Below are 113487 nucleotides of genomic sequence, written 5' to 3'. Positions count from 1 at the left end.
ACCCAGCGGCTCGCCGGGGTGTCATACTGATCATATTCCATGCCCATCGCTTCAGGGAGGTCCCATTTGTTCTGGACGATGAAGAGCTCGCGACGTGCGCGCAGCATGTTTGCGAATAGCTCACCATGATTATGGAAATTGGTGAACGAAAGCGTAGTGGTCTGCATGTCTTCCTCCTGCAGGTTTAACACAGTACAGCCGTGCGGAGGGTCAACAACACTATAACAGGCGGAAATCCTTTGCGCGCTGAATAGCTTCGGCGGTCGTCCGAGCCATCAGTCTTGCGCGCGCAGAATTCAGCCGCGCCTTGAGCGCGCTTTCCGAAATTCCAAGTTTCGCGGCCGCCGCCGCGTGTCGGTCACCCCCAGCAACACAGCGCAGGGCTTCGATCTGAGCTCGCGTGAGTTCCTCAGGCGGTTGAGTCATATCGTGCATTTCACGCACGATAAGCTCGAAGGTCTCGATCTCGGTAAGGTCGAATTCCCGATCATCGCGCGCCATGCTTGCGATAGTACGGGACCGGATCGGGCCGCATGAGACTGTCGCCCCGTAGATAAGACCGTATTTCTTGGCCTCATCGAAGAGACGGAAAGGATCGGGTAGCCGCGGGTCGCTCCACCGGATTGCGCCGGTCTCGCTAAACCCCCAAGCAGTCATTGGGTCGCGGAGCACATAGCCGTTTGCGGTGTAATGATCGAGCCAAGCCTTGTCGTAAGTCTGGAACGTCATCAGCGGCGCCGTAAAACGAATATGCAGTCCAACAAAATAACCACCTGGAGCTAAACGATCCAAGTCACGGAGTTTCAAATCGATTCTGCTCTGTATCGACATATCTTTTTAGACAGTTTGGAATTAACCCGGTCAACTTAAAAGTGTTCGCGCCCTGCGGAGTTCGCTCCGACAGTGGCTTTACGTCCCCACTCGCCCTCGCGTTTACACTCGCGAAAGCTTCACACCTGCGCAATAACCTTTTGCGCGAGAATTGCGTGAAAATGCAGGCGGAAATAAGAAAATCCCGCCCAAAAGGCGGGATTTCCCAGTACTCGTTGATTTCGAAGGGAAATCATCTGCGAGGATCAATCCTCTGCAGCCTCTTCGGCTTCGACGCGTGCTTTATCTGCAGCACCTTTGGCGTCCAGATCGCGGTCGACGAATTCGATGATCGCCATCGGCGCCATGTCGCCGTAACGGAAACCGGCTTTCAAAATGCGAACGTAGCCGCCCTGACGCTCCTTGTAGCGCGGGCCGAGGATGTCGAACAGCTTCGCGACATACTGGTCCTGCTTGAGCTGCGAGGCCGCCTGACGGCGAGCGTGCAGATCGCCGCGCTTGGCGAGCGTGACCAGCTTCTCGATGACCGGGCGCAGTTCTTTCGCCTTCGGCAGGGTCGTCTTGATCTGCTCGTGCTCGATCAGCGAGCCAGCCATGTTGGCGAAGAGCGCCTTGCGGTGCTCATGGGTACGGTTGAGGCGGCGGTAGCCACGTGCGTGACGCATTGTCATTCTCCAATCTTGCGTTTTGCTTTGTCAGGCCGGCGATGCGTGTCACCGACTCACCTTGGGGTCTTGTGACCCAGATAGTCCCCGGCAGTCCGGGCATTGGAGGGGCGTTTAGCCAACGCCCCTCAATTCGTCAATCAGAACTGGTCTTCGAAACGCTTGGCCAGATCTTCGATGTTCTCCGGCGGCCAATCTTCGACTTCCATCCCGAGATGCAGCCCCATGCCCGAGAGCACTTCCTTGATCTCGTTCAGCGACTTGCGGCCGAAGTTCGGGGTGCGGAGCATCTCGGCTTCGGTTTTCTGGATCAGGTCGCCGATATAGACGATGTTGTCGTTCTTCAGGCAGTTCGCCGAACGCACGGACAGTTCCAGCTCGTCCACTTTCTTCAGCAGAAGCGGGTTGAACTCGAGACCGTCGTCCTGGTCCTGCTTGCCAGCCGATTCCGGCTCTTCGAAGTTGACGAAGATCGAAAGCTGGTCCTGCAGGATGCGGGCAGCGAAGGCCACCGCGTCCTCGGCCGACAGCGAACCGTCGGTCTCGACCTTCATGGTCAGCTTGTCATAGTCCAGAACCTGACCTTCACGGGTCGGCTGCACTTCGTAGGCGACTTTCTTGACCGGCGAATAGATCGCGTCGACGGGGATCAGGCCGATGGGCGCATCCTCGGGACGGTTCTTGTCGGCGGCGACGTAGCCCTTGCCGGTGTTAACGGTCAATTCCATGAACAGGTCGGCGCCATCGTCGAGGTGGCAGATCACGTGATCCTTGTTCAGGACCTCGATGCCCGCGGTCTCGGTAATGTCGCCAGCGGTCACGACGCCCGGGCCCTTGGCCGAGATCGAGAGGCGCTTCGGACCTTCAACGTCCATACGCAGAGCCACGCCCTTGAGGTTCAGGACGATATCGGTCACGTCTTCACGAACGCCCGCGACCGACGAGAACTCGTGCAGCACGTTGTCGATCTGGACGCTGGTGATCGCGGCGCCCTGAAGCGACGAGAGCAGTACGCGGCGCAGCGCGTTGCCGAGCGTCAGGCCAAAGCCACGCTCGAGCGGTTCGGCGACGATCGTCGCCTGACGCAGCGGGTCGTTGCCGGGCTTGATTTCAAGCTGCGTCGGCTTGATGAGTTCAGCCCAATTCTTGTGGATCATGCGTTTGCCTCCATACCTGTCCCAGACCCATGCCCAAAGTCGGGGACGCCCGAGGATAAAACCGAAAAATGCGGGCGGGCCGCACGGGAATCCCGCACGGCCCGACCGTCGTAATCTAGATTAGACGCGGCGACGCTTCGGCGGGCGGCAGCCGTTATGGGCGATCGGGGTCACGTCACGGATCGAGGTGACGGTCAGACCGACCGCAGCCAGCGCGCGCAGCGCCGATTCACGACCCGAACCCGGACCCTGAACTTCGACGTCCACGGTGCGCAGACCGTGTTCCTGAGCCTTCTTGGCCGCATCTTCCGCAGCCATCTGAGCGGCGTAGGGGGTCGACTTGCGCGAGCCCTTGAAGCCCATCGTGCCAGCCGACGACCACGAGATCGCGTTGCCCTGCACGTCAGAGATCAGGATTTTGGTGTTGTTGAACGAGGAGTTCACATGAACGACGCCAGCGGCGATGTTCTTGCGTTCCTTGCGCTTAGCGCGAACCTTATCACGAGCCATTTGTCCTGCCTCCCCTTACTTCTTCTTGCCAGCGATGGGTTTCGCCGGGCCTTTGCGCGTGCGCGCATTCGTATGGGTGCGCTGACCGCGCACGGGCAGGTTGCGACGATGACGCAGGCCACGGTAGCAGCCGAGATCCATCAGGCGCTTGACGTTCATCTGAACTTCACGGCGCAGGTCGCCCTCGACGGTGTAGTTGGCGTCGATATGTTCGCGGATCGCGAGCACTTCGGAATCCGAAAGCTCGTTGACGCGACGGGTCACGTCGATACCCGTGGCTTCGCAGATCTGCTTAGCCGAATGGGGACCGATCCCGGTGATGTAGGTAAGTGCGATCGGGACGCGTTTCCCGGTCGGAATGTTGACGCCAGCAATACGAGCCAAAGCGTGTATCCTTTCGTTGCGAGCCCGTAACCCCAGGCCCTTTTTTCACAACACGAGGCCCGAAACTGGCGCTTCGGACCCCACGATTAATCCCCGAGGGAATCTCTCCCTTTTCGGAAACGATTCTCATCGGAGACGCCGTGACCTAGAGGTAAACGCCCTCCGGGTCAAGGCTTCTTTTACGATTACCCTTGCTGGTCGAGAATCCGCGCGATCGAGGTCGCTACGGTCTCGATTTCGGCCAGCCCGTCGATCGTGAACAGATCGCCCGCGTGGTAGTAATAGCCGATCAGTGGAGAGGTCTTCTTGTAATACTCCATCAACCGGGTGCGCAGGCTTTCTTCGTTGTCATCCGCACGACGCTTCACGTCGGTGCCGCCGCACTTCTCGCATTTGCCATCCGCGGGCCAGGGCTTGGTCTGATCATGATAGACCTCGCCGCAACCACCGCAGGTCGAGCGGCCGGTGATGCGGGCGACAAGCGCCTCGTCATCGACCTGCATCTCAATCACCGCGTCGAGCTTGGTGCCCATCTTGGCGAGCAGCTTGCCCAGGGCATCGGCCTGGCCCAGCGTCCGCGGGAAGCCGTCGAAAATGAAGCCTTCGCCACCAGCGGCGAGCTTTTCCTCGATCAGACCGATGACGATCTCGTCGGTCACCAGCTGGCCCTTGGCCATCACTTCGGCGACGACATTGCCCATCTCGGTGCCCGAGTCCTTCGCCTCTCGCAGCATGTCGCCGGTCGAGAGCTGGACCATGCCGCGCTCTTCGACGAGACGGCGGGCCTGGGTGCCCTTGCCCGCGCCAGGCGGGCCGAGAAGAATGATATTTGCCATGTCGGCTCCCCCTGAAAACGCTTGGCGGACTTAGCGGCGCGCGGGCGGCTTGCGCGGCCCCTTCTTCTTCTTGCCCGAACGGCCGCGAAGCTGCGAACGCTCGATCAGACCCTCGTATTGGTGGGCCAGAAGATGCGACTGAATTTGGTTGATGGTGTCCATCGAAACGGTGACCACGATCAGAACCGAGGTGCCGCCGAAGTAGAACGGGATGGACAGCTGCGAACGCAGGATCTCGGGCAGAAGGCAGACCGCAGCGAGATAGGCAGAGCCGATCACCAGAACGCGGCTGACAACGTAGTCGAGATATTCCTCGGTCTTCTTGCCGGGACGGATGCCGGGCACGAAGCCGCCCTGATTTTTCAGGTTATCCGCGACCTCGTCCGATTTGAACGACACGTTCGCGGTGTAGAAATAGGCGAAGAACACGATCATCGCGACGTAGAACAGCAGATACAGCGGCTGACCCGGGCCGAAATAGGCGAGGATCGTCGACATCACGGGACCGGTGTTCTGGCCCGAGAAGGTCGCGATGGTGGTCGGCAGCAGCAGGAGCGACGAGGCGAAGATCGCCGGGATGACGCCCGCCGGGTTCACCTTGATCGGCAGGTGGCTGGAGCCGCCGTCATAGACCTTCATCCCCACCTGGCGGCGCGGATACTGGATATGGATCTTGCGCAGCGCGCGTTCCATGAAGACGACGAAGGTGATCACGATCGCGATCATCAGGATCACCCCGAGGATCACCGGAGTGGAGATTGCACCGGCGCGCCCCTGCTCGAGGAAGCGGGCCAGAGCCGCCGGGATTTCCGCGACGATACCGACGAAGATGATGAGCGAGATGCCGTTGCCGATGCCGCGTGCGGTGATCTGCTCACCCAGCCACATCAGGAACATCGTGCCGCCGACGAGCGTGATGACCACGGCTGCGACGAAGAACAGGCCCGGATCGTGTGCCAGATCGCCCTTCTCGAGCGAGACGGCCAGCCCCCATGCCTGGAAGGTCGCCAGGGCCACGGTCGCATAGCGCGTGATCTGGTTGATCTTTTTGCGGCCTTGCTCGCCTTCCTTCTTCATCTGCTCGAGTGCGGGCACCAGAGCGGTCAGAAGCTGGATGATGATCGAGGCCGAGATATAGGGCATGATGCCGAGTGCGAAGACACCCATCCGACCGAGCGCGCCGCCCGTGAACATCGACAACACGCCGCCAAGGCCGGAGCCCGCGCTTTGCATGAATTCGCGCAGTGCCTGCGCGTCGATGCCCGGAACCGGAATATAGGTGCCAAGGCGGTAGATGATCAGCAAACCAATGGTGAAGAAGATGCGCTGGCGCAGCTCGGTGGCTTTGCCCAGGGCGTCCCAGCTGAGGTTCGCCGCCATTTGCTCTGCAGCAGATGCCATATGCTCGTCTCTTTCATGTAAAGCGCCGCCCAACCGGTTCCCGGTCGGCGGCGCCTAGAAAACCTTCGCCTATGTAATCGGGCCGGGGCCCGCTCACAACAGCTTATTCAGCGGCCTGCGCCACCGTGACCGAGCCGCCAGCCTTCTCGACAGCCTCGATGGCCGATTTCGAAGCGCCGGTGACCTTCAGAGCCACTTTCGACTTGATATCGCCCTTGGCGAGAACACGCACGCCATCGAGCTTGCGGCGCACGACACCGGCCGCGACCAGAGCGTCTTCGGTGATGTCCGATTTCGCGTCGAGCTTGCCGGCTTCGATGAATTTCTCGATCTGGCCGAGGTTCACGACGTTGAACTTCTTCGCGTTCGGCTTGGTGAAGCCACGCTTCGGAAGACGACGATAGAGCGGCATCTGGCCGCCTTCGTAACCGTTCAGGGCCACACCCGAACGCGACTTCTGACCTTTGATACCACGGCCAGCCATCTTGCCCTTGCCCGAGCCGGGACCGCGGGCGACGCGCTTTTTCTTCTGGGCCGCGCCTTCGTTGTCGCGCAGTTCATTGAGTTTCATATCGCTTCTCCTTGCCGGAACACCTTCCCGAAGCGAGTGCGGAAGGGACACGGCTTTTTGCGTTGATTCTGATGCGGCCGTCGGGCCACCGGGGGCGTATAGTGCGTTTGCCCCGCGCACGCAACTCCCGCGTTCGCGCTTTGGGCGGTGGCTTGGGCTGCCGTTCCCCCTCCTCTGCCCGGGGACATTTTCTCCGCCTCGCTTGACCTTCCCACCCCCCTCTCGCTACTGCAGATGCAGTATTTGCGGGGGACATTCATGACGCGCATCCTGATCACCGGCACCGCCGGCTTCATCGGTTACCATCTGGCGAAGCTGCTGCTCGACGAAGGTTACCGGGTGCATGGCTATGACGGGATGACCGACTATTATGATGTCGCCCTCAAACAGCGCCGTCACGCGATGCTGCTGCAGAATCCGAATTTCTCCGCGACCGAGGGGATGCTCGAAGACCTCGAGACCTTCGACGCGATGGCGGATGAGTTCAAACCCGAGATCATCGTCCATCTCGCAGCTCAAGCCGGCGTGCGCTACAGCCTCGAACAGCCCCGCGCCTATATCGAGGCGAATATCGTGGGCACCTTCAACGTGATGGAGGCCGCGCGCCGCCACGAGGTTAAGCACCTGCTGATGGCCTCGACCTCGTCGGTCTACGGCGCGAACGAGGACATGCCCTATGCCGAGACCGACAAGGCAGACACGCAGCTGACGATCTATGCGGCGACGAAGAAGGCGACCGAGTCGATGGGCCATTCCTATGCTCATCTGTGGAACCTGCCGACGACCATGTTCCGCTTCTTCACGGTCTACGGGCCGTGGGGCCGTCCCGATATGGCGCTGTTCAAGTTCACCGATGCGATCCTGAACGACCGCCCGATCGACATCTATAACCATGGCGAGATGTATCGCGACTTCACCTATGTCGAAGACCTCGTGCGCGGCATCCGCCTGTTGATCGATGCAGTCCCCGAGCGCCCCGCCTCGCGCGACGAGATCGCCGAGGGCGACAGCCTTTCGCCCGTGGCCCCCTACCGGATCGTCAATATCGGCAATTCCGACAAGGTGAAGCTTCTGGATTTCGTCGATGCGCTGGAGACCGAGCTGGGCCGCCCCGCAAAGCGCAATTACATGGAGATGCAGAAAGGCGACGTGCCCGCGACATGGGCCGATGCCTCGCTTCTGCAAAGCCTTACCGGATACCGGCCGCAGACGAATGTCCGCGAGGGGATCGCGAAATTCGTGGCGTGGTTCCGCGACTATTACGGGAAATAACCGGGCCGCCCCTTGCCGCAGCGCAGCAATCGCCTAAGTCACGGGGCGCGCTACACGCCTATTTTCGGAGACTACCATGACGCTCGAACCCCGCCACGCGCGGGCCGTGATCCTGTCGCTGGCCCTTGGCACTTTCGGTATCGGCGTGATCGAATTCGCGTCCATGGGGCTGCTGCCCTATTACGCGGCCGATTTCGGGATCACCGAGGCGCGGGCCGGTCATGCGATCTCGGCCTATGCGCTTGGCGTCGTGATCGGCGCGCCGCTTCTGGCGGTGATCGGCGCGAAAATCCCGCGCAAGCAGTTCCTGATCGGGCTGATGGGGTTCTATGCGGTGGCGAACCTGCTGGCCGGGTTCGCACCGAATATGGATAGCTTCATGGCGGCGCGCTTCGCCTCGGGCCTGCCGCATGGGGCCTATTTCGGGATGGCGATGCTGTTCGCCGCGGACCTGATGCCCGTAGGCAAACGCGCGCAGGGCATCGCGATGGTGATCTCCGGCCTGACGATCGCGAATATCGTGGGCGTGCCGCTGGCGGGGGCGATCGGCCAGAATTTCGGCTGGCGCTGGGGCTTTGCCATCGTGGCGGTGATCTGCGCGGCTTCGGCCCTGATGATCGCGCGCGTCGCCCCTGCGACACCGCGCGATCCGAACGCCAGCCCGATGCGCGAGCTCGGTGCTCTGGCCAATCGCTCGGTCTGGCTGACGCTTCTTGTAGGCTCGATCGGCTTCGGCGGCATCTTCGCGGTCTATTCCTACCTGTCAGCCGCGATGATCGACACGCAGGCGGGCCCCGCCTGGACGATCCCTGTGGCACTGTCCGCCTTCGGCGTGGGCGGCACGCTCGGCAACTGGATTTCGGGCAAGCTCTCTGATTGGTCGCGCTTCGGCGCGGGGGTGATCCTGCTTTGCGGGATGATGGTGATGTCGATCCTCTACACCTTCACCATCGGCAACTGGGTCGCGATGTCGGTGGCGATGGTCGCGCTCGGCTCGACCGCCGGGATGGTGATCCCGATGCAGATGCGGCTGATGGAAGTCGCGGGCGAGGCTCAGACGCTCGCCGCTGCCCTCAATCACGCGGCCTTCAATCTCGCCAACGCGATCGGGCCGTTTCTTGCCGGGATCGCGCTGGCGGAAGGCTATGGCTGGACCGCCACAGGTTATGTCGGTGCGGGGCTGGCAGCGGCGGGGCTTGTCTTCCTTGCCATCGCGTGGATCGACAGCCGTCGCCCCGCCGCCGTTCCCGCTTAGGCTTTCTCGATACGCACCGGGACGCCCTTGGAGCCGGGCGTCTTCGACAGCTCGTCATTGAGCCCCACCGGCACCAGCACGTTGCACTCGGGGTAATAGCCCCCGACCGTGCCGCGCGGCAGCTCGAACGTGACGACCTTCAGCCCGGTCTTGCTGCGTGCGACCCCATCATCCATGTCGCCATGGACAACCACAGGGTCGCCGTGCTCGAGCCCCAGATCGGCCATGTCGATCTTGTTCATCAAGAGCACGTCACGCGTCCCCTCGATCCCGCGGAAGCGGTCCGAATAGCCGTAGATCGTGGTGTTGAACTGGTCGTTGGAGCGCATCGTGATCATCCGGTAGCGGCCCGGTTTGTCGTCGAACCCCAGCGCGTTGAGCTTGGACGGCGTCGTGAACTCCAGCTTGCCACTCTCGGTCTTCCAGATGCGATCATGCGCCGGATTGCCGCGCCAGAACCCGCCCGGCTCGTTCAGCCGCTCGTTGAAGCCGCGGAAGTCGTCCGGGTAGGTCGCCTCGATCAGGTCGCGGACCTTGGAGTAGTCCTTCACCCACTCGTCCCATTTCAGCTTCGGGTTAGGCTCGCAGATCGCCTTCGCGATGCTACAGGTGATCGCCAGCTCGGATTTCAGCTTGTCCGACGCGGGCGCACCCTTGCCGAGAGAGCCATGGATCATCGAAAAGCTGTCCTCGACCGAGACGTATTGGTTACCCGTTTCCTGCTCGTCCTTTTCCGACCGGCTCAGACAGGGGAGGATATAAGCCACCTCGCCCGGATAGAGATGGGAACGGTTGAGCTTCGTCGAGATCATCACCGTGAGCTTCTGCTTCGGCCACGCTTCTTCTATCCGGTCGCTATCGGGTAGCGCGCGAACCAAGTTGCCGCCGAGCGAGAAGGTAGCCGAGACCTTGCCCTCCAGCATCGCCTGCGCGGCGTCGACGATGTGGAAACCGTCTTCCTGCGGCGGCTCGAAATCGTAGAGCTCGCGCAGCTTGTCCATCGGGATCAGCTTCGCCTTTTCGGCGATGCCCACCGTACGCTGGCCCTGAACGTTGGAGTGGCCGCGCACCGGGCAGCACCCCGCGCCCTTGCGCCCGATATTACCGCGCAGCGCGAGGAAGTTCACCAGCATCCCTATATTGGTCGCCCCATGCGCGTGCTGAGTAAGCCCCATGCCATAGACGCCAATGACCTTCTGGGCGTGGATGTAGACATCCGCCGCCTGCCGCAGCTCGGCCTCGGACAGCCCGCATTCCTCGGTGATTTGTTCCCACGACGTCGTGCGGCAGAAGGTCAGGAACTCGTCGTAATTGATCGCGTGCTCTTTCAGGAACTCCCAGTCGACGACCGCTGGGCGACCCTGCGCCTGGGCTTTCTCGTCCTCTTCGAGCACCGCCTTGCACAGGCCAGTCAGCGCCGCGATGTCCGAGCCTGCCTTCAACTGGTGATACTGGTCGGAGATCTTGGTTTCGTGGCCCCGCGCCATATCGTAGAGGTTCTGCGGATCGACGAAGCTGACGAGCCCCTGTTCCTTCACCGGATTGAAAGTGACGATCTTCGCCCCACGATCCTTCGCCGCCTTCAGCGGATGCAGGAAACGCGGCGAGTTGGTGCCGGGGTTCTGACCGAAGAAGAAGAAGCAGTCGGTCTCTTCGAGATCTTCCCAGAGAATGGTGCCGACCGGCGAGCCGATCACCTTCTTGAGGCCGACCGAAGTCGTCTCGTGGCACATATTGGAGCTTTGCGGCAGGTTGTTGTTGCCGTAGGCGCGCGCCATCAGAGCCCAGAGATAGCTCGCTTCCAGCCCGGCATGGCCCGAGGAATAGAATACGACCTCTTTCTTCGGCAGCCCCTTCACGATCGAACCGATCTCTGAGAAAGCCTCGTCCCAGCTGACCTCGACATAGCGGTCGGAGGCGCGATCGTAGCGCATCGGCGCGGTCAGGCGGCCGGTCTTTTCCAGCTCGTGATCGGGCCAGTCCTTGAGTTCCGCAACCGTATGATCATCCCAGAACTCGGGCGTGTGGCGCGATTTCGTCATCTCCCAGAGCGTCGCCTTCGCCCCGTTTTCGCAGAATTCGAACGGGTGGTAATTGGCAGGTTTCGGGAAGGCGCAGGAGGCGCACATGAAGCCGCCCGGCTTGTTCTGCCGCTCGAGCTCGCGCAGCACATCAGGCGAAGAAGGCCAGGATTCACCGAAGATCCGGGCGATACCCTTCAACGAGCCCCACCCGCCCGACGGGCCGCTTTCTTCGGGAAGTTTATCTAGCTTGTCAGACATGGCGCGCAGCTCCTCCGGTTTTGGTCCGCGCAGATACGAGCACGCGCGCCCCGAGGGACGCGCGTAGGCCGGGCTTACCGGCTGAAGGCGACATATGGAAAACGTCGGGCATGAAATCTGTACGCGGGATATGGATCACGCAGACCCAACCAAGCGTTTGCGCCCCCGGTTCCAGCGGTTCTCGCGCCTCACTCAGTAGTGATGTTCATGCTCGGACGTCTTGCCGCGGAACACCCAGTAGGCATAGGCCGTATAAGCAAGGATGATCGGCAGGAAAATCGCCGCGCCGACGAGGATGAAGCCCTGCGACATCGCCGGTGTGGAGGCCTCGCGGATGGTGATCGAGGCGGGCACGATATAGGGGAAGATCGACAGTCCCAGTCCCGCGAAACACAGCACGAAGATAGCGATCCCCGACAGGTAGGCGACGACGCCTCGGTCCGAGCGGATCGCCGTCCAGTAGCCGAAGCCCGCCACGAGCAGCAAAAGCGGCACCACCGCGCTCCAGATCACGCCCGGCCATTGGAACCAGCGGTGATAATATTCCGGATGCAGGAACGGGGTGGCGAGCGAAGCGAGGCCGATGAACCCCAGCGTCGCGATCAGCGCGCGCTCCCCGATCCGGCGCGCCAGATCATAGAGCCCGTGCGAAGTCTTGATGACCAGCCAGGCCGCGCCCAGCATCACGTAGCCCGCCACCAGCGCCAGCGCGGTGCCGAGCGAGAAGAAGCTCACCCAGTCGAACGGGCCGCCGGTGAAGGTCCGGTCGGTCACTTCGGGGCCGCGCAGCAGCCCGCCGAGGATCGCGCCCTGCGCCAGCGTCGCGACGAGCGATCCGCCGAAGAACGCCCGGTCCCACAGCCGCTGCCAGCGCCGGGTCTTGCCACGAAACTCGAAGGCCACACCCCGGAACGCGAGCGCGAGCAGCATTATGACGATTGGGATATAAAGTGCGTTCAGGATGATCCCGTAGGCCAGCGGAAAGACGGCAAGCAGACCGCCGCCGCCCATCACCAGCCATGTCTCGTTGCCGTCCCAGACCGGGGCGACCGAGTTCATCGCGCGGGTGCGGTTCTCCTCGGAGCCGAGGAACGGAAACAGGATGCCGATGCCGAGATCGAACCCGTCGAGCACCACGTAGGTCAGGATCGCGAAGGCGATGATCGCGGCCCAGATGTCGGGCAGGTAATGCGCAAAGCCGGTCATGCGTGGGCCCCCTCTTTCTCGGTCGTCACATCATTGGCGAGCATCGCGCCCGCCACGCCGCCTGCGCGCTGCGGCGTGTTCTCCACCGGCTCGGCACCTTCCGGTCCGCGTCGCATCAGCCGCAGCAGGTAGAAGGTGCCCGAACCGAAGAGGAAGGCATAGACCACGACGAACCCGATCAGCGCGGCCCAGGCCTGCCCCGCCGTCAGCGAGGACACGGACTCCGCCGTCGTGAAGTGACCGTAGATGGTGTAGGGCTGGCGGCCGAATTCGGTGGTGAACCAGCCCATGATGATCGCGAGGAAGCCGCCCGGCGCGAAGACCAGCACCACCTTGTGGAAAAGGCCCGGCTCGTGCAGGCGCTTGCGCCACATCAGCCAGCCGCCCCAGAGCCCGATCGCGGCGAAGGCGAAGCCGAGCCCCACCATGATCCGGAAGGTGAAGAAGACGATCGTCATCGGCGGGCGCTCATTCGGCGGGAAGTCCCCGAGGCCCGGCACCTCGCCATCGAGCGAGTGGGTCAGGATCAGCGAGGACGCATAGGGCACCTCGATCTTGTAATCGGTGCGCTCCTTGCTCGGGTTCGGGATGCCGAAGAGGATCAGCCCGGCACCCTTGCTGGTCTCCCAATGCCCTTCCATCGCCGCGATCTTGGCAGGCTGATGTTCGAGCGTATTGAGCCCGTGCTGGTCGCCGGCGAAGATCTGGATCGGTGCGGTCACGAGGATCATCCCGATCGCCATGCGGAACATGGTGCGCACGGCATCGTCCGCATTGCCCCGGATGTGATGCCACGCGCCGACACCCGCCACGACGAGCGCGGTCGTGAGATAGGCCGCCAGCACCATGTGAACGAAACGATAGGGCAGCGAGGGATTGAAGATCACCTCGAGCCAGCTGGTCGGAATGAATTGGCCGACATCGTTGATCTTGAAGCCCTGCGGCGTCTGCATCCAGCTGTTCACAGAGAGAATCCAGAAGGCCGAGATCAAGGTGCCGACCGCGACCATCGTGACCGCGAACATGTAGATCCACTTGTTCACCCGGTTGCGGCCAAACAGCATGATCCCGAGGAAACCGGCCTCGAGGAAGAAGGCCGTCATCACCTCGTAGCCCATCAGCGGCCCGATCACCGGGCCCGCCTTGTCGGAAAAATGCGCGAAGTTCAGGCCGAACTCGTAGGACATCACGACGCCCGAGACGACACCCATCCCGAAGACCACCGCGAAGATGTGTTTCCAGAACTCGAAAATTCGCTGGTAGACCTGTTTGCCGGTTATCATCCGCAGGGCTTCCAGCACCATCAGGTAGCTCGCCGTGCCGATCGAGAAGGCCGGGAAGACGATGTGTGCCGCGACGACGAAGGCGAATTGCGCCCGCGCCAGATCGAGTGTCGGTATGTCGAATATGCTCATGGTCGTCCGCGTTTCTGCACGTTACGTGATAAGAACTAGACTTACCCGAGGGTACGGCAACCGCCGGGCCATGGTTCAAACGTCGCAGCGTGGCGGGATGTCGCAGGCTCAATGAAAAAAGCCCGCGCGGAGTTCCGCACGGGCTTTATACAAAGTTGGCGTCACGTCTTTCACGCAACTTGCTTGAGGGCGCTTTCTTCCGGGATGAACTCCTCGTGGAGCGCCTTGATCACGGGCTTAAGATCGTCCCGTTCGAGGACGAATTGCACGTCCACATTCCGCGGGCCCTGCGTGGCGCCGAGGCTTTCCATATCCGCCTTTGCGATCGCCTGCAGGCCACGGGTCAGTACCGAGAGACCGCTCAGGTCACGCCCGATGACCGAGGCCATCGAGAGCATCCGGGCCGAGATTTCCGCCGAGGGATAAATCTCGCAGAGATCCTTCTCGACGCGCTGCAGCACACGGATCGGGGCATCGACGTAATGGGTGATCGTGTTCGCATTCGAGGCCTTGGACACGATACGAACGTCGTGGCGCGTCAGCACCTCGAGGATCTTGGCGTCGTAGCCCTTCACGCCGACCATGTCCTGTTCGAACACTTCGAGCGCGATGATATCGAGGCCGGTCACCATTTCGACCGCCGCTTCCTTGGCGGGCTTGTCGTCGATCAGCGTGCCCGGATCGCCCGGGTCGAACGCGTTGGTGACACGCAGCGGAACGTCCGCCTGGCGCAGGGTCTTGGCGGCCTTCGGGTGGATCGCCTCCATGCCCATGTTCGACATCTGGTCGGCCACGTCGTAGTTCGTGTGACCCAGCTTGCGCACCTTGCCCTCGCCCACCAGCTTCGGGTCGGCGGAAGACAGGTGGAATTCCTTGTGAATGATCGCCTCGCGCGCGCCGGTGAGGGCTGCGAGCTTGGAGAAGGTCACTTCGGAGTAGCCACGGTCGAATTCCCGCATCAGGCCTTCGGCACATTGCGCATAGCCCGTCACGATCGGAAGCTCGGATTTCGGATCGATGTCCTTCATCGCACCCATGATCCGGCCTTCTAGGTCGTGATCGGTCTCGTCGCGCCAACCGGACAGGTCGACGAGACGTGCGTTCACGCCGTTGCGCTGCAACAGGAGCGTCGTGACGAAAGCGGAGTGCGCCTCGCCCAGACCCGACAGCAATTCGCGGATCTGCAGCATATGCTGCGAGAGCCGGAAGTGGCCGTAGGAGCACAGACGCTGCAGGTCGATCAGGCAGTTGCGCGCGCCTTCGGTGCGCTCGCGGACGAACTCGGTCGCCTGCGCGATGTCGCCGGGATGCTTGAGCACATTCTCATGGGCTTCGATCATCGCGGTGGACACGCGGCTCAGCGCCTCGTGCCAGCCATGTTCGCTGTCGGCCTTTGCGAATTGCGCATAGACACCCGCCTCGCCCGATTTCTTGTGTTCGAGCAGCAGATCGGTGATGCCACCGAACGCCGAGACGACGAAAATGCGGTTATAGAGATCGGCGCCCTTGCGGTCTCCGATGAACAGCGTGTCGAGCAACTCGTCCACGCGGCTCATGGAGGTGCCGCCAATCTTTTCGACCGTGTGATTCTGGTGGGTCAATTTGGCCCCCTTACGAATTTTCCAGTTCTTCGGCCGGCGCGTACGACCCGTCTTCACGGTGAACCTCGTTACCGGTCACCGGCGGGTTGAAGCAGCAAGCCATGACGAGGTCTTCGTCCCCCGCGACGAGGCGGTGATGGTCATGCAGGTTAAGCGCATACATCACGCCCGGTTTGATTTCGTGGCGCGTGCCGTTGTCGAGCTCGGTGATGTGGCCGTTGCCCGAGATGCAGTAGACGCTCTCGAAATGGTGCTTGTAGTGGAACGTGTGATCCGAACCGGCCTTCAGCGTGGTGATGTGAAAGCTGAAGCCCATCTTGTCGTCGGCCAGCAGCATGCGAACGCTGCTCCAGTCGGCATCGGACACGTCGCGGTCGGTGTTCTTGAGCTTGTTGAAATCGCGAACGATCATGATCGTTTCTCCGTATTTGAATTCGTTGGATCGCCGGGGGAGGGTGCGGCGGATTATTCCGCCGCGATGTCCGTGCGTTCGCCGGTCACCTCGGTGGCGGCTTCACGCAGGATTTCCAGCCCCTTGCGGAATTGTTCCATCGGCGTGGTCAGCGGTGCGAGCACCTTCACGACCTGGTCGTCATTGCCCGAGGTTTCGATCACGAGACCTTTCTCGAAACAGCGACCGCAGATCGCCGAGGCAAGCTCGCCAGTGCCGACATCGACACCCTGCATCAGGCCCCGGCCCTTGAGGAAGGCACCCGGCACGAGATCGGCCACGGCGGCCAGACCCTCACGCAGGACGTCCGATTTCACGGCCAGTTCCTTCTGGAACTTGTCGTCGGCCCAGAACTTCTCGATCGCCACGGTGGCGGTCACGAAGGCATGGGTGTTGCCGCGGAAGGTACCGTTATGCTCGGCCGGGCCGAACACGTCGTAGTCGGGACGCACCAGAACCAGCGCCATCGGCATGCCAAAGCCGGAGATCGACTTCGCTTGGGTCACGACGTCCGGCATCACGTCCATCTCCTCGAAGGAGAAGAAGGTGCCGGTGCGGCCGCAGCCTGCCTGAATGTCGTCGATGATGAACAGCGCACCGTGCTTGCGGGCGACTTGTTCGACGCCTTTCACGAATTCCGGGCTTGCGGCGTTGAGGCCGCCCTCGCCCTGAACCGTCTCCAGCATGATCGCCGCCGGAGCGTCGATCCCGCCCGAGGCGTCCGAGAGCATCTGGTCGAGCAGCGCGACCGAATCGACGCCATCGGCATAGGCGTCATAGGGCATGCGGGTCACGCCATGCGTGTCCATGCCGGCGCCGCCACGGTGATAACCGTTACCGGTCGCGGCCAGAGCGCCCATGGTCACGCCATGGAAGCCGTTGGTAAAGGTGATGATATTGGTGCGGCCAGTCGCCTTGCGCGCGATCTTCATCGCGGCTTCGACGGCGTTCGCGCCGGTCGGACCGACGAACATCAGCTTGTGGTCCATGCCGCGCGGGGCGAGGATATGCTCCTCGAAGGCGCGCAGGAACTTGCCCTTGCTGTCGGTGTGAAGGTCGAGCGCGTGGCCCATCTTGTTCTCGGTCAGGTGCTCGATCAGCGCCTGCTTCATGTCCGGGTCGTTGTGGCCGTAGTTCAGCGACGAGCAACCGGCGAGGAAGTCGATATAGGTGTTGCCCTCGGCGTCGGTCAGCTCCGAGCCTTGCGCGCTGGTGAAAACGGTATCGAAGCCGCGGCAGTAGGAGCGGGCTTCAGATTCGCGTTGGGTAAAGATCGTCTTATCCGTCGAATGAACGGTCATGGGGGACTCCGTAGAATTGGGGGAAAGAGGAGGGTGCGCGGCCTGAGATCAGGCGGCAGCACGCGCCTCCTCGGGGAAGGTGATGGTGACCATGTGTTCGGTCGAGGCGTGGCCGTCGAAATGGTCTTCTTCGTGGAAGTGCGCCTCATCGGTCAGCTCGCCGCCCATCGAACGGGCGAAGGAACGGAAGAGCGCCCAGCTGGCTTCGTTGCTCTTGGTGATGGTCGTCTTTAACTTGGTGCAGTCTTCGGCGACGTCGCGCTGGATGAGGTGGCGCAGCATACGCTTGCCAAGACCCAGCCCCCGCGCGTCGGGGGAAACAGCCACTTGCCACACGAAGAACGTGTCCGGCTCGGACGGGGCGATGTAGCCCGAAATCCAGCCGACGACCTCGCCTTCGCGCTCCACGAGGACACAGGTGTCCCCGAAGTGATCGCACTGCAGAAGGTTGCAATACATCGAATTTTCATCAAGCGGCTTGCAGCGGCGGATCAGCTTCCAGATTTCGCTGCCGTCTTCGGACTCCGGCTTACGGAAGACCAGTTCAGAACCCTTCTTGATCGACTCGACTTGCGGCACAGCTCTTTCCTCTCGTTTGCTTCGGTAGCCTAAGTAGTTCATGTAGTCGAAAATTTCAACCACCTAACTAATGGAACCCGGAAAAGTTCCGCTTATAGCCTTATATTCTTGCTTATAAGCCCTAAATACCGTTAGTATGACAAAGCAAATGAGTAGAAGCGAACGAAATAAGCTTAGCAAAGCCAAGCAATTGCAGAACACGGAACTCTCTGCGATACTGGGTCGTCTTGATAAAAAAGGGGCCCGCCGCCTGATGGAGCGTGTCGATACGAGCCTGATCGCTTTGCGTAGAATCCTGCGCGCGACCGAAATGTTCGGCCGCGACCTGGCGAAGGCTGCCGGGCTGACGCCTGCGCAGTTCCGCGTGCTTCAGGTGATTTCCGAAAAAGGCTGGTCGACCCCCAAGGCCATCGCACAGCGCATGGGCGTGAGCCAGGCGACGATGACAGCGCTGATCGACAAGCTCGAGCGCAAGGGCATGGTGACCCGTCAGCGCTCCGAACGGGACCGCCGTCAGACCGATATCGTGATTACGGAGCTCGGCGCGAGTGCGATCGACGAGGCGCCCGACGCCCTGCAGCAAATCTTCGTCCGCCGATTCGAGGCACTGGAGGATTGGGAGCAGGCTCAGATCATCGCCTCGCTCGAGCGCGTCGCCTCGATGCTCGACGCGCATGAGATCGACGCCGCCCCCGTTCTGGATTGGGGCGACATTTCCGGCAAGCCGAACTGATCAGGCCCGGATCCACGTCCCGTCGGGGGCGCGGATGAACCTCTCGTTCTCGATCGGCTCGAAGCTCATGTCCCCCGCCCCGTAAAGCGTGATCGACAGAGCGTCGCGCCCCCCTTCGATCACGTTGAACGTATTCGGCTCGCCGCGCAGGCGCGAAGACAGGCCCGTCCCCGCCTGCACGAACAGTATGCCCGGCACAGCCGAGAAGGGGGCCACCAACCCGGTGTGCAGATGCCCCGACAGCACGAGATCCGCACCGCATTCCGACATGCCCTGCAGCGCGTCCCCTGCCCCCTCCATGAGAGCCTTGTCGACCTCGGGGCCGTGTTCGAGCGGATGGTGCATCACTGCGACTCGCAATCTCTCGCCCGCTTCTTCGAATTCCTGACACAGACGGGAGATCGTGCGGTCGGGCACCTTCCCGCGCTGCCACGCGAAGCGGTTGACCGTGTTCACACCCACCACCTTGAAGCCGTCGGTCTCGTAGACAGGTTCGAGATCGTGATTGATCGCGGATTTGTAGCGCCCGAAGGGCTTGAGCATCCGAAGAACGATATTGTCGAGTGGCGTGTCGTGATTGCCGGGCACCGAGAGCGTCTCACTCTCGATCTGCTCGAGGAACATCCGAGCTTGCATGAACTGACCGCGCCGGGCGCGCTGCGTGAAATCCCCCGAGATCACCGTCAGATCGGGTTCGAGCTGGTTCAGTGCCGTAAGAAGCGGCATCTCGAGTTCGGGCAGGCTGCGCCCGAAATGCAGGTCGGAAAGGTGAACGATACGTGTCATGCAGTTGCGTCTTGGGGTTCGGTCTCGCCATGCGTCGCGGGCAGCACGATCCAGAGCGGCTCGTCGGACATCTTGAAGCGGAATGGGCTCTCAGCGCGGCATTTCTCACCGTCATAGGCCAGAAGGCCTCGCCGGCGCGAGGTTTCGATCTCGAAGGACTTCGCCCGGATCAACTCGTAATCCTCGCCCTGCTTTGTCTTGCGGCGCACAAGGCGCATGGAGAGACGGAAGAGATCCCGGCGGGTCTGCGCCTTTGCCACGAGCACCGCGAAGGCGTCGTCGCTGATCACGGTCGCCCCGTCGAGCCCGAAGAAATCGAGCTGATAGGCGGAGCGGGCGATGAAGACGAGCGCCGTGCGTCGACTCAGCTTTTTTCCGTCAGCCGTAATCTTCAGCTGCATCGGGCGCTGGAACCGAAGGAAGGTCTTGAACACCGACCAATGCGCGACGATCCGGCGGCGCCCCCAGCGCGCATAGATGTCCTCGCGCGCCTTCAAGATCGACGGGTAGATGCCGAGCGAGGCATTGTTCAGAAACACCTGCCCGTTCACTTCGCCGACGCGGATCGAGTGCGCTTTGCCTTCGCGGATCGCGCGCGCCGCCTCTTCCGGATCCTCGGAGAGACGCAGACCTCGGGCGAAGAAGTTGAAGGTGCCGAGCGGCAGTACGGCCATCGGCACATCCTGCCCCACCAGCGCACCCGCGACAGCCATCGCGGTGCCGTCACCACCCGCCGCCACGATCATCTCCGCGCCCTCGTCGAGCGCTTTACGCACGGTCGCCACGATGTCGCTTTCCGGCGACCATCGATAAAGCGACGCACCGTCACCAAGCGCCTCCATCGCGCGGCTGATCGCTTCCTCGTCCTTGGCATTGCCCCCCGAAGAGGGGTTCGCAATCAGCGCGACCGCTTCGCGACGCAGCGCGGCGCTCGGCTGCGGCGGGGCGCCGGAATCGGGGTCAGAATCGGAATTTCCGACGTCTTTCCCGTGACTTATACCGGACGGAAGCGCGGAGTCCGCACCGGGGGTCACGGCGGCGGAAAACCCCGTGTTATTCTCCGACGAAACGGAGTCCTTGGGCTCGGTTGTCATGCTTTCACCTCTTCGTGCGGCTGTAACGCCGCACGGAGCCGGAAAGGTCCGTGAAAAGGTTGCGCGCCTCGACTTGGTTATTTACGACATAGAAGTGTCGGAATTTGGCAAGTCCTGCGCGCGTTCTCACGTGAGCGTGACTTCATGAGGATTCCAACCCGGGAAAATCCGGGACTTATCGCGACCGGTATCACGGCGGCAGCCCGCGCGGATCGCTTCAAATCAAAGCTGCCACAACAGGAGGACCTGTATGAACAAGAAAGCGCTTGCCGCGCTACTGACGGCGCTGCCGCTGGCGACCTTCTCGGCGCCTGCCTTCGCCGCCGACGGCGAATGTGGTTCCGTCACCGAAGCGGAAATGAACTGGGCTTCGGCCGGTGTCGCCGCTTGGGTCGACAAGATCATTCTCGAAAACGGCTACGGCTGTGACGTGACGCTGGTGACCGGCGACACGATGCCCACCTTCACCTCGATGAACGAGAAGGGCGAGCCCGATATCGCGCCCGAGCTTTGGGTGAACGCGGTGAAGGTCGCGCTCGACAAGGCCGTCAGCGAGGACCGCCTCGTGATCGCCGCCGAAATCCTCAAGGATGGCGGCGAAGAAGGCTGGTGGATTCCGAAATACGTCGCCGACGAGCACCCCGAGATCAAGACGGTCGACGATGCGCTGAAGCATCCCGAGCTGTTCCCCGATCCCGAAGAGCCGTCGATCGGTGGCGTCTACAACTGCCCGTCGGGATGGAACTGCCAGATCTCGACCGCGAACCGCTTCAAGGCCCACAAGGCCGAGGAGAAGGGCTTCAAGCTGGTCGACACCGGTTCGGCTGCGGGCCTCGACGGCTCGATCGCCAATGCCTACGAGTCCAAAAAGGGCTGGCTGGGTTACTACTGGGCACCGACGGCGATCCTCGGCAAATACCCGATGGTCAAGCTCGACGCAGGTGTTCCGAACGACAAGAAAGCCTGGGACGAGTGCAACTCGCAGGCCGATTGCGTCGATCCCAAGCCCAACGCCTACCCGACCTCGGACGTGTTTACGGTCGTGACCAAGGAGTTCGCCCAGAACAACGCGGTGGCCATGGACTACCTTGGCAAGCGTGAATGGTCGAACAAGATCGTGGGCGAGTTCCTCGCTTGGCAGGCCGACAACCAAGGCACCAACGAGGACACCGCTTACTACTTCCTCGAGAACTATCCGGATGTCTGGAAAGCGTGGCTTTCCGACGACGTGATCAAGAAGGTCGAGGACGCGCTCTGAGCGGGCGAACCGAGATTTTGGCGCGCGTAAGGGGAGCCTTGCGCGCGCTTTCTTTTAACCGGCGCAAATAATCGACCGGAGGACATAACAAGATGGCATCTTCATGCTGGGGCTTGCCGGAACTGCTCTGTGAGTTCCCTTCCCTTCCCAACTCCACCCTGCGCCACATGCGCATGGGCATCGACGACGGGTTCCGCGGCATCGTCCGCGCCTATTCCGATCAAATCGACGCGGCCACGCGGCCGCTTCAATGGTTTCTCAACACTCTCGAACACGCCTTCGTGGACACGCCGTGGTTCATAATCTTCGCGCTGATCCTCGTCGTGGTATGGTTCGCCTCGCGCAATCCGAAGATCGTGATGGGCTCGGCCATGGGCCTTGCCTTCATCGGCATTTTCGGCCTGTGGGAGGACACCATGACCACCCTCGCAATGGTCACCGTGGCGACGCTGATCGCGATCATCCTCGGACTGCCGATCGGCATCCTGATGGCGCGCTCGGACCGGATGCAGCAAATCCTGACGCCGGTGCTCGACGTCATGCAGACCATGCCATCCTTCGTCTATCTGATCCCGGTCGTCGTGATCTTCGGGATCGGCAAGGTGCCCGGCGTGATCGCGGTGGTGATCTACGCGATCCCGCCGATGATCCGTCTGACCAATCTGGGCATCCGCCTCGTGGACAAGGAAGTCATCGAAGCCGCGGACGCCTTCGGCGCCAACCCGCGTCAGAAACTCTGGGGCGTCCAGCTTCCGCTGTCGCTGCCGACGATCATGGCGGGCGTCAACCAGACCATCATGATGGCGCTGGCGATGGTCGTCGTCGCCTCGATGGTCGGTGTCGGCGGCCTCGGTAAAAACGTGCTGCAGGCGATCAACAACCAGTTCTTCACCATCGGCTTCCTGAACGGCTTCGCGCTCGTCGCGATCGCGATCATCTTCGACCGCGCAAGCCAGGCGTTCGGCAAGCGGCTGCAGAAACATTCGGAGGCGGGCCATGACTGATGCGACGACAAACGCAGCGGACGAGACCCGCTCGGGCATCGAAATCCGCAATCTCTACAAGATCTTCGGGGCGCGACCCAAAGATTACGTGGAGGTCGTGCAGGGCGGCATGGGCAAGGAAGAGCTCAACGACAAGCACAACCATGTGCTCGGTCTGCAGAACATCAACCTCGACCTGCCGCCGGGCAAGATCTCGGTGATCATGGGCCTCTCGGGCTCGGGCAAGTCGACGCTCATCCGCCATATCAACGGGCTGATCATGCCCACGGCCGGAGAAATCCTCTACAATGGCCGCGATGTGGTAAAGATGAACGAAGAGGAGCTTCGTGAATTCCGCCGCCACGAGACCGCGATGGTGTTCCAGAAATTCGCGCTTCTGCCGCACCGGACCGTGCTGGAAAACACCTGCTACGGCCTCGATATCCAGGGCATCGACCGCAAGGAGTCCGAGCCGATCGCGAAGAAATGGATCGCGCGCGTTGGTCTTGCGGGCTACGAGGACAACTACCCGAACCAACTCTCGGGGGGCATGCAACAGCGGGTGGGTCTAGCCCGCGCGCTGGCCAACGATGCCGACATCCTGTTGATGGATGAGGCGTTCTCCGCGCTCGATCCGTTGATCCGGATGGACATGCAGAAGGTACTTCTTGACCTGCAGGCGGAGCTGAAGAAGACGATCGTCTTCATCACCCACGACCTCGACGAGGCGCTGCGGCTGGGAGACAAGATCGCGATCCTGCGCGACGGTGCGCTAAATCAGGTGGGCACTGGGCAGGAAATCGTGCTGCGCCCGGCGAATGAATACATCGCCGAGTTCGTCCGCGAGGTGAACCGGGGTCGCGTGATCCGGGCCGAGACCATCGCGATGCCATTGCCGGAAGGCGAGCTGCCGAAGATGAAGGTAAAAGCCAGCTCGGTGCTCGAGAAGATCGCGCGCCGGATGGCCGATGCCGAGGTGCGCATGGCGACTGTTGTCGACAAGGCGAACAAGCCGATCGGCGTGGTCGACATGCCGACGATCCTGACGGCCATGGTCACGCCCGCAAGCGTCGAAGAAGGCGATGACGCGGTCGAGGAAGACAGCGCCGCCTGAAGACTACGGGGCCGCCGCGCCAGCGTGGCGGCCCTGCCCGGCTCAACCCATCAGAACCAGCTGGGTCCGCGACGCGACAATCGTATCATGTTGGCGCTGGTGTGGTTTCCGATCTGCGTCATCGAAGCCGAAATCGCCCGATCTGCCGTCTGTCCGCGCATCAGCGCGAAAGCTGCAGCCTCTGCCGCCGCCGCAACCGCCACTGGCTTTTCCTGCATCATCTGGAACGATTCGAGCGGGGAAACATCCCAAAGCCCCGTCATCCCCGCGACTCGCATCGAGATCACCGCTTGCGCCTCGACGCCGATCCGCGCGGCCTCGAAACCGATGCGCAAAAAAGAAAGGGGGTCCATGCAAACTCCTAGAACCAGACACCGCTGCAAAGCGACGCGGGGCCGTCAGGATCGCAGGTACAAGTAAAGATAATGCACGTTTTTTGCCGGTCGAGGCGGAAAAAATCAGATTTCCGCGATCTTGACGTTACAAGACGCCAAGTATTGCTTGGCCGCACCGGTTTTCCACCTTGCCTTCACGGCACTGTGACCCATCCTTTTAGCGTCGCTCGCGTATTGACAGGGCGCACACGTGAACCAAATGGTTCAAAAATCGCGCGCGGGTCGGTCGGCGGGGCCGAAACCATGCGCAAACAGGGATTTTGACGGGACCTCCAAATGATCAAACGCCTCCTCATCGCTCTCGTCGCCCTCATCCTCGTGGTGGGTGGCGTCGTCGGCTACAATCTTTTCCGCTCCAAGATGATCGCGCAGTTCTTCGCGAATATGAAGCAGCCCCCCGTGGCGGTTTCGGTCAGCGAGGTGAAGCCCATCACCTGGGAGCCGGGCCTCGAGGCGATCGGGACCGCCGCCGCCGTGCAAGGGACCGAACTTGCCGTCGAAATGGGCGGCACGGTGCAGGCGATTCATTTCGAAGCGAACGACAAGGTCGAGAAGGGCGAGGTGCTCTTGCAGATCGACGACAGCTCCGAGCGCGCCGATCTGGCCTCGGCCAAGGCCGCTCAGGACCTCGCCGAGACCAATCTCAAGCGCGCGCGTCAGCTTGCCGACCGGGGCGTGTCCGCCACCTCCAATCTCGATCAGGCCGAAGCAAGCGCACAGGAAGCGCGCGCAAGCGTCGCGAAGCTCCAGGCCTTGCTCGAGAAGAAGCGCCTGACAGCGCCGTTTGCGGGCATCATCGGCATTCCGCGGGTGGAGGTCGGCCAATATGTCGGAACCGGCACCACTTATGCGACGCTGCAGGATCGCGATCATATGCGGGTCGACTTCACCCTGTCCGAGCAGCAGGCGCGGCTGGCCGAAGCGGGCCAGACCGTCAAGGTGCAAACCGAGGACGGCTCCGTCGACCTGAAAGGCGAGATCACCGGGATCGAGCCCAAGATCGACCCGAATTCGCGCCTCGTGACGCTGCGCGCCGAGGTTCCCAATGGCGAAGGCAAGCTGACGCCCGGCCAGTTCGTGCATGTCACTGTGGTGCTGCCCGCAGAGGATAACGTGATCGCCCTGCCGCAGACCGTGGTCAGCTCCAACCTCTACGGCGATTCCGTCTACGTGGTGCGCAAGGAGACCCCCGAAGGCGCGGATAAGCCGCAGTTGGTCGCCAAGCAGGTCTTCATCACGCTCGGACGCCGCTCCGGCCAACTTATCGAAGTCACCAAGGGTCTCAAAGCGGGCGACATGGTCGTCAACGCGGGTCAGAACAAGCTGAACTCCGGCGCGACGGTGAGCATCGACAACGCGATTTCGCCCGATCCCGATGCGCCCTCGACCGAAGAGGTGATGAAAGCCTTCGGCATGGAGGGCAACGCCGCGACAAACTCCGAGACGTCTTCGGACGGCAACTCGAGCGCCAGCGCGGAGGGGGACTCGGACACCACGTCGGACGCCTCATCGGACACGACCTCAGACGGCGCGAAGGCGCAGTAAGGCCAAGCCCATGAATATCTCCGAGATCTTCATCCGCCGCCCCGTCCTCTCGATGGTTCTGGGCGCGTTCATGCTCCTGCTGGGGGCGCAGGCCTATTTTAACCTGCCCGTCCGCCAATATCCGGAAGTCGAGGAAACGGTGGTCACCATCACCACCGCCTATCCCGGCGCCTCGCCCGAACTGATCCAGGGCTTCATCACCTCGCCGCTCGCTGCTGCCGTGGCGACCACTGAAAACGTCGATTACGTCACCACCCAGTCGCGGCCGTCGGCCTCGGTTATCTCGGTGCATATGAAACTCGGGTCCAATTCCGACGCGGCGATGACCGAGGTGCTCTCGAAAGTGCAGCAGGTGAAGGGCCAACTGCCGTCGGCCGCGAAGGACCCGGTGATCCAGAAGGGCACCGGCCAGACCTTCGCGCTGATGTATCTCGCGGCGCTCAACCCCAACATGACGCCGGAGCAGCTGACCGAATATCTGCGCAGGGTGATCCGTCCGCGCATGTCCACGATTCCGGGCGTCGCGCAGACCCAGATCATCGGCGCCTCCGATTACGCGATGCGGGTCTGGATCGATCCGGACAAGCTGGCTGCGCGCGGCGTCACGGCGTCGGAAGTGGTGGGCGCCATCCAGGCGTCGAACTTCCTCTCGGCCCCGGGCAAGACGAAAAACGAATACGTCGCCCAGTCGATCACGTTGCAATCCACGCTGCAGACGCCCGAAGCCTTCGGCAAGCTGCCGATCACCGGCAAGGGCGATGACGTGGTGCGCCTCCGCGATGTCGCGAAGATCGAGCTCGCCAAGGCCTCCGAGAACGAGATCGTCACCTTCGAAGGCAAAGAGGGCACGTTCCTCGGCGTCTACCCGACGCCAGCTGCCAACCCGCTCGATACGGCGGCGGCGGTGCGCAAGGCGCTGCCCGATATCAACGCAACGCTCCCCGAAGGCATGAAGATCGAACTGGTCTACGACTCGACCGAGACGATCTCGGCCTCGATCCACGAGGTGTTCAAGACCATCGGCGAGGCGGTCGCGATCGTGACCGTGGTGATCCTTCTGTTCCTCGGCTCGCTGCGCTCCGTGGCGATGCCCATCGTGACCATTCCGCTCTCGCTGATCGGGGTGCTCGCAGTGCTTCTGGCGCTGGGATACTCGATTAACCTTCTCACACTGCTGGCAATGGTGCTGGCGATCGGCCTCGTCGTCGATGACGCGATCGTGGTGGTGGAGAATATCCACCGACATATCGAAGAGGGGATGAAACCGATCCCCGCCGCCGTGCGGGGCATGAAGGAGATCACCGGACCGGTCATCGCGATGACGATCACGCTGGCCGCCGTGCTCGCGCCCCTGGGCTTCACCGGCGGGTTGACCGGACAGCTGTTCCGTGAATTCGCCTTCGCACTCGCTGGGTCGGTGATCCTGTCAGGGATCATCGCGCTGACGATCACGCCGATGATGTCGGGCCGCCTGCTGAAACATGGCGAGTCCAAGGGCTTCCAGGCGTTCGTCGACCGCAATTTCGATCGGCTCTCGGGCTGGTACGGGCGGCGTGTCGACGGCTCGCTCGACCTGCGCGGGATCACGCTGCTCATCGTCGTTTCGCTCGTGGGCGTGACCGGGTTCATGCTGATGAACACCAATTCCGAGCTTGCCCCAGACGAGGATAACGGCGCGCTCTTCGCGATCCTGAACGGGCCACGCTACGCGACCAGCGACTACACGCAGAAATATATCGACCAGGTCGGACGCGACACCGCCGACATCCCCGAAGTGCGCACCGATTTCTCGATCGCGGGCTTCGGCGGCGACAGCTCTCAGGGTATCTATATCTGGGCGCTCAAGGACTGGGCGGATCGCACCCGCAGCCAGAAGGAAATCCAGCAGGAGATCCAGAGCGATCTGGGCAAATCGACCGGCCTGAAGGGCTTCGCTTTTGCGCCGCCGTCGCTGCCGGGCACCGGGGGCGGCCTGCCGATATCGGTGGTGATCCAGTCGATCCACTCCGCCAAACGCGTCGCCGAGGTGGCCGAGGAGATCAAGAACAAGGCGCAGGCCACGGGCAAGTTCATCGTCGTACAGAACTCACTCAACTTCGACAGCCCGCAGGTCAATGTCACGATCGACCGCGACCGGGCGGCGGCGCTGAACGTGCCGGTCTCGGATATCGGTTCGACGCTGGGGCTGTTGGTCGGCGAAGCGTCGGTGGCGCAGTTCGACCGCGACTCCAACAGCTACGACATCATCCCGCAGGTGCCTCAGGAATTCCGCGCGAATCCCGAGGAGCTGGGCCGCTACTTCGTCCGCTCCGCCTCGGGTGCGATGATCCCGCTGTCATCGCTCGTGAAGATCGACACCGGCGTGAACGCCGCCTCGATCGAACAGTTCGACCAGTTGAACGCGGCGACGATCACGGCGCTCCCCCTGCCCGGCGGCTCCACCGGCGAGGGCGTGCAGACGATCGTGGACATCGCCAATCAGGTGATGCCCGACGGCTTCTTCGTGAACTATTCGGGCCAATCGCGGATCGAGACTCAGCAAGGCAATACCATCGTGATCGCCTTCGCGGCGGCCGTGCTGGTGATCTATCTGGTGCTCGCCGCCCAGTTCGAGAGCTTCCGCGACCCCTTCATCATCATGATGACGGTGCCGCTGACGATCTTCGGCGCGGTGCTGCCGCTGAACCTCGGCTTGGGCACGCTCAACATCTATTCCGAGGTGGGGCTGATCACGCTGGTGGGGCTGATCACGAAACACGGGATCCTGATGGTCGAGTTTGCCAACCAGCAGCGCGAGCAATCGGGCCTCACCCGCCGGCAGGCGATCGTGAAGGCCGCGCAGACCCGTCTGCGTCCGATCCTGATGACCACCGCCGCAATGGCGCTGGCGGTGGTGCCGCTGATCCTCGCGCAAGGCGCGGGCGCAGAGGCACGCAAGGCGATGGGCCTCGTGATCTTTTCGGGGATCCTGATCGGGACGATGTTCACGCTGTTCGTGGTGCCGATGTTCTACACCTTCATCGCGCCTTCGGACAAAGCCTACAAAGCGGCCGAGGAAAAACGTCTGGCCGCCGGCTGAGACGGAAGGCAAAGACTTGGGGGCTTCGCGCCCCCAGCTCCCCGCGGAAAATGTGTGCCAAGGCGAAGGCTTACCTCTTTCGCCTTGGCGTAAATATCCCGAGGTGAATTTCCGAAGGACAGAGGGGGCAGCGCCCCTTTTCTATTGCGACCTCAGAGGCCCCCGCCCCTGTCAGAGATGCGCGAGGTAGCTCGTTACCGCGGGGCGCACAGTGGATTGCCCTGCATTGCGCGCCTGCTGGATCACCTGCCGCAGTTCCCCCAGATCGGCGCGGCGGATCAGATGCTTGACCGGACCGATCGAAGCGGGTCGCATCGAAAGCGTACGAATGCCGAGCGCCGCGAAGGTCAGCGCCTCGATCGGGCGCCCCGCATCCTCGCCGCAGAAGCTGAGGCTCGTGTTCGAAACCGCGCAGCGTGCGATGATCCGCTCAAGGAAGTTCAGGAAGGACCCGTCGAGCGTATCGTAGCGGCGACGCACCCGTTCGTTCTCGCGGTCGGCGGCGAAGAAGAACTGCTTCAGATCGTTGCCGCCGATCGAGATGAAATCGCAATCGCGATAGAAGCTGTCCGGCGCGAAGCCGAGGCTCGGGGTTTCCAGCATCGCGCCGATGCGCAACTCTTCGGGCACGGTGCGGCCCAACTGGGCCTCGCGATCACGGACCCGCAGCAAGGTATCGCGCGCGGCGTAGAATTCCTCGGGGAGCGCGATGAAGGGAAACATGATCGACGTCGGGCGTCCGTCGGCTGCGCGCAAGAGCGCCTGCAGCTGCATTCGCAGGATACCCGGCTTGTCGAGCCCCACCCGCAACGCGCGCCAGCCCATCGCCGGGTTCGGCTCGTCCTGCGGTTTCATGTAGGGAACCACCTTGTCGGAGCCGATATCAAGCGTGCGGAAATTCACCCGTCGGCCGTCGGCCGCGTCCATCACCCGCTTGTAGAGCTGAACCAACTCGTCGCGGCGTGGCACCTTTGTGCGGGTCAGGAATTGCAGTTCGGTGCGGAACAGCCCCACCCCATCAGCGCCGGAGCCCTTCAGGGAGGGCAGATCCGCCATCAGCCCAGCATTCATCATCAGCGAGACAATCTGGCCCGATCGATCGACCGCAGGTTGGTCGCGCAGCGAGGCATAGCGTTTCTGTGCCTCGGCCTGCATCGCGATCTTGTCGCGGAATGCATGCGCTACACTTTCCTCTGGCCGCAGGTGCACCACACCCTGATCGCCGTCGACGAGGATCGGGTCACCGTTCAGTGCCTCCGCCGTAATCCGGCCCGCATGGATCACCAGCGGAATCGAGAGCGCGCGGGTGACGATCGCGGCATGCGAGCCGACGGAACCTTCCTCCAGCACCACGCCCTTGAGTTTGCGATCATAGTCGAGAAGTTCCGCCGGGCCGATATTGCGCGCCACGAGCACCGGGTTTTCGGGCATCTCGGCACCGGTATCGCTGCCCTGCCCCGTCAGCTGCCGCAGCAGGCGGTTCGACAGGTCGTCGAGATCGTTGAGCCGTTCGCGCAGGTACGGATCGGGCGCCTTGCGCATCCGGTCGCGCGCGGCGTTCTGCTCCTTCTCGACCGCAGCTTCGGCAGAGAGGCCCGCTGCGATGTCTTCGAGCATCCGCCGCTTCCAGCCCTTGGAGGCGGCGAGCATCTTGAAGGTCTCCAGCACCTGCCGCTGATCCTTGTCGATCAGGGTCGGGCTGGCGAGCATCTCGTCGATCTTGCCGCGCAGTTCGGTGATGGCCTCCTCGAGGCGCGCAGCCTCTGCCTCGGGATCTTCGGCGACCGGGTTCGTCACGACGACGCGCGGCTCGTGCAGCCAGACGCGCCCCTCGGCGGCGCCTTCCTGACCGGTCGCACCGCGGAACATGACCGGGAAGCGGTGAGTCGCACCGATCTCGGAATTCTCGCCGCCGGTGAAGGCGCCAAGCTCGGTCATTTCGGCCAGCACCATCGCGACCACCTCGAGCCCATAAAGTTCGTCATCCGAGAAGCTGCGCTCGTCCTTCGACTGCACGACCAGAACGCCCAGCTTTTCGCCCACGCGCTGGATCGGCACGCCGACGAAGCTGGAGTAAATCTCTTCGCCCGTCTCCGGCATGTAGCGGAAGCCCGGCTCGGAGGGCGCATCGGCGGAGTTGATCGGGCGGCCCGACCGCGCCACGCGGCCCACGAGACCTTCGCCCAGACGCATCCGCGTGTGGTGGACAGCCTCTGCCTTCAGACCTTCGGTCGCGCAAAGCTCTAGCGTTTCGGGATCGCGGAACAGATAGATGGAGCACACTTCGGTGCCCATCGAATCCGCGATGATCTGGGTGATGTGGTTGAGCCGGTCCTGCCCGTCGCCCTCCGTGGCCAGCGTATCGCGCAGGCGTCGCAACAGCGTGCGACTATCACTTTCGCTCAGTTCCACCATCCGCGCAGGTCGTCCCTGTTGCTGCGGCCCTTCGGGTTACTCAGGCCTTGTCGAGTTCGAAGGCATCATGCAGGGCCTGAACCGCCAGTTCCAGATATTTGCGGTCGACCAGCACCGAAATCTTGATTTCCGACGTGGAGATAACCTTGATGTTGACGTTTTCGGCGGCCAGCGCCTTGAACATCTTCGCGGCGACCCCCGCGTGGGAACGCATGCCGATCCCGACGACGGAGATTTTCGCCACGTCCTCGTCGGCGACCAGCTCGTCGAACTGGATCAGACCGGCGTCGCGAGCGTCTTCCATCGCCTTTCGGGCGCGGGCCACCTGATTGACCGGGCAGGAGAAGGTCATGTCGGTGACCTTGACCTCGTGCTCGGCCTGACGCTCGGAGATGTTCTGGACGATCATGTCGACATTCACACCGGCATCCGCGAGCGGCCCGAAGATCGCGCTGGCGATACCGGGGCGGTCCTCGACCGTCACGAGGGTCATTTTCGCTTCGTCGCGAGAAAAGGCGACGCCGGAGACAACTTTCGATTCCATGATTTTATCCTCGTCGCAGACCAGAGTGCCCGAATTCTCCGTGGTTTCCTCGAAGGAGCTTAGCACGCGCAGCGGCACCTTGTAGCGCATCGCGAGCTCGACCGAGCGGGTTTGCAGAACCTTCGCCCCGAGGCTCGCGAGTTCCAGCATCTCCTCGAAGGCGATGCGGTCGAGCTTGCGCGCCTTGGAGGAGACGCGCGGGTCGGTGGTGTAGATGCCGTCGACATCGGTGTAGATGTCGCATCGCTCCGCGCCGAACGCAGCGGCGAAAGCCACAGCGGTCGTGTCCGAGCCGCCCCGGCCGAGCGTCGTGATCCGGTTCTCCGGCGACAACCCCTGGAAGCCGGCGATCACCGCGACCTTGAAGCCTTCGGAGAATTTCTGGTCAAGATTTTCGCGCGGGATCGACACGAAGCGCGCCGCGCCATGCGCAGAGGTCGTGTTGATCGGCACCTGCCAGCCCTGCCAGCTGCGCGCGGAGACGCCCATCTCCTGCAGGCGCAGCGACATCAGGCCGGCGGTGATATTCTCACCCGAGGAGACCACGGCGTCGTATTCGCGCGCATCGTAGAGCGGCGACGTGGTCTCGACCCAGTTGACGAGTTCGTTGGTCTTGCCCGACATCGCGGAGACGATCACGATGACATCGTAACCGCGCTCGACTTCACGCTTCACCTTTTCGGCGGCGTTTGCGATCCGGTCGAGATCGGCGACGGAAGTGCCGCCGAATTTCATCACCAGAATGGGCATGGAAATCCCCCTTGGGCAGAGTCGCGCCTCTGCTAGCTCAAGCCGTTGGGGCACGCAAGAGATTTGGCGTTTCCGGGCCTGCAGATCGGCTCGGGGGCGCTGCCCCTCTTCGCGTTCGCGAACTCACCCCGGGATATTTCGAAAGAGCGAAAAGGGTCAGTTCGTCTTGCGAGTCGACAGGAAGGGCAGCGGCAGAACCGGGAGCCCGTCCTCGAGCATCTTGCGCGCGTCGTCGAGTTTCGCTTCTCCGTGGATCGCGCGTTTCCTGGCGGTGCCCTCGTGCATCGCGCGCGCTTCGGTAGCGAAGTTCATGCCGACGTAATCGGAGTTCTTCTCGATCTCGCGACGCATCGCGGCAAGAGCCTGCTCGGCCTCGGAATGCGGCTGCGAGAGGGGGCGTTCAGGCGCGCCCTCCTGCGTTTTGCGTGTCTGCGCGACGGGCGGCGCCATCAGCGATTTCTCGACGTTTTTCGAGCCGCAAACCGCACATTCCAGCTGGCCTGCCGATTTGAGCGCCTCGAACCCGGAGGCCGAGGGAAACCAACTGTCGAAGCGGTGCTCATTCTCGCATTGCAGCGTATAACGGATCATCTCTGCATCTCCCGAATGGGTAAGCAAATAGGCTATTTAACCCGCGATGCAAGCATATTGGCGCAGGTCATAGACGTGCGATGAGCGCGGTTGCGATGCTTTCGACATCGGCTGGCGGCCCAAGCGCCGCCCGCGCGGCGCGCGCCATTTCCGCCTGTTCGTCGGCGTCGAGCGTGGCGAACGCAGCGGCGAGATCCGACTCGGTCGCGCAAAGCCGCGCGCCGCCTGCCGCGTCGAGTGCGGCATAGGCTGCGGCGAAATTCGCGACATCCGGACCATGCAGCAAAGCGCAGTCGAAGCTCGCCGGTTCATAGGGGGTATGACCGCCCTTTTCGACAAGCGAGCCGCCCACGAAGCACAGGCCCGCGCTCGCATACCAGCGGCCCATTTCGCCCAGCGTATCGGCCAGATAGACCTCCGCGGTCGGGGGCCCGTCCTTCGAGCGGGTGGTATGACGCAGCCCGGCCTTGGCGATCAGAGCTGCGATCTGGGGCGCACGGCGGGGATGGCGCGGAGCGAGGATCAGGCGCAGGCCCGGTCGATGCGCGCGCGCCTTCGCAAAGGCGGCGAGGATCGTCGCATCTTCCCCCTCATGGGTCGACGCGGCCAACACCGTGTCGCTGCGCGGCCAGCCGAGCGGCACGCCCGGTGCGACGGTTATCGAGGTCTTGAGGTTGGCGGGGGGCATCAGCCGCTCTTGCGGCAGGCCAAGGTCGAGGAACCGCGCCTCGGACCCCGCATCCTGCGCCGAGAGCGCGGTGATCTGCGCCACCATCGGCTGCGCGATGCCAATCTTCGCCCAGCGCGCCGCCGAGCGGGCCGACATCCGCGCACCGATAACGAAGAGCGGCCGTTTCGCCTGCGCGAGCAGCGCCATGCGGTTCGGCCACAGCTCGTTCTCGATCACGACCAGCGCGCGGGGGGCATGGCGCGACAGGAACCGCCGCAGCACCGCACGATGGTCGAGCGGTGCCATACGGATCGCGATGCGGGCATCGTTCCAGCCCTGCCCCAGCGCGCGCGCCGTCACCGTGTTCACCGTCACCAACAGCCGCAACGCAGGATCGGCGGCCAGCAGCGCTTCGATCAAAGGCTTGGCGGAGGTCAGTTCACCATTCGAGGCCGCGTGCAGCCACAATCGTCCCGGCGCGGCCTCCCCACCGCCCAACCGCTCCAACAAAGCGACCCGGCTTTCGCGTCCGCGCAGAACGCGCCAGAGCAACGCCGCCAGAACAGGCAGGCTCGCGATACTGACGAGAAGGCGGTAAAGGACCATGAAAGGCTCCGGCGAGATTTGCGCCATAGAACGGATCACCCCCCTCACAGGCAAGCCCCTCCTTGCGTTTTCGCAAAGCGACTTTGCGCGAATGAACGGTCCACGGCCTTGTTTCCCGGACGGCAGCTTGCGAAAGTCCTGCCCGGAGGCGCAGTTCGGGAGGGGCTTATGGAGCAATACGATTACATCGTGGTCGGGGGCGGCAGCGCAGGCTGCGTTCTGGCCAACCGACTGTCGGAGAACCCCAAGCACAAGGTGCTGCTGCTGGAGGCCGGCGGGCGTGACAACTACCACTGGGTCCACATCCCCGTCGGTTATCTCTATTGCATCGGCAACCCGCGCACCGACTGGGGTTTCAAGTCGAAAGCCGAAGCCGGACTGAACGGGCGCGAACTGCTCTATCCACGCGGGCGCATCCTCGGCGGCTGCTCCTCGATCAACGGCATGATCTACATGCGCGGCCAAGCCCGCGATTACGACATGTGGGCGCAGGCGGGCAATCCCGGCTGGGGCTGGGACGACGTGCTGCCGCTGTTCAAGAAGCAGGAAGATTTCTATCGCGGCGAGAGCGACCTGCATGGCGCTGGCGGCGAATTGCGGGTCGAAGAAGCCCGCGTGCGCTGGGAGATGCTCGATACTTTTCTCGAGGCCGCCGAAGAGGCCGGGTTCCCACGCACCGACGATTTCAACACCGGCACCAATGAGGGCGGCGGCTATTTCCACGTCACTCAGAAATCCGGCTGGCGCTGGAGCGCGGTGAAAGCCTTCCTGAAACCCGCGATGCAACGCCAGAACCTGCGGATCGAGACCAACGCGCAGGTCGAGAAGCTCCTGATCGAAGAGGGGCGCGTAATCGGCATCCGCTACAACCAGAACGGACAGAGCCACGATGTGAAGGCGGGCGAGACGGTACTCTCGGCGGGCTCGATCGGCTCGGTCCAGATCCTCGAGCTCTCGGGAATCGGGCGCGGCGACGTGCTGTCCCAGCACGGCATCACCCCGGTGGCCGAAGTGAACGGTGTGGGCGAGAACCTGCAGGACCACCTGCAACTGCGCGTGATCTACAAGGTCTCGGGCGTCAAGAGTCTCAACACCATGGCCTCGACGCTCTGGGGCAAGGCGAAGATCGGGATGGAATATGCGCTGTTCCGCTCGGGGCCGATGTCGATGTCGCCGTCGCAGGTGGGCATCTTCACCCGCAGCTTCCCCGAGAAGGAGACGCCCGATCTGGAGTATCACGTCCAGCCGGTCAGCCTCGACAAGTTCGGCGACGCGGTCCACGCTTTCCCCGGCATGACGGCGAGCGTGTGCAACCTGCGCCCCGAGAGCCGCGGCCATGTGCATATCACCTCTCCCGATTTCCGCGCCCATCCCGAAATCGCGCCAAATTACCTCTCGACCGAGGGCGACCGCCGCGTCGCCGCCGAAGCGATCCGGCAGGTCCGCCGTGTCGCCTCGCAACCGGCCTTCGCGAAATACAAGCCCGAGGAATATAAGCCCGGCCCGGACTATCAGACCGAAGCTGAGCTGGTGAAAGCCGCGGGCGATATCGGCACCACGATCTTCCATCCCGTCGGCACTTGCCGGATGGGGCCTGATGACGGTGCCGTGGTCGATCCGCGGCTACGGCTGAAAGCCCTGAAAGGGCTGCGCATCGCGGATGCCTCGGTGATGCCGACGATCACCTCGGGCAACACCAACGCACCGACGATGATGATCGCCGAAAAGGCGGCGCAGATGATCCTTGAGGACGCGAAGGGCTGAGAAGCTGCTCGCGCCTAGTGGTACGTAGGGGGGCGCTGCCACCGCTCCTTCGGAGCCCCCCGGGATATTTTCGACAAGAGGAAGCGAAGCTACCTTCCTCTTGGTCCAAATATCCCCGCCGGAGGCATTCGACGGAAAACAGGGGCGCGGCGTCGCGATCACTTGGCGATGCGGGCGACAAGCTCCTCGCGCAGAACGCCCTCATCGGTGCCGGTGTCCCGGGCAAGGCGCTTCAGCCCAAAATGGACGCGGGCGATTTCCTGATAATAGCTGGTGAAGGCGTAGTTCACCGCAGCGCCCGCGACTGCGCCCAGAAGCGGGGCGGCCTGGGCGGCGAGTTTCTGACCCAGCACGATCGACAGGCGAGGCGCGACCTTTGCGATCAGCGACTTCATGCTCGACCCGGTGATCGTCGCGCGCGCGGCGAGGAAGCTCAGATCCATCCCGTCATCATCCTCGAGCGGCCCGGCAGATGCGAAGACCCGCAGACATTCGAGCCGCACTTCCTCGGAGGCCGGGTCAAAGCCGTGTTCGGCGGCGATGCCCTGTATGGCGCGCAGTAGCATGGTGACCGTGAAGGGCAACTCGGCGAGCGAACTGCCCAGACCGCCGACGCCGCCGGCGGCCCCCATTGCGGTGGTCAGCGTGCGGTTCATCCAGTCGGGCCGGTCCGCGACGATTCCGCGCGAGCGCTCGGCGGCTGTCATCGCGCCCGAAAGCGCGCGCTCGGTCGCCCCATCCAGACCGTTGCGCACGGGCCCCGGCAATTTGCTCAGAAGCCCTTCGGCGGAACCTCCGACATAGCCGATCAGCTGCATCACCACGCCGCCCGCTGCGCGGTGGCGTTTCGCGAGGGTGTCGAGCTGGCCCAGAATCGCAGGGTCGCTTACGGGGGGAAGAATATCTGCCATCATCGCCTCCTTGCCTTTTCCAGATATGGGGCGGCGGGAGCGCTTCGGCAATCAGTCGTCTTTCTCTACCTGACCGTGCACGCCTTCCCAGGCACCGGGCACCAGTTCGAGCCCCAGAACGCGGTCGGGATTGGTGGGCGGCGGCATCTCGACTTCGTCGAGCTTTGAAAAGCCAAAGCGCTGGTAATAGGGCGCGTCGCCCACCAGCAGCACACGCTCCCAGCCGAGATCGGCGGCGCGCGAGAGGCTTTCGTGCATCAGAATTCCGCCCAGGCCTTCGCCCTGCCGCGTCGGGTGGACCGCGATCGGCCCGAGCAACAGGACGCGCTTGCCGCCGACCCGCACCGGCCAGTAGCGGATTACGGCGGCAAGGATGCCGTCCTGACGCAGCGTGAGGCAAAGCTCCCGGACCGGATCGACGCCGTCGCGAAGGCGATAGGAGGACAGCGCCGTGCGGCCCGGCGCGAAGCAGAGGTCGTAGAGCGCCTCGACCTCCCACCAGTCCTCTGCCGTCTCTTGCGCGAGCTCGTGCATCGCCGCCCCTTTCAGGCTGCCCCTTTCCTGCGCGGTAGCATGCGCTAAGTTCGGGATCAAACAGGAGAAAGCATGTTCTATCGCACCTCGGATGGCCACCCGCTCGCGCATAACCCGTTCAACTCCATCGTCGCCCCACGCCCGATCGGCTGGATTTCGACGCGTAGCGAGATGGGCGACAATCTCGCGCCCTATTCCTTCTTCAACGCGGTCGCCTACACGCCGCCGCAGGTGATCTTCGCCTCGACCGGGGTGAAGCCCGATCGCGACGGCACGAAGGACAGCGTCTCGCAACTGCGCGAGGCGGGGGTGTTCTGCGCCAATCTCGTGACCTATGCGCTGAAGGACCAGATGAACGCCTCCTGCGCCAACTATCCCGCGGGCACCGACGAATTCGCCGAATGCGGGATCGAGAAAGCGGAATGCGAGACCATCGACTGCCCGCGCGTGGCGGCGGCGCCCGCCTCGCTCGAATGTCGCGTCGTGCAGGTCATCAAGCTCTTGGGCGAGGGTAATTACCTCGTTCATGGCGAAGTGACCGGCATCCATATCGCCGATGATTGCCTGAAGGACGGGCTCTATTCGCCGCCCGACCGTCTGGTGCGGCTCGGCAATCGCGGCGATTACGCGGCCGTGTCGGAAACCTTCGAGATGCTGCGGCCTATGCTCTGACCCGCGCGCGGATCCGGCTGCGGCGGCCTTCGACCAGCGTGTAGAGGCCGCTCGCCACGATCAGCGCCGCGCCGAAGATCATGGCGGTGTCAGGCCGCTCGCCGAACACGACCGCCCCGAGGATCAGCGCGAAGATCAGGCGGGTGTAGCGGAAGGGCGTGATGACCGAAACCTCGCCCATACGCATCGCTTTCGTCAGCGACCAATAGGCGAGGCTGCCGAAGGCCACCGCGCCGGCCACATCGCGCAGCGAAACAAGATCGGGCGTCGTCACACCGCCGAAGATCAGAAGGATCAGTACGCCGGTCGGGATCAGCATCATGAAACCGTAGAAACTGAGCTGGAAATTCGACAGCACCGGCGGGCAGGCGCGCGTCGCCAGATCGCGGCCCGCGAAGCCCAGCATCCCCAGAACGGTCCAAAGGGCAGCCGGAACGAAACCGTCGAGGCCGGGGCGCAGCACGATCAGCACGCCGATGAACCCGATCCCCACCGCGACCCAGCGCCGGATGCCGACACGCTCGGAAAACACCACCGCCGCGCCCGCGACGACGACGAGCGGTGTCGCCTGCAGGATGGCGGAGGCGTTCGAGAGCGGCGTCAGCGCGATCCCCAGCGTATAGCCGAGACGCCCGATCACTTCGAGCGCGAGCTTGATCAGGAGCGGTTTCGAGGCGAGCGCCGGATGCAGCAGCCGCTGACCGCGCGCGGTGATAAGTACGCCGAAGACCGCCATCCCGCCGAGGCCGAACAGCATCAGCACCACGCCCACCGCGAGATGGGTCGAGGCGGATTTGACGAACATGTCTTCCATCGCGAAGGCCGCCATCGCTATGACCATCAGCACCGAGCCGCGCAGGTTTTCCATAAATTCTCTCCCGTGAGGGCTCCCATTTCCCTCGCCCATCGGCGATAGACCGCGCGGCAAGTGGCTGCAATCCCTCTTTCCTCCCGCGCGCCCGGGCCTTAGGCTCGCTGCGACGCGGAAAAGACAGCCGGAGGATGCGCGGAATGGACAGGATGATCGGGGTGATCGGCGGCTCGGGCGTCTATCAGATCAACGGGCTGGAAGGGGCCGAGTGGGTCACCGTCGAGACACCTTTCGGCGCGCCCTCCGATCAGGTACTGACCGGCAGCCTCGATGGGGTGATGATGGCCTTCCTGCCCCGCCACGGGCGCGGCCATGTCGAGACGCCGACCACCGTCCCCTACCGCGCAAATATCGCCGCGATGAAACAGTTGGGCGTGACCGATCTGGTCGCGGTCTCCGCCGTGGGTTCGCTGAAAGAGGCCTATGCGCCGGGCGATTTCCTGATCGTGGACCAGTATATCGACCGCACCTTCGCCCGCGAAAAGACCTTCTTCGGTCCCGGCATGGTCGGTCATGTCTCGGTGGCCCATCCCGTCTGTGCGGAGCTTTCGACCGCCTGCGCCGAGGCCGCGCGCAAGACCGGCGTCACCGTCCACGAGGGGGGCACCTATGTCGCGATGGAAGGTCCGCAATTCTCCACCAAGGCCGAGAGCGAGCTCTACCGCCAATGGGGCGCTGATGTGATCGGCATGACCGGCATGCCCGAGGCGAAGCTCGCCCGCGAGGCGGAGCTGCACTATGCATGTGTCGCGATGATTACCGATTACGACTGCTGGCACCCCGATCACGATGCCGTGGACGTGGCGCAGGTCGTTGCCGTGGCGATGAAGAATGCCGATAAGGCGCGCGCTCTGGTCGCGGCCCTGCCGGGTCTGCTGAAAGGGACAGCGGGCGATTGCGCCACCGGCTGCACCCGTGCCCTCGACAGCGCGATCATGACCGCCCCCGACAAGCGCGACCCCGAGATGGCGCGCAAACTGAAGACCATCGCGGGCCGCGTGCTCGAGCTCTGAGGATCCCATGAACGTCAAAGACTATATCCGCACCATCGCCGACTTCCCGCATGAAGGGATCATGTTCCGCGATGTGACCACGCTTTTCGCCGATCCGCGCGGCTTCCGCATGGCGATCGACCAGATGCTTCACCCGTGGGCGGGCCAGCAGATCGACAAGGTCGTGGGGCTGGAGGCGCGCGGCTTCATCATCGGCGGCGCGATCGCGCACCAGCTGTCGAAAGGCTTCGTGCCGATCCGCAAGAAGGGCAAGCTGCCCGGCCAGACGATTTCGCAGGCCTACCAGCTGGAATATGGCGAGGCGGTGATGGAGATGCATGAGGATGCGATCAAGCCCAGCGAGAAGGTTCTGGTCGTCGACGACCTTCTGGCCACCGGCGGCACCGCGCAAGCGGGCATCCAGCTGATCGAACGCGTGGGCGGCGAGATCGTGGGCCTCTCCTTCATCGTCGACCTGCCGGAACTGGGCGGGCGCAAACTGCTCGAAGACCGCGGCATGAATGTCAGCGTGCTCTGCGAATTCGAGGGGGCGTGAGCCCCCGTCCGGTCCCCGCCATTCTCGCCGTCGTGATCCGCGACGGACAGGCCCTGCTGGTGCAACGGGCCAACCCGCCCGATGCCGGGCTATGGGGCTTTCCCGGCGGCAAGGTCGAGCTTGGCGAAACGCTTCTCGCGGCGGCAGAGCGCGAATTGCTGGAGGAAACCGGCGTGCAGGCGCGGGCCACCCATGCCTTCAACGCGCTCGATGTACTTGCCCATGACGATGCGGGCGCGCTGGAGCATCACTTCGTGCTGATCGCGGTCGAATGTCAGTGGCAGGCCGGAGAGGCGGTCGCCGCCGATGACGCTCTGGATGCGCGCTGGGTCGATGTCGACCGGATGGAGAACGACCTTCCCCTAAGCCGCGATGTAGCACGGATCGCGCGGCAGGCCGCCGCGCTGGGGCCGCGATAACGTCTTTCTTACGCAAATCGACCTAACCTGACCGGGCCAGATGGTTCGGCTGCTTGCAATGACACGTGAACCAGAACGCCGCGCTCCGCCTGCTCTCCTGGCGGGGCGCGTTTCTCTTGGCCCTCAGCGCTCCGCCAACACCGCGCCGGGGTTCAGGATGCCCTTGGGATCAAGCGCCGCCTTGATCGCGCGCATCGCGGCCAGCTTGCCCGGATCGCCGTAGCGCTCCAGATCGCCCACCTTGAGCCGCCCGATCCCATGCTCGGCCGAGATCGAGCCGCCGAAACGGTCGACCAGATCGTAGACCGTCTCGGGGATCGCACGGCGCAGGTTCTCGTATTCCCTGCGGTCGCGCCCCTCGGCGGGGAAGGCGTTGAAATGCAGATTGCCGTCGCCGACATGGCCGAAACAGTTGATCCGGATATTGCCGAGGTCGAGAAGAGCGCCACGCGCCTCTTCGATGAAAGCGGCCAGCTTCGGCAGCGGCAGCGAGATGTCGTGGCTCGATATCGACCCGATCCGCTTGTTCGCTTCCGGCAGGCTCTCGCGCAGCGACCACATCTGGGCGCGCTGGCTCTCGGAGCTTGCGATCACCCCGTCGCTGACCAGCCCCTCGGCGGCCTCGAACAGCTCCGCAAGCGCCTCTTCCGGGGTGAGCCCCTCGGGCAGACCGATCTCGATCAGCACCGACCAGTCGGGGCGCACCTCGAAAGGTTGATGTACCTCCGGTCCGACCTCGTCGAGGAAACGCAGCCCCTGCCCCGAGATCAACTCGAAGGCCGAGACACAGCCCGGCATCCGGGCCTCGGCCAGTTCCAGAAGTTCCAGCGCTGCGGCGGGGCTTTCAACAACCATCATCGCCGTGCCGACCGCCGCCGGGCGCGGGAAGAGCCGCAGCGTCGCGGCCGTGATGATCCCGAGCGTGCCCTCGGACCCGATCAGCAGGTCCTTCAGATCGTAGCCAGTATTGTCCTTGCGCAGATGCTTGAGGCCGGAGATCACCGTGCCATCGGCCAGCACCGCCTCGACGCCCAGACACAGCTCGCGCGCGTTGCCATAGCGCAGTACGTTCACCCCGCCCGCATTGGTCGCCAGCACACCGCCGATCCGGGCGGAGCCCTGGCTCGCGATGGTCAGCGGAAACAGCCGCTCCACGCCTTCCGCCGCCTGCTGCGCCTCAAGCAGAGTCGCGCCTGCCTCGATCTCCAGCACATGGCCGCTGACCGCGCGAACCGCGTTCATTTTCTCGAGGCTCAGGATCACCGGCGCGGGGCCGTCCTCGGTGATCTGGCCGCCAACCAGCCCGGTGCCGCCGCCATAGGGCATCACAGCGACGCCCGCCGCGTGGCAGTTCCTCAGCACCGCCGCGACCTCTTCGGTCGACGTCGGCTTCACCAGCACCCCGCCGATACCGTGATAGCGCCCGCGCGGCTCTTCGAGATAGGACGCCCCCGGAGCGCCGAGGCTCAGGCGCGGCACCGCCTCCCGCAGCGTCTCGACGAAACTTTCATCAGCGGCGGTACGCATCTCTGGCTCCTTCGGCTTGGCTTAAGTATCCTGGGGGGCTGGCTGCGCCAGCGGGGGCAGCGCCCCCTCTGCCGTTCGCCCCGCAACATGTCGCGCGAGCGCAGGCGTCCCTATCGGACATCCGTCCGTCCCCGGCGATCCGAGCGCAGGTTGGAATAGAGGACGTGATTGCGCCAGCGCCCGTTGATCTGCAGGTAGCTCTGCGCGACTCCCTCGTATTTGAAACCGGATTTCTCCAGAACCCCGCGCGAGGCCGCATTCTCGGGCAGGCAGGCCGCCTCGATCCGGCTGAGGTCGAGCTTGGTGAAGGCGTAATGCACGACGGCCTCGATCGCCTCGCGCATGTAACCCTGACGCGCGTGACGCTGGCCGATCCAATAGCCCAGCGTGCCCGCCTGCGCCGGTCCGCGCCGGATATTGTCGAGCGTAATTGCTCCGAGGAACGTCTCGTCGCGGCGCGAGAAAAGGAAGACGGGGACCGCGGTGCCATTCGCGATCGCGCGGGCGGCCCAGTAGACCCGGTTGGAGAAGGCCTTGCGCCCGAGATGGTCGGAGGACCAGCTCGGCTCCCACGGGGTCAGGAAGGCGCGGCTGTCCTCACGCAGGCTGGCCCACGGGCGATAATCCCCATGCTGCGGCGGACGAAGGATCATCCGATCCGTATCGATCCGCAGCTGACGACGGCGCGCGAACATCAGGCGGCGAGCCTTTCCCGCAATGCGCCCAGTTCGGGAGCATCCTTGACCGGACCGTAAAGCGCCATCGCGGTGCGACCACCGATCGCGAGCCGTTCCCCGAAATCGCGCACCGCGTCACGGGTGACGCTGTCGATCCGGGCCGAGGCCTCGTCGATCCCGGGCACCCGGCCCCAGATATAGAGGCTGCGCGCCATGCGTTCTGCGCGCGCCGAAGCGCTTTCCAGCCCCATCAGCAGACCCGCCTTGATCTGGGCGCGGGCGCGGGCGATCTCGACCTCGGTCATGTCTTCGGCCGCGCGTTTCAACTCGTCGATGGTCAGCTCGGCCAGACCGCGAATCTCGTCGCCCGACGTGCCCGCGTAGACGGTGAACATGCCGGTGTCCTCGTAGGCGCCGGCCTGCGAGAAGATCGTGTAGCACAGGCCCCGTTCTTCGCGGATCTTCTGGAACAGGCGCGAGGACATGCCCCCCCCCATCGCGACCGAATAGACTTGCGCGGTATATAGATCGGCGTCGCGATAGCTGGGCGCTTCGATGCCAAGCGCGAAATGCGCCTGTTCGAGCTGTTTGATCTCGCGCCGCTCGTTGCCGATCCATTTCGCCGGATAAGGCGCGGGGTTCAGCGCGGGGCGCAGATCACCGAAGATATCCTCGGCGCGTTTCACGATCTCCGCGTGATCGACATTACCGGCCGCCGAGAGGATCATCTGATCCGGGCCGTAATGCTCGGACACGAAGCCGGACAGATCGTCGCGCGCGAAGCTGCGGACCTTCTCCGCCGGGCCGAGGATGGTGCGGCCCATCGGCTGATCAGGGTAAGCTGCCTCTTGCAGCCAGTCGAAAATCACGTCGTCGGGCGTGTCGAGCGATTGGCCGATCTCTTGCAGGATCACGCCGCGCTCCACCTCGATCTCACGCTGATCGAAGACCGGGTTAAGCAGGATGTCCGAAATAACGTCGAGTGCGAGCGGCACGTCTTCGGCCAGCACGCGGGCGTAATAGGCGGTCATCTCGCGCGAAGTATAGGCGTTGATATAGCCGCCCACATCCTCGATCGCTTCCGCGATCTGCAGCGCCGAGCGGGTCTTGGTGCCCTTGAACGCCATATGTTCGAGGAAATGTGCGATGCCGTTCTGCTCGGGGCGTTCGTGGCGGCCACCGGCAGTGATCCAGACGCCGATCGCGGCGGAGGCGAGGCCCGGCATCGTCTCGGTGATGATACGCAAGCCGTTCTTCAGGGTGGTCATTTCGATCATGTGCGGCGACGCTCCCGGATCAGCGCTTCAAGGTCGGCGAGATCATTCGGCACCCGGGTCACACGCTCCTCGCGGGTGAACAGGTCGGCCATGCGCGGCGGCAGATCGGGGCGGATGCCCGTCGCCTCTTCCACGGCATCGGGGAACTTCGCGGGATGCGCGGTCGCGAGCGTGATCATCGGCGTGGCCGGGTCACGCGCGACGGCAGCTTTGCCCACGTTCACGCCGACCGCCGAATGCGGGCAAAGCAATTCGCCGGTTTCCTTGAGCGTATCGCCGATCTCTTCCATCGTGCGCGCCTCGCCGACCGAGCCGCTGTCGTAGATATCGCGCAGCGCACCGATGGCGTTTTCGGAGACGGTGAAGGAGCCTTCGGTTTTCAGCTCGTCCATCAGCTTCTCGATCGCGGCCCCGTCCTTGCCGTAGGCCCAGAACAGTGCGCGCTCGAAGTTCGAACTCACCTCGATATCCATCGACGGCGAGATCGAGGGCGTGACGCCCTGCTTGGTGTAATCGCCCTTCTCGAGGCAGCGATGCAGGATGTCGTTTTGGTTCGTCGCGATCACCAGACGCTCGACCGGCAAACCCATTTCCTTTGCGAGGAAGCCCGCGAAGATATCACCGAAATTGCCGGTGGGCACGGTGAAGGAGACCTTGCGATGCGGCGCGCCAAGTGCCACGGCGGAGGAGAAGAAATACACGATCTGCGCCAACACACGGGCGAAGTTGATCGAGTTCACGCCCGCCAGACCGACCTCGTCACGGAAGTCGAAATCGTTGAACATGTCCTTCAGCTTCGCCTGACAATCGTCGAAATCGCCATCGAGCGCGAGCGCGTGGACGTTGCCCTCGACGGGCGTCGTCATCTGGCGGCGCTGGACCTCGGACACACGGCCATGCGGGAAGAGGATGAACACATCGACATTGTCGAGCCCGCGGAACGCCTCGATCGCGGCCGAGCCGGTATCGCCCGAGGTGGCGCCGACGATGGTGATCTTCTGATTGCGCTTTTGCAGTTCGATCTGGAACAGCTGTCCGATCACCTGCATCGCGAAATCCTTGAACGCGAGCGTGGGGCCGTGGAACAGCTCCAGCAGGAAATGGTTCGGCGCCAGCTGCACCATCGGCGCGCGGGCGACATGGCCGAAGCCGGAATAGGCGCGGGAAATGGCGCCGCGCAGCTCCTCGTCCGAGAAGGTCTCGGAGACGAAGGGCTTCATCACGCGGAAGGCGATTTCCTCGTAGGGCTGCCCTGCGAGCGCGGCGATCTCGTCGGCGGAAAACTGCGGCACGGTCTCGGGCACGTAGAGCCCGCCGTCACGGGCAAGCCCCGTCAGCATCGCATCGCCGAAATTCAGAACCGGGGCTTTGCCCCGAGTGGAAACATAACGCATCGTCAATCCTCAGGCCTGTTGCCGCCTGATACGCCAGAGAAGAAAGATTGTCATCCCGGCCCAGACGATTGCGAGCAAAAACCAGGTGATCGCGTAGCCGAGGTGGTCGTTGGGGATGCCGGTGATCGTGACGGGGACCGGCGTTATGCCCTGCGCCGCGCCTTGGACGGTGCGGGCAACGATCAGGATCGGCTCGGTGCCGAGCTTCGCGGCCATCGCAGGCACGTCGCGGGCGAACCAGATGCCCGACTTCGCGTCGGGCTTGGGCGTGTAACTGTCGGCTTCTTCGGGCCAGTGCAGGTTACCGGTGACGGTCAGATCCGTTGCGGGGCGGTCGGCGCCCTTTTCGCCCTCGGGGATGAAGCCACGATCGAGCAGGATCTTGCGGCCCTGATCGGTCTCGAAAGCGTCGATCACCCGGTAGCCCGCGCCGACGCCCTTCTGGCCCGAAAGCACGAGGATCTCCTGGCCCGTCGTGCGCCCGCTTACCGTGACGGGTTCGTATTTCAGCGGCTTGGTGTCGGTGCCTTCAGGCGGCAGCGCCTGCGGCTGGCCTTCGATCTTGGCGGAAATCTCGGCCAGCATCGCCTCTTTCCAGCCAAGGCGCTGCACCTGCCAGATGCCGAGCGAGATCAGGATCGCGCAGCCGACGACGCCCAGCAGCAGCGGAAAGATATAGCGTTTCATCAAGCCTCCAAGAAAGCGGCGCGAGGGTCGCCCCCCGCGCCGATCTGCGCATTTTGCGTGAGATGGCAGGGGGCGCTTACGCGCTGCCCCAGATATAGATCGACGCGAACAGGAAGAGCCAGACCACATCGACGAAGTGCCAGTACCAGGCGGCGGCCTCGAAACCGACATGCTCGTTCTGGGTCATCTGGCCGCGCATGATACGCAGCAGGCAGACCAGCAGGAAGATCGTCCCGATGATCACGTGCGCGCCGTGGAAGCCGGTCGCCATGAAGAAGTTGGCGCCATAGATATTGCCCGCCAAACCGAAGGCCGCGTGGCTGTATTCGTAGGCCTGCAGCACCGTGAAGGACGCGCCGAGGATCACCGTGAGGATCAGCCCCTGCTTGACCTGGCTGCGGTCGTTCTCATGGACCAGAGCGTGGTGCGCCCAGGTTAGCGTCACGCCCGAAAGCAGCAGGATTACGGTGTTGATCAGCGGCAGGTGCCATGGATCGAAGGTAACGATGCCCTCGGGCGGCCAGACGCCATCCTTGAGCGGGCTCATCGGGCCCATCGGGTACATGGCGTGCTTGAAGAAGCTCCAGAACCAGGCCGCGAAGAACATCACTTCGGACATGATGAACAGGATGAAGCCGTAGCGCAGGCCGATCCGGACGACGGGCGTGTGATCGCCGGTCTCGCCTTCGTGGACTACGTCCGACCACCAGCCATACATGGTATAAAGCACCACGAGCAGGCCGCCGAAGAAGACGTAATGGGTGATGCTCTGCATCCAGAGCACCGCCCCGAAGAGCATGATGAAGCCACCAACGGCACCGAGGAAGGGCCAGATCGAGGGCGGTAGGATGTGGTAGTCGTGGTTCTTTGCGTGGGCCATGCGTCTCCCTCCGATGGCTAGTTGACCGTCTCCGTCTCCCTTTGACGGACCGAGGCGGTGTCTTCCGGCTCGGGAAGGTCGGTTTGATAGAAAGTGTAGCTCAACGTGATCGCGTGAATCCGCTTCGCATCCGCATCATCGACGATGCCGGGATCGACGAAGAAGCTCACCGGCATCTGCACCCTCTCCCCGGGTTGCAGCACCTGTTCGGTGAAGCAGAAACACTGGATCTTGTCGAAATAGTAGCCGGCCACATCGGGCGAGACGTTGTAGCTCGCCGTGCCCGCGATGACGTGATCGGTCGGGTTGTAGGCCTCGTAGAAGGCCAGCCCGTTCTGGCCGATCTTCAGCTTCATCTCGGTCTGGACCGGCTTGAATTTCCACGGCATGCCCGGTGCCACGTTGGCGTCGAAACGCACGAGAATCTCGCGGTCGAGAACCTTGTCGGGCAGCACCTCGGCAGTGTTGGTCGTGCCGCCATATCCGGTGGTCTTGCAGAACCAGTTGTAGAACGGCACCGCAGCCCAAGCCCCTGCCCCCATCACGACGATCACCGCGAGCAGCGAGAGCAGCACGCGCGTATTCGACCGATCTGTGGGGCGCTGGGTCATTTCGAGGCGCCCTCCGCCGGCAGCACCGAGGCGCGCGGCTGGTGGTCGTAGGCTTCCATCTTCGAGCCGTTCTCGACCTTGACCACGGTCAGGCCGAAGACGATCGCGACGAACCCGAGAAGAACCGCTCCAAGCCCCACATTGCGGGTGAACCGGCGGATATGGAGGTCACTGTCTCGGGTGATTGCCATCGCTTACCAAGCTCCCAAACCGATATAGCTCAGCCCCGCTTCGGCCAGCAAAGCCGCGAAATGCGCGAAGAGGTAGATGAGCGAGAAATAGAAGAAGCGCTTTTCGACCGCGTATTTGTCGGCCTCCGCCTGCGCTTCGGTGCGGGCGTGGATTTCGATCGCGCCCTTGATGAAGAGCGCGTTCATGATCAGCGCCGTCGCGAAATAGACCGGACCGCCGATCGAGGTGAAACCGGTGCCGACCGCGATGGGGGCGAGGATGAAGGCGTAGAACAGGATGTTCTTGCGCGTCACCACCCGACCATGGGTCGAGGTCAGCATCGGCACTTTCGCCTCGTCGTAATCGGACTTCATGAACAGCGCGAGCGACCAGAAATGCGGCGGCGTCCAGAGGAAGACCAGCAGGAACATCGCCACGGATTCGATCGAGATGCCACCCGTCGACACGGCCCAGCCGATCATCGGAGGGAAGGCGCCCGCAGCGCCGCCGATCACGATGTTCTGCGGCGTCGCGCGCTTCAGCCACATCGTGTAGACGACGACATAGAAGAAGATGGTGAAAGCAAGGAACAGGCCCGAGAAGATATTCGTGGCCAGCGCCAGCATCACGCAGGAGATGCCCGAGAGCGCCAGCCCGAAGCCCAGCGCCTCGCGCTCAGAGATGCGGCCCGCCGGGATGGGACGACCGCGAGTGCGGCGCATGATCCGGTCGATATCCGCGTCATACCACATATTCAGTGCGCCCGAGGCGCCACCGCCCAGCGCGATGAACAGGATCGCGACGAAGCCCACGAAGGGATGCACCGGATTCGGCGCCACCACGAGACCGACGAAAGCGGTGAAGACCACCAGCGACATCACGCGCGGCTTCAGAAGCGCGATGTAGTCGCCGAGCCGCGCCTCGTTGTCCTGTTGGCGAATATAGCTGATGTCACTCATGAAAGCGTTCCTCGGGTGTTATCGCACGATGTATTCAGTTCTGTGCGACCCGAACCGCCCCATCCGTCTCGACCGAGGCGAAGTCATTCTTCGCACGCTCGAGCCAGTTAGCGTAAACTTCCGGTGAGACAACTTTGACCACAATGGGCATGTAAGCGTGGTTGGTGCCGCAAAGCTCCGAACACTGGCCGAAATACACACCTTCTTGATCGGCCTTAAACCACAATTGCGCGATCCGGCCCGGCACGGCGTCCTGCTTCACCGCGAAGGCCGGCACGGTCCAGCTGTGAATCACGTCCGCGCCAGTGACTTGCACGACGATCGTCTTGCCTTTCGGCACCACCATCGCGTTGTCAGCTGCCAGCAGGTATTCGTCAGGTGCATAGCCATGCTCTTCGAGGTCTTCCTTCGCGAGCAGAAGCGAATCGAACGAAATGCCCTCATCGGGGTATTCGTAGCCCCAGTACCACTGGTAACCGGTCACCTTCACGGTGATGTCGCCCTCGGGAATTTCCTGCTGGTTCCACAGCGCGGGCAACGAGAAGGCCCCGATCGCCACGAGGATCACGATCGGCACGAAGGTCCAGGTGATCTCGAGAGGCGTGTTATGGGTGAAGCTGCGCGGCGTCGGGTTGGCGCGGCTGTTGAAGCGCAGCAGCGAATAGATGATCAGGGCGAAGACCAGAACGCAGATCGCGGCGATGATGACCAGAAGCATATGGTCGAGCCATTGCTGGTCTTCCGCGAGGTTGGACGACGCTGGCTGGAACCCCGTCCCGCCCAGATGCGGCTTACCGATTACCGGCAGCCCCTTGATCATGTCCTGAGCCGAGGCCTGCCCGGCGACGAGCGTCGACAGAACAGCCGACGTGACAGCGGCCGCGATACCGCGGCCCTTGCTTGCAAAGCGCATAAGTCCCATGTCTCCCTTTTGGCGGCGTTTCTCCCTGCCGCCCGACGGCGTCCGGCTCTCCCAAACCGTTCACCGTTGCGTGTTCTCACTTTAAAATCATATTGGGAGGATGGCGCAAGCAAAAGCTGCGACATTTTGGCAATTTTGATCGCTATCCGAGGAGAGACGATGACCCAGCCTGACCGTTTCGCGCCATTCGAGGACAAGCTCGACAAGGACCGCGCCCTGCAATTGCTGCGCGAGGCGACCGCGGGGGCCGAGGATGGCGAGTTGTTTCTCGAACAGCGTCGGTCCGAGGCGCTCGTGTTCGATGACGGGCGGGTCAAGACCGCCTCTTACGACGCCTCCGAAGGATTCGGCCTGCGGGCGGTGAAGGGCGATGTCGCGGGCTATGCCCATTCGACCGAGATTTCCGAAGCCGCGCTGAAGCGGGCGACCGAAACTGCGCGGCTGGCCGTGGGCGACGGCGGCGGAACGATGGCGCCCCCGCCCAAAGGCACGAACCTGCATCTATATAGTGATACCGATCCGGTCTCCGACACGCCCTTCGCGGCGAAGATCGACATACTGCGCGAGATCGACGCCTTCGCCCGCGACCTCGACCCGCGCGTCGTGCAGGTCTCGGCCTCGATGGCGGCGAGCCTGCAGGAGGTCTTCATTCTTCGCCCCGAGGGTGGGTTGGTCTCGGATATCCGCCCGATGGCGCGGATCAACATCTCGGTGATCGTGGAAGAGAACGGGCGGCGCGAGTCCGGCGGTCATGGCGGCGGCGGACGCTTCGGACTGTCGGGCCTGATCGAACCCGCGCATTGGCAACCCGTCGCGCGTGAGGCGCTGCGCATCGCGCTGGTGAACCTGCGCGCAGAACCAGCGCCAGCGGGCGTTATGGATGTGGTGCTTGGCCCGGGCTGGCCGGGTGTGCTGTTGCACGAAGCAGTCGGGCACGGGTTGGAAGGCGACTTCAACCGCAAGAAATCTTCGGCCTTCGCCGGGCTGATGGGCCAGCAGGTCGCCGCGAAAGGTGTCACCGTGCTTGATGACGGCACGATCCCCGATCGGCGCGGTTCGATCACGATTGACGACGAGGGCACGCCCTCGGGCAAGAACGTGCTGATCGAGGACGGCGTGCTCGTAGGCTACATGCAGGACCGCCAGAACGCGCGGCTGATGGGCGTCGAGGCCACCGGCAACGGGCGGCGCGAGAGCTTCGCCCATGCTCCGATGCCGCGGATGACCAACACTTATATGCTCGGCGGCGATGCCGATCCGGGCGAGATCCTCGCCGATCTGAAGGACGGCATCTATGCGGTCGGCTTCGGCGGTGGTCAGGTCGACATCACCAATGGCAAGTTCGTCTTCAACTGCACCGAAGCCTATCGCGTGAAGAACGGTGTCGTAGGCGCACCAGTAAGAGGCGCGACGCTGATCGGCGACGGGCCGACCGCGATGCAGCATATCCGCGCCATCGGCAACGACCTCGCCCTCGACCCCGGCATCGGCAATTGCGGCAAGGCGGGGCAATGGGTACCGGTCGGCGTCGGCCAGCCGACCCTGATGATCGGCGGCCTCACGGTGGGCGGCTCGGCGGCGTAATCGTTTCCGACAGATACGGGCGGAACGGTCCATGAAGACCGCTTCGCCCGCGCGATCACATGAAGACCGCTTCGCCCGCGCGATCAGAAGCTACAAATCGGCGACGCCGAAAATTTGCAGTCAAAACGCAGAAAATTCCTTCCAAACGCCGCGCACACCGAGTTTTGGTAACAACTTATTAAGAATAACACGGCAAGAAGGGTGGGCGATTGAGGCGGAGGGCCGGATGGAAACAGATTTGTTTTCTTACCCCACCCCCTTCACCCCACCCACCACGGAAGAAGACAAACTATCTGCTCTTCGCCTCATTCGCTCCCGACGTGTCGGGCCCACAACTTTCCACAGATTGATCGGCGAACATGGCTCCGCGACGGCAGCGCTCGCGGCCCTGCCAGAGGTCGCACGCGCGGCGGGCGTCACCGGTTACACCCCTTTCCCCGAGAAACAGGCCCGCGCAGAGATCAAGGCGGGCAAGGCCGCAGGGGCGCTGCTCCTGATTCATGGAGGGCCTGACTATCCCCCCGCGCTTGCGCAGATCGACGATGCGCCACCCGTGCTCTGGGCGCTTGGCCAGCCGGAGCTGCTCACCCGCCCGATGATCGCGCTAGTCGGTGCGCGCAACGCGTCCTCGCTGGGGCTGCGCATGGCGAAGCGGTTGAGCGAAGGGCTGGGCGAGGCGGGCATCTGCGTGGTCTCCGGGCTGGCGCGCGGGATCGATGCCGCCGCCCATGAGGCCGCCCTACCCACCGGGACGATCGCGGTGCAGGCGGGTGGAATCGACGTGATCTACCCGCAGGAGAACACGACGCTTGCCCGACAGATCGCGGAGACCGGGCTGCGGCTGACCGAAGCCCCGCCCGGCACGCAGCCGCAGGCGCGCCACTTCCCTGCGCGCAACCGGATTATCTCGGGGCTCAGCGCCGGCGTCGTCGTGGTCGAAGCGGCCCTGAAATCCGGCAGCCTGATCACCGCGCGCGATGCGCTCGATCAGGGGCGCGAGGTAATGGCCGTCCCGGGACACCCGATGGACGGGCGCGCGGGCGGCTGCAACGCGCTGCTCCGCGACGGCGCGACATTGGTGCGCGGGCCCGAGGACGTGCTGGCCGCGCTCAATGCGCGGAGAGCGACCGTCGCCCGGACCGCACCCGAACCCAGCCCCCGGCGTTCGTCCGGAAAGCCAGCTCCGGAACCTGCCGATCTGGGCACGAAGATCCTCGAACGGCTCGGCCCCTCCCCCACCGCCGAGGATCAGGTGATCCGCGATCTCGACGTGCCGGCGGCGGCCTTTTCACAGGCTCTCACCGCACTCGAGATCGAGGGCCGGATAGAGCGCCATCGCGGCGGGCTGATCAGCCGCCCGGTTTAAGGCCTGCGGGATTTCCTCAGCGCCAGGGTGCATTGACAATCCCCACCAAACCCCCACATGTTCCGCGCCCAGACCCTTTAGCGCTGAATAGTGAGGACCTTATGGCCGTTGTCGTCGTCGAATCCCCTGCCAAGGCCAAGACGATCAACAAGTATCTAGGGTCCGATTACACCGTTCTCGCCTCCTTCGGTCACGTCCGCGATCTGCCTCCGAAAGACGGTTCGGTCGATCCCGAGCACGATTTCGAGATGAAATGGGAAGTCGCAAGCGACTCGAAAAAGCACATCAAGGCGATCACCGACGCGCTGAAAGATGACGACACGCTGATCCTCGCAACCGACCCCGATCGCGAAGGCGAAGCCATCTCGTGGCATCTGCAGGAAGCGCTGGAGAAGAAGCTCAAGGGCAAGAACGTCTCCCGCGTCACCTTCAACGCGATCACCAAGACCGCAATCCAAGAAGCCATGAAGCATCCGCGCGATGTCGATGCCCCACTGGTGGAGGCCTATCTCGCCCGCCGCGCACTCGATTACCTCGTGGGCTTCAACCTCTCGCCGGTTCTCTGGCGCAAGCTGCCCGGCGCGAAATCGGCGGGCCGTGTCCAGTCGGTTTGCCTGCGCCTCATCGTCGAGCGCGAGATGGAGATCGAAGCCTTCAAACCGCGTGAATACTGGACGGTGAAGGTGATCCTGACGACGCCGCGCGGTCAGGAATACGAAGCGCGCCTGTCGGTTCTCGGCGGCAAGAAGCTCGAGAAATATGACCTCGAGAACGAGACCGCAGCCGAGATGGCGGTGCAGGCGATCACCTCGCGCGATCTCAGTGTGACCTCGGTCGAGGCGAAGCCCGCCAACCGCAACCCCTACCCGCCCTTCATGACCTCGACGCTGCAGCAGGAAGCCAGCCGCAAGTTCGGCTTCGGTGCGCGCGCCACGATGTCGGCGGCGCAGCGTCTCTACGAGGCGGGGCACATCACCTATATGCGGACCGACGGCATCGACATGGCCCCCGAGGCGGTGATGCAGGCGCGCGATGCGATCAAGGACAAGTTCGGCGACAGCTACGTCCCGAAAAGCCCGCGCATGTACAAGAACAAGGCGAAGAACGCGCAGGAAGCGCACGAATGTATCCGCCCCACGGATATGTCGAAATCGCCCGACAAGCTGAAGCTCTCCGACGATCAGTGGAAGCTGTATGATCTGATCTGGAAACGCACGATCGCGTCGCAGATGGAAGCGGCCCGGTTCGAGCGGACGACCGTTCTCGTCGGCTCCGGCGACGAACAGGTAGAATTGCGCGCGACAGGCTCCGTCGTTGTGTTCGACGGCTTCCTGAAAGTCTACGATCAGGGCCGCGACGACGATGAGGGCGAGGACAGCAACCGTCTGCCGCAGATCCACGAGGGCGAAGAGGCGAAGAAGGGCAACATCACGCCCGAGCAGCACTTCACCCAACCGCCGCCGCGCTACACCGAGGCGACCTTGGTCAAGCGGATGGAAGAGCTCGGCATCGGGCGCCCCTCCACCTATGCCTCGATTGTCACGACGATTCAGGATCGCGGCTATGTCCGCAAGGACAAGAATCGCCTGATCCCGGAAGATACCGGGCGCTTGGTGACGGCCTTCCTGTCGAACTACTTCAAGCGCTACGTGGAATACGATTTCACCGCCGATCTGGAAGATCAGCTCGACGATATCTCCGCAGGCGATCGCGACTATAAGGAAGTGCTCAAGCGCTTCTGGCGCGATTTCTCGGCAGCGTTGGAAGAGACGTCGGAGCTGCGGATCTCGGAAGTGCTCGACAAGATCGACGAGGTTCTGGCGCCGCATCTCTATCCGCCGCGCCCCGACGGGTCGGACCCGCGCATCTGCCCGCTTTGCGGCAGTGGCAAGCTGCACCTGAAGACCGCGCGTTCCGGCGGGGCCTTCATCGGCTGCGGCAACTATCCCGAATGTCGTTTCACCCGGCCTCTGTCGGCGCCCGATGGCGACGATGAGGTTCAGGCACTCGACGGCAAGGTGCTGGGCTATGACGAGGAGCAGGCGATCACGCTGCGTGTGGGTCGTTTCGGCCCTTACGTCCAGAAGGGCGAACCGACCGAGGATGTGCCGAAACCCCCTCGCGCTTCGCTGCCCAAGGGCTGGAAACCCGAGGAAATCGACCTCGAAAAGGCGCTGCTGCTCTTGAGCCTGCCGCGCGAGATCGGCCCGCACCCCGAGGACGGCGAGTTGGTCGAAGCCGGGATCGGCCGCTACGGGCCCTACGTCAAGAAAGGCCGCATCTACGCGAACCTGCCGGAAGTGGACGAGGTGTTCACCATCGGCATGAACCGCGCCGTGGAAGTGATCGCCCAGAAAGCCGCCAAGGGCGGGCGCGGTGCCGCCGCGAAACCGCTCAAGGAGTTGGGCGAACACCCCGAGGGCGGCCCGATCGCGGTCATGCCGGGGCGCTACGGGCCGTACGTCAAATGGGGCAAGATCAACGCGACCCTGCCGAAAGAGCTTGAGCCCGAAGCCGTCACGCTCGAAGACGCGCTTCCGCTGATCGAGGCGAAGGCGGCCAAGAAGGGCGGCACGAAGAAGAAAGCCGCGCCTAAAAAAACGACCGCGAAGAAGTCTGCGGCCAAGAAACCGACCGCCAAGAAGACCGCCGCGAAGAAACCCGCGGCGAAAAAGACCGCGGCCAAGAAGACCGACGAGGAGTGAGGCGCCCGCGCCCACGTCGTCTTTATAAAAATATCCCGGGGAAGCGCGACAGCGCGGGGGCAGAGCCCCCTCCCGGCGCGCTCGCGCGCGAAGTTGACCCCAACACACCACCCTCGCCGCATCGCAGCAATTGACTCCCCTCCGCCCCGGCGTCATCTTCACGCGCATATGAGCGGAGGATATCCATGAACAAGATTTACGGTTCCGCGAAGGAGGCTCTCGACGGGCTTCTCTTCGACGGAATGCTGATCGCGGCAGGCGGCTTCGGCCTCTGCGGCATCCCTGAAATGCTGATCGACGCGCTGGTCGAGAGCAAGGTCAAGGACATCACCGTCGCGTCGAACAATTGCGGCGTGGACGGGTTCGGCCTCGGCAAGCTGCTCGACACGAAGCAGATCAAGAAGATGATGTCGTCTTACGTGGGCGAGAACGCCGAGTTCATGCGCCAGTATCTGAGCGGCGAACTCGAGCTGGAATTCAACCCGCAGGGCACTCTGGCAGAGCGCATGCGCGCCGCCGGCCACGGCATCCCCGGCTTCTACACCAAGACCGGCTACGGCACCCAGATCGCCGAAGGCAAAGAGGTGAAGGTGTTCAACGGCGAGCACTACATCCTCGAAGAGGGCATCTTCGCTGACGTCTCCATTGTGAAGGCGTGGAAAGCGGATGAGACTGGCAACGCTGTGTTCCGCAAGACGGCCCGCAACTTCAACCCACCGGCGGCGATGTGCGGCAAGGTCTGCGTGATGGAAGTCGAAGAGATCGTGCCCGTGGGCTCGCTCGACCCCGACTGCATCCACCTGCCCGGCATCTACGTGCACCGCCTGATCCAGGGCGAACATGAGAAGCGCATCGAGAAAGTCACCACCCGCGAAAAGAAGGAGGCCTGACCCATGGCATGGGATAGAAATCAGATGGCCGCCCGCGCGGCGCAGGAGCTTGAAGACGGCACCTATGTGAACCTCGGCATCGGCATCCCGACGCTGGTCCCGAACTTCATCCCCGAGGGCGTGCACGTCACGCTGCAATCGGAGAACGGCATGCTGGGCATGGGCCCCTTCCCCTATGAGGGCGAAGAGGATCCCGACCTGATCAACGCTGGCAAGCAGACGATCACCGAACTGCCCAACACGGTCTATTTCGACAGCGCGATGAGCTTTGGGATGATCCGTGGCGGCAAGATCGCGATGGCGATCCTCGGCGCGATGGAAGTGGCCGAGAATGGCGATCTGGCGAACTGGATGATCCCCGGCAAGCTGGTGAAGGGCATGGGCGGCGCGATGGACCTCGTGGCGGGCGTGAAGCGAGTCATCGTCGTGATGGATCACACCAACAAGCATGGCGACAGCAAACTGCTGAAGGAATGCACCCTGCCGCTGACCGGCACCGGCGTCGTCAACCGCATCATCACCAATCTCGGTGTCCTCGATGTGGTCGAGGGCGGACTGAAGATCGTCGAATGCGCCGAGGGCGTCACCGAGGACGAGATCCGCGAAGCGACCGAGGCGACGATCGTCAACTGATCGCCTCCATAGGTTAGATACGGAAAGAGCGGCCTTCAGGGGCCGCTCTTTGCCATTTGGGTGACCCGGAAAACGCAACCGTCGCTCACCAGCTGCGGGCGCGTCGCACAGAGCCCCCGCGCCACGTTCCACGCCGCCAGCACCTTGGGCACGTAGTCGCGCGTCTCCGCATAGGGCGGCACGCCGTCATTGCGCTTCACCGCGTTCTCGCCCGCGTTGTAGGCGGCGATGACCATCAGCGGATCGCGGTCGAATTCCTTCATCAGCCAGTCGAGATAGCTCACCCCGCCCGCGATGTTCTGCGCCGGGTCCTTGCTGTCTTCGACGTCGAACCGCTCGGCGGTCGCTGGGATCAGCTGCATCAGCCCCACGGCCCCTGCATGGCTTTGCGCGTCATGCCGCCCGCCCGATTCCACCGCGATCATCGCCAGCACCAGCGCTGGCGAGACCTCGGTCCCGATGGTCGAACGCAGGATATCGGTGCCATGCGCCCGTGCGATCTTCGCCAGATCGTTGAGCCGCGGCTCGCGCACCCGCGTACCTTTCGGCCCTTGCGAAAGAGCGGAAATCGCCTGATCGAACCGCCCCGCTCGCTTGCCCAGACGCGGCGAGACCTTGTTCCAATACCACGCGTAATGCGCCGGCACGCGCGGCGTCGGCGTAGAGGCCGGAGCCTCGCCCGTCGCGCTGTCGTCCGCGGGAGGCGCCGTTTCCGGCTCCCAGGGCTGCTTCGCCATCGCGGCAAGCTGGCGCTTCTGTTCCTCGGGATCGATCTGGATGGTGATGAAGCGTTTGGTGCCCGGCGCGGGCGGTTTGACCGTCTTGGGCTTCACGCTCTTGAAGAGGGGGGCTGCGGGCTCGGCCCCCACGGGCGCGACCACGGCCACCATCGCACTGCAGAGAATCCCTGCGAAAACCTTGCGCATCTGCGCCACCTGCTCACTGCCTCGCGCGGCTCTCGAGGGCCGCTTTGGCCCGACTATCCCTGAAAACCCAGAAAAATTCCAGAAAATCCGCCCCTTTGAGTCCCACGAATCGCGGTGTGATGACCGGAATCCTGACGCAAAATGCAAATGTTCCAAAAAATTTGGATTTTTATTTCATTATTTCACAATGGGTTAGATTGCGCGTCAGCCTAAATTTCCATTTTCGCGAAATCGCCTGCGATGCGCCCAAATCGCGCCACGTTCCGGAGGCCATATGTCCCCATACCGCGAGACGGAAACCGGCACGGACGCCAACCGGGACCGCGGGGCAGAGACAAAACCTTAGGAGAGACACCATGATGAAATTCTTCAAACTCAAGAAGTTCCACGACGAAGAAGACGGCGCTGTGACCGTTGACTGGGTTGTGCTGACCGCTGCCGTCGTCGGCCTCGGCGCCGCTGCGCTGGCTCTGGTCCGCACCCAGACGGGCGTGCTTACCGGCAAAATCGCCACCTATCTGAACGGCGCAGAGGTCACGGAGACCTTTACCGATGCAGAGGTTGCTGCGGGCGCCGGCGTCACCCCGTAACCGCACCGACCAGCACCTAATGTTAGGCCGCTCTCGGGAGCGGCCTAACATCTTAAAGCAAGTACTCTTGTAGTGAATTCGCAGCAAAGAGCCAGCACGAGCGGCACGGTCGCGCAAGAACAAAACCGCGCCCTTCAACCAAGATCACCTGAGAAATGTGATGTAAGGACGTTCGATGTTTCGAGAAAAATTCGCAAATATAGTTCGAGCTGAAGATGGTGCGGTTACGGTCGACTGGGTTGTCCTTACTGCATCAATCGTGTCGCTCGGTTTCATGGCAGCGGTGTTAATCTGGGACAAAACCGGGGGAGCCTCGCGCAACATTTCCCAGTACATCAGTACGCAAGAAGTAGTAACAACATTCGGCGAAAGCGAACTCGGAAAATGAAGGCCGGTTTTCTTGCTCGCGTCCACTCCACGCCAACGTTTCGCCACCTTTGCGAGCAATAAAGCGACTCTCGGCGCGGTATTGTGGCCGATTTGAAAACAGAAGGATGCTCCAATGCGACTGATCTTTGTTCTCTTCCTCGTTGCAGGCGTCGGCCTCGCAGGCGTGGCGGTCATGATGGCTCAAGGTCAAATTGCTCAGTTCCAGGCCGAACGGGACCAGTTGGTCGCTATGCAGAAGGATGCACCCAAGCTCGCCGACGTCGTCGTTGTGCGGAAAGAGCTGAAATACGGTGAGCATTTTGGCCCCAAAGACCTCGCCACCATCAAGATGCAAGCCAACGCGGTGCCGAAAAACGCCTTTACTGTGATCACCGCGAAGCAAGGCACGCCGGAAGCGGCACGTGCTGCGTTCCTGGAGGGAGAAACCCGTGATCGGGCGTCGATGCGCGCGCTTACTCCCGGAGAAATGCTGCTCGCCTCGCGTGTCACCCAACCGGGCGAGAACGCCGGCATCATGGCGAGCCTCCCGGACGGTCGTCGCGCGTTCACTATCCAAGTTTCGTCGACTTCGGCAGTTTCGGGCTTCCTGCGTCCGGGAGATTTTGTCGATGTCTACTGGTCCGGCTCAATCAACGGCGAACCCGTCACGAAGCTGATCGACAGCAACCTGAAACTGATCGCGATCGACCAGAGCACCGATCCCGACCGCACCAGCGCGACCCAGATCGCGCGCTCGGTCACGGCAGAAGTCAGCCCCGAGCAGGTCGCGGCCCTGACGCTCGCGCAGAACACCGGTCGCCTGACCCTTTCGCTCGTCGGCTTGGAGAACAGCGCGCAACTCGGCCAGATCGAAATCAACCGCGATGAGCTGCTTGGCATCAAGAAAGAAGAAGTCAAACAGGTCGAAAAAGCGCAGGTTTGCACGATCAAGACCCGCAAGGGCACGGAAGTCATCGAGACGCCGATCCCCTGCACGAATTAAATAAATGACAAATATCAGTCGCTTGCGCGGGGCTCTACGGGGCCCCGCTTTCATATGTGACACGTTTTCCACATCAAGAACGACGCTCAATCCATTGATTCTTGCAAAAAAACAGGTCTTGCCGCATTCTTTCCCGCAATAATGGACCATAACAGTCCCTAAGCAGGCAGAAGATTTGCGAGTGGCGTGATCGGAGAGGCAGGGTCACAGATGAAATTTAGAACTTTGATGCAGGCCTGCCTATGTGGCATGGCGTTGAGCATCGCGGCGATGGGCCCGGTGCAGGCAGACACGTTGCGGATCATGTCCGGCGCCACTCAAGCGCCGCTGACCGTTCCGCTCAACCGTGCGGTGGTCGTGGAAAGCGACACGCCGTTCTCGGAACTCTCGATCGCCAACCCTGGCATCGCGGACATCCAGACCCTTTCGGACCGCTCGATCTATGTGCTCGGCAAGGTTCCGGGCCGGACAACGCTGACGATCCTCGGCGCTGACGGCAAGCTGATCTCCAATGTCGACGTTCAGGTGACCCCGGACCTCGCGGAGTTCAAGGAACGCCTCAAGCAGATTCTGCCCGGCGAAAACATCCAGGTCCGCACCGCGAATGACGGTATCGTGCTGTCGGGCACTGTTTCCTCGGCACAGAAACTCAGCCGCGCGTTGGAACTGGCCAATCGCTACGCGCCCGACCGGGTGTCGAACCTGATGATGGTGGGCGGTACGCAGCAGGTGATGCTGAAAGTGCGCTTCGCAGAGATGCAGCGCTCGGTCGCGAAAAGCCTCAGCTCCTCGATCAATGCCAGCCTCGGTCCGAACGGAGGCTTGGGCGCGGGGGCTGGCTTCGGGGGCACCACAACGACCGCCTCGAACGCTGCCTCGCAGAGCTACGAGAACGGGATCGGCATCGGCCTGACCCGAGGGACCTTCCAGCTGGGCGTTCTCATTCAGGCGCTTGAGAACAAAGGCGTGGTTCGCACCCTTGCGGAACCCAACCTCACCGCGCTTTCCGGTCAGTCCGCGGATTTCCTCGCCGGTGGCGAATACCCGATCCCGGTGCTCAACAACGGTGACGTCTCGATCCAGTACAAGCCCTTCGGCGTCGAGATGTCTTTCACCCCGCGCGTCGTCGATGGTGACGTTATCAACCTCGAAATCGCCGCCTCTGTCTCCTCGATCGACACGGCGAACGGTTACACGAGCGGGACCTTCAACGTCAGCGCCTTCAAGAAGCGCTCGACCTCGACCACCGTCGAGATGCGCGACGGCGAGAGTTTCGCGATCGCGGGTCTGCTGCAGGACGACTTCAACGATTCCGTGGGGCAGATCCCGTGGCTCGGCGATGTGCCGGTGCTCGGCGCGCTGTTCCGTTCGACCGAGTTCGAACGCAAGCAGTCCGAACTGGTGATCATCGTCACGCCGCATCTGGTCTCGCCCGTGAAGGGCGACACGCTGGTGCTGCCGACGGATCGCCTGAAGCCGCCAACCGAGTCCGAGCTTTTCCTCAACGGCAGAACCTCGGGCGGTCGAGCACCGCAGAAGGGTCCTGCCGCGGAAGTCGCCAAGCAGGACTTCTCCGGGTCCTATGGCTATGTGATGGAGTGAGCGAGATGGCTGGGAACATGAAACTGCGCACCCTCGCGATCACCGTCGGAACCGTGGCTCTGCTGGCGGGCTGCTCCGAAGGCACCAAGGTCTTCAACTCCGAGGTCGGCTCGACCACGGAAGGCTCCCTCGGATTCGGCTCCGCGATCGCGCAGAACCAGGCGATGATGAGCGGCAATCAAAGCTACGTCATCAACATGACGCGCAAATTTGCCGCCGACGTGCCGAACACGGTGCATTTCGCCTTCAACTCCTCGGTGCTCGATGCGCAGGCGCGCAATGCGCTGCTGATGCAGGCGAACTGGATCCGGCAGAACCCGGAGGTACGCTTCCGGGTCTATGGGCATACCGACCTCGTAGGCTCCGACGCCTATAACAAGGCCTTGGGGATGCGACGCGCCCGCGCGGTGGTGAATTTCCTCGTGTCGCAAGGCATCTCCCGCGCGCGGCTGGAGGCGGTCGTTTCCTTCGGCGAAACGCATCCGCTTGTCTACACGCAGGCTCCGAACGCGCAGAATCGCCGCACCGTCACCGAGGTCTCCGGCTTCGTGACCAAGGGCCGGCCTATGCTGCTCGACGGAAAATACGCGGCGGTAATCTATCGCGACTATATCGCCTCGGCGACAGCCGGCGGCGGCAACAACAATAGCGGCGGCGGCAACTAAGCCACTGAATTCGCTCACCTTGTCGCAACATTTCGGCAAATGAGACCCATAGACGGCGGGCGCTTTCAACAAAGCCCGCCGTTTTTCTTTATCGTCTCTCAATATCCCACAATTGAAACAGTCTGGCCCCAATGTCGCCCAGATTAGAAACGAGATTGAGCCTCGACGGAATAGGCGCGTCCAGCGAGTCGCGTCCGGTCCGCGGCGCAGCAACAGAGTTAACCGAACCGCGCCACGGGTCACGAAAAAGAGGACAGAGGCAATGACTGCAGCAGCTATCATGACTTCGGAGCCGGCCCCGATCCAGGCGTGCACCGTGTCCCGCGATGTGTCGAATTTCGATCTGCTGATCGAGGATATGGAAACCGAGCTCGGCGAAAGCTGGGGCGATCTGACCTTCGATGAAGCGGTCATCTTCCTCGGCCAGCCCGACGCGGAACAGCTCGAGTTCATCGCGATCGCCGTCAATGGCGAAGACGAGGACGAGCTGACCAAGATTTCCGGCATCATCACCGAGGCGAAGGACCGCAACATCCGCGTCATCCTGATCGCCGATGAGGTCAGCCCGATCGCGCTGCATCAACTGTTGCGGCTCGGCGCGGATGATTTCGTCCCCTACCCGCTTCCCGAAGGCGCGCTGCACGACGCGATCGAGCGTCTTGGCCAAGCCGCCCCGCCGGTCGAAGCCGCGCCCCCCGTCCACGCGCCGACCTTTGCGGCGACCGGCAACCACGATGGTGTCGTCCTCCCGGTTCACGGCCTGTCCGGTGGCGTCGGTGCAAGCACCTTCGCGGTGAACCTCGCCTGGGAAATGGCGACGATCCACGACGGTAAAAAGAAGAAGAAAGCCCCGTCGACCTCGCCGAAAGTCTGCCTGCTCGACCTCGACCTGCAATTCGGCGCCGCCGCGACTTATCTCGACCTGCCGCGCCGCGAGGTGATCTACGAAATGCTCGCCGATACCGAGCATATGGACAAAGAGACCTTCCGACAGGCGATGCTCAGCTTCAACGACAAGCTCGACGTGCTGACCGCGCCGACCGACATGCTGCCGCTGGACCTTCTGAGCGGCGACGATCTGGAGCGCCTGATCGACATGGCGCGGGCACATTACGATTTCGTCGTGATCGACATGCCCTCGACCGTGGTCAGCTGGACCGAGACGGTACTGAACAAGGCCCATCTCTACTTCGCGCTGATCGAGCTGGACATGCGCTCGGCCCAGAACGTGCTGCGGATGCAGCGGGCGCTGAAGTCCGAGGGGCTGCCGACCGAGAAGCTGCGTTACGTGCTCAATCGCGCGCCGAAATTCACCGATCTCAACGGCAAGGCCCGCGTGAAGCGACTGGCCGAGAGCCTCGATATCTCGCTCGAGCTGCTGATGAGCGATGGCGGCAAGCAGATCACTCAGGCCAACGATCACGGGCTGCCACTGGCGCTCTCGGCACCGAAAGTGCCGCTACGCAAGGAATTCCAGAAGCTCGCCGGCTCGCTGGTGGAGCTGAACGAAGCCGTCGAAGCAGCCGCCTGACCCGAAAGGACACGTCCAGATGTTTTCGCGCTACAAGAAAGACGGGGCAAAGCCCACCAACGGCAAGGCCGCCCCCCCGCCGCCCGTGCCCGGTGCCGCCAAGCCGCCGCCGATCGACGCTGCGCCGAAGACGCAGGTGGTCCATCGCAAGATGGGCCCAGCGAAGGTTGCTGCCGACCCGGTGGCCGTCGACAAGGAAAAGAAACGCAAACAGCGCCTTCAGGAACTCAAGGTGGAGCTGCACAAGCGGCTGCTGGAGAACCTGAACCTCGCCGCACTTGAGCACGCCTCCGAACGCGAGCTGCGCGCCGAGATCGCCGACATCACCGCCGAGGCGATGACCGAGCTTTCGGTCGCGCTTAACGCGCAGGACCGCCAGGCGCTGCAACAAGAGCTTTACGACGAGGTCATGGGGCTCGGCCCGCTCGAGCCGCTTCTGAAGGACGACACCGTCAACGATATTCTCGTGAACGGCCCGCAGCAGATCTTCATCGAGCGCAATGGCAAGCTCGAACTGAGCGACATCACCTTCAAGGACGAACGCCACCTGCTGCGCATCATCGACAAGATCGTGTCGGCCGTGGGCCGTCGCGTCGATGAATCGAACCCTTATGTGGACGCGCGTCTCGCCGATGGCTCGCGCTTCAACGCGATGGTGCCGCCGATCGCGGTGGACGGCTCGCTCGTCTCCATTCGTAAGTTCAAGAAGGACAAGCTGGGGATTGACGATCTCGTCAGTTACGGCGCCTTCACCGAGGAAATCGCGGCCTATCTGCAAGCCGCCGTCGCGACCCGTCTCAACGTGATCGTCTCGGGCGGGACGGGTTCAGGTAAAACGACGACCCTGAACGCGCTTTCCTCATTCATCGACAACTCCGAGCGCATCCTGACGATCGAGGATACGGCGGAACTTCAGCTGCAACAGACCCATGTGGGCCGGATGGAAAGCCGCCCGCCGAACGTCGAAGGCAAGGGTGCGGTCACCCAGCGCGACTGTCTCAGGAACGCGCTGCGGATGCGTCCCGACCGGATCATCGTCGGCGAAACGCGCGGCGAGGAAGTCATCGACATGCTGCAGGCCATGAACACGGGCCACGACGGCTCGATGACCACAATTCACGCGAACTCCGCCCGCGATGGCGTGGCGCGTCTGGAGAACATGATCTCGATGTCGGGCATCGAGATGCCGATGAAGGCGATGCGCAGCCAGATCGCTTCGGCTGTGAACCTGATCGTGCAGGCCTCGCGTCTGCAGGACGGCTCGCGCCGCATGGTTTCGGTCACCGAAATCACCGGCATGGAAGGCGACGTGATCTCGATGCAGGAAGTCTTCCGCTACGAGCGTCTCGGGCTTGCCCCCGACGGCAAGATCATCGGCCGCTTCACCGCGACCGGCGTGCGCTCTCATTATTCCGATCGGTTCCGGCAATGGGGCTACGACCTGCCGGCGTCGATCTACGAACCCGTGCAGGACTAAGGACACTCCGTCATGGCGACCCCCATTATCTACCTGCTGATCTTCGTCGCGGTTCTGCTGCTCGTCGAAGGCGTCTACCTGCTGGTCTTCGGCAAATCGATCTCGCTCAACAAGCGGGTCAATCGCCGCCTCGAGATGCTCAACAAGGGCGAACGGCGCGAAGAGGTGCTGGAGCGTCTGCGCAAGGAAGCGTCGCAGCATAGCGACGCGCGCTCGATCCCGCTCTATTCGCTGCTGGCAGACAAGGCGCAGAAGGGCAACATCGCGTTCTCGCCGATGGCGCTGATCGGCATCATGGCCTTCGCCTGCTTCGCCGCCTTCATGGCACTCACGCTGAGCTCGGATGCCGGCATTTTCATCCGCATCTTCCTCGCGCTGTTCATGGGCGTGGGCGGCGTTTATTTCTGGGTCAACTCGAAGGCCAAGAAACGCATGGCCCTGATGGAGGAGCAGCTACCCGACGCGGTGGAACTGATGGTGCGCTCGCTTCGCGTCGGTCACCCCCTGCCCTCCGCGATCCAGGCGGTCGCGCGCGAGATCCCCGATCCGCTGGGCACCGAATTCGGCATCATCGCCGACGAGGCGGCCTACGGTCGCAACGTGGCCGAGGCGATCTCGGAAATGGCTGAACGGCTCGACATGCAGGATCTGCGCTTCCTCGCGGTCGCCGTGTCGATCCAGCAGACCTCGGGCGGGAACCTCGCAGAGGTTCTCGACGGTCTGTCCAAGGTGATCCGCTCACGCTTCCGGCTGTTCCGCAGGGTGAAAGCGATTACCGCGGAGCCGCGCTGGTCGGGCATCTTCCTCTCGGCCTTCCCCGTCGTGGTGATGGTGATCATTCAGGTCGTCTCGCCCGACTATTACGACGAGGTCAAAACGACCGCCGCCTTCATTCCGGCCGCGATCGTGGTGTTCCTGCTGCTCGGCGCCAACGTGATCTTCATGAAGGTCATGACAACCATCAAGGTCTGAGGAGAGCCCAATGGATTTCGCTGCCATCAACCAGATGCTGATCGATGCGCTCGGGCCGATGGGTCCGATGATGGCGCTCGCAGGTCTTGGCGGGCTTCTCGTGCTCGCTGCAGTCCCCGCGCTCCTGAAGAAGCGCGAAGACCCCTTTGACAAGATCCGTGGCAATGCCCCGCGCCCGCCGCGTCAGGCACCCAGCACGAACAACGACAGCCCCAGCCAGAAGCTGCGCGACACGCAGAACGACAAACTGCAGAAATACGCGGCCTTCCTCGAACCGCAGAATGCGGAGGAACTGTCGGAGTCACGCAAATGGCTGCAATCGGCCGGCTATCGCGGTCCGAATGCGGTGCGCACCTTCCACGCGGTTCAGTTCGCGGCTGGCATTGGCCTGCTCGCGCTCGGCTCGCTCTATGTCGTGCTCTACAACTCCAGCGCGCCCGAAGGGCAGGCGATGGGGATGCTGGGCACCGTGCTCTGGGTGCTCGGGCCCGGCGGCGTGGGCTATTACGGTCCGAAATACTGGGTGAACAAGCGCGTGGCAGCGCGCACCGACGAGATGCAGAACGGCTTCCCCGATGCGCTCGACATGCTCCTCGTCTGCGTCGAGGCGGGCCAGTCCCTCGATCAGGGGATCATCCGCGTCTCGAAAGAGCTGAACAAATCCTACCCGGCACTGTCGGAAGAATTCGCGATGGTCGCGCACGAGATCAAGGCCGGTCTCGACAAGGCGACCGTGCTGCGCAATTTCGGCGAACGCTCGGGCGTGCCGGATATCGCGAGCTTCGTGACCGTGATGATTCAGTCGCAGCAATTCGGCACCTCGATCGCAGAGGCCCTGCGCCTCTATGCCGCCGACATGCGCGACAAGCGGATCATGCGCGCCGAGGAAGCCGCCAACAAGATCCCGACCAAGATGACGCTGGGCACGATGATGTTCACCGTGCCGCCGCTTCTGATCATTCTTGTTGGCCCGTCGATCCATGATATGCTTGAGAACTTCAAGAATATGGGCATTTGACGGCATGATCCCAAAGCGCCGCGGCCTGATACTGGCCGCGCTGACAGTAACCGCACTGGCCGCCTGCAACCCGGGCGGCCTTTCGGCTGAGAAACGGGGCGCTTTCGCCCCCGGCACCAAACCCGGAGCGGAGGCGGTCGACGGGCTTCTGGTCGGCCACCGGCTGATGGAAGCGGGTGAATACGAGCTTGCCCTGAAAGCCTATTACCGCGCGGCAGGCCAGCATGGCGCCACGGCGGAAATCCTCTCGGGCGTGGGCTCGGCCGACCTGAAGCTCGGGCGTCTCAACCAGGCGGAACAGATGCTGCGCCGGGCGACCGAAGCCGATCGGACCTTCGTGCCGGCGTGGAACAACCTCGGCGTCGTTCTGATGGAGCGCGGCAAATACGCCGAAGCCGCCCGCGTCTTCAAACTGGCCTTCGCGCTGGACAGTGGCCAATCGGACGCGATCAAGCAAAACCTCACGCGGGCGCTCGCAAAAATCGAGGAGCCGGGTTACGCTGCGCCACAGGACAAGCAGTTCACGCTCGTCAGGAAAGGGGTCGGTGACTACCTGCTGCTGACGAAGCACTGAGGCTCGAGCAAAAAGGACGCAGGTAACATGCGCCACCCGATCTTTCTGGCAGCCTTGGCTGGCTGCGCGATGACCCTCTCTGGCTGTATGGGCAATAACAGCGACGCCGAAGTCGCGCGCGCGATGAAAAGCGTGAATGCCGTCGACGAGACCAACCTCACCGACATCATGCTGACGGTCGCCGACCCGAACGAGGCCGTAACCTATTTCACCCGGCTGTCCAACGACCACCCCGACCGGATCGACGCCAAGCGCGGCCTCGCGAAATCGCTCGTGCGCGCTCAGAAGCCGGTGCAGGCCGTGAAGGTCTGGCAGGAGGTCATCGCCATGCCGGGCGCGACCAATGACGACCGCGTGTCGATGGCCGAGGCGCAGATCCGCTCCAATGACTGGTCCGGAGCGAAGGCGACGCTGGACACCGTGCCGCCGACCCACGAGACCTACGACCGCTACCGGCTTGAGGCGATGGTCGCCGATAGCGAGAAAAAGTGGAAGAAGGCCGACAGCTTCTACGAGACCGCGGCGGGCCTGACCACGAAGCCCGCGGGCATCTACAACAACTGGGGCTTTTCCAAGCTCAGCCGCGGCGATGCGGCGGGGGCCGAGAAACTGTTCAAGGAAGCGCTCACCTACGACCCGACGCGCTTCACCACGAAGAACAACCTCGTACTCGCCCGTGCGAGCCAAGGCAAATACGACCTGCCCGTGATCGACATGACCCAGACTGAGAGGGCGCAATTGCTCTATACGGCGGGTCTCGCGGCGGTGAAGCGCGGCGACGTCAATATCGGCAAGACGCTTCTGCAAGACGCGATCGACACCAATCCGCAATATTTCGCGGAGGCCGACCGGGCGCTGAAGGCGCTCGATCAGGGATCCTCGAGCGCGCTGAAGGGCTGACGGAATGCTCGGTCTTGCTCCGCCTCTGTCGGCGCTGATCTTTCTGGTGCTGATTACCCCGGTTTGCGCCTGGGTGGTCTTTACCGACCTCAAATACATGAAGATCCGCAACAAGGCGGTACTGGCGCTGCTGTTGATCTTTGCGGTGGCGGGGCCGCTCCTGCTGCCGCTCGACGTCTATGGATGGCGTTGGACCCATGCGCTCGTCGTCTTCGCGATCGGCTATATCCTGAACCAGATCGCGCATTTCGGCGCGGGAGACGCGAAATTCGCCGCCGGCGCCGCGCCATTCTTCTCGCATGACCTGTTCGACGTGCAACTGACGATGTTCCTGCTCTGCGCCTTCCTGCTGGCCGCCTTCGCTGCGCATCGCATCTTTCGTGCAATCCCGGCAGTGGTGAACGCGACCCCCGACTGGGTCAGCTGGAAGCGCAAGGACTTCCCGATGGGTTTGGCGCTGGTCGGCACGCTCTGGGCGTATCTGCTGCTCGCGGCCCTCGGCTGATTGTTCGGCCCGCCGATCAGGTATCGCGACGATTACCCTGTTTTTCCAACTTTTGGCCACAATCGCCAGCAAGATTGGCCCGGACCGATCTTCGCCCCGTTTTCGATCAGACGGGACGTATAGCCGAGAGGATGCGCCAGATGAACATGATGACCGCGAATGTCATCGCCCCTATCCCGCCGCGCGCGCTGGAGGAAACGGGGCTAAATGTCGTGGTGATGCGCGACATCCTCCTGAAGACGATGTTCCGCACCAATACGGACACGGCCTCCGCGCTGTCGAAGCTGGTCTGCCTGCCGATTACCATGGTGCAGGAATTGATCGACATGTGCCGCAAGCACGGTCTGCTGGAGGCGATGGGCACGCTGCACGCCAATTCCGGCGGCGAGATGGGATTCCAGCTGTCCGATAGCGGCAAGGCCCGCGCGCTCGATGCGCTCGCACAGTCGGAATATTACGGCGCGATGCCTGTCCCGCTGACGATCTATCGCGAGCAGGTCAAGCGCCAGTCGATCCGCAACATCCAGCTGACCCGCCAGCAGCTTCTGGGCGCGATGGGCCACCTGATCCTGCCGCCCGACCTGATCGGCCAGCTTGGTCCGGCGGTCTCCTCGGGGCGCTCGATCCTGATGTACGGTCCGCCCGGCAATGGCAAATCCTCGATCTCGAACGGTATCCGCGACGCGATCGGCGACAATATCTTCATTCCTCGCGCCATCGAATATGCCGGTCAGATCATCACTGTCTACGACCCGATCGTACATACCCCCGTCCCCGTCGAGGAGGACGATCCCACCGCCCTGCGCAAGCGCGGGATGCAGTTCGATCAGCGCTACGTCTATTGCGAGCGCCCGACCGTGATCACCGGTGGTGAACTGTCGCTCGACATGCTCGATCTGAAATACAACGCGACCGCGCGCACCTATACCGCGCCGCTGCAGTTCAAATCGGCGGGCGGCGTCTTCATCGTGGACGACCTTGGCCGTCAGGCAGAGCCGCCGCAGAAGCTGGTGAACCGCTGGATCGTGCCGCTGGAAGAGAACCGCGATATCCTCTCGCTTCAGTCGGGCGAGAAGTTCGAGGTGCCCTTCGACACGCTGGTGATCTTCTCGACCAACTTCCACCCGAACGATATCTTCGACAAGGCGGCGCTGCGTCGTATCTTCTTCAAGATCAAGATCGACGGGCCGAACCAATCCGACTATCTCAAGATCTTCCAGATGGTGGCGAAGAAGCGGCAGATGCCACTGGATGAGAAAGCGCTGCTGCACTTGCTCAAGGTGAAATATCCCACCATCGACAATGTCTACGCCAATTATCAGCCGATCTTCTTGATCGACCAGATGATCTCGATCTGCGAATTCGAGGGCATCCCCTATCAGATGACACCGGAGCTGGTGGATCGCGCCTGGGACAACATGTTCGTGAAAGACGAGGTGATCGTCCACTGACGGCGCTACTGCGCGGCCATCCGCTCCGCTCCGGAAGGCGGGAAGCCCGCAGCCTCGACGCGCGGCTGGTAGGTGCGCGAGACAGGCACCTCTTCGCCGTCGGACATCTCCAGAAAGACCCGCCCCTTCTCCTTGCGCATCGCGCGCACCGCTTCGCGCGCCACCCAATGCGAGCGATGGACCTGCAGGCCTGGCGCGCCCTCGGTCTCGGCGATCGCATCGGCAAGCCGGATCAGCAGACTGGTCTGCCCGGCCTCGGTGACCACGTCGACATAGTGGTCATTCACCGCAAGCCGGATCAACGGCGCGCGCAAGTCCGGCTCGAGCCGATAGAGCAGACGTGGCGCGGGCCGTGTCGGAGCTTTCTCGGCCGACGGATCGGCCCCGCTCGGCGCTTCTGTCGGATAAGCAGCGGCATGGATCTCACGCGACCGCGTCCGGCGCCCCTGCTCGGGCGCCATCCAGTGCCGCAGGATTGATCCCGCCATCGAGAGGCCAAAGATATATGCGGCCATGTGGAATATCTCGAACCCGCCGAAATTCGGCTTCTCCGCAAGCAGCAGGACGAGCAGGTAAAGCGGCGCGGTCAGCACGAGAGCCGAGAGACCCGCGAGGGTCGGAGCCTCGTATCGGAAACAGCGTAAACCCAACTTGCGCCGCACGAAAATGCGGATTGCCGCGCCTATCAGAATGCCCACGGCGATACTGGTCGGCCAGAAAACCAAGCGTGCGCCGAAGGACATGGATTCGAGAGAGTTGAACGGACCGGCGGCGACGCCGAAAAGCGATGCGACGATCCAGATCACCGGCAGAGCCGGAATCTTCAACGCCCGCCAATATGTCTTCCAGAATCCTGCCATAGCCGCCACGCCTCAATTGACGCTTGGGTAACGCAAGCATCACAGGTCCGACAACGGCAAAGGCCGTTTTCTCCTGTCCAACCTGCGGAAATCCTTACCTACTTTCGTCAGGCAGTCAAACCTTCGGGTTCGGGCAGGTTATTCGCGCGGCAGCAGGCAGTGACCGTGTTGGCCAGCAGGCAGGCGATGGTCATCGGACCGACGCCGCCTGGCACCGGGGTGATCGCGCCGGCGACCTCCTTGGCGCTGTCGAAATCGACATCGCCGACCAGCCGCGTCTTGCCCTCGCCCTTCTCGGGCGCGTCGATCCGGTTTATGCCGACATCGATCACGGTCGCGCCAGGCTTCACCCAGTCGCCCGGGATCATGCGTGGACGGCCCACGGCCGCGACAAGGATATCGGCGCCGCGACAGACATCCGCGAGGTTCTTGGTGCGGCTATGCGCGATGGTGACGGTGCAGCTGTCGCGCAGCAGCAGTTGCGCCATCGGCTTGCCGACGATGTTGGAGCGCCCCACCACGACGGCGTTCAGCCCCGAGAGGCTACCCAGTTGATCGCGCAGCATCATCAGGCAGCCCAGCGGCGTGCAGGGTACCATCGATTTCTGCCCAGTGCCGAGAAGGCCCACATTGAGGATATGGAAGCCGTCGACATCCTTCGCGGGGGTGATCGAATTGATCACCTTCTCCTCGTCGATGTGATCGGGCAGCGGTAGCTGCACGAGGATGCCATGCACCGCCGGATCGGCGTTGAGCTTCTCGACCAGAGCCAGCAGATCGGCCTCGGAGGTCTCGACGGGCAGCTTGTGCTCGTAGGAGTTCATCCCGGCTTCAAGGGTCTGCTTGCCCTTGTTGCGCACATAGACCTGACTGGCCGGGTCTTCGCCCACCAGAACCACCGCGAGACCCGGCGTGATGCCGTGCTCCTCTTGCAGCCGGGTGACATGCTCGGCCACTTTCTCGCGCACGCTCGCTGCGAAGGCCTTCCCGTCGATGATCGTCGCCGTCATTTCATTCCTCCGTCACTCCGCCGCCGCGAAGGTCGCGCGGTAATGGTCCATCTGCATGCGGGTCGCGCGGACCGCGTTGTTCATCAGCGTAGAGACCGTGACCGGCCCCACCCCGCCAGGCACGGGCGTGATCCAGCCCGCCACCTCTGCGCAGCTGTCGAAATCGGCGTCGCCCACGGTGCGCCCCTCGACCCGGTTGATGCCGATATCGATCAGGGCCGCGCCGGGCTTGAGCATTTCGCCGTGCACCAGCCCCGGCTTGCCCACAGCGACGAAAACGGCGTCTGCGGCGCGCGAATGCACCGAGACCTGCCGCGTCATGTGGTGACACACGGTGACGGTGGCGCCGAGCCCCATCATCAGGAAGGCGATCGGCTTGCCGACGATCTCGGAGTGGCCGATCACGCAGACATTGAGCCCTTCGGTCTGGAGCGGCAGGGATTTCAGGATCTCCACCGCCGCGACGGCGGTACAGGGGCCGAGCTCCAGCTCGTTATAGACGATGTTGCCGATCGAGGACGGATGCATCCCCTCCACATCCTTGAGCGGATGCACCGCCTTTTGCAGCGCCTTGACCGGGATATGTGCGGGCAGCGGGCGCTGGATGATGATGCCGTTGACGCGCGGATCGGCGTTCAGCCCGGCCAGCACGCCCTGAAGCTGTTCGAGGCTGATCGTCTCGGGGTAGTTGCGCACCTCGAAGGCCACGCCAGCTTTCTCGGCATATTTCCTCTGGTTGCGCACATAGAGTTCGGCGGCGGCGACGTCACCTACCGAGATCGAGACGAGGCACGGCGCCCAGCCTGCCTCCGAGAGCCGCTGCGCCTCGGCATAGGTCTCGTCCAGCTTGCCCTGCGCAAACGCCTTGCCGTCAATGATCGTGGCGCTCATCGGGATCTCCCTTGCCCAGAACCTGTTCTTCCTGCCCGATGAAATGCTCGATCATCTCGCGCCAGAGGCGGTCGGCGAGATCGGGATCGAGCCCGGCAGGCTCCGCTGCGGCGCGCACCTTCGAGACCACGTCCTCGACCCGGTCGGGGATGCGTGCAGGCCAGCCATTTTCCTGTTTGAGTTCCGCTGCACGGGCGATCAGCCGGGTGCGCGCGGCGAGCATTTCGACCAGCTCCCGGTCGAGCGCATCGATCGCGACGCGCAGCTCTTCCATCGAGTGTAGTTCGGACGGGGTTTTCATCGACAAGGCTCCCGGAACACTTGCGCCCCCTATCGCAGCTTGGCCCAACAAGCTCAAGACCGCGCGCCTAGAACAAACCCGTGATGCGGCAGTCGGCATCAAGGCCGATCGTCTCCGCAGCCGGGTGCCGGGGGAGGCCCGGCATGGTCATGATTTCACCGCAGATCACCACGACGAACCCCGCCCCGGCCGAGAGCCTCACCTCGCGGATCGGCAGCGTATGGCCCGAGGGCGCCCCGCGCAGCGTCGGGTCCGCGCTGAAGGAATACTGCGTCTTGGCCACGCAGATCGGCAGGTTTCCATAGCCCGCGGCTTCCCAATCGCGCAGCTGGTTGAGAATCTTCTGATCGGCATAGACGTCGCTCGCGTGGTAGATGCGCGTGGCAATGGTCTCGATCTTCTCGATCAGCGGCATGTCATCGGGATAGAGCGGCGCGAATTGCGAAGGGCGCTCGGTAAGCGCGACGATCTTCTCGGCCAGCGCCTCGGCTCCGGCGCCGCCTTCCGACCAGTGTGTGCATAGAACCGCCTCCACGCCCTGCGCCTCGGCGGCGGCGCGCACCGCTGCGATCTCGTCCTCGGTATCGGCAGTGAAGCGGTTGATCGCGACCACGACCGGTACGCCGAATTTCTTCATATTCGCGATGTGACGGTTGAGATTAGCGCAGCCCGCCTCGACCGCGGCAACATCCTCCGCGCCAAGATCGGCTTTAGCGACACCGCCATTCATCTTCAGCGCCCTAACCGTCGCCACGACCACAGCAGCACTCGGCGTCAGTCCGGCCTTACGGCATTTGATGTCGAAGAATTTCTCAGCACCCAGATCGGCGCCGAACCCCGCTTCGGTCACGACGTAATCGGCCAGCTTCAGCGCGCTTTGCGTCGCGATCACCGAGTTGCAGCCATGCGCGATATTGGCGAAGGGCCCGCCATGGACGAAAGCGGGAGTGCCCTCCAGCGTCTGCACGAGATTGGGCTGCAGCGCCTCTTTCAACAGCACCGCCATCGCGCCGTCGGCTCCGATCTCGGCGCAGGTCACGGGCGAGCGGTCGCGCCGATAGCCTACGACGATCCGACCGAGCCTCTCCTGCAAATCCGTCAGGTCGCGGCTCAGGCAGAGGCAGGCCATGACCTCGGAGGCGACGGCGATGTCGAAGCCGGTCTGGCGTGGGAAGCCGTTCGCGACGCCGCCGAGGCTGACGACGATGTCGCGCAGCGCCCGGTCGTTCATGTCGAGCACACGCCGCCACGTGATCCGGCGCGCGTCGATCTCGAGCGCGTTGCCCCAATGGATGTGATTGTCGATCATTGCCGCGAGCAGGTTATGCGCCGCGCCGACTGCGTGGAAATCGCCAGTGAAATGGAGGTTCATCGACTCCATCGGCACGACCTGCGCGTAACCGCCCCCTGCGGCCCCACCCTTCATCCCGAAATTCGGGCCGAGCGAGGCTTCGCGCAGGCAGATCGCGGCGCGCTTTCCGATCCGGGACAGCCCGTCGCCCAAGCCCACGGTCGTCGTCGTCTTGCCCTCACCCGCGGGGGTCGGCGAGATCGCTGTGACGAGGATCAGCTTGCCGGTTTCGCGCCCATCCAGCCCAGCGACGAACTCCGCCTCCAGCTTCGCCTTGTCGCGGCCATAGGGGATCAGGGCGTCTTCGGGAATGTCCAGTTTCGCTGCGATTTCCGGCATCGGGCGCAGCGTGGCGGCACGGGCAATATCGAGATCACTGGTCATCTGGTCCTCCTGCTGACGGAGGGTAATCATTTGACGACGCGGCGAAAGGGAAAGAAGCGACCGTTGCGGGATTAAATCGCCTCAGCGGACCTCGTCCATCAGCTCCCAGGCGCGCTGATCGGGGATGTGCAGCCGCAGCGTCTCACCGACCACCAGCCGGCCCGGACGTTCGACCCATGCGGTGACGCCGCGCCGTCCGTGCGCTGCGGGTTTGTAGCGCTTGCCTTTATCGGGATAGTGCTCTTCGATCACCCGGCCCGGCAGGACGCAGGGGCGGTTTTCCATATCGACGACGAGGGTCAGCCCGGTCTCGTTCTGAAGCCGCGCCGAGGGCGGGATATGGGTCAGATCCGGCAAGCCGCGCAGCACGATCGTCGCGCCGACCCAGGACGGATCGATTTCCGGCACGCCCATCGCGAAAGCGGTCTCCGCCAGCTCCTCGGCCGACAGGATCGTCAGCTGGCGGACATTGGCGATCTCGGTGCCCTTGGGATGCTGATCTGTGACCCGCGAACAAGAGGGACGTGTGCGTCCGCCATGCAGTTCTCCCACGGGACCGTCGAAGGTGAATTCGATCTCTTCGACCGGGGTCGAGGTCAGCTGTCCCTCGGTGGTCACCAGCCCGAGCCAGACGACCTCCCCTTGATATTGCGTGGGTTTCAGCGCGGCCATCAGCCCCTCTTTGACAAGACGACAAACAGACGACGGAACGGGAAAAAGACGCTGCCGTCGTCCCGCAAAGGATAAACCGTCTCCAGCGCGGTTTCATAGCGTTCGATGAGAACCTGCGCTTCAGTGTCGCCCAAGAGCCGCAGGAAAGGTCGCATCACCGTGCTTTCCGTAAAGCGGCGGACCGGATGCGCGCCCGGCGTGGGCTCCAGTTCCTGCAGATATTCGGTGTGCCAGATGTCGACCTCGCCGAGGGGGCTGAGCATTTTCGCGTAATCCACCGCCGGAGCCACGGGCGGCACCCAGCCGGCGAAGTTGAAGCGGTCGGGGAACATCTCCTGCGACAGGTCGCGCAGGATGCGATGCGACGGCGCGCCATGCTGGGCGGGCATCTGCACCGCCAGAACGCCGCCCTCGCGCAGCTCTCCGGCCAGACGCGGGAACAGCTTCGCGTGATCGGGCAGCCAATGCAGCGCAGCGTTGGAGAAGATCATCGCGGGCGGCTTGTTGGGCGTCCATTCGGAAATATCAACCAGATCGCAGCGATGATAGGCGCCGGTCGCCGCTGCGCGCTTGAGCATCGCCTCGGAATTGTCGACGCCCACGATCTTACGCTTGGGGTACTGGTGGTTCAGCGTCTCGGCTACCGCGCCATTGCCGCAGCCCAGATCGATGATCTTGCCGCGCTCTGGCAGATGCGGAACCCGCGCCAGAAGGTCGAGTGCCGGACGCAGCCTCAGATTGCGGAACCGCGCATAAGCGTCGGGATCCCAATCGGCTGCGCCCGGCACTGAAGCGTCACGCGTGACCATTCTCGCGAACCTGCGCGATCAGGCCGAAGGCTCGGGGGTGGTTTCCGCCCCGCCGTCGCCCTGATCCTTTTTCTTGGACGTCTTGGGCAGCGCGGTCACCGACGGCAGGCTTCCCGAGGAGCTGTCATCGTCGTCGCCGCCCAGCGGCTCTCCGGAGAGGACCTTCTTGATCTCGTCGCCCGTGAGGGTCTCGTATTCCAGAAGACCCTGCGCCAGACGTTCCCAATCCTCGATCCGCTCGGTGAGGATGCGGCGGGCCTCCTGATAGCCCTCTTCGATCAGGCCCCGCACCTCTTCCTCGATCAGCTCTTTCGTCTTGGTCGAGACCGAGAAGCCAGCGGTGTTGCCCTGATAGCCCTCATGCGCCTCGGCGTAGTCGATATTGCCGACCTTGTCGGACATGCCCCAGCGCATCACCATCGCGCGGGCGATGGCCGACGCCTGCTGAATGTCACCAGCCGGGCCGTTCGAGACATGTTCCTCGCCCCATTTGATGATCTCGGCAGCCTTACCCGCCATCGTCATGGTGATTTTCTGCTTGGCCTCGTCCTTGTGGTAGTTGAGCTTGTCCATCTCGGGCAGCGAGACGACCATACCCAAGGCCTGACCGCGCGGAATGATCGTGGCCTTGTAGACCGGATCGCATTTCGGCAGCGACAGTCCGACGATGGCGTGACCGGCCTCGTGATAGGCGGTCATTTCCTTCTGCTCGGGGGTGAGGACCATCGAGCGGCGCTCGACACCCAGCATCACCTTGTCCTTCGCGTTCTCGAAATCTTCCATCGAGACGAAACGACGCCCGACGCGCGCCGCCATCAGCGCTGCTTCGTTCACGAGGTTCATCAGGTCGGCGCCCGAGAAGCCCGGCGTGCCGCGCGCGATGGTGCGCAGGTCCACATCGGGCCCCACCGGCACTTTGCGCGAGTGAACCGTCAGGATCTTCTCGCGGCCCTTGATATCGGGGTTCGGCACGTGGATCTGGCGATCGAAGCGGCCCGGACGCAGCAGCGCAGGGTCAAGCACGTCTTTCCGGTTCGTCGCCGCGATGATGATGATGCCTTCGTTTGCCTCGAACCCGTCCATCTCGACCAGCAGCTGGTTGAGGGTCTGTTCGCGCTCGTCATTGCCGCCGCCGATGCCGACGCCACGAGCACGGCCCACCGCGTCGATCTCGTCGATGAAGACGATACAGGGCGCGTTCTTCTTGGCCTGTTCGAACATGTCGCGGACACGGGATGCGCCAACACCGACGAACATCTCGACGAAGTCGGAGCCCGAGATGGTGAAGAACGGCACACCCGCCTCGCCCGCAATCGCGCGGGCCAGAAGCGTCTTACCGGTGCCCGGAGGGCCCACCAGCAGCGCGCCTTTCGGGATCTTGCCGCCAAGGCGCGAGAATTTTTGCGGGTTGCGCAGAAATTCGACGATCTCTTCGAGTTCTTCCTTGGCTTCGTCGATGCCCGCCACGTCGTCGAAGGTCACGCGACCATGTTTCTCGGTCAGCAGTTTTGCCTTGGACTTGCCGAAGCCCATCGCGCCGCCTTTGCCGCCGCCCTGCATCCGGTTCATGAAGAAGATCCAGATGCCGATCAGCACGAGGAACGGGAGCCAGACGCCCAGCAGCGACATGAAGCCGGATTGCTGTTGCTTGACGACGCTCACCGCGATGCCCTTGTCGATCAGCTTCTCTGCGATCTGATCTTCCAGAGGCTTGACGGTGGTGAAGCTCGTGCCGTCGGCGAGCTGGTAGCGCACCTCTTCGCCATCGAGGCGGACGTTCTTCACCTCGCCTTTGTTGACGGCGTCCATGAACTCCGAATAGGTCGCTTGGGACGAGTTCATCGAAGATTGCCCATCACCGAAAAGGTTGAACAGGGCCAAAATCAGCAGGAACAGCACCGCCCAAAAGGCCAGATTGCGCGCATTACCCAAGGAATATCCTCCAATCGTATCGGGCGGCTGACCTGCGGTCGCCGCCTCTTCCTCAGTGAAAATAGGCATTACGCGCCCGGGTTCAACGTCGAATTAGCCAAGTGTCGAATGCGTCGCGGCAAATCCGCGCCTGCCAGCCGATCCCGAAGCCTGCGAGCGGTGCCGCGACAAGCGTTTCGCCGCGCCATATGGCCGGGCTTGCGGCAAGCGAGGCACGTGGAAGGCCCGTTTCGCGCCAATCGGGGCATTGGCGTAATCCCGCCTCCCCCAGCGCCGCGACTTCCGTGGCGTCCATGGCGGGCCCGGTGACCTCCCAGCGGTCCCAGGTCGCGGCGCCATCTTCGAGGGTCACGCGCAGATCGGCCACCGCCTGCGCCTCGCGGGTGATGCGTAGCGCGCCCTTGGCGGTGGTGATACGGCAACCGTGCAGGGTGCGGTCGCCTTGCCGGGGCAACTCCGCCAGCAGGGTCTGCACCTTCGCGGCGCGTGGCGCGTAATCCGCGCCAGAGATCCAGCGCAGCGCTGCCACGATCAGGCGACGTTGCAACTCCGGATCCATCACGGAAAAGCCCGTCGCGTCGATCAGCAGATCTCCCGATTGCTCGGAGACATGGCGCTCGACCTCCGCCATCAGCAGTCGATGCAGCGCAGCGTTGGCCGACGCAAGGTTTGTCGTCACCCCGGCAATCGCCTGCGCATCGACACCCAAAGATTTCAGCGTGCCAAGCGCCTGTCGCGCCTTCACCCGGTCGAAGCGTTCATTTTCGTTGGACGGATCGTCGACCCATGCGATGCCCTGCCTGCGCAGGTAATCGCGCAACGCCTCTCGTGTCTGGGTCAGAAACGGGCGGTGCCATGTCACCCCCTCGGCCTCGAAGCGTGGGCGCATGCCTGACAGCCCCTCCAGCCCCGCCTCGCGCGCGAGCCGCATCAGAAAGGTCTCTGCCTGATCGTCGGCAGTATGCCCAAGTGCGACATGACTGATCCCGGTCGAGCCCGCCCATGCGCCGATCAGCCCAAGGCGCGCCCGGCGCGCGGCGTCCATCAGGTTACCTTCGGCGCTGGCTCCGTCCCAGCGCAGGATCGTGTGCGAAATACCCCGATCTGCGCAGAACCGCCCGACAAATGCGGCTTCCTCGGCAGCCTCGGCGCGCAGCCCGTGATCCACCGTCACCGCGGCGACCTCGAAATGCGCAGCCAACAGCGCGAGCGTCGCCATCGAATCCGAACCCCCGGAAACGGCAACCCCGACGCGCCGGGGCGCATCGGGGTCAAAACCGTGTCTTGCGATGTCGTCCAGCGTCACCGGAGAACGCTCACTGGCATCCCAGCGATTGCTGCGCGCTCTGCGCCTCGCCCGCCGCCGACGAACCCGGGAAGCGTGCGCTCACCTGACCCAGCGTAGTGCAGGCCTCGCTCTGCTGTCCGAGCTGCCCCAGCGCCTTGCCGAGCGACAGCAGGTTATCCGCGGCGCGCGAGCCTTTCGGGTCGGCGGAGAACCCGTCGAGCCATGCCCGCGCAGCGCCCGCCTCATCACCTTGCTTTTGCAGTGCGAGACCGCGATAATACATCGCGTCGCTGGTCAGCGGGGAACCGGGATAGGTCTGCCGGAAGGTCGTGAGAAGATCGGCCGCAGAGGCGTAATCGCCATCCTCATAGGCCTTCTTGCCCGCCTCGAAATCCGATTTCTCGTTGATCGCAAGATCGGGTCCGGGCGTGGAATCCGGAGCCGGACCCGTGACCGACGCACCGGTGTTCGGCGCTTCGCCTCCCAGCGGCTCTGTCTTGCCAAGCTTCGAAATGTCGCAATTCTCTTCCATTTCGCAGACCCGGAAGTTCAGATCGCCGATCCGCTTCGTGCCGTCGGCGACGACGCGGTTGATCTTGTTTTCCAGCTCCTCGACGCGGTCGGTCATATGCGACAGCGACAGCTCCATCGAATCCATCCGCTGCAGAGCGGAATCGCCGCCCGCCTTCTGCAGACCGGCTTGACCAGAGGATTTCAGTTCCTGGCGCAGGCTACCGATCTCGGTCTGAAGCTGTCCCAGTTCGGTCTTGATGTCAGCCAGCGTCTGGGCGCGGTTCGCGTCCTGAGCCAGCGCGGGCGCGGCTGCCAGAACAGCCGCACCGAGAAGCAAAGCTCTCAGCATCGCGATCAGCTCCCGACCGCCGATTGCGAGATCACCGTCACGGCGCGACGGTTCTTCTGGTAGCACTCTTCGGTCGAGCAGACTGCCAGCGGACGTTCTTTACCGTAGGAGACCGTGCGCAGACGGTTGCCGGCCACGCCTTGGCTGATCAGGTATTCCTGCACCGCAGAGGCACGACGCGCCCCAAGCGCGAGGTTATATTCGCGGGTGCCCTGCTCGTCGGCATGGCCTTCGATGATCGCGGTGTAGCTCGGGTGGCTCACCAGCCAGCTCGCCTGTTGGCTCAGGATGCCGCGCGCGGTGTCGGTCAGCGTCGACTGGTCGACTTGGAAATGCACCATGTCGCCGATGGTCTGGCTGAAATAGGCCGGCGAGTTCGGATCGTTGATCCCGCCTTGGCTGACGCCGCCCATGCCAGCGCCGCCCGGGCCGAGCGCGCCGCCGGGACCGGTCGCACCGGAGCCGTATTGATCGGGGTTCGAACAGGCCGCGAGGCCCAGCATCGAGATGGCCAACACGGCCTTCACTGCAAATTTCATTGGTTCCGCCTTTGTTGATCTGCCCATTGCGGGCGAGCCTATCAGTTTCTCTAACGCTTGTTAATCCGCCCTCACGGCAGAAGCGGCGACCAGGCCGGGTCCGACGCGGCGCCCGGCGTGGAGACTTTCTTCAGGTTGCGCCCGGAGATGTCGACCGAATAGAGCGAGGCCGAGCCTTCGGCGCCGGGGCTCTCCCGGGTGAACATGATCACCCGGCCATTGGGCGACCAGGTTGGGCCCTCGTCGAGGAAGGACGAGGTCAGCAGCCGCTCTTCCGAGCCATCGGTGCGCATCACGCCGATATGGAACCGGCCTTGGTTCTGCTTGGTAAAGGCGATCATATCGCCGCGCGGCGACCAGACCGGCGTCGAATAGCGCCCGTCACCGAAGCTGATCCGCGTCGCCTCGCCGCCGCCGACCGGCATGATGTAGAGCTGCTGGGTACCCGAGCGATCGGACTCGAACACGATCCGCGATCCGTCGGGCGAGAAGCTGGGCGAAGTCTCGATCGCGGGCGAGGTCGTCAACCGTTGGGTCTGGCCCGTGCTGACATTCATCATCCAGAGGTCGGTATTGCCGTTCTGCTCCATCGAGTAGACGATCTTCTGCCCATCGGGCGAGAAGCGCGGCGCGAATGTCATCGTCCCGGGCACTTCAGGCAGCAGCCTCGCCGAGGCGGTCGCCACGTCGAGCATCTTGATGCGCGGGAAACCGGTCTCGAAGGTGGTGAAGAGCACTTTCGTCCCGTCGCGCGAGAAACGCGGTGCGAGCACGATGGTCGAGGCATCGGTAAGGTAAGTCACGTTCGCGCCGTCGTAATCCATCACCGCGAGGCGCTTCTGGCGGTTGTCCTTCGGCCCGCTTTCCGAGACGAAAACAACGCGGCTGTCGAAATACGGCCCCTCGCCCGTGATGCGCGAATAGATCACGTCCGAGACCTTGTGTGCCAGACGCCGCCAGCTTGCCGGCGAGGCCGCAAGTTGCTGCCCGTCGCCCATCTGCTGTCCGGAGAACACGTCGAACAGGCGGAACTTCACGACCACCTTGCCGCCCTGCATCCCGACCGATCCCACGACCAGCGCCTGTGCGTTGATCGCCTGCCAGTCGGAATATTTCACCGGCGTGTCGAAGCTCGACACGTTCTGGATATAGGCGGATTTCGGAATTTCGCGGAACAGCCCGGTCCCGGTCAGATCGCTCGAGATCACCTGCGTGATCTGGCTCGCCATCTGGCCGGCGTCGGGGGTCTCGGGGATGAAACCCGCGATTGCGAACGGCATCGGCTCGATCACACCATCGGTGATCTCGATATGCAGCGGCTCGGAATCCTGCGCGATTGCGGCGATGGGTGCCAGCATCACAGCGGCCAGCAAACTTAGAACGAAACGCATCATGTCACACACTCCCTTTCCGGGTCTTGCCCGGTTTGTAACGCGCTGCGGCACGATCGTGCATCACAACCCCATGACACCGCGCGGAAATTCGCCGATCAGCCATCATTTCATCCTCATTTTTTCGGGATTGAAGTCGATGGTGATCGTTTTCCAGCGGTCATATTTCTCCGGCGGCAGCGGGAACCCGTCCGAGCCGCACAGAACGATGGCGCGTCGCCCGGCCTCGAAGGCCTGATCGACCGCGTTGCCGGTGCCGCCCGTCGCCCCGACCAGCTTGATCGAGGAGATGATCGGGTGGCCGTCGGGCTGCATGTCGACCGACAGCGTCACTGTGGTGCGCAGCGCATCCGAGCTGAGCGCGCCGGTGTTCCAGCACTGCTTGATATCGACGATCAGCGCGTCTTTCTCGCCCGCGGTGATCGGCGGACCCGTCGGCGCAGAGCCGGTGCCACCCGTGCCTTCACCGCCCAAGGCAGCCGCAAGCGCATCGTTGACCGAGGCGCTGTCGACTTTCTTCGGCTCGCTCGGCGCGGGCTTTTTCTCAGCCTGTTTCGGCTCAGCCGGTTTCTTCTCGGCGGGCTTGGGCGCTTCAGGCTTCTTCTCTGCCGGGGACGCAGCCGTCTGCGTCTCTTTCGGCGCGGGCGGTTTCGGCTTGGCGCTCGGCCGCGGCGAGGCCAGCGGCGCGGAGCTTTCCGGCTTGTCCTTGGTCTTGTTCGCCTCGGTCACGATTTCGGTGGAGGCTTCGGGCGGCGCCGTCGCCTCCTTCGGCTTCTCGGTGGGCTGATCGGGCGTGTCGGCGGGTTTGGGGGCCTCTTGCGGCTGAGCCTGCGGGTCGACCTTCGCCTCGGGCGGCGGCTCGGGCGCAGGCGTGGGAGCAACGCGCGGCGCCTGTTTCGGCTTCGGCACGGGCGAGATATCGGGCGTGACCGTCGGCGAAGGCTCCTCGACCGGCGGCACGATCTCCGGCGGCGTGTCGCTAACTTCGGCAGGCGGCGTCGGCTCTTGCAGGGCCGACACATCGGGCTGCGCATCCGGTACGGGGTCGGGCTGCTGCATCGCCTGCGGTTCCGGCTCGGGCTTGGACTGCGGCTCCGGCGCGGGCGGCTTGGGCGGCGGGGCCGTCTCGGTTGGCGTATCGGGCGCCGTGGGCGCGACCGGATCCGGCGTGGGCTGCGGCGCGTCCTTCGGCGCCGAGGCCATCATCGTGTTGAAGTCCTTCTCGGACATCACCGCGACCTGAGAGATCACCACCGGCTTATTCGGTTTCGGGAAGAACCACTGGCCCCCGGCAATGACCCAGAAGAGCACGCCCAGATGCAGCGCGCCCGACAGGCCGTAACCGATCTTGTCCGCACGGTTCATGCGATGCCCCCTGGGCTCAGTTCCCCGCAGGCGCCGTCAATTGCGGCCCCCCGGTATCGGTGACGAGCGTGATGTTCGAGAACCCCGCGCCGTTGAGCGCGCCCATCACCTGCACCACCTGAGAATAGGAAATCTTGCCATCCGCACGCAGGAAGACCTTGTCGCTCTTGCGCTCGGCCGCGATCGCCTTGAGACGGTCGATCAGCTGATCCTGCGGCACTTCCGAGTTCATCAGCGAGACCTTCCCGTCCGCCTGGATCGACACCGTCAGCGGCACCTCCTGCTCGGTCGGTACGGCCTTGGCCGCCGTCTTCGGCAACTCGAGCGGCACGCCCACCGTCATCATCGGCGCGGCGACCATGAAGATCACCAGCAGCACCAGCATCACGTCGACCATCGGCGTGACGTTGATCTCGCTCATCGCGGCGTGACGCCCGCGTCCGCTCCTGCGGCGCCGCGATCCGCCCGATCCGCGTTTTGCAACACCCGCACCCATGATCAGCTATCCAACTGGCGCGACAGGATGGTCGAGAATTCGTCCGCGAAGGCCTCATAGTTGCCCGCAATGCGATCGGCATCGGACGACAGCTTGTTGTAGAAGATCACCGCCGGAATTGCCGCGAGAAGACCCAGCGCGGTCGCCACGAGCGCTTCCGAAATGCCGGGCGCCACGACGGCGAGCGAGGTATTCTGCGAGATCGCGATCTCCTCGAAGGCGACCTTGATCCCCCAGACCGTACCGAACAGGCCCACGAAGGGCGAGATCGAGCCCACGGTCGCAAGGAAGGTCAGCCCGTAATTGAGGTTTTCGGTCGCCTTCTGGATCGCGACATCCATCGAGCGTTCGATCCGCGCTTGCGCGCCGGTGATCAGCGCCCCGTCCTGACGATGCGACCGGCGCCATTCCAACATGCCGGCGGCGAAGATCTTCTGGCTCGCGCCTTCGGGCGCGGGGCCGATCTGGTCGAACAGCTCGTCGAGCGGCTCGCCGGACCAGAAGGCCCGGTCGAAGGCTTCCGCCTCGGAGCGCGCCGCGCGATAGGCGATGAATTTGCGGATGATGATCGCCCAGGACCAGAAGCTGGCCACGACGAGGATGATCATCACGAGTTTGACGGTCAGCGATGCGCGCAGAAAGAGCGCCAGCAGGGAGAAATCGATCTCCTGCGCCATCGCAAGCGAAGAATGGTCCATAGGTACTGCTCGCCGGTTGGGGCCACGTTATCGGGCCTCTGATTACCAGCGATTCTATATCAGCAGTAAGGGGAACGCCATAACAACAATGTAACCGGCGAAACCCCGCCGCTTTTCAATGCAGTTTCGGGGCCAGTTTCCGGCGAATATCGGCGGGAAGCCGCTGAGCCGCGCCCGCCTCGTTGAGACAGACGATGGTGACCTGCGCGGTGAACAGCACCTCGCCGTCGCGCTGCACGGTCTGCTCCATCACCAAGCGCGCGCCCGTTTCGGTGACGAGGTCGGTCGTCACCACCAGTTCGTCGTCGAATTTCGCGGGACGCAGGTAATCGGCCTCGACGCGGCGCACCGCGAAGACCACCCCGTAATCGGCCTTCATGGCGACCTGATCTACGCCCAGCGCGCGGACGAATTCGGACCGCCCGCGCTCGATGAACTTCAGGTAATTGGCGTAATAGACGATCCCCGCGAGGTCGGTATCCTCGTAATAGACCCGGATCGGAAACTCATGCGCCATGCTCGTTCTCCCGATCGTCCGGCTCCGCCTCGCCCACTTCGCGCGACAATTCCCGCACCGCCTCTGCGGCCTCGCCCTGACGCAGGCCGGCGCGGGCCGCGAGACGCAGCGCGTGGGTCGGATCTTTCGCCACAGCCGGCATCGTCGGGTCGTAGGCAGCTGCGATCACCGCAGCGATCTCGGGACGCAGCACGGTCACCCCGCGCGCCACCGCAAGCGGCGAGCGTTTCACGAAGGCCTTGTCGGACCAAAGCAGGATCATCTGCACCGCCTGACTGAGCGCGATTACCTCGGCGGGCACCTCATCGAGCCCCGCATCCATCCGCACGAAGGCGAAACAGGCGCGGATCGCGCCCTCCTTGTCGAAGCGGAAGACGCGATACTGGTTCGCCCCCTGATCGTCGAGCCGGATCACCAGATCCTGCAACCCGTCGATCAGGTGATCGAGATTGGGCACCTCGAGCAATTCCTGCCAGTCGCGGAAGAAGAAGATCATCAGGTTCGCGCCCAGCTCGGGATCGGTCTCGGCCATCTTGTGCCCTGCCAGCGCCACCACCGCCTCGACCGCGCCCTTCACCGTCGCAAGCGTCGCCGCCTCGACCCCGAACACGACGGGAACGACGGGGCGCCCCCAACGTGCGAATAGATATTCGTCGGAAGAGCGCCGGAAGAGCTGCTCCACCATTTCGCCCGTGATTTCTGCCTGTTCCGCCATGCTGCCTCCCTCGCTTCGCCCCGACCCTAAGAGATCGCGACCGAGGGGGGAAGGGGGCCAGCCCGATCGGCCGCGCATCCCCGGCTTTTGCCTGCAACGACGTTTCGGCTTGGCACAAATATCCCGGGGGAGCGCCCGACCGGGCGTGGGGGCAGCGCCCCCTCTTCTTCGGCGATTGCGAACCCACGGTGACGGGCGGCAGCCCTCCCTGATCTCCGCTTGCCGCGCTTGCACCTCACGCCTATAAGGGCGGCATGTTCTTGCTGGCTGCATATCCGCGAATTATTTGCCCGGCGCTCTGACGCGTCAGGGTAGCCGGGATATTGCGCCAAGCCTCGCGGCGTGCGCGCGCACGCCCTTCCCTTTCCCAAGGACGACCTATCCATGAGTTCCGACCAGACCACCGAGACGACCGCCCCCGACTATCGCGGCACCGTCTTCCTGCCGAAAACCGATTTCCCGATGCGCGCGGGCCTGCCTGCGCGTGAGCCCGACTGGCTGGCGCGCTGGGAGAAGATCGGCGTCTATGACCGCCTGCGCGAGAAGGCCGCGAAGGAGACGCGCCCCGGCTTCGTGCTCCATGACGGCCCTCCCTACGCGAACGGCCATCTCCATATCGGTCACGCGCTCAACAAGATCCTGAAGGATTTCATCACTCGCTCTCAGCAGATGATGGGCCGCGATGCGCGCTACGTGCCTGGCTGGGACTGCCACGGCCTTCCGATCGAGTGGAAGATCGAAGAGCAGTACCGCGCGAAGGGTCTCGACAAGGACGCTGTCGACGTGGTGGCGTTCCGCCGCGAATGCCGCGCCTTTGCCGAGAACTGGGTCGACATCCAGCGCGAGGAATTCAAGCGTCTGGGTGTCTATGGCAACTGGGCCGATCCCTATCTGACGATGAACTACCATGCCGAGGCGGTGATCGCCGAGGAGTTCATGAAGTTCCTGATGAACGGCACGCTCTACCAAGGCTCCAAGCCCGTGATGTGGTCGCCGGTTGAGAAGACCGCGCTGGCCGAGGCAGAGGTCGAGTATCACGACCACACCAGCCACACGATCTGGGTGCGCTTCAAGGTCCGCCGGGGCGGCAATGCCGACATGCCGACCGAGGATGCGGTCGAATATGACGCCGCGGATCAGGCGCTGCTGGCCGATCAGCTGCACGCGGCGAGCGTCGTGATCTGGACCACGACCCCGTGGACGATCCCGCAAAACCGCGCCGTGTCCTTCAATCCGGGCATCGCCTACGGGCTCTACCGCGTCGACACGCTGGGCGAGAAATCGACCGCCGAGGAAGGCGAACTGCTGCTGATGGCCGATGCGCTGGTGCAATCGGTGATGGATCAGGCGAAAGTCGAGAGCTTCACCCGCGTGCGCAATGTCAGCGCGGCAGAGCTTGAGGGGCTGACGCTCTCGCATCCCTATGCCGGCGTCGAGGGCGCGAATGGCGAGTGGGATTACGACGTCCCGGTCCTGCCCGGCGACCACGTCACCGACGAGGCCGGGACGGGCTTCGTTCACACCGCACCGAGCCACGGCGACGACGACTATCAGATGGGCCTGAAATACGGGCTGCAGATGACCTATAACGTCGAGCCCGACGGCAGCTACCGCAAGGACCTGCCGCTGTTCGGCGGCGAGGCGATCGTCGCGGCTGATGGCAAGGACGGGCCGGCAAATGTGTCGAACATCAAGCAACTGGCCTGGGCCGGGGCGCTTCTCGCCAAGGGCAAGATCAAGCACTCCTATCCGCATAGCTGGCGCTCCAAAGCCCCGCTGATCTATCGCAACACGCCGCAATGGTTCGCCGCGATCGACCACACGCTGGATGACGGCATGGGCGAGTATGGCGACACGATCCGCGCCCGCGCGCTGACCTCGATCGAGGAGCTGGTGACCTTCACGCCCGAGAAGGGCAAGAACCGCCTGCATTCGATGATCGAGAACCGTCCCGACTGGGTGCTGAGCCGTCAGCGCGCCTGGGGCGTGCCGCTCACCTGTTTCGTCAAGAAAGGCGCCAAGCCCACCGACGAAGACTTCCTGCTGCGCAACGCCGAGGTCAACGCGCGCATCACCGCCGCCTTCGAGACCGAGGGTGCGGACGCGTGGTATGAGGACGGCTTCAAGGCGAAGGTTCTGGAAGGCGTCGTGAATCCCGACGAGTACGAGCAGATCTTCGACGTGCTCGACGTCTGGTTCGATTCCGGCTCCACCCACGCCTTCGTGCTGCGCGACCGCGCGGACGGGACAGAGGACGGCATCGCCGATGTCTACCTCGAGGGGACCGACCAGCACCGCGGCTGGTTCCACTCCTCGTTGCTGCAGGCCTGCGCCACGAAGGGCCGCGCGCCCTACCGCAACGTGGTGACGCATGGCTTCACGCTCGACGAGAAGGGCATGAAGATGTCCAAATCGCTCGGCAACACCGTCGCGCCGCAGGAGGTGATCGAGCAATACGGCGCCGATATCCTGCGGCTCTGGGTTGCGCAGTCGGACTTCACGGCCGATCTGCGCATCGGCAAGGAGATCCTGAAAGGCACCGCCGACAGCTATCGTCGTCTGCGCAACACGCTGCGTTTCATGCTGGGCAATCTCGATGGGTTCTCCGACGCCGAGCGCGTCGATCCGACCGAGATGCCGGAGCTGGAGCGCTGGGTACTGCATCGTCTGGCACAGCTCGATACCGAGGTGCGCAAGGGCTATGACGCCTTCGATTTCCAGGGCGTTTTCCAGCAGCTGTTCAACTTCTGCACGGTGGACCTGTCGGCCTTCTATTTCGACGTCCGCAAGGATGCGCTCTATTGCGACCCCGAGGACAGCCTGCGCCGCCGTTCGGCGCGCACGGTGCTGGATCTGCTGTTCCATCGCCTGACGACCTGGCTCGCGCCGATCCTCGTCTTCACCATGGAAGACGTGTGGCTGTCGCGCTTCCCGGGCGACGATGCCTCGGTTCACCTGCAGGACATCCCCGAGACGCCCGAAGCCTGGGCCGACGCGAGCCTTGCGGCGAAATGGGATGGCATCCGCCGCGCCCGTCGCGTGGTGACGGCAGCGCTGGAGGTGCAGCGTTCGGCCAAGGTGATCGGAGCCTCGCTAGAGGCCGCACCAGTCGTGCATGTCGAGGATGCGGACGTTCTGGCGGCGCTGAAATCGGTGCCCTTCGAGGATCTCTGCATCACCTCGGACATCGCGCTGACCGCCGATCCGGCTCCGCAGGAAGCGTACCGCCTGCCCGAAGTTTCGGGCATCTCGGTGGTCTTCGAGAAGGCCGACGGTCAGAAATGCGAACGCTGCTGGAAGATCCTGCCCGATGTCGGCACGCATGAGCATCCCGGCACCTGCAAACGGTGCGATGCGGCGCTCGACTGAGCGACGCGTATCCGGTGACGGAATGAAGGGCACCCGCTTGGGTGCCCTTTTTATGTCAGGTCAGGACGGCATCTGGTGTGGCGGCAGCGGCGGCGGCCCGAAACGGTTACCGCGCGGCGAGCCGCGCTGAACGGTGAAGAAGAGCAGGACCAGCGTCCCGATCAGCGGGACCAGCATGATCAAGGCCCACCAGCCGGTTCGGTCGAGGTCGTGCAGCCGCCGCACCAGCACCGCGAGCGACGGCAGGAACACGACGAGCGAGAAGATCGCCCCCAGCAGCGACGCTTCGCCGCCCCGCATCATCATCGGACCGAAGAGGATGCGATCCAGCAAGCCGAAAACGATGTTCCCGAGAAAGACGAAGAGCACGAACCACCAGAATTCGGGCCGGGCCGCGCGGCCGGTGAAAGTCACGTAGTTCGAGAAACATTTGCGGATCGCTTCGCTGAACTCCATCGGGCGTCTCCCTTCGTGGATGAGCTGTCGAGGAAGCTTAGCCTCAGGACGACGCGTCACGCCAGCGTGAATCCGGCGGGGTAGGTGCGGTGGGCGCGTGATGCGTCAATGCGCGACGTGCATTCTTCTTATTTGCGTCAAGATTCGCGGCTAACCTCGCGGAATGACCCAAAGTGAAAGCCATCCGCCCGCCCCGCTTCGCCCCCTGTTTCGCAGTTGGGGCTTCTGGGCGTTGCTGGCGGGCGCGGCCGCGTTGATTCTGGTTTTCGTGCAGATCTCGGGAATTGCGAACGGGCCTCAGCCCTCTGCCGGAAGTCAGATTGGCGAGATCTCTGGCGAGATCAAACGCTCGGCTTGGCGGTCCTTCTTCGGCCTTGCGCCGAAGCCGGTGGAGCCGCAACCACTCCCGGCTTCCAGCTACCTCGGCCTCGCGGCGCCGGTCCTCGGGATCCTAGCGATCGTGCTCGCGGGGATCGCAGCGGCACTCCGCGAAAACTGGCGACTGCCGAGCTATGCGGTGAGCCTCGGAATTGCGGCGATCGTCTTCCAATATGTCTGGTGGATCGCGCTGCTCGTTGCGGGCGTTGTCCTGCTCGTCACGATCATCGCCAATCTCGGCGAGATTTTCAGCTTCTGACCGCATCCCTGTCGCGCAGCCAGCGCTGCAGCGTGCGCTCCTCGACCTGCGCCTGCTCGCGCTTTGCCAGCTCCGCCGCGCGTTCGGCGCGGGCACGGTCGAGAAGCGTGTCATAGGTCTTCGCCTCTCGGAACAGCTCTCGCATCCGGTCTTCGAGCGGCACGCGGCGTTCGTTCAGCGTGCCGATCTCCTGATCGAGCCACGAAACCGTCTCGCGCACCGCCTCGCGGAATCCGGCGGCGTAAGGCGCGGTCTCAGGCGAGGTGACGTGAAGCTCGGCGCGGGCGCGCGCTGTCAGCGTATCGCGCTCGCTTTCCAGCCGCGCGACCTGCGCATTCAGCTTCGATAGCTCGCCGGCCTGCTCTTCGAGCTCACGCCGCCGCAGCCGCCCGATCACCTCCAGGGCCGCGATCCGGTTGCGGGCCATGGCGCGGTTACGCCGCCTGCGGCAGGTCTTTCTGCGCCTGCTCGACGGTGTAGAAATCCGGCTGATGCGCGGTCGGGATGCTGCCGCGCCCGATCTCGACGCAGATATTCGGCGGGTGGTCGCTCACAAGCGCAACGAAGATGTCGCGGATCACCGCATAGAACGCGGAATCCTCTTCCTCGATCTGGCGCAGACGGCCAGACATCGGCTGCACGAAGCAATAAGCAAGGAACACGCCGAGGAAGGTGCCGACAAGCGCGCCGCCGATCATACCACCCAGGATCTCCGGCGGCTGGTCGATCGCACCCATGGTTTTGATCACGCCCAGAACGGCGGCGATGATGCCGATGGCAGGCAAGGCGTCGGACACGGTCTGTAGCGCTGAGGCGGGGGCCAGAACCTCGCGGTGATGCTTCTTCAGTTTGCGGTTGATGACGTCCTCGGTCTGGTACTTGTCGTCGAAATTCATCGCCAGCATCCGGAAGCTGTCGGTAATCAGCTGGATCGCGAAATGATCCTTCAGGATACGCGGATAGCGGCTGAAGATCTCGCTCTCTTCCGGGGCTTCGACATGAGGATCGAGCGCGATGATACCCTTGTTGCGATAGAGCCGCGACAGCTCGTAGAGCAGGTTCAAGAGGTCGGTGTAATCCGCCGTCTTCCACTTGCTGCCCTTGAGCACCTTTACGAGCCCCCGGCCCGATTGCTTGATCATCCCGAACGAGTTGGCGATCAGGAACGACCCGAGCGCGGCGCCACCGATCATCATCCCTTCGAACGGCAAGGCATGAATCAGAACGTCCATGCTGCCGCCGGACAGGAGGAAGCCGCCGAACACGAGGCCCACGACGGCCAACAGGCCAAGGATGATCGTCATTATACTTTGTCCGTATGCTTCGCGCCCCCAGTCTTTCACCGGCAGGCGCAGTTTCCCCAAAATCTCGAGCAAATCTCCGGTGACGCTCTCGTTAAGTCAAGTATAAATGCCAAAATCATTAACAAAAACAAGCACAGAACACACAGTGTCATCTATAGACAGGGAAACTTGACCGATTATTCATGAATAGATAGGATAATTCCAACACTGATCTTGGATTCAGGACATCGAATGAGCGCCAGTGCGGAAGCCATAGCCTTTCTGCTCGAAGAGCAGGATCTGCGCCATCTGTTCCAGCAATGGCCGCAGCACATGTCTCTGGCCGTCGGCCTCGACCCGGAAGGCGGCTGCGCGATGCTGGTCTTCCACGCGAGCGAGGCCGGGCGCGTACTGCCCCGGCTCGCGCGGTCGATGAACTGGCGGGCGGATGAGTTCAGCGTCATTCCAAAGATCGACGGCTACCAGACACGGCGGATGCTGTTCTCCGACGAGCAGAAGATCCTGTCGCTCGTGCAGGACACCGACAACCTTCCGGAGATCGCCCGCGATTACGCGATCAATTTCGCCTATGCCGCCGACGAGGGGCTCGACCCGGAAGCGATGACCGATGCGAAATCCGCCTCGGTGTCGCCCGCGTTGCGCGAGGTCGAGCGGCTCCTGTCGGAGTTGAACCCGACACACTCCGCGACATCGAGCGCTCCGCCGACGAGCAGGAATGCGGCCTCTGTGCCTACCGATCGAGCGGAAACAACGGCCCCGGTGAGCGCGGATGGCGGCCCGCCCGGCTTCCGGCGGCTGAGCGATACGCACCGGGCCGAGGCGCTGATGGCGACTTGCGAATTGAGCCTCGATGCCGACACCGTGCGGATCACCATCGACGAGGCCGGCGCCGATGCGCAAAGCTTCGGGGTCCGAGACGTCTATTTCCGCGACGATCTTCGCAGCTTCGCCATCCAGGTGGCGGAACTCGCGCGTCAGGGAGCAACCGCCCTGCCCGGCCAGATCCACGCCGCGGCGGATCACTTCCCGGCCCCGCTTCTCGCGACCTTGCGGCAGGCGCCGCTGACGGCGCGACTGACCGCGCTCGACCACTACATCTTCATCGCCCCCGAAGCCGCAAAACCGCGCGCCGCTGCCCTGTCTGCCCCGGCGCGCGCGGAGCCAGGCAAGTTTCCAGCAAAGCGCGAGGGCGCGAAGCCGCAGATGCGCACGATGTTGGGCGGCGCCGCTTTGATCTTCTTCTCGGCGCTGGCGCTGCAACTTGGCCTGACGCCTGCGCTCAGCCATGGCGAGGCGCGGAAGGTCTCGCTCGATACGATCCGGGAATCCGTCTTCCAGTCGCTTGCGGATGAACAAAGCGGCAAGGAGCGCTGAGCCATGGATTGCGCAATCATCACCCCGATCGGCCCCGGCCATCGCCAGTTGTTCGAAGAAAGCTGCGCGCCCTCCGTCGAGACCGCGATCGGCTTTTCCAAGGGGCCGTTCGACCATGTCCATCACTACGCGATGGATGACACGCAAGGGCTGCACGGCCGGTCTGCACGTCGCAATACCGCGATCCGGCAAGCGCAGGAGGCGGGCATCAAATGGATTTTCTTCCTCGATGCGGATGACGTGCTGACCCCGAACGCGTTCGAGGCTTTCGGCGCGCGACTTGCCGATGAGCCCACGCTCGATGCGCTTTGGGGGCTGATCTGCGAATTCGACGCGGCGGGCGAGCCGCAACTGCGTGACGGTCAGCCGGCAGAGCTTTCCAGCTATGCAGAGTTTCTCGCCACGCCACCCTTCTTCGCGGTTCAGATCGGCGCTTTCATCCGCACCGAACTCGCGGCGCGCTTCGGCTTCGATGAGGCGATGGATACGGGCGAGGATTACAAGCTTTACCTGCAACTCTGGCAGAACGGGCACTGCGCGAAACGCCCGGAGATCTTCTTCATCAACCGCCGCGATCAGCACTCCACCGGGCCGCGCTCTGCGACGGGGGCCGATTGGGCCCGGCAGGTCGAGCGGATGTGGGCCGAAGCGGTCGAGCGCGATCCGGTCTGGGCGCAGCTCGAACATCGGGGCGTGGCGGCGAAAATGCAGATCACCAATCCGCTCGACATCATCCAGAACACCCACCTTCAGGGGAGGTTCTTCGAGGATAGCTCGCTCGAGAAGCTGCGCGATCTGATCGGCGTGAAGCACCCGCATATCGTCGAGGTCGGCGCGAATATCGGCAACCACGTCGTCTGGTACGCACAGCATCTGAACCCGGCGCGCATCTATCCGGTGGAGCCGAACCCCGCCGCACTGACGCTTCTCGATGGCAATATCGCCGCGAACGGGATCGATGGCCTGATCGACCGGCGCGGCATGGGCTTCGGCGTTGGCCGCGCGGAGGGCCACTTCCGCGCCGAAACCACGCAGGAAAACAACCTCGGGGCCACGACACTGATCGCTGACGAAGCGGGCGAGTTGAAGGTCGTGACGCTGGATGCGCTGATGGCCGACGCCCGCGCCGACTTTCTCAAGATCGACGCTGAAGGGATGGAGCTGGACGTGCTCGCCGGGGCCGAGGGGCTGATCGCGCGCGACCGCCCGCTGATCTGGGTCGAGACCCGCCGCGACAACCTCCTCGCCTTCGCGCAGGAATGGTGCCGCGCGCATGACTACGTGCTGGTCGACAGCGTGTTCTACGTCCACTCGATCGACTACTTCGCCATTCCGAGGGAACGCGCATGACCCAGACCACCCTCTCACGCAAGGACCGGCGCGCCCGGGCCGCGAAAGCCGCGAAGTATTACGGTATCGCGGACAGCGCAGCGGCGCTGACGATGCACGAAGCCTATGAGGCGCTCGCTGCGGCTGACGGCCCGCACGCGGCGCGGCTGGCGCATGAGGTCAGCCAGGCGCATCCGGCGAACCGTCACCCGTGGCTCGTGCTGGGCACCGTGGCGCTCGACCGCCGCGAGGCCGAAGCCGCGACGAAGTTCTTCGAACGCGCCCTGCTGATCGCGCCCACCGATCCGATGGGGCTTGCAGGGCTGGGTAAGGCGCGGGTTCTCAAGGCCGACATCTTCGCGGCCATCGATCTGTTTGCGCAGGCAATCGAGCGTGGCAGCGAAGACGTTCCGATGGCCCGCCTCTATGCCGATCTGATGGGGCGGCTCGACCGGTCGACCACGGCCGGACGAAATCTGCGCAAGATGGCTGAGCGCATGAAGACGGCCGAGATCTGGTTCATCACGGCCGACGCCTTCGCCACAGGCGAAAGCAATGCCGAAGCCGCGCCCGCCTACGAGGAAGCCGCGCGACTTTCGCCGGCGCCGATCGCGCACCGCATCGGCTTGCTCAAGGCGAAACTCTTCCGCCAGAACTACAGGAGCCTCATCGTCGGCGCCGATGCCTTGCTGGCCGAGGCAGATCTGCCCCCCGCGCATCGCGACGAAATCGTCACCCTTCGGATGGCGGCTCTACGTGCGTGCGGCGAGACCGAGCGCGCCCTCGAGACCCTCTCGCATCGCTTCGAAGATCCCGCGCAGTTCCAGCGGGTTTTGGGATTTTCCGGCAATTGCCACCTCGACCGGGAAGACTTTCGCGCGGCGCGGATCGCGTTTCGCGAAGCCCTTCACCTCGTTGACGGGGGCGGGCTCTGGGTGCGGCGCGCCTACGGCACCTTCCTGATGGGCGAAGGCGATTTCGCGGCGGGAGCCCCCTATTACGCAGGCCGCCAGCCCGACGCGAACCGCCGCCGCATTCCCTATGAAAATTCCGAACCCGAGCAGCTCGCCACCCGCGATCGCCTCTTTCTCGTCGACGAGCAGGGGATCGGCGACCAGCTTGCGCTGCTGCCCATCATCGGGCGCGCTCCCCTGCCCGCCGGCGCAAAGGTGACCTTCGTCGGCGAGGCCCGGATGAAGCCCTTGATCGAGCGTTCCGGCCTTGGGATCGCCTTCGCGGAGACCACCGAGGTCGACAAGATGGGCGTCGCTCCGGAGGAAATGATCTTCGTCGGTGACCTCGTGCGCTATCTCAGCGTCGAGGCGCTCGTGGCGCGACCGCTTGGCGGGTATCTGAACGCCGATCCGGTGCAGGTCGAGATGACCCGGGCCCGCTATCGCGAGATGGCGCAGGGGCGACCGATCGTCGGCGTCGCATGGCACAGCAGCGACGCGATCACCGGAGCGCATCGCTCGCTCGCGCTCGAAACGATGCTGAGGGCCCTGCCCGAAGGTGCCTTGGTGGTAAACCTGCAATATGGCGACCGCGAGGCGGAGTTGGCGCAAGCCGCCCGCAGCCGTCCTGACCTGACGCTTTTCCACGATGCCGCAATCGACCAGTTCGCCGATCTCGACGGGTTCGCCGCACAGATCATGGCGCTCGATCGGGTGGTGAGCATCGACAACACCACCGCCCATCTCTGCGGTGCGCTGGGGCATCCCGACACCCATGTGCTGATCCCGAAAGGGGCGGCGTGCATGTGGTATTGGGGCCGTCGAGGAAGCCCGGATCGTTGGTATGGAAACCTGCAACTTCATCGCCAGGCGCAGCTCGGCGACTGGAGCGGCCCGCTGTCGGAAATCGCCGCGCTTTAAGGGCGCTCAGGACTGCGGGCTTACGCGCCCTCGCCATCTACCTCTTCGGGAAGCGGCACGTCGAAACCCGCTTCCAGTAGCAGCCTGTAGGTTTCCGCGAAGGCCCGCATCGATCCAAGCTGCTCCGATTTCCGCTGCGACAGGAAAACCGTCGCGCTTTGGTGGAAGCGGATCGCCGCATCTGTGTCGGGATCGGCGCCGGGGCGATAGGCGCCCACCCGGATCAGATCCTCCATATCCGCATATTTTCCCAGCGCGCGCCGGGCCGCCTGCATGATGCGATACTCGGCATCGGTATGGCAGTCGGGGAGCATCCGCGAGATGCTTTTCTGCACGTTCACCGCCGGGTAGCGGTCCTGCTCGGCAATGTGACGGTCGAGCACGATATGCCCGTCCACGATCCCGCGCACGGTATCGGCAATGGGCTCGTTCATGTCGTCGCCGTCCACCAGCACCGTGTAGAGCCCGGTGATATCGCCCGTCCCTTCGACGCCGGGTCCCGCCCGTTCCAGCAGATGCGGCAGTTCCGCGAAGACGGTGGGCGGGTAGCCCCGGGTCGTCGGCGGCTCGCCCCCGGAGAGGCCGATCTCCCGCTGCGCCATCGCGAAGCGGGTAACGGAATCGATCAGCAGCAGCACCTGCTTGCCCTGATCGCGGAAATGCTCGGCCACCGCCGTCGCGGTCCAGGCCGCCTGACGACGCAGCAGAGGTGGCTCATCACCCGTCGCCACCACGACCACCGCGCGCGCCATCCCCTCTGGGCCGAGGTCGTTCTGGATGAAGTCCTGCACCTCCCGGCCACGCTCGCCCACCAGCCCGATCACGATCACATCCGTATCGGTATTGCGCGCGAGCATCGCCATCAATGTCGATTTCCCGACGCCGGAGCCCGCGAAGACACCCATGCGCTGGCCACGGCAGATCGGGGTAAAGATGTCGAATACTTTGATTTGCGTCTCGAGCTTCGCGCCGACCCGCTTTCGGTCGAAGGCGCGCGGCGGGGCGGCCTTGAGGTCGCGCGCCATCTCCCCCGGGGTCCAGCCAGTGCCGCTGCGCACGGGCCGGCCCAGCGCATCCACGACCTGACCGATCCAGCTTTCATCGGGGTGGATCAGATCGCCGTGCTGGTCGAGTTCGACCCGATCCCCCACCGAGACGCCATCCCAGCTGCCGAACGGCAGAACGCGGGTTCCAGCCTCGTTCAAACCGACCGCCTCGGCGAGAACCGGACCGCGCCGCCCGTGCACGATGCAGCGCTGGCCGATTCCCATCGCGCGTTCGAGCCCGACGACAGTCAGCGACAGGCCCGTGACCGAATGGACATGACCGACAATTCTTGCCTCATCGGCCTCGTCAACCGCATAATTCAAGGAAGAAAAAATCGTATTCACAAGGATAAACCCTACCAATCCATTCTCACACCAGTATACTATCCATGAAAACGGAGCGATCCAACGTGAAACTTGATACGATATCCTTTTTTAACCTCGCCTCGGATCGGATGCAGTGGCTTGCGGCCCGCCAGAAGGTGCTGGCCGAGAACATCGCCAATGCCGACACGCCGAATTACCGCGCGCGGGACGTCACCGACTTCCAGAGCTTCCTCGAGAAGAGCGACGCGGCGCGCGCAACCGGCGGCCTGTCGCACGAAACCACCGTCGAGACGGTGAATGCCAGCGGCGCATGGGACAGCAGTCTCGACGGCAACGACGTGGCGCTGGAGCAGCAATCCGTGATCGCGAGCGAGAATGCGGACCAATATCGGTTGGCGGCGAACCTCTATCGAAAGGCCTACCAGCTTATCAACGCCGCCAGCGGCAAAGAGTAACGCGCGGAGCAGACTATGAGCATGGACCCTCTGAAATCAATCGGTGCGATCGCGGCAAGCGGGCTGCGCGCGCAGGGCGAGCGACTGAAGGTCGTCTCGGAAAACGTGGCCAACGCGGATTCGACTGGCTCGACGCCGGGCGCGGATCCCTACCGCCGCAAGACCATCTCCTTCGGCGAAATGGTCGATGACGCGACAGGCGCCTCGATGGTCGATGTCACCGAAGTCGGTCGCGACACCTCTGATTTCGTGTTGAAATACGACCCGGCTCATCCGGCGGCGAATGCCGAGGGTTTCGTAAAACTGCCGAACGTCAACCCGATCATCGAGATGAGCAACATGCGCGAAGCGGCGCGCAGCTACGAGGCCAACCTGAACATGCTCGAGACCGGTCGCCAGATGCGCCGCGAGATGATCGACCTTCTGAAATAGGTGACGCATGAGCGATCCAGTCCTCTCCAACGCAGCGATCCGGGGCGCTTATGGCGCCTCGCGCAACCTGAGTGGCGGTCCTGCCTCCGCGCAGGAGGCCAAATCCGCGGGACAAAGCTTCGGCGACATGCTCAAGAGCGCCGCCGAAGACGCGGTCCAGACCATGCGTGCGGCCGATACCACCGCGCAGGCGGGTCTGACGGGACAGGCCAGCACGCAGCAGGTCGTCGAAGCGACGATGGCGCTGGAATCCACCGTGAAGGTCACCGTGGCGATGCGCGACAAGCTGGTCGAGGCCTACCAGGAAATCATGCGGATGCCGATCTGAGGCAGGCGGGGGCGTCATGGAAGAAGCCGATGTCTATGCGATCATGTCGGACACGATCTGGACGATCCTGCTCGGGGCCGGCCCGATCCTCGCGCTCGCGCTGCTTGTCGGCCTTGGCATCGCGATCTTCCAGGCACTGACGCAGGTGCAGGAGATGACGCTGACCTTCGTGCCGAAGATCGTCGCGATCTTCGTGGGCCTCGTGCTCGCCCTGCCCTTCATCTACGCGACGCTCTCGCACCTGTCGGATACCGTCTTCGATCTCATCATGAACGGGCCCACCTGATGGCGCGGGCGGGGTGGTTTCGCGCCTTGGCGGCGCTTGCAATCGCGAGCTTCGCCGCGACAGGCCCCGCGCGGGCCGAGGGCTGGGCGGGGTTCTACACCTCCAGCCGCCCCGTGCCCGAGGCAACCACAGTCGTCCCCTCCAAGTTCGGCAATGACCAGCAATGCCTGCGCCAGATTTTCGCGGCGCAGGACCGCTACGGCATCCCCGACAACCTGCTTCTCGCGATCGGGCTGCAGGAGGCGGGGTTTCGCAATGAAGGTCGCTTGACCGTCTGGCCGTGGAGCGTGAATGCCGCGGGCGAAGGGCGCGTGTTCGACAGCCGCGAAGCGGCGATGGCTTGGGTCCACCAGAAGCAAGCAGCGGGCGTCACCTCGATCGATACGGGCTGCATGCAGGTGAACCGCAAATGGCATCCGGACGCGTTTGACTCGCTGGCCCAGTCCTTCGATCCGGCGGCGAATGTGGATTACGCGGCGCGGTTTCTGGTCGATCTGCATCGGCGGACGGGGGATTGGTGGCTCGCCGCAGGCTCGTATCACTCCTTCACCCCGGAGGCGCGCCAGACCTATCTGACCGCGCTCAGGCGCAATCTCGCGGTGGCGCAGAAAAGGGGCGACTATTTCGTCCGACTCGCAGGCGCCGCCTCCGTGGACGCGCCCACCATGACCGCCTCGCCACGCCCCACGCGCCGCAAACTGCCCGTCTTCTGGTCGGCCGATCTGACGGCGGATCAGGACATGCGGCTTTCGATCTATTCGACGAACGACCTGCAACCTGTGCTTCCCAATTTCACGCGAACGAATTGAGCGCGCAATGAGCCAAAAACAAACCAGTCTCGGCCAGAACCTCGTGGGGCTCGGCATCAAGAACCGCGATATCGGCTTCGCGATCGGCGTGACGCTGATCCTCGGGATGCTGTTCGTCCCGCTGCCACCGATCATCCTGGATTTCGGCCTCGCGATCTCGCTGTCGGTCTCGGTGCTGATCCTGATGGTGGCGCTGTGGATCCCGAAGCCGCTGGAGTTCAACTCCTTCCCGACGCTGCTGCTCGTGGTGACGATGCTGCGGCTGTCGCTCAACATCTCCTCGACGCGGCTCATTCTCAGCCAGGGCCATACCGGCCCCGGCGCGGCGGGCGGCGTCATCGAGGGGTTCTCGCGCTTCATCGTGGGCGGCGATTTCGTGATCGGGATCGTGATCTTCGCGATTCTCGTGGTTATCAACTTCGTGGTCATCACCAAGGGCTCGACCCGGATCGCCGAGGTTTCCGCGCGCTTCTCGCTCGATGCTATGCCCGGCAAGCAGATGGCGATCGACGCCGATCTCGGCGCAGGACTGATCGACGAGGTGGAGGCCAAGCGCCGCCGCAAGGAGCTGGAGGACGAGAGTGGCTTCTTCGGCGCGATGGACGGTGCGTCGAAATTCGTGCGCGGCGACGCGGTGGCCGGGATCATCATCACGCTGATCAATGTCGTCGGCGGGATTCTGATCGGCGTCGTCCAGCACGGGCTGAGCGTCTCTCAGGCGGCGGGCAACTACACCGTTCTGACGATTGGCGACGGGTTGGTGACGCAGATTCCGGCGCTGGTGGTGTCGCTGGCAGCGGGCCTGATCGTCACGAAAGGCGGCACCGAGGGCGCGGCGAACGAGGCGGTTCTCGGGCAGCTGTCGAACTTCCCGAAGGCGCTCTACATGGCGGCGGTGCTTCTTGGCGGGATCGGCCTGCTGCCCGGCTTCCCGATCGTGGTGTTCTTCGCGCTGGCCGGGCTGCTCGCGGGGCTGGGCTATGTGATGCAGGAGCAGGCCGCGCTGCGCGCCAGCGACGCGGCGGCAGCAGAAGCCCGCGCGGCCCAGATGGAAGAGACCTCGGCCGAGACGACGCAGCAGCAACTCAAGCTCGACGAGCTGCGCCTCAGCCTCGGTGCGGGGCTGGTGCCGCTGATCTCGAGCATGGATGCCGCCCTGCCCGGCAAGGTCAAAAGCCTGCGTAATCTCTTCATGAAGGATTACGGCTTCGTCCTACCCTCGGTCCGCATCAAGGACGACCCGATGCTGCCGACGAACAGCTATTCGATCCTCGTGCAGGGCGTCGAGGCGGCGAAAGGCGAGCTGCGCCCCAACCTCGTGATGGTGATCGACCCGTCCGGCGATCAGGTGAAGTTGCCCGGCGAGCGGATCAAGGAGCCCACCTTCGGGCTGAGCGCGGTCTGGATCGACCCGGCGCGCGCGTCCGAGGCCGAACAGCAGGGCCATACGGTCGTGGACCCCGAGAGCGTGATTACCACCCACCTCACCGAGATCATCAAGGAGCATATGTCCGAACTGCTCACCTATGGCGCGGTGAAGAAGCTTCTGGCCGAGCTGGACCGGGACTACCAGAAACTCGCGAGCGACATCTCCAACCCCGCCCCGGAAATCCTGCTGCAGCAGGTGCTGCAATCGCTGCTGGCCGAGCGTATCTCGATCCGCAACCTGCCGCTCATCATCGAGGCGGTGGCCGAGGCCGCGCCGTCGAGCACCAACCCTGCCGTGATCACCGAGCGGGTCCGCGCCCGCCTTGCGAACCAGATCTGCCGCGCGCTGGCGGATGCTTCGGGCTTCGTGCCGGTGCTGACAATGTCGGGTGCGTGGGAGCATGAATTCGGCGAAGCGGTGAAGATCAACGGCAAGGAGCGGACCTTCCTGATGTCGCCGCAGCGCGTGCAGGAATTCGTGCTGGAGGCGCGTCAGGAAATCCAGCGCCACGCCGCACGCGACGAATGGCCCGCGCTGATGGTTGCGCCGGAAGTGCGCGGCTATGTCCGCTCGATGCTCGAACGGGTCAGCCCGATGACTCAGGTGATCTCGCATAACGAGGTGCACCGAAAGGCCGCGATGAAGACGGTCGGGACGATCGGGGCCTGAGGGGTGAGCGGGCTGAGCACATTTCTCGACGCGCAGCTATTCGGCAATCTCATAGTCTTCGCCCGGCTGGGCAGCGCTATGATGTTCATGCCGGGCTTCGGCGAGATGCAGGTGCCGACCCGAAGCCGTCTGGCGATGGCAGTGGTGTTCAGCCTCGCGCTTTATCCCGCGACGCCAGTATTGCCGATGCAGCCCGAAAATCTCGTTACTTTCGCGATCTATCTCGGGTTTGAGGTGACGACGGGCCTCTGGATCGGGCTGACTGCACGGGTGCTGTTCAGCGCGCTGCAATTTGCGGGGCATCAGGCCGGGCAGGTCTCGGGTCTCGCCAATGCTTTCGCGCCGAGCCTCGGGTCGTTCGAGGGCTCCACGATGATCGCGAGCTTCCTGCTGATCTCGGGCGTCGCGCTGATTTTCGTCACGAACACGCATCACGTCATCATCCGCGCGTTGCTCTATTCCTACGACGTCTTTCCGCCGGGCACCCTGCTGCTGGGCGACATGGCGAAGCAGATCGTGAAGGCCGCGTCGGCCAGCCTCTATATCGGGGCGGCTATCGCGGCGCCGTTCTTCGTCATGGGGCTGATCTTCAATCTCGGGATGGGGCTTGCAAACCGGATGATGCCCGCGCTGCCTGTCTTCTTCGTCGCAGCACCCGCGCTGATCGCGTCGGGCCTGCTGATCCTTGCGGCGGCGTCGCCCAGCATGCTGCATGTCTTCCTCGGCCGGTTCACCGACTGGCTCGGCACTTTCGTCATACCCTAAGGAGCGCGCCGTGGCCGAAGGCGACGAACAGGATAAATCCTCCAAGACCGAAGAGCCGACAGACAAGCGGCTGAAATCGGCGCGCGAGAAAGGCGACGTGCCCTCCTCGCGCGAGACCGGCAACATGATGTCGGTCTTCTCGCTGCTGACGATCGTGATGTTCATCCTGCCACTGGTGGCGGGCCGGGCGATGACCTCGCTTGGTCAGGTCTTCGCCGGGGCGGGCCAGGTTAAGATTGGCCAAGGGTCGGCAGGCGCGCGCGATATTGGCGACATCCTCAGCCTGCTCTTCGGCGAGATAGCGGGATGGGCCGCCCCGATCTTCGGCGTGATGCTTCTGGCCGCGCTGTTCGGCGTGTTGATCCAGGGCGAAACCGTGGTCTCGTCGGAGCGGATGAAGCCGAAACTGTCGAAGCTCTCGCCGCTTGGGGGGCTGAAGAAGATGTTCTCGCCCGGCGCACTGGTCGAGTTCGCCAAGAGCATCACCAAGGTTCTCGTCATCGGCGTGCTCGCGCTGTGGGTGGCGAAGCGCGCGGTCACCGGGATCTGGCAGGGCGAGAATTTCCTGCCCGAGAACATTCCGAGCTACGCCGCCCATTGGGCCGGATGGCTGCTGAGCGCGGCGATGGTGTTCCTCGTCCCGATCACCATCGGCGACATCATCTGGAAACGGTTCGAGTGGCGGCGCAAACTGCGCATGTCTCTCAAGGAAATCCGCGACGAGATGAAGGACTCCGAGGGCGATCCGCAGATCAAGGGCCGCCGTGCGGAGATCGCACGCAGGCGCGCCCGCCAGCGCATGGCGCAGGCCGTGCCGACCGCCAGCGTGATCGTGACGAACCCGACGCATTATGCCGTGGCGCTGAAATACGAACAGGGCAGCGACGCCGCACCGGTCTGCGTCGCCAAGGGGGCCGATGCCGTGGCCGCCCGCATCCGGCAGATCGCGCGCGAGAACGAGGTACCGATCGTCGAGAATAAGCCCCTCGCGCGTACGCTGCACGCGACGATCGAAGTGGATGACACCGTGCCGGTCGAGCATTGGCAGGCGGTTGCGGAGATCATTGGCTATGTCATGGATCTGCGTCGCAACATCCGGCGCGCGCCGCCGAAAGGCTCGGTCCTGCGGGTCGACGAGGAATGAGAATAGGGGCTGAACGCCCCTTTTCCCCAAAACGGATGCAAATTCGGGTAGCTGCGCGGGCCGGAACGCCCGCGCGTTTCAGTTGAGCTTGACGTTGACCAGCTTCTGGTCGCCCGGCAGCTTCGAACGTTCGAGAATGATCTTGGAGACGGCCCGCGCGCGCACCGGGGTCATCGCGGCCATGATCGGGGCGACGTCGCGCTCATTCATCGTGGCCAGCACCATGACCGTCACCTCTATATCGAGGTCGTTCATGATCGAAGCCGCCGCCGCCGGCTTCATGTTCTTGTAGATCGACACGAGGCGATCGACGTCGGCGGTATGCGATTTGTCGACCTGGTCAAGCAGCTTGGTCACCATGTCCTTCAACTCGGTGAGATGCTGCGACTGGGTGTCGAGCCCCTGCTTGGCAAGCTCGATCTCGGCGCTGCGGGCGTCGAGCTTCTTCTTCTGTTCCGCAAGAAGGTCGCGCTCCTGCCGCACGGACATCAAAAGCTCCTCCGGCGTCGGGGCGCAGCTGCTCTTGGCATCGCTGGGAGCGTCCGCCGACGAAGCCTTTGCCGCGGTCGGCTTTTCCGCCCCGCTTGCGAGAGCCGCCTGCAAAAGCGAGTCCGGGAACGGGATCATGTCCGAGGGAAGGCTGGTCGCGAGCTTCGCGCCGCCCGAAAGCAGCAGCACACCGACGAGAACCTGCAGGGGGCGGCTCTTCACCATTGCCCCTGCGCCTCCCGGCGCACGCGGGTCTGCTCGAAGAAGCTTTTCACCAGCTCGGCCTTGCCGGTCACACGGGTCAGCCCCATCGGCGCTTTCGGCGCGGCGCGGCGCGAGTTGAAGGTCAGGGCGGGCGCAGCCTCTTGCGCGGGCGCCGGTTCGGGCGCGGGCGCTTTCTGCGCCTCGGCGACCGCGTCCTTCATCTCCTCGACGGAGAGCTGCGATTTGTCCACGGCCGCGGAGAAAGCGGCGACGAGCGGCTCCATTTCCTCGAGCACGAGCATCAGCTTCTTGACCCGTCGCGTGATCACCACGCCATAGGCCATCAGCCCCACAAGAGACACGAGAATAATCGCGTTAATCAGCATCGACATCATTGCTCCACTCGTCCTTTCCCATGAGGTTCGCGGTCACCTTCAGCGCCATCGACCCGTTCTGCTTCTTGCCCATTTCGCCTTCGAGAACCGGACTCCCGGCACAGAGCAGAAGGACCGGCTGGGTGTCGTCGATCCCGAGGTCGAGCGTGTCGCCCACTTTCCAGTCCAGAATCTCGCGCATCGGTACCACAAGCTCGTGCAGCTGGGCGGTCAGCGCCACCGACGACCCTTCGATCTTCTGTTTCAGCTGCGTACGCCACGAGCTGTCCGCGCCGAGCCGATCCCCGAAGAATATCTTGGTGAGCAGCGGGCGCACCGGCTCCAGCGTCGAGTAAGGCAGGATCAGATGAACCTCGCCGTGGTAGCCTTCGAGGCTGACCTTGAGCGGTACGCGGACCGTGGGACTGTTGGGCTGAGCGATGTTCGCGAATTGCGGATTGCTCTCCATCCGGTCGACCTGGAATGAGACTTCGCAAATCTGACGGAAGCCCACCGCCATGTCGGCGAGGATGCGTTCGGCGACCTGCTCTCCCATCCTGCGCTCGATCGTCGTGAAGCCGTTTTTGGCATCCTTCGCCCGCCCCGTCGGCTGCCCGCCCAGCATCAGTTCGAGCGCGGAGAACAGGAAGACCGGATCCTGCGAAAGGATGAACTGGTCGTCCCAAGGATCGGCCTGCGCGACCGCGATCAGCCCGTGCTTTGGCAGGCTTTTCATCGCGTCGGCGAAGGGCAGGTATTCGACGTCGCCCAGCGTCACGTCCAGCACCGAACCCGTCAGCGACTTGAGCGAGCTGGAGAAGGACAGAACGAAGCGCTCGAAGATCACGTCCAGCATCGGCAGACGCTCGTAATTGAGCATCGACATGCGGATGATCTCGTCCTCGACCTCCGCCGTCGTCGTCGCCGCCATCGCCATGTCCGCCTGCTCCGCCATCGTCACTGCACCACCAGATCGCTGATGAGAACCTCGCTCGGCGTATTGTCCCCGACGACCGCGCGGGCGCGCTTGAGCAGCTCCGCCTTGAGCTTGATGAGGCCGATACTGCCGCGCAGATCCTCAACCGTCATCTGCCGGAGGAACCCGGTGAAGGTATCGCGGATGAAGGGTTTCTTCTCGGCCATCGCGGCTTCGGCTTTCGGCGATTCGGGATAGACCAGCGCTAGGTGAATCTTGAGGTAGCGCGCGGCGGAGGCGCCGTCCGCGGTCGTCCCGGTGATGTTCACCACGATGTCGTCGAAATCCAGTAGCGCGTCCCCGCCCGCCGCGGCGCCCGCGCCCGTACCGCCATGGCCTGCCGACTCTGCCGGTTTGCCCCCGGTGAGGGCAGAGACGCCACCGAAAGCGACGAATCCACCGCAGAACATGGCCACGACCGCGAGGGCGCCCGCCGCCATCACGAGACGCTTGTGGTCACGCAAGACACGCCAGCGCCCGGCAGGCGCTTCGGCAAGCTCTTCTCCATCAACCGCCGCATCTGTCATCGGCTACCGCGCCTCTCTTCGTCGAACTTAAAGATAAAACCCGATCTTCATTGGATGTCGTGAAGTATATACATCCAGACTTTACTTGCAATACAAAGATAGAATAGCCTCTATTGCGTAGATGAAGAATAACTGGTGTTCGCCGTGCAGCAATTCTTGCGGAATCTTCAATCCTTGGGACGGCGCAAGCTGCTGATGCTTGGGGCAGTCGGCGTCGTCAGCGTGTTCGCGCTGGTCTTCGGCCTATCCGTCGTGACCGCCCCGAACTACAAGCTGCTCTACAGCCAGCTTTCGCCCTCCAGCGCAGCCGGAATCGTCGACGCACTCGAACAGGCAGGGTTCAAGACGCAACTGTCTGCAGATGGCAGCGCGGTGTCGGTGCCGGAGGGAGACATGGCCCGCGCCCGCATGGCGCTGGCCGAAAAGAACCTGCCAGTGGATGGCGAACCCGGTTGGGAGCTGTTCGACAACGCAAGCGGCTTCGGCATGAACACCTTCATGCAGCATGTGAACCGTCTGCGCGCGATGGAGGGCGAGCTGGCGCGCTCGATCCAGACCATCGACGGGGTGCGCAGCGCCCGCGTCCATCTGGTTCTGCCCGAGCGCGAAGCCTTCTCGCGCACCAGCCCCGACCCGAGCGCGAGCGTCATCGTGCGCGCCGCCTCCACCCGCGGCATCAGCCGCAAGGAGGCGCTGGCCATTCGCAACCTGATCGCGGCGGCAGTACCCAATCTCGACGGCAACCGGGTGACGGTGCTCTCGGCCAGCGGCGAGACGATCCTCGCGGAGAATTCCGACGCCGCCGGGCAAGCGACACTCCAGTCGAACAAGGCCGCGACCGAAGACCGGATGGCGCGCTCGATCGAGCAGATCCTGACGGCGCGTGTCGGTGCGGGAAATGCCCGCGTGCAGGTCAATGTCGACCTGTCCAACCAGCGTGAAGTCGTGGTGCAGCAAAGCTTCAACCCCGATCAGCAGGTCGTGCGCTCCACCCAGAACAACGCCGAGCAGCAAAAGGGTGTGCAGAATGGCGATGCGGGTGTGAACACCGGGAACAACATCCCTGGCGCGCTTGGCGGCCCCGGCGCGAGCAGCACGACCGACAGCCGCAGCAAGAACGGCGAGTCCGTGCAATACGAAATCGGCAACACCCGGCGCGAGACCACGACCGAAGCGGGTGCAGTCAAGCGCGTGTCGGTCGCCGTGCTGGTCAACGGCATATACAACGTGCAGGACGACGGCTCGCTGAAATACGAACAACGCTCGCCCGAGGAAATCGCGCGTCTCACCGCACTGGTGAAATCGGCGATCGGCTACGACCAGAATCGCGGCGATACAGTCTCGGTCGATAGCCTGCGCTTCATCGATTACTCGATGGAAGTCGGCGGCCCGGTCGGCCCGACGCTGATGCAGCGGCTCTCCGACAATATCGTGTCGATCCTGCGCTGGGTCTTTGCCCTTCTGATCGTGGTCGCGGTGCTTGTCTTCGGTCTGCGCCCGTTGCTGAACCGGGCCGACCGCGAACGCGCGCGGCTGAGCGAGGCGCCCGGTGCCGGGGCGCTCGCAGCCCCCGAGGGCGAGGCGGAAGCAGCGGCACCCGCGAGCAACACCCTGCCCGCAGCGCCCGCCAGTGCCGTCGCGCCCCGAACGCAGGAGGCCGCCGAGCCCGCAGCGCCCGTCCAACGTGCGGAGCGCTACGACCCCGCCAGGGACGAGGAGCTCGTCACCAACTTCGCGATCAGCGGCGCGATCCTGAAGCGCAAGGTCTCGGCAATCCAGAAGATCGCCGAAGAAGAACCGCAAGAGGCCCTCAAGGTCCTGCGCGGCTGGCTACTCAACGAGGCATGACATGACGGTTTTCCAGCGAGACTTCGATGAAGAGATGCAGGCGGAAGACGCCCGCCGCGCCGCCGAACGCCTGAAGGTCTTCACTCAGGCCGATCTCGATGCCGCGGCGGCGGCCGCGCGCGCCCAAGGGTTCGAGGCGGGCCGTGCGCAAGGCCGCAACGAGGCTACCACCGAGATCACGACCTCGCTCGAGGCACGCCAGACCGAGGCGCTGGAAAAGCTCTCGCCGGAGATCACCGCACTTCTGGGCAACCAGCTCGCTCATCAAGCGGCACTGGAGCGACACCTTTGCGGCTTCGCGCTGCGCGTTTGCGAGAAGGTTTTCCCCGAATTCATCGAGAGCTGCTCGACCGCGCGGGTCGAGACCCAGATCCGTCGGGCGATGGAAATCGCGCTGCGCAAACCAAGCCTCACGATCCGCCTCTCCCCCGCCAATGTCGCGGGGCTGACGCCGGTGATCGAGGCCAGCGCCGGGCCGAACAGCCCCGCCCTGAACATCGTCGCGGACCCGGCGCTTGCCGATGGCGACATCCATGCCGACTGGGAAGACGGCGTGATGGATTACAGCTTCGAGACGGTCTGCCGCAGTATCCTCATCGCCCTGCGGCAGACGATCTCTCCCCAAGCCACACCAATCAGGAAAGCCGTGTAAATGTCCGACAACGATACGCCCGAATCCACGCAGCCGCCTGAGACGCCGGAAACCGGAACCCAGCCGACGCAGGGCGAAGCCCGCGCCGCTGCAGCCGAGACCCTGCTGCATACCCTCGCCAGCAAACAGGCCGAGAGCGATGCCGACGGGCAGAACGTCAACGCGATGCTCAATGTCGGGCTCTCGGTGCAGATCGTGCTGGGTCAGAGCCGTATCCCGATCTCGCAGCTTCTGAACCTGAGCCGCGGCTCGGTCATCGAGCTGGAGAAAAAGATTGGCGAGCCGGTCGACGTGGTGATCAACGACCGGCTGGTGGCGCGAGGCGATCTGGTGAAAGTGGGCGACAACCGGCTCGGCGTCACGCTGACCGAGATCGTCAAAGACTACGTCCCGAAACGATGATCCACCTCACGAAGCGATTTCTGACGGCGCAACCCGGCCTGCCACTTGTCGCCCTGACGCTCGTAGCGTCGCTTGCGTTCAGCAGCGGCGCAGAGGCGCAGGAGGCGGGCGGGTTGCTGAGCGACCTAGCGCAGGGGCTGAACAATGCCGCGCCAGGCAGCGATGCATCGGCCAGCCTGAGCGGGCGGATCATTCAGCTGATCGCGCTGATGACCGTGCTCAGCATCGCGCCGGGCGTCCTTGTCGTCATGACCAGCTTCACCCGCTTCGTGATCGTCTTCTCGATGCTGCGCTCCGCGCTGGGGCTGAACCAGACGCCGCCGAACATGGTGCTGAGCGCGATGGCGCTGTTCATGACCTTCTTCGTGATGCAGCCGGTCTTCGACGATGCCTGGACCGGGGGGCTGCGGCCGCTTCTGAACAACACGGTGACCGAGGAACAGGCGCTCGTCGGGATCGGCGCGCCGTTCAAGGCCTTCATGTTCGCCAATACGCGCCCGAAGGATCTGAAGCTCTTCGCCGATCTCGTCCGCGACAACGAAGCGGGGCAAAACGCCGAACCCGCGCCCGAGACGCCCGCGCCTGCCACGGCGGAGGAGGCGAACTGGCGCACCCTCGTCCCCGCCTTCATGATCTCCGAGCTGCGGCGCGCCTTCACGATCGGCTTCCTGATCTATCTGCCTTTCATCGCGATCGACCTCATCGTCGCATCGGTGCTGATGAGTGCGGGCATGATGATGTTGCCGCCGGTGATGATCTCGTTGCCTTTCAAGGTCATCTTCTTCGTGCTGATCGACGGCTGGTACATGCTCGCAGGGAGCATGATGCAATCTTACGTCGCCTATGGCGGGGGTGGCTAAGCCTCTGCGCCGCCCTATCCTTAGAAAACACATCACTACAAAGAATAGCGCGCGATCTTGATTGAGAATACAAGGATAGCCTGCTATCCTTGCCGTGACCTCAGAACAGATCGAGCGCCGACGATGAGAACCTCCCGGGATTACAAGAAACTGCGTGGCCCAGAGAAGGCAGCGATTCTTTTCCTCTGCCTCGGGGAGAAACACGGCGCAGGGCTCATGCAGCGGCTCGACGATTACGACATCCATTCGATCACCCATGCGATCTCGTCCCTTGGTACGATCCCCGCCGATATCGTCGAAGAGGTGATGAGCGAGTTCATGGAAACCGCAGGCGATGGCGGCGGCCTCGTGGGCTCGATGGAGATGGCGGAGAGCATGCTCAAGGGGTTCCTCCCCGACGAGCGCGTCTCCGACATCATGAACGAGATTCAGGGCCCGCTGGTGGGACGCAATATCTGGGAAAACTTCTCGGCGCTGAACGAGCAGATCATCGCAAATTATCTCAAGGAAGAGCACGACCAGACGGTCGCGGCGATCCTGAGCAAGGTGAAACCCGAGGTCGCCTCGAAAGTGCTGCCGCTTCTGGGCGAAGAGCGCATGATGGAAGTGCTGGAGCGGATGATCGGCATCGAGACCGTTCCCCGTTACGTCTTCCAGAACATCGAAGAAACGTTGCAGAAAGAGTTCATGAGCTCGGCGACGCGCAATACCGGGCCGGACCCGCAGCAGCGCATGGCCGATCTCTTCAACAAACTCGATAGCAAGCTGTTCGACGACATCACCCAGCGTCTGGAAAAGCGTATTCCCGAGGCGTTCGGTGCGATCAAGGCGAAGATGTTCACCTTCGACGATCTGTGCAAGCTCGACCAGCAGAGCCTCGTCAAAGTCATGCGCGGGGTCGAAGGGCAAACGCTTCCGCTCGCCTTGCGCGGGGCCAAGAAGGAGGTACGCGACTACTTCCTGAGCGCCCTGCCCGCCCGCTCGCGCGACATGCTGAACGAGGAAATGACCGCGATGGGCCCGGTGCGCGGGCGCGAGGTGCAAGAAGCGCAATCCGCGCTTGTGGACTATGCGCTCGAGCTGTCGCGCGAGGACGAAATCCGCATTCCGCTCGACGATGATGACGTGATTATCGACTGAAGCCGTCCGTGACCGGCGACCAGCTTACCGGTAGCGCGAAGCCGAGAAGGTAGCGATCGCAGTCAAATCGAAGGTCGCGGGCACGAATTGGCCCGAGCCCCCCTGCACCGCGCCTTGCATCAGCGTCACCGCAGCATTCCCCGCCGCCCCTCCGATTGAGAAGTTATTCGCATCGGACACAGCGACGAAACGGGAGACCAGATCATCGACCTCTTTCGGGTCTTTGAGTTTCGCAAGTTCGAACTTGTCCTCGAAAATCTGTTTCTGCCGCTCGACATCGAGCTTCACCACGTCATTCGGGATCCCCAAAGCGGTGCGCATGAACTGCGCCATATTCTTGTCTTTCAGGACCGAATACCATGTTTTGACGCCGCCGAGCTTCTGCCGGAATTCGAGCACGGACCCGACGGTCTCGTTCTGGTCGCGCTCACCATTGATGAACTGCTGGCTGACATATTGATCGACGATCTTGTCCTGCCACGAGGCCGAGGAGGTATTCGCGTTTGCAGTGCCGCCATTGGTGAACCCGAGCGCATCGTAGAGCTTGCGAAACCGCGGATCGGTGAGCCTGTTGACGAGGGAACTTTTGTCATTGGGATCGCTCGACAGGATTTCGCGCATCATCGCCTTGCCGAACATCTGGTCTTCCAGATCGAAGGCCTTCATCACGAAACTATAGGCGTCGTAATCCTTCACCAAGTCGGCCGCGGTATGGATATCCCCGATCTTCTCGCGGAAACGGCTGATCGCGCGCGCATGCTGCGGCTCTTGCGCCAGTTGATCGAGTTGCTTGGCCTGCGTCCGATCGATCAGGCTCAGCGCGAGCCGACTGCTCATGCCCGAAATCGTCAGCATTCTTCGCCCTCCAGCGCCGCCGTCGCGCTCGTGTTTGCGGACAGGCGGGCGAACAGTTCTTCTTCGCGGCGCATGACCGGGCGCAGCGCGCTCAACGCTTTGTAATAATCGCCCTGAGACACCCAGTTCGCGGCCTCGAAAACACTGCCAACCACGGCGGCACTGAAGATCGTGGCGAGAT

At 63.5% G+C, this 113487-nt stretch carries 113 protein-coding genes (2 of these 113 only partly in view); 49 read left to right on the top strand and 64 right to left on the bottom strand.

The features are described from left to right. The 9 genes from B6V74_RS12685 to rplO all read right to left on the bottom strand — a co-directional run. Positions 1-167: the start of an acyl-homoserine-lactone synthase gene (locus B6V74_RS12685; RefSeq protein WP_075775950.1), read on the bottom strand. It extends 424 nt beyond the left edge of the window; only the first 167 of its 591 coding nucleotides appear in the window; its start codon is at positions 165-167; its stop codon lies off the left edge, out of view. A 52-nt stretch (positions 168-219) separates the two neighbouring features. Next, positions 220-831 (bottom strand): autoinducer binding domain-containing protein, encoded by a 612-nt coding sequence (locus tag B6V74_RS12680; RefSeq protein WP_075775949.1) that lies wholly within the window; start codon positions 829-831, stop codon positions 220-222. 245 nt (positions 832-1076) lie between these two features. After that, positions 1077-1496: a 50S ribosomal protein L17 gene (gene rplQ / locus B6V74_RS12675; RefSeq protein ID WP_075776021.1), complete on the bottom strand. Its 420-nt coding sequence runs from the start codon at positions 1494-1496 to the stop codon at positions 1077-1079. Positions 1497-1636: 140 nt separating this feature from the next. Then, a complete protein-coding gene (locus B6V74_RS12670) occupies positions 1637-2653 on the bottom strand; it encodes a DNA-directed RNA polymerase subunit alpha (RefSeq protein WP_075775948.1) in 1017 nt (338 codons plus the stop codon). Between the two features lie 120 nt (positions 2654-2773). Next, complete coding sequence (gene rpsK / locus B6V74_RS12665; RefSeq protein ID WP_038076914.1) at positions 2774-3163, bottom strand: 30S ribosomal protein S11; 390 nt, start codon at positions 3161-3163, stop codon at positions 2774-2776. Positions 3164-3178: 15 nt separating this feature from the next. Next, on the bottom strand, positions 3179-3547 hold the full coding sequence (gene rpsM / locus B6V74_RS12660; RefSeq protein ID WP_075775947.1) for a 30S ribosomal protein S13: 369 nt from the start codon (positions 3545-3547) through the stop codon (positions 3179-3181). Positions 3548-3732: 185 nt separating this feature from the next. Next, positions 3733-4383 (bottom strand): adenylate kinase, encoded by a 651-nt coding sequence (locus B6V74_RS12655; protein ID WP_075775946.1) that lies wholly within the window; start codon positions 4381-4383, stop codon positions 3733-3735. Between the two features lie 30 nt (positions 4384-4413). Continuing rightward, positions 4414-5784, bottom strand: coding sequence for a preprotein translocase subunit SecY (gene secY, locus B6V74_RS12650; RefSeq protein WP_075775945.1), 1371 nt, complete (start codon positions 5782-5784; stop codon positions 4414-4416). 103 nt (positions 5785-5887) lie between these two features. Further along, positions 5888-6355 carry a 50S ribosomal protein L15 gene (rplO, locus tag B6V74_RS12645; RefSeq protein ID WP_075775944.1) on the bottom strand — a complete coding sequence of 156 codons (468 nt, stop codon included), beginning with the start codon at positions 6353-6355 and terminating at the stop codon, positions 5888-5890. A 258-nt stretch (positions 6356-6613) separates the two neighbouring features. Between rplO and B6V74_RS12640 the strand changes: the two genes are divergently transcribed. Then, complete coding sequence (locus B6V74_RS12640) at positions 6614-7627, top strand: NAD-dependent epimerase/dehydratase family protein (RefSeq protein ID WP_088722962.1); 1014 nt, start codon at positions 6614-6616, stop codon at positions 7625-7627. A 76-nt stretch (positions 7628-7703) separates the two neighbouring features. Beyond that, a complete protein-coding gene (locus B6V74_RS12635) occupies positions 7704-8882 on the top strand; it encodes an MFS transporter (protein WP_088722961.1) in 1179 nt (392 codons plus the stop codon). Here the strand turns inward: B6V74_RS12635 and B6V74_RS12630 are convergent. From B6V74_RS12630 to ectA, 7 genes are all read right to left on the bottom strand, one after another. Continuing rightward, a complete protein-coding gene (locus B6V74_RS12630) occupies positions 8879-11164 on the bottom strand; it encodes an FdhF/YdeP family oxidoreductase (RefSeq protein ID WP_088722960.1) in 2286 nt (761 codons plus the stop codon). The two genes, B6V74_RS12635 and B6V74_RS12630, sit on opposite strands and share 4 nt — an antisense overlap. A gap of 192 nt (positions 11165-11356) precedes the next feature. Next, the gene (cydB, locus tag B6V74_RS12625; protein ID WP_088720344.1) at positions 11357-12370 is read right to left on the bottom strand and encodes a cytochrome d ubiquinol oxidase subunit II; all 1014 of its coding nucleotides are present in this window, start codon (positions 12368-12370) and stop codon (positions 11357-11359) included. Then, positions 12367-13785 carry a cytochrome ubiquinol oxidase subunit I gene (locus B6V74_RS12620; RefSeq protein WP_088722959.1) on the bottom strand — a complete coding sequence of 473 codons (1419 nt, stop codon included), beginning with the start codon at positions 13783-13785 and terminating at the stop codon, positions 12367-12369. The genes cydB and B6V74_RS12620 overlap by 4 nt, the downstream gene beginning before the upstream one ends. 170 nt (positions 13786-13955) lie before the next feature. Beyond that, complete coding sequence (locus B6V74_RS12615) at positions 13956-15386, bottom strand: aspartate kinase (protein ID WP_075775938.1); 1431 nt, start codon at positions 15384-15386, stop codon at positions 13956-13958. 10 nt (positions 15387-15396) lie between these two features. Further along, the gene (locus B6V74_RS12610; RefSeq protein WP_075775937.1) at positions 15397-15798 is read right to left on the bottom strand and encodes an ectoine synthase; all 402 of its coding nucleotides are present in this window, start codon (positions 15796-15798) and stop codon (positions 15397-15399) included. 53 nt (positions 15799-15851) lie between these two features. Further along, positions 15852-17138, bottom strand: coding sequence for a diaminobutyrate--2-oxoglutarate transaminase (gene ectB, locus B6V74_RS12605; protein ID WP_075775936.1), 1287 nt, complete (start codon positions 17136-17138; stop codon positions 15852-15854). A 48-nt stretch (positions 17139-17186) separates the two neighbouring features. Then, positions 17187-17717, bottom strand: coding sequence for a diaminobutyrate acetyltransferase (gene ectA, locus B6V74_RS12600; protein WP_075775935.1), 531 nt, complete (start codon positions 17715-17717; stop codon positions 17187-17189). 253 nt (positions 17718-17970) lie between these two features. Between ectA and B6V74_RS12595 the strand changes: the two genes are divergently transcribed. Next, positions 17971-18450 (top strand): MarR family transcriptional regulator, encoded by a 480-nt coding sequence (locus B6V74_RS12595; protein ID WP_075775934.1) that lies wholly within the window; start codon positions 17971-17973, stop codon positions 18448-18450. Here B6V74_RS12595 and B6V74_RS12590 read toward each other — a convergent pair whose 3' ends face one another. Both B6V74_RS12590 and B6V74_RS12585 read right to left on the bottom strand, forming a co-directional pair. Next, on the bottom strand, positions 18451-19236 hold the full coding sequence (locus B6V74_RS12590; protein ID WP_088722958.1) for a metallophosphoesterase family protein: 786 nt from the start codon (positions 19234-19236) through the stop codon (positions 18451-18453). Next, positions 19233-20330, bottom strand: a complete 1098-nt coding sequence (locus B6V74_RS12585; protein ID WP_088722957.1) for a diacylglycerol kinase family protein — start codon at positions 20328-20330, stop codon at positions 19233-19235. The genes B6V74_RS12590 and B6V74_RS12585 overlap by 4 nt, the downstream gene beginning before the upstream one ends. Before the next feature lie 250 nt (positions 20331-20580). Here B6V74_RS12585 and B6V74_RS12580 point away from each other — a divergent pair, with 250 nt between their 5' ends. The 3 genes from B6V74_RS12580 (at position 20581) to B6V74_RS12570 (ending at position 23685) form a co-directional block, all read left to right on the top strand. After that, positions 20581-21588 carry an ABC transporter substrate-binding protein gene (locus B6V74_RS12580; RefSeq protein ID WP_075775932.1) on the top strand — a complete coding sequence of 336 codons (1008 nt, stop codon included), beginning with the start codon at positions 20581-20583 and terminating at the stop codon, positions 21586-21588. Positions 21589-21680: 92 nt separating this feature from the next. Continuing rightward, the gene (locus B6V74_RS12575) at positions 21681-22592 is read left to right on the top strand and encodes a proline/glycine betaine ABC transporter permease (RefSeq protein ID WP_075775931.1); all 912 of its coding nucleotides are present in this window, start codon (positions 21681-21683) and stop codon (positions 22590-22592) included. Continuing rightward, complete coding sequence (locus tag B6V74_RS12570) at positions 22585-23685, top strand: glycine betaine/L-proline ABC transporter ATP-binding protein (protein ID WP_088720348.1); 1101 nt, start codon at positions 22585-22587, stop codon at positions 23683-23685. Before B6V74_RS12575 ends, B6V74_RS12570 begins: the two co-directional genes overlap by 8 nt. 50 nt (positions 23686-23735) lie before the next feature. On the opposite strand, the gene B6V74_RS12565 is transcribed toward B6V74_RS12570, so the two are convergent. Continuing rightward, positions 23736-24038 (bottom strand): antibiotic ABC transporter, encoded by a 303-nt coding sequence (locus B6V74_RS12565; protein ID WP_088722956.1) that lies wholly within the window; start codon positions 24036-24038, stop codon positions 23736-23738. 318 nt (positions 24039-24356) lie between these two features. Here B6V74_RS12565 and B6V74_RS12560 point away from each other — a divergent pair, with 318 nt between their 5' ends. Both B6V74_RS12560 and B6V74_RS12555 read left to right on the top strand, forming a co-directional pair. Then, complete coding sequence (locus B6V74_RS12560; protein ID WP_088722955.1) at positions 24357-25625, top strand: efflux RND transporter periplasmic adaptor subunit; 1269 nt, start codon at positions 24357-24359, stop codon at positions 25623-25625. A gap of 10 nt (positions 25626-25635) precedes the next feature. Then, complete coding sequence (locus B6V74_RS12555; RefSeq protein ID WP_075775927.1) at positions 25636-28704, top strand: efflux RND transporter permease subunit; 3069 nt, start codon at positions 25636-25638, stop codon at positions 28702-28704. Between the two features lie 171 nt (positions 28705-28875). On the opposite strand, the gene ptsP is transcribed toward B6V74_RS12555, so the two are convergent. The 4 genes from ptsP to B6V74_RS12535 form a co-directional block, all read right to left on the bottom strand. After that, complete coding sequence (gene ptsP, locus B6V74_RS12550; RefSeq protein WP_075775926.1) at positions 28876-31119, bottom strand: phosphoenolpyruvate--protein phosphotransferase; 2244 nt, start codon at positions 31117-31119, stop codon at positions 28876-28878. Positions 31120-31159: 40 nt separating this feature from the next. Further along, positions 31160-32413, bottom strand: coding sequence for an aspartate kinase (locus tag B6V74_RS12545; protein WP_075775925.1), 1254 nt, complete (start codon positions 32411-32413; stop codon positions 31160-31162). Positions 32414-32569: 156 nt separating this feature from the next. Next, the gene (locus tag B6V74_RS12540; protein WP_088722954.1) at positions 32570-33004 is read right to left on the bottom strand and encodes a DUF1178 family protein; all 435 of its coding nucleotides are present in this window, start codon (positions 33002-33004) and stop codon (positions 32570-32572) included. 67 nt (positions 33005-33071) lie between these two features. Then, complete coding sequence (locus tag B6V74_RS12535) at positions 33072-34280, bottom strand: glycosyltransferase N-terminal domain-containing protein (RefSeq protein WP_088723069.1); 1209 nt, start codon at positions 34278-34280, stop codon at positions 33072-33074. A 168-nt stretch (positions 34281-34448) separates the two neighbouring features. Here B6V74_RS12535 and B6V74_RS12530 point away from each other — a divergent pair, with 168 nt between their 5' ends. Beyond that, positions 34449-36044 (top strand): GMC family oxidoreductase N-terminal domain-containing protein, encoded by a 1596-nt coding sequence (locus tag B6V74_RS12530; protein ID WP_088722953.1) that lies wholly within the window; start codon positions 34449-34451, stop codon positions 36042-36044. A gap of 158 nt (positions 36045-36202) precedes the next feature. Here B6V74_RS12530 and B6V74_RS12525 read toward each other — a convergent pair whose 3' ends face one another. Continuing rightward, positions 36203-36958, bottom strand: a complete 756-nt coding sequence (locus B6V74_RS12525) for an EcsC family protein (protein WP_075775922.1) — start codon at positions 36956-36958, stop codon at positions 36203-36205. A 48-nt stretch (positions 36959-37006) separates the two neighbouring features. Beyond that, positions 37007-37489 (bottom strand): N-acetyltransferase, encoded by a 483-nt coding sequence (locus B6V74_RS12520; RefSeq protein WP_088720352.1) that lies wholly within the window; start codon positions 37487-37489, stop codon positions 37007-37009. Positions 37490-37561: 72 nt separating this feature from the next. On the opposite strand from B6V74_RS12520, the gene B6V74_RS12515 reads away from it, so the two are divergent. After that, on the top strand, positions 37562-38161 hold the full coding sequence (locus B6V74_RS12515; protein WP_088722952.1) for a flavin reductase family protein: 600 nt from the start codon (positions 37562-37564) through the stop codon (positions 38159-38161). On the opposite strand, the gene B6V74_RS12510 is transcribed toward B6V74_RS12515, so the two are convergent. Beyond that, complete coding sequence (locus B6V74_RS12510; protein ID WP_088722951.1) at positions 38151-39029, bottom strand: DMT family transporter; 879 nt, start codon at positions 39027-39029, stop codon at positions 38151-38153. The genes B6V74_RS12515 and B6V74_RS12510 overlap by 11 nt on opposite strands. A 143-nt stretch (positions 39030-39172) precedes the next feature. On the opposite strand from B6V74_RS12510, the gene B6V74_RS12505 reads away from it, so the two are divergent. The 3 genes from B6V74_RS12505 to B6V74_RS12495 are packed head-to-tail and all read left to right on the top strand — an operon-like array spanning position 39173 to position 40999. After that, positions 39173-40045, top strand: a complete 873-nt coding sequence (locus tag B6V74_RS12505) for an S-methyl-5'-thioadenosine phosphorylase (RefSeq protein WP_088722950.1) — start codon at positions 39173-39175, stop codon at positions 40043-40045. Positions 40046-40052: 7 nt separating this feature from the next. Then, on the top strand, positions 40053-40580 hold the full coding sequence (locus B6V74_RS12500; RefSeq protein WP_088722949.1) for an adenine phosphoribosyltransferase: 528 nt from the start codon (positions 40053-40055) through the stop codon (positions 40578-40580). Beyond that, complete coding sequence (locus B6V74_RS12495) at positions 40577-40999, top strand: NUDIX hydrolase (protein ID WP_088722948.1); 423 nt, start codon at positions 40577-40579, stop codon at positions 40997-40999. Before B6V74_RS12500 ends, B6V74_RS12495 begins: the two co-directional genes overlap by 4 nt. A 123-nt stretch (positions 41000-41122) precedes the next feature. On the opposite strand, the gene B6V74_RS12490 is transcribed toward B6V74_RS12495, so the two are convergent. The 10 genes from B6V74_RS12490 to coxB all read right to left on the bottom strand — a co-directional run bounded on the left by B6V74_RS12490 (position 41123) and on the right by coxB (position 50002). Continuing rightward, complete coding sequence (locus B6V74_RS12490; RefSeq protein WP_088722947.1) at positions 41123-42526, bottom strand: FAD-binding oxidoreductase; 1404 nt, start codon at positions 42524-42526, stop codon at positions 41123-41125. Positions 42527-42636: 110 nt separating this feature from the next. After that, positions 42637-43221 carry a GNAT family protein gene (locus B6V74_RS12485; RefSeq protein ID WP_075775914.1) on the bottom strand — a complete coding sequence of 195 codons (585 nt, stop codon included), beginning with the start codon at positions 43219-43221 and terminating at the stop codon, positions 42637-42639. Further along, the gene (locus B6V74_RS12480) at positions 43221-44480 is read right to left on the bottom strand and encodes a pitrilysin family protein (protein WP_088720358.1); all 1260 of its coding nucleotides are present in this window, start codon (positions 44478-44480) and stop codon (positions 43221-43223) included. The genes B6V74_RS12485 and B6V74_RS12480 overlap by 1 nt, the downstream gene beginning before the upstream one ends. Next, positions 44477-45874, bottom strand: a complete 1398-nt coding sequence (thrC, locus tag B6V74_RS12475) for a threonine synthase (protein ID WP_088722946.1) — start codon at positions 45872-45874, stop codon at positions 44477-44479. Before thrC ends, B6V74_RS12480 begins: the two co-directional genes overlap by 4 nt. Positions 45875-45883: 9 nt before the next feature. Then, on the bottom strand, positions 45884-46564 hold the full coding sequence (locus B6V74_RS12470; protein ID WP_168184224.1) for an SURF1 family protein: 681 nt from the start codon (positions 46562-46564) through the stop codon (positions 45884-45886). Positions 46565-46637: 73 nt separating this feature from the next. Next, positions 46638-47441, bottom strand: coding sequence for a cytochrome c oxidase subunit 3 (locus B6V74_RS12465; RefSeq protein WP_075775910.1), 804 nt, complete (start codon positions 47439-47441; stop codon positions 46638-46640). 17 nt (positions 47442-47458) lie between these two features. Further along, positions 47459-48052, bottom strand: a complete 594-nt coding sequence (locus tag B6V74_RS12460) for a cytochrome c oxidase assembly protein (protein WP_075775909.1) — start codon at positions 48050-48052, stop codon at positions 47459-47461. Continuing rightward, on the bottom strand, positions 48049-48243 hold the full coding sequence (locus B6V74_RS12455; RefSeq protein WP_075775908.1) for a hypothetical protein: 195 nt from the start codon (positions 48241-48243) through the stop codon (positions 48049-48051). The genes B6V74_RS12460 and B6V74_RS12455 overlap by 4 nt, the downstream gene beginning before the upstream one ends. A gap of 3 nt (positions 48244-48246) precedes the next feature. Beyond that, positions 48247-49182, bottom strand: coding sequence for a heme o synthase (gene cyoE, locus B6V74_RS12450; RefSeq protein WP_075775907.1), 936 nt, complete (start codon positions 49180-49182; stop codon positions 48247-48249). Between the two features lie 34 nt (positions 49183-49216). After that, positions 49217-50002: a cytochrome c oxidase subunit II gene (gene coxB, locus B6V74_RS12445; RefSeq protein ID WP_233243109.1), complete on the bottom strand. Its 786-nt coding sequence runs from the start codon at positions 50000-50002 to the stop codon at positions 49217-49219. 261 nt (positions 50003-50263) lie between these two features. Between coxB and tldD the strand changes: the two genes are divergently transcribed. The 5 genes from tldD (at position 50264) to B6V74_RS12420 (ending at position 57282) form a co-directional block, all read left to right on the top strand. Next, complete coding sequence (gene tldD / locus B6V74_RS12440) at positions 50264-51688, top strand: metalloprotease TldD (RefSeq protein ID WP_075775905.1); 1425 nt, start codon at positions 50264-50266, stop codon at positions 51686-51688. 226 nt (positions 51689-51914) lie between these two features. Then, entirely contained in the window at positions 51915-53054 is a 1140-nt protein-coding gene (dprA, locus tag B6V74_RS12435; protein ID WP_088722944.1) for a DNA-processing protein DprA, read from the top strand. A gap of 101 nt (positions 53055-53155) precedes the next feature. Next, complete coding sequence (gene topA, locus B6V74_RS12430) at positions 53156-55759, top strand: type I DNA topoisomerase (protein ID WP_088722943.1); 2604 nt, start codon at positions 53156-53158, stop codon at positions 55757-55759. A 185-nt stretch (positions 55760-55944) separates the two neighbouring features. Continuing rightward, positions 55945-56649 (top strand): CoA transferase subunit A, encoded by a 705-nt coding sequence (locus B6V74_RS12425; RefSeq protein ID WP_088720366.1) that lies wholly within the window; start codon positions 55945-55947, stop codon positions 56647-56649. A 3-nt stretch (positions 56650-56652) separates the two neighbouring features. Continuing rightward, the gene (locus tag B6V74_RS12420) at positions 56653-57282 is read left to right on the top strand and encodes a CoA transferase subunit B (RefSeq protein WP_075775901.1); all 630 of its coding nucleotides are present in this window, start codon (positions 56653-56655) and stop codon (positions 57280-57282) included. 35 nt (positions 57283-57317) lie between these two features. Here the strand turns inward: B6V74_RS12420 and B6V74_RS12415 are convergent, their stop codons facing one another. Continuing rightward, the gene (locus tag B6V74_RS12415; protein ID WP_240497100.1) at positions 57318-58208 is read right to left on the bottom strand and encodes a lytic transglycosylase domain-containing protein; all 891 of its coding nucleotides are present in this window, start codon (positions 58206-58208) and stop codon (positions 57318-57320) included. A gap of 356 nt (positions 58209-58564) precedes the next feature. Between B6V74_RS12415 and B6V74_RS12410 the strand changes: the two genes are divergently transcribed. The 13 genes from B6V74_RS12410 (at position 58565) to B6V74_RS12350 (ending at position 70865) form a co-directional block, all read left to right on the top strand. Further along, positions 58565-58798, top strand: a complete 234-nt coding sequence (locus tag B6V74_RS12410) for a hypothetical protein (RefSeq protein ID WP_168173062.1) — start codon at positions 58565-58567, stop codon at positions 58796-58798. A 175-nt stretch (positions 58799-58973) separates the two neighbouring features. Next, positions 58974-59186, top strand: a complete 213-nt coding sequence (locus B6V74_RS12405; RefSeq protein ID WP_088722942.1) for a hypothetical protein — start codon at positions 58974-58976, stop codon at positions 59184-59186. A 114-nt stretch (positions 59187-59300) separates the two neighbouring features. Then, complete coding sequence (gene cpaB / locus B6V74_RS12400; protein WP_088722941.1) at positions 59301-60170, top strand: Flp pilus assembly protein CpaB; 870 nt, start codon at positions 59301-59303, stop codon at positions 60168-60170. A gap of 210 nt (positions 60171-60380) precedes the next feature. Continuing rightward, positions 60381-61772, top strand: coding sequence for a type II and III secretion system protein family protein (locus B6V74_RS12395; RefSeq protein ID WP_088720370.1), 1392 nt, complete (start codon positions 60381-60383; stop codon positions 61770-61772). Between the two features lie 17 nt (positions 61773-61789). Then, positions 61790-62437, top strand: a complete 648-nt coding sequence (locus tag B6V74_RS12390; RefSeq protein WP_075776016.1) for an OmpA family protein — start codon at positions 61790-61792, stop codon at positions 62435-62437. 262 nt (positions 62438-62699) lie between these two features. Continuing rightward, a complete protein-coding gene (locus B6V74_RS12385; protein WP_075775897.1) occupies positions 62700-63968 on the top strand; it encodes an AAA family ATPase in 1269 nt (422 codons plus the stop codon). A 19-nt stretch (positions 63969-63987) separates the two neighbouring features. Then, on the top strand, positions 63988-65445 hold the full coding sequence (locus tag B6V74_RS12380; protein WP_075775896.1) for a CpaF family protein: 1458 nt from the start codon (positions 63988-63990) through the stop codon (positions 65443-65445). Positions 65446-65457: 12 nt separating this feature from the next. Further along, positions 65458-66417, top strand: a complete 960-nt coding sequence (locus tag B6V74_RS12375; protein WP_075775895.1) for a type II secretion system F family protein — start codon at positions 65458-65460, stop codon at positions 66415-66417. Between the two features lie 10 nt (positions 66418-66427). Further along, a complete protein-coding gene (locus B6V74_RS12370; RefSeq protein WP_075775894.1) occupies positions 66428-67435 on the top strand; it encodes a type II secretion system F family protein in 1008 nt (335 codons plus the stop codon). Positions 67436-67439: 4 nt separating this feature from the next. Next, the gene (locus B6V74_RS12365) at positions 67440-68009 is read left to right on the top strand and encodes a tetratricopeptide repeat protein (protein WP_088720374.1); all 570 of its coding nucleotides are present in this window, start codon (positions 67440-67442) and stop codon (positions 68007-68009) included. Positions 68010-68036: 27 nt separating this feature from the next. Continuing rightward, positions 68037-68909 (top strand): hypothetical protein, encoded by an 873-nt coding sequence (locus tag B6V74_RS12360; RefSeq protein WP_075775892.1) that lies wholly within the window; start codon positions 68037-68039, stop codon positions 68907-68909. Between the two features lie 4 nt (positions 68910-68913). After that, the gene (locus B6V74_RS12355; RefSeq protein WP_088720376.1) at positions 68914-69414 is read left to right on the top strand and encodes a prepilin peptidase; all 501 of its coding nucleotides are present in this window, start codon (positions 68914-68916) and stop codon (positions 69412-69414) included. A 140-nt stretch (positions 69415-69554) separates the two neighbouring features. Continuing rightward, complete coding sequence (locus B6V74_RS12350; protein ID WP_088723066.1) at positions 69555-70865, top strand: ATPase; 1311 nt, start codon at positions 69555-69557, stop codon at positions 70863-70865. Positions 70866-70870: 5 nt separating this feature from the next. On the opposite strand, the gene B6V74_RS12345 is transcribed toward B6V74_RS12350, so the two are convergent. From B6V74_RS12345 to B6V74_RS12265, 17 genes are all read right to left on the bottom strand, one after another. After that, on the bottom strand, positions 70871-71725 hold the full coding sequence (locus B6V74_RS12345) for a LytTR family DNA-binding domain-containing protein (protein WP_088722939.1): 855 nt from the start codon (positions 71723-71725) through the stop codon (positions 70871-70873). A gap of 107 nt (positions 71726-71832) precedes the next feature. Continuing rightward, positions 71833-72735, bottom strand: coding sequence for a bifunctional methylenetetrahydrofolate dehydrogenase/methenyltetrahydrofolate cyclohydrolase FolD (folD, locus tag B6V74_RS12340; protein ID WP_075775887.1), 903 nt, complete (start codon positions 72733-72735; stop codon positions 71833-71835). 12 nt (positions 72736-72747) lie between these two features. Then, positions 72748-73626 (bottom strand): bifunctional 5,10-methylenetetrahydrofolate dehydrogenase/5,10-methenyltetrahydrofolate cyclohydrolase, encoded by an 879-nt coding sequence (locus B6V74_RS12335; protein ID WP_088720379.1) that lies wholly within the window; start codon positions 73624-73626, stop codon positions 72748-72750. Further along, positions 73607-73927 (bottom strand): chorismate mutase, encoded by a 321-nt coding sequence (locus B6V74_RS12330; protein ID WP_075775885.1) that lies wholly within the window; start codon positions 73925-73927, stop codon positions 73607-73609. Before B6V74_RS12330 ends, B6V74_RS12335 begins: the two co-directional genes overlap by 20 nt. A 67-nt stretch (positions 73928-73994) precedes the next feature. After that, a complete protein-coding gene (locus B6V74_RS12325) occupies positions 73995-75662 on the bottom strand; it encodes a formate--tetrahydrofolate ligase (protein WP_088722938.1) in 1668 nt (555 codons plus the stop codon). Between the two features lie 81 nt (positions 75663-75743). After that, positions 75744-76334: a sulfurase gene (locus tag B6V74_RS12320; protein WP_075775883.1), complete on the bottom strand. Its 591-nt coding sequence runs from the start codon at positions 76332-76334 to the stop codon at positions 75744-75746. Then, positions 76334-77143 (bottom strand): methyltransferase domain-containing protein, encoded by an 810-nt coding sequence (locus B6V74_RS12315; protein WP_088720382.1) that lies wholly within the window; start codon positions 77141-77143, stop codon positions 76334-76336. Before B6V74_RS12315 ends, B6V74_RS12320 begins: the two co-directional genes overlap by 1 nt. Positions 77144-77161: 18 nt before the next feature. Further along, complete coding sequence (gene ftsH / locus B6V74_RS12310; RefSeq protein ID WP_075775881.1) at positions 77162-79075, bottom strand: ATP-dependent zinc metalloprotease FtsH; 1914 nt, start codon at positions 79073-79075, stop codon at positions 77162-77164. 82 nt (positions 79076-79157) lie between these two features. Next, positions 79158-80381 carry a tRNA lysidine(34) synthetase TilS gene (gene tilS, locus B6V74_RS12305; protein ID WP_276206155.1) on the bottom strand — a complete coding sequence of 408 codons (1224 nt, stop codon included), beginning with the start codon at positions 80379-80381 and terminating at the stop codon, positions 79158-79160. Between the two features lie 10 nt (positions 80382-80391). After that, complete coding sequence (gene ybgF, locus B6V74_RS12300; RefSeq protein WP_342637091.1) at positions 80392-81225, bottom strand: tol-pal system protein YbgF; 834 nt, start codon at positions 81223-81225, stop codon at positions 80392-80394. A gap of 5 nt (positions 81226-81230) precedes the next feature. Further along, the gene (gene pal / locus B6V74_RS12295; protein WP_075775879.1) at positions 81231-81764 is read right to left on the bottom strand and encodes a peptidoglycan-associated lipoprotein Pal; all 534 of its coding nucleotides are present in this window, start codon (positions 81762-81764) and stop codon (positions 81231-81233) included. Between the two features lie 71 nt (positions 81765-81835). Further along, positions 81836-83158 (bottom strand): Tol-Pal system beta propeller repeat protein TolB, encoded by a 1323-nt coding sequence (gene tolB, locus B6V74_RS12290; protein ID WP_075775878.1) that lies wholly within the window; start codon positions 83156-83158, stop codon positions 81836-81838. Between the two features lie 102 nt (positions 83159-83260). After that, the gene (locus B6V74_RS12285; protein ID WP_088722937.1) at positions 83261-84520 is read right to left on the bottom strand and encodes a hypothetical protein; all 1260 of its coding nucleotides are present in this window, start codon (positions 84518-84520) and stop codon (positions 83261-83263) included. A 16-nt stretch (positions 84521-84536) separates the two neighbouring features. After that, positions 84537-85016, bottom strand: coding sequence for a protein TolR (gene tolR, locus B6V74_RS12280; protein WP_075775876.1), 480 nt, complete (start codon positions 85014-85016; stop codon positions 84537-84539). 2 nt (positions 85017-85018) lie between these two features. Beyond that, on the bottom strand, positions 85019-85714 hold the full coding sequence (tolQ, locus tag B6V74_RS12275; RefSeq protein ID WP_088720384.1) for a protein TolQ: 696 nt from the start codon (positions 85712-85714) through the stop codon (positions 85019-85021). A gap of 115 nt (positions 85715-85829) precedes the next feature. Then, complete coding sequence (gene ybgC / locus B6V74_RS12270) at positions 85830-86231, bottom strand: tol-pal system-associated acyl-CoA thioesterase (protein ID WP_088720385.1); 402 nt, start codon at positions 86229-86231, stop codon at positions 85830-85832. Further along, the gene (locus B6V74_RS12265; protein WP_240497107.1) at positions 86221-86916 is read right to left on the bottom strand and encodes a hypothetical protein; all 696 of its coding nucleotides are present in this window, start codon (positions 86914-86916) and stop codon (positions 86221-86223) included. Before B6V74_RS12265 ends, ybgC begins: the two co-directional genes overlap by 11 nt. A gap of 414 nt (positions 86917-87330) precedes the next feature. Here B6V74_RS12265 and ileS point away from each other — a divergent pair, with 414 nt between their 5' ends. After that, positions 87331-90315 (top strand): isoleucine--tRNA ligase, encoded by a 2985-nt coding sequence (gene ileS / locus B6V74_RS12260; protein WP_088722936.1) that lies wholly within the window; start codon positions 87331-87333, stop codon positions 90313-90315. Between the two features lie 60 nt (positions 90316-90375). On the opposite strand, the gene B6V74_RS12255 is transcribed toward ileS, so the two are convergent. Then, on the bottom strand, positions 90376-90771 hold the full coding sequence (locus B6V74_RS12255) for a DUF805 domain-containing protein (protein ID WP_088722935.1): 396 nt from the start codon (positions 90769-90771) through the stop codon (positions 90376-90378). 163 nt (positions 90772-90934) lie between these two features. Here B6V74_RS12255 and B6V74_RS12250 point away from each other — a divergent pair, with 163 nt between their 5' ends. Next, a complete protein-coding gene (locus B6V74_RS12250) occupies positions 90935-91408 on the top strand; it encodes a hypothetical protein (protein WP_088722934.1) in 474 nt (157 codons plus the stop codon). Here the strand turns inward: B6V74_RS12250 and B6V74_RS12245 are convergent. Together B6V74_RS12245 and motA are read right to left on the bottom strand one after the other, a co-directional pair. After that, positions 91398-91835 carry a flagellar FliJ family protein gene (locus B6V74_RS12245; RefSeq protein WP_075775870.1) on the bottom strand — a complete coding sequence of 146 codons (438 nt, stop codon included), beginning with the start codon at positions 91833-91835 and terminating at the stop codon, positions 91398-91400. The two genes, B6V74_RS12250 and B6V74_RS12245, sit on opposite strands and share 11 nt — an antisense overlap. A 7-nt stretch (positions 91836-91842) precedes the next feature. Next, a complete protein-coding gene (gene motA, locus B6V74_RS12240) occupies positions 91843-92712 on the bottom strand; it encodes a flagellar motor stator protein MotA (protein ID WP_088723063.1) in 870 nt (289 codons plus the stop codon). A gap of 231 nt (positions 92713-92943) precedes the next feature. Here motA and B6V74_RS12235 point away from each other — a divergent pair, with 231 nt between their 5' ends. From B6V74_RS12235 to B6V74_RS12225, 3 genes are read left to right on the top strand one after another with little or no spacing between them, the layout of a single operon-like run. Continuing rightward, positions 92944-94086: a hypothetical protein gene (locus tag B6V74_RS12235; protein ID WP_088722933.1), complete on the top strand. Its 1143-nt coding sequence runs from the start codon at positions 92944-92946 to the stop codon at positions 94084-94086. 3 nt (positions 94087-94089) lie between these two features. Next, positions 94090-95436 carry an FkbM family methyltransferase gene (locus tag B6V74_RS12230; protein WP_088722932.1) on the top strand — a complete coding sequence of 449 codons (1347 nt, stop codon included), beginning with the start codon at positions 94090-94092 and terminating at the stop codon, positions 95434-95436. Next, a complete protein-coding gene (locus B6V74_RS12225) occupies positions 95433-97289 on the top strand; it encodes a hypothetical protein (protein WP_088722931.1) in 1857 nt (618 codons plus the stop codon). The genes B6V74_RS12230 and B6V74_RS12225 overlap by 4 nt, the downstream gene beginning before the upstream one ends. 20 nt (positions 97290-97309) lie before the next feature. Here the strand turns inward: B6V74_RS12225 and B6V74_RS12220 are convergent, their stop codons facing one another. Next, entirely contained in the window at positions 97310-98659 is a 1350-nt protein-coding gene (locus B6V74_RS12220; protein ID WP_199224671.1) for a FliI/YscN family ATPase, read from the bottom strand. Between the two features lie 86 nt (positions 98660-98745). Between B6V74_RS12220 and B6V74_RS12215 the strand changes: the two genes are divergently transcribed. The 8 genes from B6V74_RS12215 to flhB are packed head-to-tail and all read left to right on the top strand — an operon-like array spanning position 98746 to position 104979. Next, positions 98746-99117, top strand: a complete 372-nt coding sequence (locus B6V74_RS12215; RefSeq protein WP_077701089.1) for a flagellar basal body protein — start codon at positions 98746-98748, stop codon at positions 99115-99117. Positions 99118-99138: 21 nt separating this feature from the next. Then, positions 99139-99549 (top strand): flagellar basal body rod protein FlgC, encoded by a 411-nt coding sequence (gene flgC / locus B6V74_RS12210; RefSeq protein WP_075775863.1) that lies wholly within the window; start codon positions 99139-99141, stop codon positions 99547-99549. A gap of 7 nt (positions 99550-99556) precedes the next feature. After that, positions 99557-99877 carry a flagellar hook-basal body complex protein FliE gene (locus tag B6V74_RS12205; RefSeq protein WP_088720395.1) on the top strand — a complete coding sequence of 107 codons (321 nt, stop codon included), beginning with the start codon at positions 99557-99559 and terminating at the stop codon, positions 99875-99877. Between the two features lie 16 nt (positions 99878-99893). Next, positions 99894-100163: a flagellar biosynthesis protein FliQ gene (fliQ, locus tag B6V74_RS12200; protein WP_075775861.1), complete on the top strand. Its 270-nt coding sequence runs from the start codon at positions 99894-99896 to the stop codon at positions 100161-100163. Between the two features lie 26 nt (positions 100164-100189). Continuing rightward, on the top strand, positions 100190-100972 hold the full coding sequence (locus tag B6V74_RS12195) for a lytic transglycosylase domain-containing protein (RefSeq protein ID WP_240496987.1): 783 nt from the start codon (positions 100190-100192) through the stop codon (positions 100970-100972). A gap of 7 nt (positions 100973-100979) precedes the next feature. Continuing rightward, positions 100980-103070, top strand: a complete 2091-nt coding sequence (gene flhA / locus B6V74_RS12190; protein WP_088722930.1) for a flagellar biosynthesis protein FlhA — start codon at positions 100980-100982, stop codon at positions 103068-103070. Between the two features lie 3 nt (positions 103071-103073). Further along, positions 103074-103835, top strand: a complete 762-nt coding sequence (locus B6V74_RS12185; protein ID WP_240497099.1) for a flagellar biosynthetic protein FliR — start codon at positions 103074-103076, stop codon at positions 103833-103835. Positions 103836-103845: 10 nt separating this feature from the next. After that, a complete protein-coding gene (flhB, locus tag B6V74_RS12180; RefSeq protein WP_240497098.1) occupies positions 103846-104979 on the top strand; it encodes a flagellar biosynthesis protein FlhB in 1134 nt (377 codons plus the stop codon). 78 nt (positions 104980-105057) lie between these two features. On the opposite strand, the gene B6V74_RS12175 is transcribed toward flhB, so the two are convergent. The 4 genes from B6V74_RS12175 to B6V74_RS12160 are packed head-to-tail and all read right to left on the bottom strand — an operon-like array spanning position 105058 to position 107549. Continuing rightward, positions 105058-105693, bottom strand: a complete 636-nt coding sequence (locus B6V74_RS12175) for a hypothetical protein (protein WP_088722928.1) — start codon at positions 105691-105693, stop codon at positions 105058-105060. Further along, complete coding sequence (locus B6V74_RS12170; RefSeq protein WP_077701087.1) at positions 105687-106064, bottom strand: hypothetical protein; 378 nt, start codon at positions 106062-106064, stop codon at positions 105687-105689. The genes B6V74_RS12175 and B6V74_RS12170 overlap by 7 nt, the downstream gene beginning before the upstream one ends. Beyond that, a complete protein-coding gene (locus B6V74_RS12165; protein WP_075775855.1) occupies positions 106048-107001 on the bottom strand; it encodes a FliM/FliN family flagellar motor switch protein in 954 nt (317 codons plus the stop codon). Before B6V74_RS12165 ends, B6V74_RS12170 begins: the two co-directional genes overlap by 17 nt. A gap of 2 nt (positions 107002-107003) precedes the next feature. After that, positions 107004-107549: a flagellar basal body-associated FliL family protein gene (locus B6V74_RS12160; protein WP_088722927.1), complete on the bottom strand. Its 546-nt coding sequence runs from the start codon at positions 107547-107549 to the stop codon at positions 107004-107006. Between the two features lie 174 nt (positions 107550-107723). Here B6V74_RS12160 and fliF point away from each other — a divergent pair, with 174 nt between their 5' ends. From fliF to B6V74_RS12135, 5 genes are all read left to right on the top strand, one after another. Beyond that, positions 107724-109397, top strand: a complete 1674-nt coding sequence (fliF, locus tag B6V74_RS12155; protein WP_346425921.1) for a flagellar basal-body MS-ring/collar protein FliF — start codon at positions 107724-107726, stop codon at positions 109395-109397. A 1-nt stretch (position 109398) separates the two neighbouring features. Continuing rightward, positions 109399-110049 carry a FliH/SctL family protein gene (locus B6V74_RS12150; RefSeq protein ID WP_088722926.1) on the top strand — a complete coding sequence of 217 codons (651 nt, stop codon included), beginning with the start codon at positions 109399-109401 and terminating at the stop codon, positions 110047-110049. Continuing rightward, positions 110050-110451 carry a FliM/FliN family flagellar motor switch protein gene (locus B6V74_RS12145; protein ID WP_075775852.1) on the top strand — a complete coding sequence of 134 codons (402 nt, stop codon included), beginning with the start codon at positions 110050-110052 and terminating at the stop codon, positions 110449-110451. Then, positions 110448-111311: a flagellar type III secretion system pore protein FliP gene (gene fliP / locus B6V74_RS12140; RefSeq protein ID WP_088722925.1), complete on the top strand. Its 864-nt coding sequence runs from the start codon at positions 110448-110450 to the stop codon at positions 111309-111311. The genes B6V74_RS12145 and fliP overlap by 4 nt, the downstream gene beginning before the upstream one ends. A gap of 123 nt (positions 111312-111434) precedes the next feature. Beyond that, the gene (locus tag B6V74_RS12135) at positions 111435-112451 is read left to right on the top strand and encodes a flagellar motor switch protein FliG (protein WP_075775850.1); all 1017 of its coding nucleotides are present in this window, start codon (positions 111435-111437) and stop codon (positions 112449-112451) included. Between the two features lie 24 nt (positions 112452-112475). Here B6V74_RS12135 and B6V74_RS12130 read toward each other — a convergent pair whose 3' ends face one another. Continuing rightward, positions 112476-113306, bottom strand: a complete 831-nt coding sequence (locus B6V74_RS12130; protein ID WP_088722924.1) for a DUF1217 domain-containing protein — start codon at positions 113304-113306, stop codon at positions 112476-112478. Next, positions 113300-113487, bottom strand: the 3' end of a protein-coding gene (locus B6V74_RS12125; protein WP_075775848.1) for a flagellar biosynthesis repressor FlbT. 247 nt of this gene lie beyond the right edge of the window; 188 of the gene's 435 nt are visible here — the last part of the coding sequence; the start codon falls outside the window, past its right edge — the gene reads right to left on this strand; it ends in the stop codon at positions 113300-113302. Before B6V74_RS12125 ends, B6V74_RS12130 begins: the two co-directional genes overlap by 7 nt.

It is taken from the genome of Thioclava sp. F42-5, from assembly GCF_002213195.1.
In the GTDB taxonomy this organism is placed as follows: Bacteria; Pseudomonadota; Alphaproteobacteria; order Rhodobacterales; family Rhodobacteraceae; genus Thioclava; species Thioclava nitratireducens.
Note: the sequence above shows the minus strand (reverse complement) of the source record. Positions and strands in the feature narration are given on the sequence as shown.

Coding starts and splice junctions, on each gene's coding strand:
- B6V74_RS12680 (WP_075775949.1), bottom strand. CDS start 831: ATGTCGATACAGAGCAGAATCGATTTGAAACTCCGTGACTTGGATCGT.
- rplQ (WP_075776021.1), bottom strand. CDS start 1,496: ATGCGTCACGCACGTGGCTACCGCCGCCTCAACCGTACCCATGAGCAC.
- B6V74_RS12670 (WP_075775948.1), bottom strand. CDS start 2,653: ATGATCCACAAGAATTGGGCTGAACTCATCAAGCCGACGCAGCTTGAA.
- rpsK (WP_038076914.1), bottom strand. CDS start 3,163: ATGGCTCGTGATAAGGTTCGCGCTAAGCGCAAGGAACGCAAGAACATC.
- B6V74_RS12655 (WP_075775946.1), bottom strand. CDS start 4,383: ATGGCAAATATCATTCTTCTCGGCCCGCCTGGCGCGGGCAAGGGCACC.
- secY (WP_075775945.1), bottom strand. CDS start 5,784: ATGGCATCTGCTGCAGAGCAAATGGCGGCGAACCTCAGCTGGGACGCC.
- rplO (WP_075775944.1), bottom strand. CDS start 6,355: ATGAAACTCAATGAACTGCGCGACAACGAAGGCGCGGCCCAGAAGAAA.
- B6V74_RS12640 (WP_088722962.1), top strand. CDS start 6,614: ATGACGCGCATCCTGATCACCGGCACCGCCGGCTTCATCGGTTACCAT.
- B6V74_RS12635 (WP_088722961.1), top strand. CDS start 7,704: ATGACGCTCGAACCCCGCCACGCGCGGGCCGTGATCCTGTCGCTGGCC.
- B6V74_RS12630 (WP_088722960.1), bottom strand. CDS start 11,164: ATGTCTGACAAGCTAGATAAACTTCCCGAAGAAAGCGGCCCGTCGGGC.
- cydB (WP_088720344.1), bottom strand. CDS start 12,370: ATGACCGGCTTTGCGCATTACCTGCCCGACATCTGGGCCGCGATCATC.
- B6V74_RS12620 (WP_088722959.1), bottom strand. CDS start 13,785: ATGAGCATATTCGACATACCGACACTCGATCTGGCGCGGGCGCAATTC.
- B6V74_RS12610 (WP_075775937.1), bottom strand. CDS start 15,798: ATGATCGTTCGCGATTTCAACAAGCTCAAGAACACCGACCGCGACGTG.
- ectB (WP_075775936.1), bottom strand. CDS start 17,138: ATGACCGTTCATTCGACGGATAAGACGATCTTTACCCAACGCGAATCT.
- B6V74_RS12595 (WP_075775934.1), top strand. CDS start 17,971: ATGGAGCGTGTCGATACGAGCCTGATCGCTTTGCGTAGAATCCTGCGC.
- B6V74_RS12590 (WP_088722958.1), bottom strand. CDS start 19,236: ATGACACGTATCGTTCACCTTTCCGACCTGCATTTCGGGCGCAGCCTG.
- B6V74_RS12585 (WP_088722957.1), bottom strand. CDS start 20,330: ATGACAACCGAGCCCAAGGACTCCGTTTCGTCGGAGAATAACACGGGG.
- B6V74_RS12580 (WP_075775932.1), top strand. CDS start 20,581: ATGAACAAGAAAGCGCTTGCCGCGCTACTGACGGCGCTGCCGCTGGCG.
- B6V74_RS12575 (WP_075775931.1), top strand. CDS start 21,681: ATGGCATCTTCATGCTGGGGCTTGCCGGAACTGCTCTGTGAGTTCCCT.
- B6V74_RS12570 (WP_088720348.1), top strand. CDS start 22,585: ATGACTGATGCGACGACAAACGCAGCGGACGAGACCCGCTCGGGCATC.
- B6V74_RS12565 (WP_088722956.1), bottom strand. CDS start 24,038: ATGGACCCCCTTTCTTTTTTGCGCATCGGTTTCGAGGCCGCGCGGATC.
- B6V74_RS12560 (WP_088722955.1), top strand. CDS start 24,357: ATGATCAAACGCCTCCTCATCGCTCTCGTCGCCCTCATCCTCGTGGTG.
- B6V74_RS12555 (WP_075775927.1), top strand. CDS start 25,636: ATGAATATCTCCGAGATCTTCATCCGCCGCCCCGTCCTCTCGATGGTT.
- ptsP (WP_075775926.1), bottom strand. CDS start 31,119: ATGGTGGAACTGAGCGAAAGTGATAGTCGCACGCTGTTGCGACGCCTG.
- B6V74_RS12545 (WP_075775925.1), bottom strand. CDS start 32,413: ATGCCCATTCTGGTGATGAAATTCGGCGGCACTTCCGTCGCCGATCTC.
- B6V74_RS12540 (WP_088722954.1), bottom strand. CDS start 33,004: ATGATCCGTTATACGCTGCAATGCGAGAATGAGCACCGCTTCGACAGT.
- B6V74_RS12535 (WP_088723069.1), bottom strand. CDS start 34,280: ATGGTCCTTTACCGCCTTCTCGTCAGTATCGCGAGCCTGCCTGTTCTG.
- B6V74_RS12530 (WP_088722953.1), top strand. CDS start 34,449: ATGGAGCAATACGATTACATCGTGGTCGGGGGCGGCAGCGCAGGCTGC.
- B6V74_RS12525 (WP_075775922.1), bottom strand. CDS start 36,958: ATGATGGCAGATATTCTTCCCCCCGTAAGCGACCCTGCGATTCTGGGC.
- B6V74_RS12520 (WP_088720352.1), bottom strand. CDS start 37,489: ATGCACGAGCTCGCGCAAGAGACGGCAGAGGACTGGTGGGAGGTCGAG.
- B6V74_RS12515 (WP_088722952.1), top strand. CDS start 37,562: ATGTTCTATCGCACCTCGGATGGCCACCCGCTCGCGCATAACCCGTTC.
- B6V74_RS12510 (WP_088722951.1), bottom strand. CDS start 39,029: ATGGAAAACCTGCGCGGCTCGGTGCTGATGGTCATAGCGATGGCGGCC.
- B6V74_RS12505 (WP_088722950.1), top strand. CDS start 39,173: ATGGACAGGATGATCGGGGTGATCGGCGGCTCGGGCGTCTATCAGATC.
- B6V74_RS12500 (WP_088722949.1), top strand. CDS start 40,053: ATGAACGTCAAAGACTATATCCGCACCATCGCCGACTTCCCGCATGAA.
- B6V74_RS12490 (WP_088722947.1), bottom strand. CDS start 42,526: ATGCGTACCGCCGCTGATGAAAGTTTCGTCGAGACGCTGCGGGAGGCG.
- B6V74_RS12485 (WP_075775914.1), bottom strand. CDS start 43,221: ATGTTCGCGCGCCGTCGTCAGCTGCGGATCGATACGGATCGGATGATC.
- B6V74_RS12480 (WP_088720358.1), bottom strand. CDS start 44,480: ATGATCGAAATGACCACCCTGAAGAACGGCTTGCGTATCATCACCGAG.
- thrC (WP_088722946.1), bottom strand. CDS start 45,874: ATGCGTTATGTTTCCACTCGGGGCAAAGCCCCGGTTCTGAATTTCGGC.
- B6V74_RS12465 (WP_075775910.1), bottom strand. CDS start 47,441: ATGGCCCACGCAAAGAACCACGACTACCACATCCTACCGCCCTCGATC.
- B6V74_RS12460 (WP_075775909.1), bottom strand. CDS start 48,052: ATGACCCAGCGCCCCACAGATCGGTCGAATACGCGCGTGCTGCTCTCG.
- B6V74_RS12455 (WP_075775908.1), bottom strand. CDS start 48,243: ATGGCAATCACCCGAGACAGTGACCTCCATATCCGCCGGTTCACCCGC.
- cyoE (WP_075775907.1), bottom strand. CDS start 49,182: ATGAGTGACATCAGCTATATTCGCCAACAGGACAACGAGGCGCGGCTC.
- coxB (WP_233243109.1), bottom strand. CDS start 50,002: ATGATCAAGGGGCTGCCGGTAATCGGTAAGCCGCATCTGGGCGGGACG.
- tldD (WP_075775905.1), top strand. CDS start 50,264: ATGACCCAGCCTGACCGTTTCGCGCCATTCGAGGACAAGCTCGACAAG.
- dprA (WP_088722944.1), top strand. CDS start 51,915: ATGGAAACAGATTTGTTTTCTTACCCCACCCCCTTCACCCCACCCACC.
- topA (WP_088722943.1), top strand. CDS start 53,156: ATGGCCGTTGTCGTCGTCGAATCCCCTGCCAAGGCCAAGACGATCAAC.
- B6V74_RS12425 (WP_088720366.1), top strand. CDS start 55,945: ATGAACAAGATTTACGGTTCCGCGAAGGAGGCTCTCGACGGGCTTCTC.
- B6V74_RS12420 (WP_075775901.1), top strand. CDS start 56,653: ATGGCATGGGATAGAAATCAGATGGCCGCCCGCGCGGCGCAGGAGCTT.
- B6V74_RS12415 (WP_240497100.1), bottom strand. CDS start 58,208: ATGCGCAAGGTTTTCGCAGGGATTCTCTGCAGTGCGATGGTGGCCGTG.
- B6V74_RS12410 (WP_168173062.1), top strand. CDS start 58,565: ATGATGAAATTCTTCAAACTCAAGAAGTTCCACGACGAAGAAGACGGC.
- B6V74_RS12405 (WP_088722942.1), top strand. CDS start 58,974: ATGTTTCGAGAAAAATTCGCAAATATAGTTCGAGCTGAAGATGGTGCG.
- cpaB (WP_088722941.1), top strand. CDS start 59,301: ATGCGACTGATCTTTGTTCTCTTCCTCGTTGCAGGCGTCGGCCTCGCA.
- B6V74_RS12395 (WP_088720370.1), top strand. CDS start 60,381: ATGAAATTTAGAACTTTGATGCAGGCCTGCCTATGTGGCATGGCGTTG.
- B6V74_RS12390 (WP_075776016.1), top strand. CDS start 61,790: ATGAAACTGCGCACCCTCGCGATCACCGTCGGAACCGTGGCTCTGCTG.
- B6V74_RS12385 (WP_075775897.1), top strand. CDS start 62,700: ATGACTGCAGCAGCTATCATGACTTCGGAGCCGGCCCCGATCCAGGCG.
- B6V74_RS12380 (WP_075775896.1), top strand. CDS start 63,988: ATGTTTTCGCGCTACAAGAAAGACGGGGCAAAGCCCACCAACGGCAAG.
- B6V74_RS12375 (WP_075775895.1), top strand. CDS start 65,458: ATGGCGACCCCCATTATCTACCTGCTGATCTTCGTCGCGGTTCTGCTG.
- B6V74_RS12370 (WP_075775894.1), top strand. CDS start 66,428: ATGGATTTCGCTGCCATCAACCAGATGCTGATCGATGCGCTCGGGCCG.
- B6V74_RS12365 (WP_088720374.1), top strand. CDS start 67,440: ATGATCCCAAAGCGCCGCGGCCTGATACTGGCCGCGCTGACAGTAACC.
- B6V74_RS12360 (WP_075775892.1), top strand. CDS start 68,037: ATGCGCCACCCGATCTTTCTGGCAGCCTTGGCTGGCTGCGCGATGACC.
- B6V74_RS12355 (WP_088720376.1), top strand. CDS start 68,914: ATGCTCGGTCTTGCTCCGCCTCTGTCGGCGCTGATCTTTCTGGTGCTG.
- B6V74_RS12350 (WP_088723066.1), top strand. CDS start 69,555: ATGAACATGATGACCGCGAATGTCATCGCCCCTATCCCGCCGCGCGCG.
- B6V74_RS12345 (WP_088722939.1), bottom strand. CDS start 71,725: ATGGCAGGATTCTGGAAGACATATTGGCGGGCGTTGAAGATTCCGGCT.
- folD (WP_075775887.1), bottom strand. CDS start 72,735: ATGACGGCGACGATCATCGACGGGAAGGCCTTCGCAGCGAGCGTGCGC.
- B6V74_RS12335 (WP_088720379.1), bottom strand. CDS start 73,626: ATGAGCGCCACGATCATTGACGGCAAGGCGTTTGCGCAGGGCAAGCTG.
- B6V74_RS12330 (WP_075775885.1), bottom strand. CDS start 73,927: ATGAAAACCCCGTCCGAACTACACTCGATGGAAGAGCTGCGCGTCGCG.
- B6V74_RS12325 (WP_088722938.1), bottom strand. CDS start 75,662: ATGACCAGTGATCTCGATATTGCCCGTGCCGCCACGCTGCGCCCGATG.
- B6V74_RS12320 (WP_075775883.1), bottom strand. CDS start 76,334: ATGGCCGCGCTGAAACCCACGCAATATCAAGGGGAGGTCGTCTGGCTC.
- B6V74_RS12315 (WP_088720382.1), bottom strand. CDS start 77,143: ATGGTCACGCGTGACGCTTCAGTGCCGGGCGCAGCCGATTGGGATCCC.
- ybgF (WP_342637091.1), bottom strand. CDS start 81,225: ATGCTGAGAGCTTTGCTTCTCGGTGCGGCTGTTCTGGCAGCCGCGCCC.
- pal (WP_075775879.1), bottom strand. CDS start 81,764: ATGAAATTTGCAGTGAAGGCCGTGTTGGCCATCTCGATGCTGGGCCTC.
- tolB (WP_075775878.1), bottom strand. CDS start 83,158: ATGATGCGTTTCGTTCTAAGTTTGCTGGCCGCTGTGATGCTGGCACCC.
- B6V74_RS12285 (WP_088722937.1), bottom strand. CDS start 84,520: ATGAACCGTGCGGACAAGATCGGTTACGGCCTGTCGGGCGCGCTGCAT.
- tolR (WP_075775876.1), bottom strand. CDS start 85,016: ATGGGTGCGGGTGTTGCAAAACGCGGATCGGGCGGATCGCGGCGCCGC.
- tolQ (WP_088720384.1), bottom strand. CDS start 85,714: ATGGACCATTCTTCGCTTGCGATGGCGCAGGAGATCGATTTCTCCCTG.
- ybgC (WP_088720385.1), bottom strand. CDS start 86,231: ATGGCGCATGAGTTTCCGATCCGGGTCTATTACGAGGATACCGACCTC.
- B6V74_RS12265 (WP_240497107.1), bottom strand. CDS start 86,916: ATGGTGGAGCAGCTCTTCCGGCGCTCTTCCGACGAATATCTATTCGCA.
- ileS (WP_088722936.1), top strand. CDS start 87,331: ATGAGTTCCGACCAGACCACCGAGACGACCGCCCCCGACTATCGCGGC.
- B6V74_RS12255 (WP_088722935.1), bottom strand. CDS start 90,771: ATGGAGTTCAGCGAAGCGATCCGCAAATGTTTCTCGAACTACGTGACT.
- B6V74_RS12250 (WP_088722934.1), top strand. CDS start 90,935: ATGACCCAAAGTGAAAGCCATCCGCCCGCCCCGCTTCGCCCCCTGTTT.
- B6V74_RS12245 (WP_075775870.1), bottom strand. CDS start 91,835: ATGGCCCGCAACCGGATCGCGGCCCTGGAGGTGATCGGGCGGCTGCGG.
- motA (WP_088723063.1), bottom strand. CDS start 92,712: ATGACGATCATCCTTGGCCTGTTGGCCGTCGTGGGCCTCGTGTTCGGC.
- B6V74_RS12235 (WP_088722933.1), top strand. CDS start 92,944: ATGAGCGCCAGTGCGGAAGCCATAGCCTTTCTGCTCGAAGAGCAGGAT.
- B6V74_RS12230 (WP_088722932.1), top strand. CDS start 94,090: ATGGATTGCGCAATCATCACCCCGATCGGCCCCGGCCATCGCCAGTTG.
- B6V74_RS12225 (WP_088722931.1), top strand. CDS start 95,433: ATGACCCAGACCACCCTCTCACGCAAGGACCGGCGCGCCCGGGCCGCG.
- flgC (WP_075775863.1), top strand. CDS start 99,139: ATGGACCCTCTGAAATCAATCGGTGCGATCGCGGCAAGCGGGCTGCGC.
- B6V74_RS12205 (WP_088720395.1), top strand. CDS start 99,557: ATGAGCGATCCAGTCCTCTCCAACGCAGCGATCCGGGGCGCTTATGGC.
- fliQ (WP_075775861.1), top strand. CDS start 99,894: ATGGAAGAAGCCGATGTCTATGCGATCATGTCGGACACGATCTGGACG.
- flhA (WP_088722930.1), top strand. CDS start 100,980: ATGAGCCAAAAACAAACCAGTCTCGGCCAGAACCTCGTGGGGCTCGGC.
- B6V74_RS12175 (WP_088722928.1), bottom strand. CDS start 105,693: ATGGTGAAGAGCCGCCCCCTGCAGGTTCTCGTCGGTGTGCTGCTGCTT.
- B6V74_RS12170 (WP_077701087.1), bottom strand. CDS start 106,064: ATGTCGATGCTGATTAACGCGATTATTCTCGTGTCTCTTGTGGGGCTG.
- B6V74_RS12165 (WP_075775855.1), bottom strand. CDS start 107,001: ATGGCGGAGCAGGCGGACATGGCGATGGCGGCGACGACGACGGCGGAG.
- B6V74_RS12160 (WP_088722927.1), bottom strand. CDS start 107,549: ATGACAGATGCGGCGGTTGATGGAGAAGAGCTTGCCGAAGCGCCTGCC.
- B6V74_RS12150 (WP_088722926.1), top strand. CDS start 109,399: ATGACGGTTTTCCAGCGAGACTTCGATGAAGAGATGCAGGCGGAAGAC.
- B6V74_RS12145 (WP_075775852.1), top strand. CDS start 110,050: ATGTCCGACAACGATACGCCCGAATCCACGCAGCCGCCTGAGACGCCG.
- fliP (WP_088722925.1), top strand. CDS start 110,448: ATGATCCACCTCACGAAGCGATTTCTGACGGCGCAACCCGGCCTGCCA.
- B6V74_RS12135 (WP_075775850.1), top strand. CDS start 111,435: ATGAGAACCTCCCGGGATTACAAGAAACTGCGTGGCCCAGAGAAGGCA.
- B6V74_RS12130 (WP_088722924.1), bottom strand. CDS start 113,306: ATGCTGACGATTTCGGGCATGAGCAGTCGGCTCGCGCTGAGCCTGATC.